Origin of the sequence: Pontibacter litorisediminis (assembly GCF_029360645.1) — a bacterium.
In the GTDB taxonomy this organism is placed as follows: domain Bacteria; phylum Bacteroidota; class Bacteroidia; order Cytophagales; family Hymenobacteraceae; genus Pontibacter; species Pontibacter litorisediminis.
In genome coordinates, this window is the sequence record NZ_JARDUA010000006.1 from 57,672 (window position 1) to 173,014 (window position 115,343).

96 protein-coding genes and 1 other RNA gene (2 of these 97 cut by a window edge) are annotated in these 115,343 nt (G+C 53.2%); 36 read left to right on the forward strand and 61 right to left on the reverse strand.

Features of this window, described 5'->3' with window-relative positions; translation table 11 throughout:
- From PXG97_RS16335 to PXG97_RS16350, 4 genes are all read left to right on the forward strand, one after another.
- Nucleotides 1-959, forward strand: the 3' portion of a protein-coding gene (locus PXG97_RS16335; protein ID WP_276498864.1) for a class I fructose-bisphosphate aldolase. It extends 100 nt beyond the left edge of the window; the window shows 959 of its 1,059 coding nt (coding positions 101-1,059); its start codon lies off the left edge, out of view; its stop codon occupies nt 957-959.
- 150 nt (nt 960-1,109) lie between these two features.
- Nucleotides 1,110-2,006: an acetyl-CoA carboxylase, carboxyltransferase subunit beta gene (gene accD / locus PXG97_RS16340; RefSeq protein ID WP_276499084.1), complete on the forward strand. Its 897-nt coding sequence runs from the start codon at nt 1,110-1,112 to the stop codon at nt 2,004-2,006.
- 262 nt (nt 2,007-2,268) lie between these two features.
- Nucleotides 2,269-2,985, forward strand: a complete 717-nt coding sequence (locus PXG97_RS16345) for a YiaD family glycine zipper/OmpA-like lipoprotein (RefSeq protein WP_476745545.1) — start codon at nt 2,269-2,271, stop codon at nt 2,983-2,985.
- Nucleotides 2,986-3,320: 335 nt separating this feature from the next.
- A complete protein-coding gene (locus tag PXG97_RS16350; protein WP_276498866.1) occupies nt 3,321-3,971 on the forward strand; it encodes a YiaD family glycine zipper/OmpA-like lipoprotein in 651 nt (216 codons plus the stop codon).
- Between the two features lie 940 nt (nt 3,972-4,911).
- On the opposite strand, the gene PXG97_RS16355 is transcribed toward PXG97_RS16350, so the two are convergent.
- Nucleotides 4,912-5,550, reverse strand: a complete 639-nt coding sequence (locus PXG97_RS16355) for a DUF2238 domain-containing protein (protein WP_276498868.1) — start codon at nt 5,548-5,550, stop codon at nt 4,912-4,914.
- Between the two features lie 91 nt (nt 5,551-5,641).
- Complete coding sequence (locus PXG97_RS16360; RefSeq protein WP_276498869.1) at nt 5,642-6,334, reverse strand: MBL fold metallo-hydrolase; 693 nt, start codon at nt 6,332-6,334, stop codon at nt 5,642-5,644.
- A gap of 209 nt (nt 6,335-6,543) precedes the next feature.
- Between PXG97_RS16360 and PXG97_RS16365 the strand changes: the two genes are divergently transcribed.
- Nucleotides 6,544-7,251, forward strand: a complete 708-nt coding sequence (locus PXG97_RS16365) for an endonuclease III domain-containing protein (RefSeq protein WP_276498870.1) — start codon at nt 6,544-6,546, stop codon at nt 7,249-7,251.
- A gap of 502 nt (nt 7,252-7,753) precedes the next feature.
- Here the strand turns inward: PXG97_RS16365 and PXG97_RS16370 are convergent.
- The 3 genes from PXG97_RS16370 to PXG97_RS16385 form a co-directional block, all read right to left on the reverse strand.
- Nucleotides 7,754-8,611: a hypothetical protein gene (locus tag PXG97_RS16370; protein WP_276498871.1), complete on the reverse strand. Its 858-nt coding sequence runs from the start codon at nt 8,609-8,611 to the stop codon at nt 7,754-7,756.
- Between the two features lie 433 nt (nt 8,612-9,044).
- Nucleotides 9,045-9,953, reverse strand: a complete 909-nt coding sequence (locus PXG97_RS16380) for a hypothetical protein (RefSeq protein WP_276498872.1) — start codon at nt 9,951-9,953, stop codon at nt 9,045-9,047.
- A 58-nt stretch (nt 9,954-10,011) separates the two neighbouring features.
- The gene (locus PXG97_RS16385; protein ID WP_276498873.1) at nt 10,012-10,902 is read right to left on the reverse strand and encodes a S66 peptidase family protein; all 891 of its coding nucleotides are present in this window, start codon (nt 10,900-10,902) and stop codon (nt 10,012-10,014) included.
- 155 nt (nt 10,903-11,057) lie between these two features.
- Between PXG97_RS16385 and PXG97_RS16390 the strand changes: the two genes are divergently transcribed.
- Complete coding sequence (locus PXG97_RS16390) at nt 11,058-12,584, forward strand: AbgT family transporter (protein ID WP_276498874.1); 1,527 nt, start codon at nt 11,058-11,060, stop codon at nt 12,582-12,584.
- Nucleotides 12,585-12,697: 113 nt separating this feature from the next.
- Here the strand turns inward: PXG97_RS16390 and PXG97_RS16395 are convergent, their stop codons facing one another.
- The gene (locus tag PXG97_RS16395; protein WP_276498875.1) at nt 12,698-13,306 is read right to left on the reverse strand and encodes a porin family protein; all 609 of its coding nucleotides are present in this window, start codon (nt 13,304-13,306) and stop codon (nt 12,698-12,700) included.
- Nucleotides 13,307-13,658: 352 nt separating this feature from the next.
- Nucleotides 13,659-14,090: a RidA family protein gene (locus PXG97_RS16400; protein ID WP_276498876.1), complete on the reverse strand. Its 432-nt coding sequence runs from the start codon at nt 14,088-14,090 to the stop codon at nt 13,659-13,661.
- 188 nt (nt 14,091-14,278) lie between these two features.
- On the opposite strand from PXG97_RS16400, the gene PXG97_RS16405 reads away from it, so the two are divergent.
- Nucleotides 14,279-15,265 carry a radical SAM protein gene (locus PXG97_RS16405; RefSeq protein WP_276498877.1) on the forward strand — a complete coding sequence of 329 codons (987 nt, stop codon included), beginning with the start codon at nt 14,279-14,281 and terminating at the stop codon, nt 15,263-15,265.
- A 127-nt stretch (nt 15,266-15,392) separates the two neighbouring features.
- Nucleotides 15,393-15,911, forward strand: a complete 519-nt coding sequence (locus tag PXG97_RS16410; RefSeq protein WP_276498878.1) for a gamma carbonic anhydrase family protein — start codon at nt 15,393-15,395, stop codon at nt 15,909-15,911.
- Nucleotides 15,912-16,612: 701 nt separating this feature from the next.
- On the opposite strand, the gene PXG97_RS16415 is transcribed toward PXG97_RS16410, so the two are convergent.
- Both PXG97_RS16415 and PXG97_RS16420 read right to left on the reverse strand, forming a co-directional pair.
- Entirely contained in the window at nt 16,613-17,071 is a 459-nt protein-coding gene (locus PXG97_RS16415) for a hemerythrin domain-containing protein (RefSeq protein ID WP_276498879.1), read from the reverse strand.
- Nucleotide 17,072: 1 nt separating this feature from the next.
- Entirely contained in the window at nt 17,073-18,386 is a 1,314-nt protein-coding gene (locus PXG97_RS16420) for a hemolysin family protein (RefSeq protein WP_276498880.1), read from the reverse strand.
- A 449-nt stretch (nt 18,387-18,835) separates the two neighbouring features.
- On the opposite strand from PXG97_RS16420, the gene PXG97_RS16425 reads away from it, so the two are divergent.
- Nucleotides 18,836-21,034 carry a protein-disulfide reductase DsbD family protein gene (locus PXG97_RS16425; RefSeq protein ID WP_420851806.1) on the forward strand — a complete coding sequence of 733 codons (2,199 nt, stop codon included), beginning with the start codon at nt 18,836-18,838 and terminating at the stop codon, nt 21,032-21,034.
- Nucleotides 21,035-21,247: 213 nt separating this feature from the next.
- Here the strand turns inward: PXG97_RS16425 and PXG97_RS16430 are convergent, their stop codons facing one another.
- Both PXG97_RS16430 and PXG97_RS16435 read right to left on the reverse strand, forming a co-directional pair.
- Nucleotides 21,248-21,853 carry a superoxide dismutase gene (locus PXG97_RS16430; RefSeq protein ID WP_276498881.1) on the reverse strand — a complete coding sequence of 202 codons (606 nt, stop codon included), beginning with the start codon at nt 21,851-21,853 and terminating at the stop codon, nt 21,248-21,250.
- Nucleotides 21,854-21,929: 76 nt separating this feature from the next.
- Nucleotides 21,930-22,385 carry a nucleoside deaminase gene (locus PXG97_RS16435; protein ID WP_276498882.1) on the reverse strand — a complete coding sequence of 152 codons (456 nt, stop codon included), beginning with the start codon at nt 22,383-22,385 and terminating at the stop codon, nt 21,930-21,932.
- A 207-nt stretch (nt 22,386-22,592) separates the two neighbouring features.
- Here PXG97_RS16435 and PXG97_RS16440 point away from each other — a divergent pair, with 207 nt between their 5' ends.
- Nucleotides 22,593-23,231, forward strand: a complete 639-nt coding sequence (locus PXG97_RS16440; RefSeq protein WP_276498884.1) for a porin family protein — start codon at nt 22,593-22,595, stop codon at nt 23,229-23,231.
- An 83-nt stretch (nt 23,232-23,314) separates the two neighbouring features.
- Here PXG97_RS16440 and PXG97_RS16445 read toward each other — a convergent pair whose 3' ends face one another.
- On the reverse strand, nt 23,315-23,869 hold the full coding sequence (locus PXG97_RS16445) for a hypothetical protein (protein ID WP_276498885.1): 555 nt from the start codon (nt 23,867-23,869) through the stop codon (nt 23,315-23,317).
- Nucleotides 23,870-24,096: 227 nt separating this feature from the next.
- Here PXG97_RS16445 and PXG97_RS16450 point away from each other — a divergent pair, with 227 nt between their 5' ends.
- Nucleotides 24,097-24,555: a hypothetical protein gene (locus tag PXG97_RS16450; RefSeq protein WP_276498886.1), complete on the forward strand. Its 459-nt coding sequence runs from the start codon at nt 24,097-24,099 to the stop codon at nt 24,553-24,555.
- A 236-nt stretch (nt 24,556-24,791) separates the two neighbouring features.
- Entirely contained in the window at nt 24,792-25,187 is a 396-nt protein-coding gene (locus PXG97_RS16455; RefSeq protein ID WP_276498887.1) for a GtrA family protein, read from the forward strand.
- Between the two features lie 824 nt (nt 25,188-26,011).
- On the opposite strand, the gene PXG97_RS16460 is transcribed toward PXG97_RS16455, so the two are convergent.
- Nucleotides 26,012-27,643, reverse strand: a complete 1,632-nt coding sequence (locus PXG97_RS16460; RefSeq protein WP_276498888.1) for a glycosyltransferase family 39 protein — start codon at nt 27,641-27,643, stop codon at nt 26,012-26,014.
- Between the two features lie 102 nt (nt 27,644-27,745).
- Between PXG97_RS16460 and PXG97_RS16465 the strand changes: the two genes are divergently transcribed.
- Both PXG97_RS16465 and aspS read left to right on the forward strand, forming a co-directional pair.
- Nucleotides 27,746-28,609: a glycerophosphodiester phosphodiesterase gene (locus PXG97_RS16465; RefSeq protein ID WP_276498889.1), complete on the forward strand. Its 864-nt coding sequence runs from the start codon at nt 27,746-27,748 to the stop codon at nt 28,607-28,609.
- Between the two features lie 73 nt (nt 28,610-28,682).
- A complete protein-coding gene (gene aspS, locus PXG97_RS16470; RefSeq protein ID WP_276498890.1) occupies nt 28,683-30,443 on the forward strand; it encodes an aspartate--tRNA ligase in 1,761 nt (586 codons plus the stop codon).
- A gap of 265 nt (nt 30,444-30,708) precedes the next feature.
- Here aspS and PXG97_RS16475 read toward each other — a convergent pair whose 3' ends face one another.
- The 5 genes from PXG97_RS16475 to nuoK all read right to left on the reverse strand — a co-directional run bounded on the left by PXG97_RS16475 (nt 30,709) and on the right by nuoK (nt 36,745).
- Nucleotides 30,709-31,386, reverse strand: a complete 678-nt coding sequence (locus PXG97_RS16475; RefSeq protein ID WP_276498891.1) for a dioxygenase family protein — start codon at nt 31,384-31,386, stop codon at nt 30,709-30,711.
- 128 nt (nt 31,387-31,514) lie between these two features.
- Nucleotides 31,515-32,903 (reverse strand): NADH-quinone oxidoreductase subunit N, encoded by a 1,389-nt coding sequence (locus PXG97_RS16480; protein ID WP_276498892.1) that lies wholly within the window; start codon nt 32,901-32,903, stop codon nt 31,515-31,517.
- A 41-nt stretch (nt 32,904-32,944) separates the two neighbouring features.
- On the reverse strand, nt 32,945-34,396 hold the full coding sequence (locus PXG97_RS16485; protein ID WP_276498893.1) for a complex I subunit 4 family protein: 1,452 nt from the start codon (nt 34,394-34,396) through the stop codon (nt 32,945-32,947).
- A 12-nt stretch (nt 34,397-34,408) separates the two neighbouring features.
- Entirely contained in the window at nt 34,409-36,373 is a 1,965-nt protein-coding gene (gene nuoL / locus PXG97_RS16490) for an NADH-quinone oxidoreductase subunit L (RefSeq protein ID WP_276498894.1), read from the reverse strand.
- 42 nt (nt 36,374-36,415) lie between these two features.
- On the reverse strand, nt 36,416-36,745 hold the full coding sequence (gene nuoK / locus PXG97_RS16495; protein ID WP_276498896.1) for an NADH-quinone oxidoreductase subunit NuoK: 330 nt from the start codon (nt 36,743-36,745) through the stop codon (nt 36,416-36,418).
- A gap of 255 nt (nt 36,746-37,000) precedes the next feature.
- Between nuoK and PXG97_RS16500 the strand changes: the two genes are divergently transcribed.
- Complete coding sequence (locus PXG97_RS16500) at nt 37,001-38,041, forward strand: DUF6929 family protein (RefSeq protein ID WP_276498897.1); 1,041 nt, start codon at nt 37,001-37,003, stop codon at nt 38,039-38,041.
- Between the two features lie 85 nt (nt 38,042-38,126).
- Here the strand turns inward: PXG97_RS16500 and PXG97_RS16505 are convergent, their stop codons facing one another.
- The 11 genes from PXG97_RS16505 to pruA form a co-directional block, all read right to left on the reverse strand.
- Nucleotides 38,127-38,645, reverse strand: coding sequence for an NADH-quinone oxidoreductase subunit J family protein (locus tag PXG97_RS16505; RefSeq protein ID WP_276498898.1), 519 nt, complete (start codon nt 38,643-38,645; stop codon nt 38,127-38,129).
- Nucleotides 38,646-38,649: 4 nt separating this feature from the next.
- A complete protein-coding gene (locus PXG97_RS16510) occupies nt 38,650-39,159 on the reverse strand; it encodes a NuoI/complex I 23 kDa subunit family protein (RefSeq protein WP_276498899.1) in 510 nt (169 codons plus the stop codon).
- A gap of 86 nt (nt 39,160-39,245) precedes the next feature.
- Complete coding sequence (gene nuoH, locus PXG97_RS16515; protein WP_276498900.1) at nt 39,246-40,301, reverse strand: NADH-quinone oxidoreductase subunit NuoH; 1,056 nt, start codon at nt 40,299-40,301, stop codon at nt 39,246-39,248.
- Nucleotides 40,302-40,304: 3 nt separating this feature from the next.
- Nucleotides 40,305-41,285: an NADH-quinone oxidoreductase subunit G gene (locus tag PXG97_RS16520; protein ID WP_276498901.1), complete on the reverse strand. Its 981-nt coding sequence runs from the start codon at nt 41,283-41,285 to the stop codon at nt 40,305-40,307.
- 125 nt (nt 41,286-41,410) lie between these two features.
- Nucleotides 41,411-42,757 (reverse strand): NADH-quinone oxidoreductase subunit NuoF, encoded by a 1,347-nt coding sequence (gene nuoF / locus PXG97_RS16525; RefSeq protein ID WP_276498902.1) that lies wholly within the window; start codon nt 42,755-42,757, stop codon nt 41,411-41,413.
- A gap of 154 nt (nt 42,758-42,911) precedes the next feature.
- Complete coding sequence (locus PXG97_RS16530; protein ID WP_276498903.1) at nt 42,912-43,445, reverse strand: NADH-quinone oxidoreductase subunit NuoE family protein; 534 nt, start codon at nt 43,443-43,445, stop codon at nt 42,912-42,914.
- Between the two features lie 60 nt (nt 43,446-43,505).
- The gene (gene nuoD / locus PXG97_RS16535) at nt 43,506-44,750 is read right to left on the reverse strand and encodes an NADH dehydrogenase (quinone) subunit D (RefSeq protein WP_276498904.1); all 1,245 of its coding nucleotides are present in this window, start codon (nt 44,748-44,750) and stop codon (nt 43,506-43,508) included.
- Nucleotides 44,751-44,801: 51 nt separating this feature from the next.
- On the reverse strand, nt 44,802-45,308 hold the full coding sequence (locus PXG97_RS16540) for an NADH-quinone oxidoreductase subunit C (RefSeq protein ID WP_276498905.1): 507 nt from the start codon (nt 45,306-45,308) through the stop codon (nt 44,802-44,804).
- 5 nt (nt 45,309-45,313) lie between these two features.
- Complete coding sequence (locus PXG97_RS16545; RefSeq protein ID WP_276498906.1) at nt 45,314-45,874, reverse strand: NADH-quinone oxidoreductase subunit B; 561 nt, start codon at nt 45,872-45,874, stop codon at nt 45,314-45,316.
- A gap of 86 nt (nt 45,875-45,960) precedes the next feature.
- Nucleotides 45,961-46,335, reverse strand: a complete 375-nt coding sequence (locus tag PXG97_RS16550; protein ID WP_276498907.1) for an NADH-quinone oxidoreductase subunit A — start codon at nt 46,333-46,335, stop codon at nt 45,961-45,963.
- Nucleotides 46,336-46,559: 224 nt separating this feature from the next.
- Nucleotides 46,560-48,194: an L-glutamate gamma-semialdehyde dehydrogenase gene (pruA, locus tag PXG97_RS16555; protein WP_276498908.1), complete on the reverse strand. Its 1,635-nt coding sequence runs from the start codon at nt 48,192-48,194 to the stop codon at nt 46,560-46,562.
- A 287-nt stretch (nt 48,195-48,481) separates the two neighbouring features.
- Between pruA and PXG97_RS16560 the strand changes: the two genes are divergently transcribed.
- Together PXG97_RS16560 and PXG97_RS16565 are read left to right on the forward strand one after the other, a co-directional pair.
- Nucleotides 48,482-51,058, forward strand: coding sequence for a family 20 glycosylhydrolase (locus tag PXG97_RS16560; protein ID WP_276498909.1), 2,577 nt, complete (start codon nt 48,482-48,484; stop codon nt 51,056-51,058).
- 360 nt (nt 51,059-51,418) lie between these two features.
- Entirely contained in the window at nt 51,419-51,829 is a 411-nt protein-coding gene (locus PXG97_RS16565) for a hypothetical protein (protein WP_276498910.1), read from the forward strand.
- Between the two features lie 57 nt (nt 51,830-51,886).
- Here PXG97_RS16565 and PXG97_RS16570 read toward each other — a convergent pair whose 3' ends face one another.
- Both PXG97_RS16570 and PXG97_RS16575 read right to left on the reverse strand, forming a co-directional pair.
- On the reverse strand, nt 51,887-52,588 hold the full coding sequence (locus PXG97_RS16570) for a YjjG family noncanonical pyrimidine nucleotidase (RefSeq protein ID WP_276498911.1): 702 nt from the start codon (nt 52,586-52,588) through the stop codon (nt 51,887-51,889).
- 135 nt (nt 52,589-52,723) lie between these two features.
- Nucleotides 52,724-53,110 (reverse strand): ArsR/SmtB family transcription factor, encoded by a 387-nt coding sequence (locus PXG97_RS16575; RefSeq protein WP_276498912.1) that lies wholly within the window; start codon nt 53,108-53,110, stop codon nt 52,724-52,726.
- A gap of 86 nt (nt 53,111-53,196) precedes the next feature.
- On the opposite strand from PXG97_RS16575, the gene PXG97_RS16580 reads away from it, so the two are divergent.
- Complete coding sequence (locus PXG97_RS16580; RefSeq protein ID WP_276498913.1) at nt 53,197-53,850, forward strand: carboxypeptidase-like regulatory domain-containing protein; 654 nt, start codon at nt 53,197-53,199, stop codon at nt 53,848-53,850.
- Between the two features lie 202 nt (nt 53,851-54,052).
- On the forward strand, nt 54,053-55,399 hold the full coding sequence (locus PXG97_RS16585; RefSeq protein WP_276498914.1) for an NAD(P)/FAD-dependent oxidoreductase: 1,347 nt from the start codon (nt 54,053-54,055) through the stop codon (nt 55,397-55,399).
- 254 nt (nt 55,400-55,653) lie between these two features.
- Here PXG97_RS16585 and PXG97_RS16590 read toward each other — a convergent pair whose 3' ends face one another.
- Both PXG97_RS16590 and PXG97_RS16595 read right to left on the reverse strand, forming a co-directional pair.
- Nucleotides 55,654-57,984 carry a M1 family metallopeptidase gene (locus tag PXG97_RS16590; protein ID WP_276498915.1) on the reverse strand — a complete coding sequence of 777 codons (2,331 nt, stop codon included), beginning with the start codon at nt 57,982-57,984 and terminating at the stop codon, nt 55,654-55,656.
- 51 nt (nt 57,985-58,035) lie between these two features.
- A complete protein-coding gene (locus PXG97_RS16595) occupies nt 58,036-58,629 on the reverse strand; it encodes a HupE/UreJ family protein (protein ID WP_276498916.1) in 594 nt (197 codons plus the stop codon).
- A gap of 803 nt (nt 58,630-59,432) precedes the next feature.
- On the opposite strand from PXG97_RS16595, the gene PXG97_RS16600 reads away from it, so the two are divergent.
- Both PXG97_RS16600 and PXG97_RS16605 read left to right on the forward strand, forming a co-directional pair.
- The gene (locus PXG97_RS16600; RefSeq protein ID WP_276498917.1) at nt 59,433-60,638 is read left to right on the forward strand and encodes a lactonase family protein; all 1,206 of its coding nucleotides are present in this window, start codon (nt 59,433-59,435) and stop codon (nt 60,636-60,638) included.
- 12 nt (nt 60,639-60,650) lie between these two features.
- Nucleotides 60,651-61,016 carry a SpoIIAA family protein gene (locus PXG97_RS16605; protein WP_276498918.1) on the forward strand — a complete coding sequence of 122 codons (366 nt, stop codon included), beginning with the start codon at nt 60,651-60,653 and terminating at the stop codon, nt 61,014-61,016.
- Nucleotides 61,017-61,054: 38 nt separating this feature from the next.
- Here PXG97_RS16605 and PXG97_RS16610 read toward each other — a convergent pair whose 3' ends face one another.
- The 5 genes from PXG97_RS16610 to PXG97_RS16630 all read right to left on the reverse strand — a co-directional run bounded on the left by PXG97_RS16610 (nt 61,055) and on the right by PXG97_RS16630 (nt 67,194).
- The gene (locus PXG97_RS16610; protein WP_276498919.1) at nt 61,055-61,903 is read right to left on the reverse strand and encodes an alpha/beta hydrolase; all 849 of its coding nucleotides are present in this window, start codon (nt 61,901-61,903) and stop codon (nt 61,055-61,057) included.
- Between the two features lie 164 nt (nt 61,904-62,067).
- A complete protein-coding gene (clpB, locus tag PXG97_RS16615; RefSeq protein ID WP_276498920.1) occupies nt 62,068-64,686 on the reverse strand; it encodes an ATP-dependent chaperone ClpB in 2,619 nt (872 codons plus the stop codon).
- 184 nt (nt 64,687-64,870) lie between these two features.
- Nucleotides 64,871-65,155 carry a hypothetical protein gene (locus PXG97_RS16620; protein WP_276498921.1) on the reverse strand — a complete coding sequence of 95 codons (285 nt, stop codon included), beginning with the start codon at nt 65,153-65,155 and terminating at the stop codon, nt 64,871-64,873.
- A 460-nt stretch (nt 65,156-65,615) separates the two neighbouring features.
- Nucleotides 65,616-66,302: a deoxyribonuclease V gene (gene nfi / locus PXG97_RS16625; RefSeq protein ID WP_276498922.1), complete on the reverse strand. Its 687-nt coding sequence runs from the start codon at nt 66,300-66,302 to the stop codon at nt 65,616-65,618.
- A 184-nt stretch (nt 66,303-66,486) separates the two neighbouring features.
- Complete coding sequence (locus PXG97_RS16630) at nt 66,487-67,194, reverse strand: hypothetical protein (RefSeq protein ID WP_276498923.1); 708 nt, start codon at nt 67,192-67,194, stop codon at nt 66,487-66,489.
- A gap of 93 nt (nt 67,195-67,287) precedes the next feature.
- Between PXG97_RS16630 and PXG97_RS16635 the strand changes: the two genes are divergently transcribed.
- Together PXG97_RS16635 and PXG97_RS16640 are read left to right on the forward strand one after the other, a co-directional pair.
- Nucleotides 67,288-67,971, forward strand: a complete 684-nt coding sequence (locus PXG97_RS16635) for a dienelactone hydrolase family protein (protein WP_276498924.1) — start codon at nt 67,288-67,290, stop codon at nt 67,969-67,971.
- A 182-nt stretch (nt 67,972-68,153) separates the two neighbouring features.
- A complete protein-coding gene (locus tag PXG97_RS16640) occupies nt 68,154-68,780 on the forward strand; it encodes a phosphoribosyltransferase (RefSeq protein WP_276498925.1) in 627 nt (208 codons plus the stop codon).
- On the opposite strand, the gene PXG97_RS16645 is transcribed toward PXG97_RS16640, so the two are convergent.
- Nucleotides 68,781-70,046, reverse strand: a complete 1,266-nt coding sequence (locus PXG97_RS16645; RefSeq protein ID WP_276498926.1) for a GDSL-type esterase/lipase family protein — start codon at nt 70,044-70,046, stop codon at nt 68,781-68,783.
- Nucleotides 70,047-70,519: 473 nt separating this feature from the next.
- On the opposite strand from PXG97_RS16645, the gene PXG97_RS16650 reads away from it, so the two are divergent.
- Nucleotides 70,520-72,748: an NADP-dependent isocitrate dehydrogenase gene (locus PXG97_RS16650; protein WP_276498927.1), complete on the forward strand. Its 2,229-nt coding sequence runs from the start codon at nt 70,520-70,522 to the stop codon at nt 72,746-72,748.
- An 84-nt stretch (nt 72,749-72,832) separates the two neighbouring features.
- On the opposite strand, the gene PXG97_RS16655 is transcribed toward PXG97_RS16650, so the two are convergent.
- Nucleotides 72,833-73,675, reverse strand: coding sequence for a CHRD domain-containing protein (locus PXG97_RS16655; RefSeq protein ID WP_276498928.1), 843 nt, complete (start codon nt 73,673-73,675; stop codon nt 72,833-72,835).
- Nucleotides 73,676-74,016: 341 nt separating this feature from the next.
- Between PXG97_RS16655 and PXG97_RS16660 the strand changes: the two genes are divergently transcribed.
- The gene (locus tag PXG97_RS16660) at nt 74,017-74,940 is read left to right on the forward strand and encodes an NmrA family NAD(P)-binding protein (protein ID WP_276498929.1); all 924 of its coding nucleotides are present in this window, start codon (nt 74,017-74,019) and stop codon (nt 74,938-74,940) included.
- Between the two features lie 87 nt (nt 74,941-75,027).
- Here PXG97_RS16660 and PXG97_RS16665 read toward each other — a convergent pair whose 3' ends face one another.
- Complete coding sequence (locus PXG97_RS16665; RefSeq protein WP_276498930.1) at nt 75,028-75,237, reverse strand: hypothetical protein; 210 nt, start codon at nt 75,235-75,237, stop codon at nt 75,028-75,030.
- 472 nt (nt 75,238-75,709) lie between these two features.
- On the opposite strand from PXG97_RS16665, the gene gntA reads away from it, so the two are divergent.
- Together gntA and PXG97_RS16675 are read left to right on the forward strand one after the other, a co-directional pair.
- Nucleotides 75,710-76,456, forward strand: a complete 747-nt coding sequence (gntA, locus tag PXG97_RS16670) for a guanitoxin biosynthesis heme-dependent pre-guanitoxin N-hydroxylase GntA (RefSeq protein WP_276498931.1) — start codon at nt 75,710-75,712, stop codon at nt 76,454-76,456.
- Nucleotides 76,449-77,036, forward strand: coding sequence for an urea carboxylase-associated family protein (locus PXG97_RS16675; protein ID WP_276498932.1), 588 nt, complete (start codon nt 76,449-76,451; stop codon nt 77,034-77,036). The genes gntA and PXG97_RS16675 overlap by 8 nt, the downstream gene beginning before the upstream one ends.
- A 111-nt stretch (nt 77,037-77,147) precedes the next feature.
- Here PXG97_RS16675 and PXG97_RS16680 read toward each other — a convergent pair whose 3' ends face one another.
- Entirely contained in the window at nt 77,148-80,108 is a 2,961-nt protein-coding gene (locus PXG97_RS16680) for a M16 family metallopeptidase (RefSeq protein ID WP_276498933.1), read from the reverse strand.
- Between the two features lie 1,155 nt (nt 80,109-81,263).
- Entirely contained in the window at nt 81,264-83,117 is a 1,854-nt protein-coding gene (locus PXG97_RS16685) for a DNA polymerase III subunit gamma/tau (protein WP_276498934.1), read from the reverse strand.
- A 302-nt stretch (nt 83,118-83,419) separates the two neighbouring features.
- Here PXG97_RS16685 and PXG97_RS16690 point away from each other — a divergent pair, with 302 nt between their 5' ends.
- Entirely contained in the window at nt 83,420-83,953 is a 534-nt protein-coding gene (locus PXG97_RS16690) for a hypothetical protein (RefSeq protein WP_276498935.1), read from the forward strand.
- Between the two features lie 91 nt (nt 83,954-84,044).
- Here the strand turns inward: PXG97_RS16690 and PXG97_RS16695 are convergent, their stop codons facing one another.
- The 4 genes from PXG97_RS16695 to PXG97_RS16710 all read right to left on the reverse strand — a co-directional run bounded on the left by PXG97_RS16695 (nt 84,045) and on the right by PXG97_RS16710 (nt 90,071).
- Nucleotides 84,045-85,103 (reverse strand): DUF3667 domain-containing protein, encoded by a 1,059-nt coding sequence (locus PXG97_RS16695; protein WP_276498936.1) that lies wholly within the window; start codon nt 85,101-85,103, stop codon nt 84,045-84,047.
- 336 nt (nt 85,104-85,439) lie between these two features.
- Nucleotides 85,440-87,095, reverse strand: a complete 1,656-nt coding sequence (locus tag PXG97_RS16700) for a catalase (RefSeq protein WP_338088609.1) — start codon at nt 87,093-87,095, stop codon at nt 85,440-85,442.
- Between the two features lie 254 nt (nt 87,096-87,349).
- Nucleotides 87,350-88,708, reverse strand: coding sequence for a sensor histidine kinase (locus PXG97_RS16705; protein ID WP_276498937.1), 1,359 nt, complete (start codon nt 88,706-88,708; stop codon nt 87,350-87,352).
- Nucleotides 88,698-90,071 carry a sigma-54-dependent transcriptional regulator gene (locus PXG97_RS16710; protein ID WP_276498938.1) on the reverse strand — a complete coding sequence of 458 codons (1,374 nt, stop codon included), beginning with the start codon at nt 90,069-90,071 and terminating at the stop codon, nt 88,698-88,700. The genes PXG97_RS16705 and PXG97_RS16710 overlap by 11 nt, the downstream gene beginning before the upstream one ends.
- A 307-nt stretch (nt 90,072-90,378) precedes the next feature.
- Here PXG97_RS16710 and PXG97_RS16715 point away from each other — a divergent pair, with 307 nt between their 5' ends.
- The 3 genes from PXG97_RS16715 to ssrA all read left to right on the forward strand — a co-directional run bounded on the left by PXG97_RS16715 (nt 90,379) and on the right by ssrA (nt 94,443).
- Nucleotides 90,379-92,745, forward strand: coding sequence for an ABC transporter permease (locus tag PXG97_RS16715; RefSeq protein ID WP_276498939.1), 2,367 nt, complete (start codon nt 90,379-90,381; stop codon nt 92,743-92,745).
- A 51-nt stretch (nt 92,746-92,796) separates the two neighbouring features.
- Nucleotides 92,797-93,930 (forward strand): transglutaminase-like domain-containing protein, encoded by a 1,134-nt coding sequence (locus PXG97_RS16720; RefSeq protein WP_276498940.1) that lies wholly within the window; start codon nt 92,797-92,799, stop codon nt 93,928-93,930.
- Between the two features lie 143 nt (nt 93,931-94,073).
- Nucleotides 94,074-94,443: a transfer-messenger RNA gene (gene ssrA / locus PXG97_RS16725) on the forward strand.
- Between the two features lie 165 nt (nt 94,444-94,608).
- Here ssrA and PXG97_RS16730 read toward each other — a convergent pair.
- The 7 genes from PXG97_RS16730 to PXG97_RS16760 all read right to left on the reverse strand — a co-directional run bounded on the left by PXG97_RS16730 (nt 94,609) and on the right by PXG97_RS16760 (nt 101,697).
- Nucleotides 94,609-95,475, reverse strand: coding sequence for a DUF5694 domain-containing protein (locus tag PXG97_RS16730; protein WP_276498941.1), 867 nt, complete (start codon nt 95,473-95,475; stop codon nt 94,609-94,611).
- A 252-nt stretch (nt 95,476-95,727) separates the two neighbouring features.
- The gene (locus PXG97_RS16735; RefSeq protein ID WP_276498942.1) at nt 95,728-96,996 is read right to left on the reverse strand and encodes an MFS transporter; all 1,269 of its coding nucleotides are present in this window, start codon (nt 96,994-96,996) and stop codon (nt 95,728-95,730) included.
- A gap of 78 nt (nt 96,997-97,074) precedes the next feature.
- Nucleotides 97,075-97,692, reverse strand: a complete 618-nt coding sequence (locus tag PXG97_RS16740; protein ID WP_276498943.1) for a phosphatase PAP2 family protein — start codon at nt 97,690-97,692, stop codon at nt 97,075-97,077.
- Nucleotides 97,693-98,051: 359 nt separating this feature from the next.
- The gene (locus tag PXG97_RS16745) at nt 98,052-98,597 is read right to left on the reverse strand and encodes a GNAT family N-acetyltransferase (RefSeq protein ID WP_276498944.1); all 546 of its coding nucleotides are present in this window, start codon (nt 98,595-98,597) and stop codon (nt 98,052-98,054) included.
- A gap of 44 nt (nt 98,598-98,641) precedes the next feature.
- Nucleotides 98,642-99,832 (reverse strand): outer membrane protein assembly factor BamB family protein, encoded by a 1,191-nt coding sequence (locus PXG97_RS16750; RefSeq protein ID WP_276498945.1) that lies wholly within the window; start codon nt 99,830-99,832, stop codon nt 98,642-98,644.
- Nucleotides 99,833-99,886: 54 nt separating this feature from the next.
- Complete coding sequence (locus PXG97_RS16755) at nt 99,887-100,600, reverse strand: LytR/AlgR family response regulator transcription factor (protein ID WP_276498946.1); 714 nt, start codon at nt 100,598-100,600, stop codon at nt 99,887-99,889.
- The gene (locus PXG97_RS16760) at nt 100,597-101,697 is read right to left on the reverse strand and encodes a sensor histidine kinase (RefSeq protein ID WP_276498947.1); all 1,101 of its coding nucleotides are present in this window, start codon (nt 101,695-101,697) and stop codon (nt 100,597-100,599) included. Before PXG97_RS16760 ends, PXG97_RS16755 begins: the two co-directional genes overlap by 4 nt.
- Nucleotides 101,698-102,147: 450 nt before the next feature.
- On the opposite strand from PXG97_RS16760, the gene wrbA reads away from it, so the two are divergent.
- On the forward strand, nt 102,148-103,263 hold the full coding sequence (gene wrbA / locus PXG97_RS16765; RefSeq protein ID WP_276498948.1) for an NAD(P)H:quinone oxidoreductase: 1,116 nt from the start codon (nt 102,148-102,150) through the stop codon (nt 103,261-103,263).
- An 88-nt stretch (nt 103,264-103,351) separates the two neighbouring features.
- Here wrbA and PXG97_RS16770 read toward each other — a convergent pair whose 3' ends face one another.
- From PXG97_RS16770 to PXG97_RS16785, 4 genes are all read right to left on the reverse strand, one after another.
- Nucleotides 103,352-104,119 (reverse strand): MBL fold metallo-hydrolase, encoded by a 768-nt coding sequence (locus tag PXG97_RS16770; protein ID WP_276498949.1) that lies wholly within the window; start codon nt 104,117-104,119, stop codon nt 103,352-103,354.
- A 59-nt stretch (nt 104,120-104,178) separates the two neighbouring features.
- Nucleotides 104,179-105,066 (reverse strand): helix-turn-helix domain-containing protein, encoded by an 888-nt coding sequence (locus PXG97_RS16775; protein ID WP_276498950.1) that lies wholly within the window; start codon nt 105,064-105,066, stop codon nt 104,179-104,181.
- A gap of 278 nt (nt 105,067-105,344) precedes the next feature.
- Entirely contained in the window at nt 105,345-107,672 is a 2,328-nt protein-coding gene (locus PXG97_RS16780) for an ABC transporter permease (RefSeq protein ID WP_276498951.1), read from the reverse strand.
- 460 nt (nt 107,673-108,132) lie between these two features.
- Entirely contained in the window at nt 108,133-108,666 is a 534-nt protein-coding gene (locus tag PXG97_RS16785; RefSeq protein WP_276498952.1) for a hypothetical protein, read from the reverse strand.
- 242 nt (nt 108,667-108,908) lie between these two features.
- On the opposite strand from PXG97_RS16785, the gene PXG97_RS16790 reads away from it, so the two are divergent.
- The 4 genes from PXG97_RS16790 to PXG97_RS16805 all read left to right on the forward strand — a co-directional run bounded on the left by PXG97_RS16790 (nt 108,909) and on the right by PXG97_RS16805 (nt 112,670).
- The gene (locus PXG97_RS16790; RefSeq protein ID WP_276498953.1) at nt 108,909-109,118 is read left to right on the forward strand and encodes a heavy-metal-associated domain-containing protein; all 210 of its coding nucleotides are present in this window, start codon (nt 108,909-108,911) and stop codon (nt 109,116-109,118) included.
- A gap of 306 nt (nt 109,119-109,424) precedes the next feature.
- Complete coding sequence (locus PXG97_RS16795) at nt 109,425-110,663, forward strand: hypothetical protein (protein ID WP_276498954.1); 1,239 nt, start codon at nt 109,425-109,427, stop codon at nt 110,661-110,663.
- 644 nt (nt 110,664-111,307) lie between these two features.
- Nucleotides 111,308-111,715, forward strand: a complete 408-nt coding sequence (locus PXG97_RS16800; protein ID WP_276498955.1) for a DoxX family protein — start codon at nt 111,308-111,310, stop codon at nt 111,713-111,715.
- Nucleotides 111,716-111,773: 58 nt separating this feature from the next.
- The gene (locus PXG97_RS16805) at nt 111,774-112,670 is read left to right on the forward strand and encodes a cation diffusion facilitator family transporter (RefSeq protein ID WP_276498956.1); all 897 of its coding nucleotides are present in this window, start codon (nt 111,774-111,776) and stop codon (nt 112,668-112,670) included.
- A gap of 85 nt (nt 112,671-112,755) precedes the next feature.
- Here PXG97_RS16805 and PXG97_RS16810 read toward each other — a convergent pair whose 3' ends face one another.
- From PXG97_RS16810 to PXG97_RS16820, 3 genes are all read right to left on the reverse strand, one after another.
- Complete coding sequence (locus PXG97_RS16810; RefSeq protein WP_276498957.1) at nt 112,756-113,682, reverse strand: MBL fold metallo-hydrolase; 927 nt, start codon at nt 113,680-113,682, stop codon at nt 112,756-112,758.
- A 106-nt stretch (nt 113,683-113,788) separates the two neighbouring features.
- The gene (locus tag PXG97_RS16815; RefSeq protein WP_276498958.1) at nt 113,789-114,688 is read right to left on the reverse strand and encodes a helix-turn-helix domain-containing protein; all 900 of its coding nucleotides are present in this window, start codon (nt 114,686-114,688) and stop codon (nt 113,789-113,791) included.
- A 123-nt stretch (nt 114,689-114,811) separates the two neighbouring features.
- Nucleotides 114,812-115,343: the final stretch of a multicopper oxidase family protein gene (locus PXG97_RS16820; RefSeq protein ID WP_276498959.1), read on the reverse strand. 770 nt of this gene lie beyond the right edge of the window; only the last 532 of its 1,302 coding nucleotides appear in the window; the start codon falls outside the window, past its right edge; it ends in the stop codon at nt 114,812-114,814.

Below are 115,343 nucleotides of genomic sequence, written 5' to 3' on the forward strand. Positions count from 1 at the left end.
GCCCTGATTTCGTGGACAGGATATTTGCGCAGTCTAACCGCTCGCCGCAGGTGCTGCGCAGCCTGCAGCAGCTGTTTGACCACGGTCGCCTGGGCGGTACTGGTTATCTGTCCATCCTGCCAGTGGACCAGGGCATTGAGCATACCGCCGGTGCCTCTTTCGCGCCAAATCCTATTTACTTTGACCCGGAGAACATCATCAAACTAGCCATAGAGGGCGGCTGCAACGCGGTGGCTACCACGTTCGGCAACCTGGCCATGATGTCGCGGAAGTATGCGCACCGGATTCCGTTTGTGGTGAAGATCAACCATAACGAGCTGATGACTTACCCTAACAAGTATGACCAGATCATGTTCGGCTCCGTGGATGAGGCCTGGAACCTGGGGGCGACAGCCGTGGGCGCCACCATTTACTTCGGTTCTGAGGAGTCGTCGCGCCAGATTATAGAGGTGGCCGAGGCCTTTGAGCGGGCGCACCAGCTGGGCATGGCCACTATTCTGTGGTGCTACACCCGCAACAACGCCTTCAAGAAAGACGGGGTGGACTACCACGTGGCCGCCGACCTGACGGCGCAGGCCAACCACTTGGGCGTCACCATCCAGGCAGACATCATCAAGCAGAAGCTGCCGGAGAACAACGGCGGCTTTAAGGCAATTGGCTTTGGCAAGACCAACGAGAAGATGTATACCGAACTCACCTCTGATAACCCGATTGACCTGACGCGTTACCAGGTGGCCAACTGCTACATGGGCCGCGCCGGCCTCATCAACTCCGGTGGCGAGTCTAAGGGAGCCTCTGACCTGGCGGATGCGGTGCGTACGGCTGTTATCAACAAGCGTGCAGGCGGTATGGGGCTGATTTCCGGCCGCAAAGCATTCCAGAAGGACATGAACACAGGGGTGGAGCTGCTGAACGCGATTCAGGATGTGTACCTGGCAAATGAGATTACACTGGCGTAATTTGTAGCAGAACTGCTGATTATTACATATTTTTGTGGCCCGCCTTTGCTGAACCCTCTGGGTGGCTGGGGCGGGCCACTTTTTGATTTTATACTTTGCTGTAAAGTATAGCCATAACTTTAATGTGCGGAAGCACGCTGTATAACTATGATGCCTTGGTTTAAAAGAGCAGATAAAGGAATCCATACGCCAACAGAGCAAAAGAAGGAAACCCCGGACGGATTGTGGTACAAGTGCCCGAACTGCAAAACCGTGACAAGTATGGCCGAGCACCGCAAGAACCTGAACACCTGCGTGCAGTGCGACCACCACGACCGTATTGGCTCTAAAGAGTACTTTGCCATTCTGTTTGATGATAACGAGTTCACGGAGCTGGATGAGAACCTGACCTCTGGCGACCCGCTTGAGTTTGTGGACTCCAAGCCTTACCCGCAGCGCATCGCCTCCACGCAGAAGGCTACCGGCCTAAAGGATGCTGTACGCACTGCCTACGGTAAGATAAACGGCCAAAACCTGACCATTGCCTGTATGGACTTTGCGTTTATCGGGGGCTCAATGGGCTCGGTGGTAGGCGAGAAAATTGCCCGTGCCATCGACCATGCCCGCAAAACACGCACCCCTTTCCTGATGATCTCTAAGTCGGGTGGTGCGCGCATGATGGAGGCTGGCTTCTCGCTGATGCAGATGGCCAAAACCTCGGCCAAGCTGGCGCTGCTGAGCGAGGAGAAACTACCCTACATCTCCCTGCTAACAGACCCTACCACAGGCGGTGTGACCGCCTCCTACGCCATGCTGGGCGACTTTAACATAGCTGAGCCGGGTGCCCTGATCGGGTTTGCCGGCCCGCGTGTAATCAAAGAAACGATTGGCAAAGACCTGCCGAAAGGTTTCCAGAGCGCTGAGTTCGTGCTGGAGCACGGCTTCCTGGACTTCATCATCGACCGCAAGCAGTTGAAGAGCCGCCTGAGCGAACTGCTGAGCATGGTGCTGCTGCCCGAGGATGTAACCACTGCGCCAGAGGCAAAAAAAGCGGCGAAAGCATCCTAGTTATCCTATAGCCTTAAGAAAATAAAAGCCTGTTAGTGTTGCGCTAGCAGGCTTTTTTATGGGCTGTGGCACAAAGTATAGCTTATATAGATATATCTTTAGCTAAATATTTGTGGCCCTCAGCGTACGATTTGGCACAAGACTTGCGTTTGCAGGTGAAAGCACTTGAAGTGCTGCTACTATACACTCAAACTAAAAAACAACAACACACATTTACCAAACCCTGATTAACATGAAATTTGTAAAACTATCCCTGAGCTCTATGCTGGCTGTTACGATGTTGTTTACATCCTGCAAAAGTACTGCACCAGTAGCAGGCTCTGATAACACCGAGACGACTACCGCGCAAACGAAGCCTGCCGATGAGAAGAAAGGCATGAGCAAAACCACGAAGGGCGGTCTGATTGGTGCCGGTGGCGGTGCTGTACTTGGTGGACTGATCGGTAACAGGCTGGGTAATACAGCCGCAGGTGCCATTGTGGGTGCTGCCGTGGGTGGCGCCACAGGCGCTGTGATCGGTCGCCGCATGGACAAGCAGGCCGAGGAGCTGGAGAAATCTATGGAGAACGCCAATGTGGAGCGTGTGGGCGAGGCTATCCGTGTGAACTTCGACTCAGGCATACTTTTCGCCGTGAACTCTGCCGAGCTGAGCGCTTCTGCCAAGCAAGACATCCAGAAGCTGGCTAAAACACTGCAGCAGTACCAAGGCACCGACGTGATCATTGAGGGCCACACAGACAACACCGGCTCTTATGAGCTGAACCAGAAGCTGTCGGAGCGCCGTGCGCAGGCCGTGAAAAACTATGCCCAGAGCCTGGGTGTTGACGGCTCCCGACTGCAGGCCAAAGGCTACAGCTACGACCAGCCGATTGCCGACAACACCACAGTGGAAGGACGCCAGAAAAACCGCCGCGTGGAGATCATCATTGTGGCTAACGAGGAGCTGAAGAAAGCCGCTGAGAACGGCCAGCTAGACTAAGTTGCACCAAGCCGCGTCAATAAATTAATCCAATGCCCGCTCCTTTTTAACAGGAGCGGGCATTGGTGTTTTTGGGGCTGCTGTGGCAGGAAGGGGCCTTTGCAAAACTCAGTGCAGCGATTGTCGTTATAGGGGTATATCCGGTGACACAGCCCACTGGCCAGGCGTAAGGTGCAGGTAAACTGCCTCATAGCGCCGATTAAAAATATTCAACGGAAGTTTATATAACATTTTAAGAATATAGGCAGTAAAAGGGGCTGGATGTTGAGCATCCGGAACAGAAGTTAAAATTGATAACTATGAAACACTTTAGGATTAACCTTTTTATTATAGCGATGATAGCCACTTTGTTCAGTTCCTGTGCCTCTAGCCGTGAGGGCGGTGGCATGAGCAGAACAACGAAGGGCGGCATTATCGGTGCCGGTTCCGGTGCCGTTGTAGGTGGTGTGGTAGGCCGTGTGGCCGGTAATACAGCCGCAGGTGCAATTATTGGAGCTGCCGTGGGTGGCACAGCAGGTGCCCTGATTGGCCGCCATATGGACAAGCAGGCTGAAGAGCTGCAGCGCGACCTGGAGAATGCTCAGGTAGAGCGTGTAGGCGAGGGTATCAAGATTACCTTCAACTCTGGTATCCTGTTCCCAACAAACTCCGCCGAGCTGCAGTCTAACGCTAAGACTGAGATTTCGCAGCTGGCCCAGACGCTGAAGAAGTACCCTGATACTAACATTCTGATTGAAGGCCACACGGACAACACCGGCAACAGAAGCATCAACCAGCCGCTGTCGGAGCGCCGTGCGCAGTCGGTGGCCAGTTACTTGTCTTCTATGGGCGTAGACCGTAGCCGCATGACAACCCAAGGTTATGCCGATGACCAGCCGATTGCCGACAACAGCACAACTGAAGGGCGCCAGCAGAACCGCCGCGTAGAGATTGCCATCTTCGCCAACGAGAAAATGAAGAAAGCCGCCGAGCGCGGAGATCTATAACAAGAGTTAAGTAGTAGTAGATTGATTGGATAATTGGTGATTGACCAGCCGCACGGGGGTGCGGCTGGTTTTTTTTTGTGCATGTTGTGCTGGGGTTGCTCTACCGTACATAGTTGTTATCTGCAAATTGTTTCTGGCCAAGCGTTTGTTGTGGCTTTATACTTTAGCAATAGGTTTCTGCCGTCGCTGTCGCGGACTTGCAGCCCGTGCCTTGTCTCGCTGTTCCGAACATCCTTGTCCGAAACCTCTCTGCTGCGGATTTCCTGATCCGCGTGAAGCACAGTTTATGCCTGCCGGCCTTCCTAACGCAAATCTCTTGATTTGGGACTTCCCAATCATGTTGAGTATGAGACTCAACTGGCTTGAAAAGACATACATATACTTTGGCTATACTTCATACTTCTCTGGCGCAAGCGTCCGCTTGTGCCGCTCTTAGCCGTTGCTCCCACTGCCTGAATTAAACTTTCCCCCCCGCTGGCAGGGGCTTGCAGCTAGTGCTTTTCCTGTTGCTACTGCTTCCTGCAACTGGAAGTAAGCTATCCTCTCTAGCCACTCTTCATCCTCCAGTCTTACATACCTATCGTTGCATCTCTGGCTTTGGTGCTCTCCAGCCCGAGAGGGCTCGTCTTGGGGGTAGGGGCCCTCGATAAGGGCATCGCGCTGTGTTCCCTCCTTGCCTCGCTTTGCTCAGCATGCCCTTGGCGGGCACCGGATCTCACAAGGCGCTCTTTTTCGAGGGCCCCTACCCCCACCCAAAAACTGGGAACAGCTTTTGATAGCCAGAGCTGACAGAGCTTCAGCCAGATTCCCCTCCTCGGAGGGGCAGGGGTGGTTGGATCCGGTGTGGCAGAAAATACCATCACGTGTTTTTAGGAGAGGGCCGGGGTAGGGTGAGACTCTCTTCTTCGCAGAGTTGTTACGGACGGCGTTTGTAGCTGCATCATATTTCCTGCTTTCTTCTGATAAAGGCAAACGCCATGGCCATGGCTACCACTGCTCCGACAAAGGCCATAGCAACATCTTTCTGGGCATCCCAGATATCGCCCTGCATCCCCAGGAAAACCATACCTTGCTCTCCGCCACCGTAAACCCAGTCTGCCACTATCCACTCCACCAACTCATACAAAGCACTGGTGGAAAGTATAAGCTCCACGGGCAGGAGGTACGTTAATACTGGCCTCAGCTTAAAACCGTAAGCCAGCACCTCATGTATGGGGTAGGTAAGCAGCAGGCCGTAGCCCAGGTGCACCAGGCGGTCGTAGTGGTTGCGGGTAAAGCCTAACGCCCCCTTCAGCCACTCCCCAAAAGGGTTTTCGGCGTATTGGTACTGGCTGCCATACACGTGCAGCAGCAGGAAGAGGAAGATCAAAGTGTAGCTAAAATCGGAAAACCGGAAGATGTTGTAGAACGCCACCAAAAAGATAAGGAGCGAGAGCGTGAGCGTGCTCTCCAGCAGCCAGTTCTTCAGGTCTGGGGTAGTAAGCCCGGTGTAAATCCAAAATGCCCCGAACAGCACACTGTAAAGTATGTGTAGAGGCTGTTGCCGGTAGGTAAGTTTTGGTGTTGTAGTGGCAGGCATAGGTATAGCAACATTCCCAGAACCAATCATTCTGTTCTGCCCTTAAACTCCCGGAAGTACACTTTGTTTCGGGAGGGCGCCTTATTATGGCCTAAGCCATCATTTCCTTCTGGAAAAATACCAGTCGAATGGGGTTGTCGAGCGGGCTTTTGGTTGGGTCGCAGTGGTAGCCGAACATATCCACCCCGTTAAGGTAGGGCAGGAGCTTTTTATAGTACGTATGGCTGGTGTTGTTAGGGCTAAAGGTGATATCATGAAACACGCAGGTGCGTTTCTGGGCCATGCGGTGCAGCCGGTCGAAGAGCACCTCTGGCTTGGCCAGGTCGCCGGAGTATACAATACGCTCGTCGTCCTCCTCAAAAATATAGGCATAGGTTTGCAGGCCCTCCGAGTGCTTGCCATAGGTGTCGACACACTGGATGCCCTCAAAATTCTCCAGCGGCACAAACTCGGCATACTTGTCAGGCTCTTTCAGCTGTATCTCCAAAAACAGGCATAGTTGCTGTTTAAACTGCTCCGATGGATAAAGTATGATAGGCTTTGGGGCCTTCTCCACAATGCTTTTGTACAGCAGCAGGTTAGCCAGGCTGCCGCAGTGGTCGTTGTGCAGGTGGGTAAGTATGATATGGTCTACTTTCTGCTCCAGGTTCTTCTGCACCAGCGCCGGGAAAACGGTGAAGCCGCAGTCAATAAGTAGGTGCACGCCCCGGAAGTTTAGCACGGCCGCAGAGTTCAGGTAGTCTGTGTCGAAGGCGCCTCCTGTTCCTAAAAACTTTATATCCATAGTGTGAGGGTGCCGCTAAGGCGTAAAGCAAGTAACCAACAAGTATAGCGTCTGAAAACGGAAATAGTTGTAAATATGCCCATAGCCAACCTGCAACAGCTGTACAAGGTGGTACATTACAAAGGCTTCTGTACTATGGCGGCGCAAAAAAAACTTGTTAACGGAACCAGTAGGACGCCGTAAAATTATCCAAAACTAACAAGTAGATTATGGATGCCCACCAACTGCCTCCGGAGGAGAAAGCCATGCTGACGCACGAGTTGCTGAACCAGGAGTATAAGCGCCGCGAACTGAAGCCGCGCCGAAGCCACATGCACGAGCTTATCTCTACCATGCTCTCGCACCGCACCAACCACAAAGATGAGGAGAAAGCATATAACACCATGCTAGAGCGCTTCGGGGACTGGCATGGCGTGATGCATGCTGATGTGGAGGAACTGGCCGATGCCATCCAGACCACCCGCTACCCGGGGCAGAAAGCCCCCCAAATACAGCAGACGCTGCGCCTTATAAAAGAGGAGCGCGGTGAGTTTAGCGTGGACTTTCTGGAGGAATTGCCGGTGGAGGAGGCGTTGGCCTGGCTGACGAAGCTACCGGGGGTAGGAATAAAGACAGCCACCTTACTGCTGCTCTTCAACTTTAAAAAGCCGGTGATGCCCGTGGATACGCATGTGTTCCGGATAAGCCAGCGGGTGGGGCTGATCGGGGCAAAAGCCACCGCTAACAAGGCCCATGATATTCTGCTACAGATGCTGCCACAGGAGCCGGAGGAGCTGTACAATTTCCACATCCACATGCTGCGCCACGGCCAGCGCATCTGCACCTTCTTCAGTCCCAAATGCGAGCAATGCGTGCTCAACGGCATCTGCAATTATTACCAGGATGTGCGTCAGAAGGGGGTTGACAAGGCGGCTTGAGGGAAGCGCAGCTTTATACTTTGCGCGCAGAAGATAGCTGACTCGTTACCAGTTTAGGAGCCGCTCCGCTCAAGCTAGGTGGGGTGGTTCTTAGCACTTCTGTCAGGCTCATGCACTGTTTTCATGCATATTTTACGCGAGGCAAAGCGCTTCTGCTGTAGCTATTTCGGGCTGAACGGCGGCTTTACAAGTTACCTTTCCCGGAACGACAGAGGTACGGAAAACGCAGCGGCTGTTTAACAAAGCTTAGCCGAGGTTTAGCATTGGCCGGCGGGTGTAATTTCTGTATCATTTTTGGCTTTCTGCCCGGTGCCTTTGTTCCTTGGCTCTTGTTACTTCAGTTGTATTTTGCCGTTGGTGCTGCTCAATTGTTTCCTCTACCAAACCTATTAGAAATGTGCAGCGCATTAATTCAAGAGCAGGGGGTGGTCTTTGTATTTATAAATCATAACGTATTTGGCCATAAGGCGGCGTAGCTGGCTTTTGGGTGTGGTTAGGGCGATTAATATATTGGTGATGTATAAGGTTTTTCGTTCTTCTTAAAGTACACTTGCAAGTGAACCTGAGAGTTGACTTTTCTACCCATAAATTCAGCTGGTTTCCACAATTTGCCTTTCATGATAGCTTTGACTATTTCATTTTGAAGCTTTGTGTTAAGACTATCAATAGGGGTGTATGCTGGGTAACTGACATCGTATACTCTCTTTATTTCAAAGTGTTTATGCCGCCTATGCACAGCTGTTATCGTTATGTTACCTTTAGTATCAATGTTGATGATAAAGTTCTCGAAATGTGAGTCTTCAAGGCTACTGTAGAGTTCACTATCTGCATGAGTCAGCAGCGTGTCCAGCGGGACTTTTGGCTTAGGGGGCTTGTACTCTTGAAGGCTCCCTAAGCGACCTGTCATACTTTCGAAGACAATCTTATCTAAATCTATCTTGTTGCCTGCTTCTATAATTTCAAGCTCGTATTGCCTAATATCATCAATTGAGTTATAGGATTTGGAATTAGAGCAGTAGTAGCTAAAAGTTAACTTTCCTTTATAATCATAAGCATAGATGAGCCAATTTTCTCCGATGTTTATACTATAGTCACATGAAGTATAATGTCCTGTAATGCTGCCTTCTGCAGCTTCAGTGAAAGTAAGGGTTTGAGGATTCTCCTTATTTTCTTTGAAATGTTTATCTATTTTTAAAGTAACGGTATAAGTCAGGGAGTCAGCAGTGTATTCCTTTTCTATAACTGAACCATAGGATACATACTTAGACTTTAGGAATTCTAATGCGACTGGTGGTGGGTCGCAGGAGCATGCCAAAGAGCAAAATGGAAAAAGGAAGAAAATTAATAGTAAGTGTTTCATTCTTTACTCTTATTTGCCCTAAAGACTGTATAAAGGGAAGTCTGTTTGGCTTATCTGCACTATGTACGAAGGCGTGTGTACCTGTTTCATAAACTTCATTTAATCCATAATAATTGTTCTAAAGCGACAAAAGCCGTTACCTACAGGTTGTCAAGCGGACTCATAATGCATAGCTTGTTACATGTGTGTAACTTTCAGTGGTTTTAAAATTACGATGCCCTCATAATGTCTGAATATAGCATAAGTCGTTATCCTGCTCTAGTAGGTGCGTAGCAAAAGAATGGCGTAACGTTTGCGGGGTGGCCTGTGCCTTAATGCCGTCTTTTTTGCGGCAGGCATTACACTTCGAAGGCTATCGACAGTATACTTTCCGCCAAACTGTCCCTCAAATAACCACACTTTAGGGCGGTACAGATAGCGGGGGTTACACCTCTTACTTCCTGAAAACATACTCATACTCCATTATGGATGAAGGTACATACTCCGTGAAAATGCGACTGTCTTTATTGAATATTTCTAGTTTCTCTAAATATCCTTTGGCATCGTAGTGGTAAACACTCTTCTCATAAAATCCATTTCCAGAATCTTTTATAGCCTCGGCAATCTTGCCATCCTTGGTGTAGGTGTAAGTAATTGCCTGAATTACCCTGATGGTCTTAGTACCGTCAGCGTAGAAAGTTTCTTTCGTCAGGTTGTTGTAGCTATCATACTCCCAAGTATAAACTCCTTTTTGGTGCGAATGTGGGTGACCACCAAAGTCATCTGAGTTTATAACTTCTTTTATCTTGTTTCCTCTGCTATCATAAGTGTATTCAAACAAGTCAGGTTCATAGCTAAAATTGTAGTGATTAAAAAGCATCCTGCTTGGCTGATCGCCTGTATCATATTCATACCAGTACTTATGGAGTAACGTATAATTGCCGTTGTACTGAAAGTAGTAATCTTTAGCAGTCAGTTTATTGTTGGCGTAAGTATAAACATATTGCTCCTTAACAGGCGGCTCTGCACGAGTAATGTCCTTAACAGTAAGTAGGCCATTCTCATAAGTATTGTGCTCAGTAAATAAGTTGTCATGGATGGGATGTCCATAGGTTGAGTAGCTCAGTTTTCTATACTTTTCGGTAATAAGTAAGCCTGATGCATCATAAATTTTTTCAGTCCAAAGCTTTTTATACTCCGGAAAGACCTCCCCGGTCTCCATATCCACTGGAATTTTATAGCTTGTTACTCTTTCAATAAGAGGCTGTGGTTCAGGAGAATCTTTATCAGTACAAGAAAATGCCAATACTATAACCACGACCGCAAAGGCTCTGGTTAAAAAAGAGGTAAAAGATGTTTTCATTGATTGGTAACAATAGGTTGTAAGAGTGGGCAAAGGTTCTATTTAATCGCTGAAGTTCCTAACAATACGCTAACCGCACCCCCTGCTCGCTTACCTCCAGCTTCGCCTCACGGCCGCATACCAGCGCCAGGTTATCCGGCTCGTGGCCGGTCGGGAAGCCGTAGCAGACCGGGTAGTTATACTTGGCCGTGTGCTCGGCTATGATCTCATATACATTTTTGCCAAAAGGATCGGCATTGTCCTTCATGTCGCTGAAGTGGCCCACAATCAGGCCTGCCAGATCATCCAGCTTGCCGGCGCGGGAGAGGTGTACCATCATGCGGTCGATGTTGTAGAGGTACTCATCTACATCTTCCAGAAACAGGATCTTACCTTTGGTAGTAAAGTCGGAGCGGGTGCCAGAGACATTGTGCAGCAGGGCCAGGTTGCCCCCGATCAGCTGGCCCTGGCCGGTGCCGGTGCGGTTAAACGGATGCGGCGCCACCTCATAGTGTACTTCCTCGCCAAAGAGTACCCGCCGCAGGCTGTCCAGGGCGGCCTCGGTGCCGGTGGGGAAGAGCAGGGGCATGATGCCGTGCACACTCTCAATACCTAAACTATGGATGTGGCAGAGCAGGGAGGTGATGTCGCTGAAGCCAACCACCCACTTGGGCTGCTCTTTAAACCAGCTGAAATCCACCTGATCGAGGATGCGGGTGGTGCCGTAGCCGCCGCGGGCACAGATAATGGCTTTGATGTCGGGGCGGTCCAAGGCCTGCTGCAGGTCCTGCAGGCGCAGGGCATCGTCGCCGGCAAACACGCCGTAGCTAGCCCCCACAGTAGGGCCCACCTCTACCTCCAACCCCCACTGTTGCATTACCTGAACGGCAGTCGTGATGGCTTCACGGTCTATTTTTCGGGCTGTGGCGATAAGGGCAACTTTGTCGCCGGGCTGGAGCGGTGCAATCATAGGGTATACGTTTTTTGGCTATGGGCTAAGTTATGGCTTTTAAGCTAGATTTGCGAACACGGCAATTTTTAGGCATCTTCGGACACTCTTTTACAACCAACAAATACCTCGTGCAGCCAGCCTGCACGGTGAGCTAATCAACCGCAAACCTTTTTATGACACAAGTACAGAACAAGAAATCAGGGGTGGACAAGTTCCTGTCGGTGGTGGAGCGCATCGGAAACGCCCTGCCGCACCCGGCCACGCTCTTTGCCGGCTTTGCCCTGCTGGTGGTGATCCTCTCGTGGGTGGCCAGCCAGTTTGATATGGCCGTGACGCACCCCGGAACAGGCCAGACGGTAACGCCGGTAAACCTGCTCTCGGCTGAAGGGCTCCACATGATCCTGACGCGCATGGTCACCAACTTCACCGACTTTGCGCCGCTGGGAACGGTACTGGTGTCGTTGCTGGGCATCGGCATTGCCGAAGGTACCGGCCTGATCGGCACGGTGCTGCGCCTGGTGGTGCTCTCGTCGCCAAAGCGCCTGCTTACGTTCGTGATCGTTTTCTCCGGTGTGATCTCTAACACAGCCTCCGAGGTTGGCTACGTGCTGCTGGTGCCGCTGGCGGCGGTAATCTTCCTGGCGGCGGGCCGTCATCCGCTGGCCGGTTTGGCTGCTGCCTTTGCCGGTGTGTCGGGGGGCTACAGCGCCAACCTGCTGCTGGGTACTATCGATCCCCTGTTGGCGGGCCTGTCTACAGAGGCTGCCCGTATCATCAACCCAGACTACACGGTGAACCCTGCCGCCAACTACTACTTCATGTTCGTGTCCACATTCATCGTGGCGGGCCTGGGAACTTGGGTTACGGAGAAGGTGGTGATACCACGGTTGGGGGAGTACGATGGCGACGAGAAGCCACAAAGTATAGATCGCCTCAATTCGTTGGAGAAGCGCGGCCTGCTTTACGCCACCATCGCCATCCTGCTGATGGTTGCCTTTATACTTGGCGGCCTGATCCCGGAGAACGGTTACCTGCGCAACCCGGAAACGGGCGACATCCTGAACTCTCCGTTTATGTCAGGCATTGTGGCGTTTATCTTTATACTGGCCGGTGTGGCGGGTATCGCTTACGGCATCGGCGCCCAAACCATTAAGAACGACAGTGACGTGATGCGCGGCATGTCCAAATCCATGGAAACGCTGGGCTCCTATATCGTGCTGGTGTTCTTTGCGGCGCAGTTCGTGGCCTACTTTAACTGGACTAACCTGGGGCTTATCCTGGCCATTAACGGTGCCGATGCGCTAAAAACGCTCGGCCTGAGCGGTATCCCGCTGATGATCATGTTTATACTTGTGGCGGCCTCAATCAACATGGTTATGGGCTCGGCTTCGGCCAAATGGGCCATTATGGCGCCGGTGTTCATCCCAATGTTCATGCTGCTGGGCTATACGCCGGAGTTTACGCAGGTGGCTTACCGCATCGGCGACAGCGTCACGAACATTATCTCCCCGATGATGTCTTACTTTGCCCTGATTGTAGCCTTTATCCAACGCTATGATAAGAAAGCGGGTATCGGTACGGTGATCTCCACCATGCTGCCATACTCTATCGTCTTCCTGCTCGGGTGGGTCGTGATGTTCATCATCTGGATTCTGCTGGACCTGCCGATAGGGCCTGGCGCGAACCTGTACATGCCGTAGTTCTAGATAGATAGACAAAGGACTGTTTGGCAAAAGACTTATCTCAAAGTATAAAAATTAAAAAGCCGCAGGGGTTGATGCTCCTGCGGCTTTTTTGTGTCATGCTGCCTTTGCTACTTTATCAGTTTGAGGCCCAAACTCACCAGAAACTGCTCGTTTCGCACCTTGCCATCGGTTTGCTGGCTGGTGTTGGTAAAGTCGCGGTTAATGCGCTCGTAGCGCGCGTCTAGGGTAAGAGCCCCTATGTCTACGCCCAGGCCTGCCTGGAAGCCCCAATCTGAGTTATCGTAGTAGTCTTTGACGGTTTGGCCCTCCTGGCGTGCCGATAGCAGCATAGAGGCCACAGGGCCCGCCTGCACGCGCGCCACCCGCAGAAAGTTAAAGCCTACCAGCAGCGGCACGTCCAGGCGGTCGAACTTGAATTTCTCTACGCGCACCAGGGTGCTGTTGGGGTCGTCTCTCACCTCTACCTTACCGCCCGAGGTAGCAAGTATGGCTTCCGGCTGCAACAGCAGGCCCAGCAACTGCAGGCGGGCGAAGGCCCCGGCGTGGTAGCCGGTTATGTTATCGGCGGTGGCATACTGCTGCGGGGCGTTCTGCACATCGCTCAGTTTTACTTTGGAAGAACTTACCCCCGCTTTTACGCCGGCCTGAAACAGCTGCGCGTGGGCTACAGTGCTAAGTGCCAGCACTGTCATCAAGGTTAAAACAATTTTTCTCATAGCTTAAAAAGATAGTGGTTGGAGCGCTGACTTTGTTCTAACGAACGAGTAGTATACGTTAGTGCATAAAAAAAGCCGCTCCCGGGAAGGAGCGGCCTATGCCAATATCTTCTGTTGGTAGTAGATAGATAGTAGTGGAATCTTTATTTACATCTCACCTTAAACAAATTTCCCCTTGGCGTTTGTGTTACAAAGATAAAGACATAAACCATACTTTCGCGCAGTTTTATACGAATACCCCTCTTTATTATCCCATAATCGGTTTTTCTTATACGAACATCCTAATCTACCCCACAAACAGCATCCTGCATAGGGTGATTACAGCTAAAGCAGCAGGCCGTTCTGCGGCTGCTCATACTTCGTAGTAGGGGTCTGTGGAGTGCGTCAGAAATTCAGTGTCGGGGTTAAGGATGGCCGTAGCCTCTATCTCCACCAGGTGCTCCGGGTTTATGAGCGCGGCCACCTGCACCATGCTGCTGGCCGGCTTTATATCCTTAAACACCTCCTGGTGGGCCTTGCCGATCTCCTCCCAATGCCTGATATTGGTAACATAGATGCGCGTGCGCACCACATCCTTCAGCCCTGCGCCCGCCTGCTTCAGGGCCTGTTCTATTGTCTCCAGAATGTGCTTGGTTTGTTCATAGGGGCTGCCTCTGCCAACCACGCTTTCGCCATTGGTGGCGGTGGTGCCGGCTACCTCTATGGTATTGCCTACCCGCACGGCGCGGCTGTAGCCAATGCGGTCTTCCCAAACAGCTCCCGATGAAATTTGCTTTCTGTTCATAGTTTCTAAAGTTAGAGAGTAAAAAAAGTTGACGCTCCGTATGATAGAGGTCCAATATGTCTCGGTTCTGCCTTGCAGCCCCCCAACAATTAAGTTAATGCCAGCTGCAGGTGTGGTAAATTCATTCAGACTTACTACCGTATACTTCATTCAGAATTTATACTTTTGAGCTCATTATCGCCTACACCATGCGCCTGAGGTCTAAACCGGTACTATGCAATTACTACGTTACCTATCGTTGTAACGCAAAGTGCTCGTTTTGCGATATCTGGGAGCGCCCATCGCCCTACATTACCTTGCCGGACGTGGAGCAGAACCTGCGCGACCTGAAGCGGCTGGGGGTGCAGGTGATCGACTTTACCGGCGGCGAGCCGCTGCTGCACCGCCAGATCGATGAGATGCTCGGCCTGGCACACGGCATGGGCTTCATCACCACGCTCACCACCAACGCCATGCTTTACCCCAAACTGGCGCAGCGCCTGAAGGGCAAGGTAGACATGCTGCACTTCTCCCTCGACTCGGCCGACAAGGAAGAGCATGACCGGGGCCGCGGTGTGGCCTGCTATGATTTTGTAATGGAGTCGATACAGGTGGCGCGGGAGCTGGGCGAGCGGCCGGACATACTTTTTACGGTGTTCCGCCACAACCTGCACCAGCTGGAGGAGGTGTACCAGAAGATCATACTTCCAAATAACCTCGTGCTCATACTTAACCCGGCCTTTGAGTACAACGAGGTAGAGACCGGTGAGCGGCTGACGGAGGAGGAGCTGCGTTACCTGAGCGATTTCGGCAAGCGCAGGCAAGTATACCTGAACGAAGGGTTTGTGCAGCTGCGGCTGGACGGAGGCAATAAAACAGCCACACCCGTCTGCAAGGCTGCCAGCACTACCCTGGTCATCTCTCCGGAGAACGAGCTGGTACTGCCCTGCTACCACCTCGGTACGCAAAGCTTCCCGATAAACGGCAGCCTGTATGATTTATACTTAAGCCGGGAGGTAGAAGAGCTGAAACGGCAGGAGGGAAGGCTGCCCGCCTGTGAGGGCTGCACCATTAACTGCTACATGCAGCCAAGCTTTGCCGTAGAAACGAACAAGTACTTCTGGAAAGCCCTGCCCAGCACCCTCAAGTATAACTACCTGAAAGGAACGTGGAAACGCTTGATTGCTAATGGGTAATTATTGATTGGTGCTTAAATCAATAAAGTATAGGCTGTATCTCAGGCTAGATGAGTGAGGCACATGCAACAACCGTTACCTCTGCAAGGACAACAATAAAACAATTCATCAACCAACAAATAAACATATGCCAGTTATACTTCCGGTTAAGGGCGTGCGGCCACAAATGGGCGAGGGCTGCTGGATTGCCGAAAACGCCACCATCGTAGGCGATGTGGTGATGGGAGACGAGTGCTCCATTTGGTTCAACGCCGTTATCCGTGGCGATGTGAACAGTATCCGCATCGGCAACAAGACCAACATACAGGACGGGGCCGTGATCCACTGCACCTACGAGCGGGCTGCCACTACCATAGGCAACAACGTATCCATAGGCCACAACGCGATCGTGCATGGCTGCACCGTGCATGATAACTCGCTGGTGGGCATGGGCGCTATCGTGATGGATAATGCCGTGGTGGAGCAGAACTGTATTGTAGCGGCGGGTGCCATTGTGCTGGAGAACACCATTTGCGAGTCAGGGTGGATTTATGCAGGGATACCGGCCCGTAAGGTGAAGCAGCTAAGCCAGGAGCAGCTAGAAGGCCTTGCCAGAACAGCCAATAACTATGTCATGTACAGCGGCTGGTTCAGCGGGAAAGGGTAACCGGCTGGAAACCATGTGCCTCTGCAAAGTATAAACCCTGTCTGAGCCCTCATCTAAAAACAGGGGAACCTGTGGTAACGGGTTTGATCACCCCTGGCCTCTCTTCCCAAACTAGTCTGGAATCCGAAACCTGGCTTTTTCGAGGGCCCCTACCGCAGGTGGGGAATTATACTTCCTTCCCTGTCATCTTGAACAGAGCGAGAGATTTATCTGGAATTTTAGTTAGACTCTCCCGTAGGTCGAGATGACGAATAGCGGTGGCTATCAAACTGAACCCAGTCTTTGGGTTGAGCGCCTTCTAGATTTCCGGTGCCCGTAAGGGCAATGCGACGTAGGAGCAAAGGAAATGTAGACAGCGCGATGCCCTTATCGGGGCCCCTACCCCCAGGACGAGGCCTCCCGGCCTAGAGGTAGCCAAAGCAGGAGATGAAACAGGCAGGTTGTAAAGCCTTGGATCAGCAGAGGCTAGCTAGTATAGCTTGTCTACAGTTGCAGGGAACGGTGGCTAAGAGAGGTACAAGCGGACGCTTGCGCCAGTGAAAGTATAGCAGCAAGTATAAACTGAAGTATAAAAGTATAGCCTAAGTATAAAGTATGGCTCTGCAAGCCAGTCGGGTTACAAACCTGACATCATAGAAGGCACGGGTTACAAACCCGCGCCAGCGAGCGGCAAGCGAAAGGAATAAGATACAAGTATAGAATTACCCCTCCAGATGCTCCAGCACCTGCCGCTGCAGCTGTTGGAGCTTCTCCTCAGGCAGCTTTTGCTGCAGGGTCTCAAAGAAAACGCGCTCCTCTTGCCGGATGTGCTGCTCCAGCAGCCTGCCCACCTCATCCAACTTGTGGGGTAGTTCAGCCTCCTCAACCTCCGGTAAAGCAAGTATCAGCCGCTCCAGTTGCCGGTGCTGCGCCTGTAAGGCCTGTGCCTGCTGTCTCAGCTCTTCTGAGCAGTCAGAGGCAAGTATAAACACCGTGTCCTCCTCCAGCTTGAAATGGGGGAGCAGGTGCTGCTGAAGGAAAGTGACTACATAATCGCGTTTGGAGGCAGCGGTAGCAGGCATGCCCTTGTAGGGCGGTGCATCGAGTTGCAGCAGCCTGGCCGTTAGCAGGCCGCCGTGGTGCTGGCGCGAGATCGGTATGAGGCTTTCGTGGCGCTTCATGCTAGCTGATGGCCTCCCGGTCCTCCTCCCGCACTGTCAGCAGCACCCACTCCACGCGGCGGTCTGATTTCTCCAGAATCCGCACATGGTATTGGTTAAAGGTGGTGGTCTCGTTCAGATTTTCCGGAATCTGCCCATAGATCACGTTCAGCAGGCCACCCACCGTTTCGTAGTCCTCGCCCTCCGGCAGGGAGTAAGGCAGGAAATCATTGGCATCGGACACGGCGGCAGAGCCGTTTACTTTATACTCGAAGTCGCTGATGCGCTCCACGATCGGGGCCTCCTCATCGTACTCATCCTGTATCTCACCCACCAGTTCCTCAATGATGTCCTCTATCGTAACAATGCCCGACACGCCGCCAAACTCGTCGGTGGCAATGGCCATGTGCAGGTGGCGGCGCTGGAACTGTTTCAGCAGGCGGTTGATCTTCTTTGTCTCCGGCACGAAGTAGGCGGGGCGCATGAGGTCTTCTATATCAATGGTTTTGCCCTGGCGCGTGATGCTTAAGATATCCTTCACGTAAAGGATACCCACAATATTGTCGATGTTGCCGCTAAAGACTGGCAGGCGGGAGTACCCTTCGTTGAAAATGATCTCCATTAACTCCCCTTCCGGAATGTTCACATCCACGGCTACCATGCGGGTGCGGGGCACCATGATCTGCTTCACCATGCGCTCGCTGAAGAGGAACACGTTCTCGATCAGCTCGTGGTGCGAGTCCTGTATGGCGCCACCCTCCGCACTCTGCTCAAACAGCAGGCGCAATTCCTCGGCGGTGTGCACCTCAGCGCCGTGCATGGGCTGTATGCCCATGGCGCGCAGCACCAGGTTAGCCAGCCCGTTCAGCAGCCAGATAAAAGGGCTGAAGAGGATGTAGAAGAAACGAAGCGGGTAAGCCACCGCCAGCGTGGTGGATTCGGAGCGTTGTATGGCCAGCGATTTAGGGGCCAGCTCGCCAAACACAATGTGCAGCACCGTGATAATGGCAAAGGAGATCGGGAGGGCAATGGTATGGGCCAGCGCCTCGCTTCCCTCAAAACCGAACGCATGCATCACGTTAATCACCAGCTGCGCCACCACGCTCTCGCCAATCCAACCCAGGCCCAGGGAGGCCAAGGTTATACCCAGCTGCGTGGCCGACAGGTAAGCGTCGAGGTGGGTGAGCATGTGCTGAGCCAGCTTTGCCGCAGCGCTGCCGCTCTGTGCCCGCAGTTCTATCTGCGAGGAGCGCACCTTTACAATGGCAAACTCTGCGGCCACGAAAAAGCCGTTGAGCAGCACCAGGAATATCGTTAAAAATATGTTGAAAATCATATGTGTAGGTATTTGCCGCCTTCAAACCAGCAAAGCTGTAAAAGTAGTAAAATACGTGCTCGTTTTATAGGTGTATATGCTAGATGCACTATATTTTACGACTAAAAGCACCAGAAAGGCTATCAACGTTATATTTTGGGGGAGTTGAGTTGGGCAGATTAGTGCCGTAAACGCCACCAGGTAAAGAAATTCCTCTGCGGCAGGATGGAAAAAAGACCAGGTAAATTGCCGCAACAACCGGCACAGAAGCAGCCTGGACTGCCATTAGTGCCAACGCAGGTAGCGTAAGGGGAGCCAGAGCGGTTGTTTAGCAAACATATGCCGGCTGCCATGCTGCCTCAAGTATAAATTGACTACTTTTGTATTGCCTCAGTATTAGTATAGGCCTGAAAAAGAGCAACTGCTGTTGCGCTTCAGAAAGTATAAGTGCTTGATTTATGAACAAAAATATGATGGCTAAACAGCTGCTGGCCACATGGCTGTTGTGTATGCTTGCCTTTGTGGCGCAGGCGCAGGTGCTCAAACCCGCGTCGTGGAGCTACGATGTCTCTGATAAAGAAGTGGCCGTAGGCGAGGAGGTGGAGTTGATCTTTAACGTGAAGATCGACAAGGACTGGTACCTGTACTCCTCTGACTTTGACCCGGACCTGGGCCCGATGGTGACTACCTTCACGTTTCAGAAGCACCCTTCTTACGAGTTGGTGGGCAAGATAAAGCCGGTTAAGCCTAAAAAGAAGTATGATGAGCTGTGGGAGGGGGAGTATACCTACTTTGTAGGCACCGCCCAGTTCCGCCAGAAAATACGCGTGCTGCAGCCCGACCTGCAGGTGAAGGGCGAGTACGAATACCAGGTATGCACCGATGTTACCGGCCAGTGTATCCCGTTTGACGATACGTTTACCTTCACGAATAAGCAGGTAAACGTTAGCGGCACGGCTGCCCCTGCCGCTAAGCCGGCGCAGCAACCAGAGGCTCCTGCAGCCTCTCAGCAGCAACCCGAGGCGCAGCAGGAAAGCAAACCAGTTGAGGTGCCGGACCTGGCCGCCGCTGCCTCAGCCTCTGCAGATGCCGACACGGCTGCCGCTCCCGTCGCGACCACTGCCACAACTGATGACAACAGTGCCGGGGGCATTTCGGCCATACCTGACGAGGAGCCCGCCACGGGCACGGCAGAGGATGGCTTATGGGCCTTCATGCTGGTGGCCTTCGCCTCGGGCCTGGTGGCACTGCTCACCCCATGCGTCTTCCCGATGGTACCCATGACGGTGAGCTTCTTTACCAACAGCAGCGGCAACAGAGCCCAGGGTGTGCTGAAAGCGGTAGTCTACGGCCTGTCCATTATCGCCATTTATACGTTGATCGGCACGATCGTAGCCAAAGTCTTCGGGGCGGATGGGGCCAACTTCCTCAGTACCCACTGGCTGCCGAACGTCCTGTTCTTCCTGATCTTCCTGCTGTTTGCCATGTCGTTCTTCGGCATGTTCGAGATAACGCTACCGAGCTCCTGGCTCACCAAAGTAGACTCTAAAGCCGACCAGGGGGGATGGGTAGGTGTGTTCTTCATGGCCTTCACGCTGGCGCTGGTTTCCTTCTCCTGCACCGGCCCGATCGTGGGCAGCATACTGGTTGCCTCTGCCGGAGGCGAGACCATCCGCCCCATCGTGGGCATGTTCGGCTTCTCGCTGGCCTTTGCCTTGCCTTTTACGTTATTCGCCGTGTTCCCGTCGTGGCTAAGCGGCCTGCCGAAGTCCGGCGGCTGGCTGAACTCAGTAAAGGTGGTGCTAGGCTTTATAGAGCTGGCGCTGGCACTTAAGTTCCTGAGCGTGGCCGACCAGGTGTACCACTGGGGCATCCTGGACCGCGAGGTGTACCTGGCGCTGTGGATCGTGATTTTCACGCTGATGGGCTTCTACCTGCTGGGCAAGCTAAAGTTCTCCCACGACTCCGACCTGAAGTATATCAGCGTACCGCGCCTGTTCTTCGCCATAATTACCTTTGGCTTTGTGGTGTACCTGGTTCCGGGGCTGTTCGGTGCCCCACTTAAGGCGCTGTCAGGTTACCTGCCGCCGCAAACCACGCAAGACTTCGACATCAACAAAATCATACGGCAGAGCTCCGGCGGAAGCACAGCGGCTGTAGCGGCAGGTAATGCCCTTTGCGAGCAGCCCAAGTACGCTGATTTCCTGCACCTGCCGCATGGCCTGCAAGGCTACTTTGACCTGGAGCAGGCCAAGAAATGCGCTGCCGAGCAGGGCAAGCCGATCTTTATCGATTTTACCGGCCACGGCTGCGTGAACTGCCGCGAGATGGAGCAGAACGTGTGGTCGGACCCGGAGGTATTGAAGCGCCTGCGCGAGGACTATGTGATTGCCGCCCTCTACGTGGATGACCGCACGGAGCTGCCGGAGAGCGAGTGGTACACCAGCGACTACGACGGCAAAGAAAAGAAGACGATCGGTAAGAAGTATGCCGATTACCAGATCACGAAGTTTAACGTAAACGCCCAGCCCTACTATGTGCTGATGGACGAGAACGAGAATGTGCTGGTCAAGCCGGTTGCCTATGAGCGCAGCGTAGAGAAGTTCGTGGAGTTTCTGGATGCCGGCGTGGAGGCCTATAAAAAGCAGCAACAGGTGGCACAGCAGTAAGCTAAGTATAACCTGTAACCTATAAGCCCCTGCCGCAGCACTTGGCTGCGGCAGGGGCTTATAGGTTAAGGCACCTCAAAACCGAGCCGGTCTCACGCAAGCCACAGCTGCACTTTACCCTTCACCCACGGGAACTGCGCGCACCGCGTGGTCTAATAACAGAGAAGCCCCGCCGGTTACGGCGGGGCTTCTCTGTTATAGTATAAAGTATACTTACTTTGCCTCGTTGTAGCGGCGGGCTACTTCGTCCCAGTTCACCACGTTCCAGAAAGCGCTGATGTAATCCGGGCGGCGGTTCTGGTAGTTCAGGTAGTAGGCATGCTCCCATACGTCCAGCCCCAGAATTGGCTGGCCACCGCAAGCCTGGTCAATGTCCATGATAGGGGAGTCCTGGTTAGCGGTAGAGCATACAGTCAGCTTGCCATTGTCTACGCATAGCCAAGCCCAGCCAGAACCAAAGCGTGTAGCCGCAGCCTTGTTAAACTCCTCCTTAAATGCATCGAAAGAACCGAAGGCGCTGTTGATGGCGTCCGCCAGTTCGCCGGAAGGCTGGCCCCCACCGTTCGGCGACAGGATCGTCCAGAACAAGTTGTGGTTGTAGTAACCGCCACCGTTGTTGCGAACAGCAGTGTTGCCGCTTACGTTTTTCAGGATCTCCTCAATGGATTTGTTCTCCATATCAGTGCCCTGGATGGCATTGTTCAGGTTGGTTGTATAGGCCTGGTGGTGCTTTGTATGGTGGATTTCCATGGTGCGCGCATCGATGTGCGGCTCCAGTGCGTCGTAGGCATAAGGTAGTTTCGGAAGTTCGAAAGCCATAGTTTTATATAGATTTATGTTAGAAATATTTTACTTGTACATACAGTGGAGATGTACGGCATCGCTTCAAAGTTAGTTAATTTCTTTTAGCCGTAAAGAAGGAGGCCATCAGGTCGGCGCACTCTTGCGCCATGATGCCGCTTACCATCTCCGTTTTAGGGTGTAGCAGATTCCCTACTCTTCTATAACCGCGCTTCGGCTCAGATGTTCCGAACACCACCCGTTTTAACTGGGCCCAGTAGCTGGCGCCGGCGCACATCACACAGGGCTCCACGGTAACATACAGGGTGCAGTCGTGCAGGTACTTGTTGCCCAGGTACTCGGCAGCGGCCGTCAGGGCCAGCATCTCGGCATGGGCCGTTACATCGTTCAGCTTCTCGGTCTGGTTATAGGCCTTAGCAATGATGCGGTTGTTGGCCACCACGACAGCCCCAATTGGAATCTCGCCCTCCTCATAGGCGTACTGCGCCTGGCGGTAGGCCTGCTGCATAAAATGCTCATCGCTGTGGATGGATAAAAAATCTGTTGCCATATGGTAAAGATGGGCACATCAGGCCAAAAATACAAGTATGGTAAACTATAACGCCCCTGCGCGCACATTGGTCAAAGTAAGTTGGGAAAGATGGAAGTTCTTATGGCTGGCTAGGAATAGTAGCGCATGATTTTTATCTTACTGAACGGAGGTAGGACGCTACTTAGCGGTTGCAGGGTGTGGTTCAGAAACTAACAGATATAACAGATGAAAAAGGCCTCGCTCATTTTCTTGTCACTGTTCGCTGCCTTGCATGCGCATGCGCAGGATGCCTTCGTCCCGGAACTAAGCATAGGGCTTAAAGGAGGAGTTAACTTCTCACGCTTTAATTTCAACCCCGAGGCAGATCAGGAGTTTCTGCAAGGCTACACAGGCGGATTGGTTCTGAAGCATCAGGCGCACCCAAGGGTGGGCCTTCAGGTGGAGCTTAACTATGTGCAGCGGGGATGGGCCGAGCTGCCCAATACAGGAGGGGCTGTTGCCCGCCGCCTGGATTACCTGGAGTTGCCCCTGATGACGCATGTAACGATCGGAAACAGGGGCACCCGGTTCCTCATAAACCTTGGCCCCTATGCCTCCTACCTGCTATCCGGTGGTACCCCTGGTAAGGGCGGTGAAGCGGTAAGGTATTGGCGCAGGGAACTTGATAACGACTTTCTGTATGGCCTTTGCGTGGGGCTTGGCATGGGGCAAAAAACCTCCTTCGGTACGTTCCAATTAGAAGGTAGGCTAAGCCACAGCCTGAATGACATTTTTGAGCGGGATACAGGTGTCTTGGCCGCCAAAAGCCAAAGCGTGAGCGTAACCCTGAGCTACCTGCTAAGCTTTAAGGCCGAAGCGAAATAAGGCCACTGCCCTAGTTGGTTTACAAAAAAAGCCCCTCCAAACTGGAAGGGCTTTAAGCGTAGTAGATAGATAGGTAGTAGCGGTTATTTAATATTGATAGAGCCCATCATGTCGCGGGCTGTCTCCTGCCAATCATTCTTCATGCTAAATGGCACGTGCAGGGTAAAAATGTACAGCTGCCCGTTTTTGATCGTATACTGCACGATGCTGTATTTCTGCACCGGCGCCAGGTTAGACGAGCCCCGCTCGTCGGCCAGGGTGCTCACGAACTCGAACACCAGAAAATCCTTCCCTTTTACTTGCGACACCTCCTGGCGGATAAAATCTACCTTAGTGAAGCGCTCCAGCAGGTTTGCCTTGTAAAACTCGCGCAGCATCTTCAGGTCCTCTTCCTTAAACTGCGATGGCTTCTGCGTTACGCTAAAGTCAATCTGGCCATTGGGGCTGGTGTACACGGCAAGCGGGCGGGTGGAGGCAGGATACCTTCGGGCGATGCCATCGTCCGGCATCGGCATGAAGTCCTGCGGCAACAGCACGCTTACCTCTTTGCTAATCTGCGTCTTCTTGAGCTTAGATTGTGCAAAGGTGGCTCCGGCTATCAGAATAATGGCTAAAAAGGCAAAATATCGCATGTTCATGTGTTTGTATGGGCAAAGCTATTAAATATTCAGGAAAAGGTATCTGTATACTGTTATTATGCAATAACTCTGCCAGAATCCTGCTTGGGTGTACTTTATCTGTGGCGGCGGTTGCCAACATCTTTATCGGAGCACTGCCGTTAAACTTTAACAGATGCCAGCCCACGGAGCCGGCAGAGTAACAACAGGAGCAGAAGTATAGTTTTAAGCCTCCTCATTTTTAAAGGATGGCATTGATTGTCAGCAACAAAAAGTATAAAAGGATGATAGAGAACCTGATAAACAACCTGAAGGGGCAGCTGACGGGAGAGCTGCAAAGCAAGTATAACCTGGAGCCGCAGCAGGCCAGCCGCTCTGTGGACTTGGCCAAGGATAACGTGGTGAGCGAGTTGAAGCAGCGCGCAGGCAGCGGCGACATGGGAGGCCTGCTAGACGTAATGAAAGGCAACCAAGCTCCTGCGGACAGCAGCGCCACCAACAGCATCATCAACAAGTATATTGGCGACCTAACGACGAAATTAGGTATACCTGAGAACGTGGCGAAGCAGGTGGCGCCCTTCGCCATCAATTTTATCATGCAGAAGATAGGAGGGCAAGCTGGTGCCGGCAACCTGAAGGAGAGCGACCTGCTGGGTGGCTTAATGGGCGGGGGCCTGAAGGACAAGCTAGGGGGCCTCTTTAAGTAAGACGGCATTCAAGGCATTGCCTTACGGGCTGGTGTAAGCTAACATGAGCCACCTTCTGTTGCGCAAACACTGAAAGAAGGTGGCACAAATATAAAGCCGCTCTGCTGAACTAGTAGAGTGGCTTTACTATGGCAAGGAGTTTCCGGAGGAAAACTAAGGTTGGTAGCCTGACAGAAGTCTGTTACTTTTGTAGCGCTTGTGCTGTCGTCAGTGCAGCGCTGCAAAGTATAAACCCGATGTCAGAAAGTTTACAGAGCCTCTTCTTCAAGTTTCTTAAGTTTGGTTTAGTGGGCTTTTCAGGCCTGTTGCTAGACTTTGGGGCTACGTATCTGGCGAAAGAGGTGCTGCGCTGGAACAAGTATGTGGCCAATAGCCTCGGCTTCCTGATAGCTAGCGCCAGCAACTATTACCTCAACCGCGTCTGGACCTTCCACAGTTACGACCCGGAGATCGGGTGGCAGTTCTCTAAGTTTCTGGCCACGGCCGTGGTAGGCCTGCTGCTCAATAACCTCATCATCTACGTCCTCACCGACCGCATGAAGCTAAACTTCTATGTTTCGAAGTTCATTGCCGTGGTGCTGGTCTTCTTCTGGAACTTCTCCATAAACTACCTCTATACCTTCACCAGGTAATGTTTTAATTTGTGTCTGCCTAAGTTAGTGTTCTAGCCACCTCTGTCCCCTCTACTCCTCTCTAAGTACAGAAAACAGGGGGTCTGCTGCACCGGGTCCAACCACCCCTGCCCCCCTCAGAGCTACGCTCGCTACCTTCGAACCCGCCTTCTCGGTAGTCCAAGGAGGGGAGCCTGTAACTGCTTTGGCTAAAGGATAAATAGCAACTGAAGTAGCATCAGCAGATGTAAAAACCCACCCCCAGCCTCCTTCGAAGAGGACATCTCTCCTCTAAAAATAGAGTAGGATTTGGTTCTAGCTCCGTCAGCGCTGGCTATCGAATCTGATCCCAGTCTTTGGGTTGAGCGCCTATGCGAGTTTTTCCGGTGCCGAAGGCATTGCGACGCAGGAGCAAAGGAAAAGCTCCCAGCGCGATGCCCGAAGACGAGCCCTCTCGGGCTAGAGAGAACCAAAGCCAGAGATGCAACAATTCAGGTTGTAAGACTGAGGATGAACAGCAGCTAGCAAGGATAGCTTGTTTAAAATCGAAAGCAGGGGCTAAGAGCGGCACAAGCGGACGCTTGCGCCATGGAAAGTATAAAGTATAGCTAAAGCGAGTATGGCTTTTCAAGCCAGCCAAGTTATAAACCTAACTTCATGGTAGGACACAAGTCTGAAGCCCTGCGTCATGAATGGAAGTATAACTTATGCGGGTTTGGAAATCCGCAACAGAGCAAGTTTCAGACAAGGTGTCCGGAACAACGAGGAGCAATAAAGGCATATGGGCTGCAAGGCTACTCCAGCAAAGAACTTGCGCAAGGAGAAAGGCACAAGCAGCTACATTCCTACTTCACCTCATACACCTTCACATGCTCGTCCTTGTGCACACGCGGGTTCAGCAGGTGCAGCAGCCTGTCGTAGAGCGATGGGTTAATGGTGTGCTCTAACTCCAGGTTCGGGAAAAGCTGGTGCAGGCGGGCCATGCGCTCCTCCATATCTTTAGTGCCTACCACCACCACATAATCCGGTTTGTAAGGCGAGGCCGCGATCTCTTGCTGCAGCTCCTCCGTAGTTTTATCCTTATTCAAGGTATAGGCCATCACAAAATTTTCTGGCATTGGCTTTCGCCCCTGCAGGTACTCCTCCCACACTATGTCCTCATCAACAATATACTTGTCGTACACGGCGCTGGTGCGGCCCAGGTAGAAGAGGGGAGGCTTTTTAACGCTGTGGTTACCGAACTCCAGCACCACGCCGTCCATGTCCTGCTTCTCCGATAAGTATACGAGCGGTGCCACACGACTCTTTTTAGTATAGGTCATGGCCATGCCTATGCTGGCCAGCAGGTTCAGCACCCAGAAGAAGATCCAGGAAGCGGCCAGTAGTTTGCGGCGGTTGTGCCAGAAGGCAGAGCTACGTACAAATTGCTGCCAGCCGATCACCCCCAGAATCATGATGAGCGGGAGCAGCGGAAGTATAAAGCGCTCCTGCTTGTTTGGGAACAACGAGTGCGCCACAAAAAAGATCAGCCCGCCCCAGAAAAGGGCAGGAGCCAGCCTGGCCGTGCGGGCGTAACCCACTACCAGGAAAGCGCTCACCGGCGGCACCAGAAAACCAAGTATGGTCAGGGCGAAGCGGTAAACGGGGCCGGAGCTGAAGTCGTTGGCGTGCTCGGAGTTATACTGGTAGTAAGCCACTATGGAGTGGAACGGGTAGTCGAAGAAGATGATATCGATCACGCCCTGCACCAGGAACGCCGCCACCAGGAAGCCCAGCAGCACCGCTACGGCCTCGCGCCACCTGCGCTGGTAGAGCAGCACCAGCCCGGCACCAGCCCCGAACAGCACCGTGTGGTAGCGGAATACGAAAGCCATGGCAAACAAGGCACCCGCCCAGAAGTAGGGCAGCCAGCGTTTCTTTCCTTCCTGCTCCGCCTTCACCATCAGGTAGAAAGCGGCCAGGTACGGCGGAATGCACACCATCTCCACCAGGTTGCGCACGCTCATAAACGGCATGAACCACACCAGCGCCAGCATCAGCCCCACCATGCGCGCGTTGGCACGGTCTGAGAGGCGCTCCGTCAGCTTATAGCCATAGTACACTACCAGCAGCGAGTATAGCGCATGCACCACCCGCACCACCGTCATCTTCACCTCGGGGCTAAAGATGCCCATAGCTTCTAACGTATAAAATATACCGTAGTGGATGAGCACGTAAAGCATGCTGTGCCGCGGCGGCATCGGCTCGTTCAGCCACAGCGGGAACCCGTCCAGCCAGCCCTGCGCAATCGTAATCACATCAAAATGGTCATCGCTGAAGGCAAAGCCCTTCGAGAAGAAGGCAGCCAACAAGCGAATGCCCAGTGCTATAAGAAGAATGGTGGAAAGCGGGATGAGGTAGCGCTCCTGCGGCTGGCCCAGCGTCTCGGCGTCGGCAGTAAAGGCCTTGGCTACAGTGGTTCTCGTGGTGTTTTGCATGTGGCAGGTCTTGTGCGGCTGCAAATTTAACGGTATTTATAACGAATCTGTATTACCTTCGCTTTTTAATCTGATAATTCTACAACAGCCCCTCTAAACCACATGCTGAAGCGGAAAACCTGGCTCTCTATACTTGTTATTGTGCTGGCAGGACTGGCTGTCGCCGTGTGGCTGATGCGCCGCCACGACGAGGTGAAGTACAGGGAGGTGCTGGTACTGGGCCATGCCGGCTCCGGTTTCTTCTCGCCCCTGAATCCGTTTAACCCGCTGCCCTCCAACAGCATGGCCTCTATTGCCAAGGCGATGGAGGAGAACGGCGCCGACGGGGTGGAGGTGGATGTGCAGCTAAGCCAGGACGGCGTGCCGATCCTCTACCATGACGTGACGCTGGAAAGCTTGACCCAGGCTAAAGGCATCATCGACAACCTGCCGGCAGCCGAGGTGGTGGGCCTCAAGTATAAAGGCGGCTTTTTCTACGACCTGTTCCACGATGAGGAAATCATCACGCTGGAGGCACTGCTGCAGCGCTTCGGCACGTATCCGGAGCTGCCTTACCTGCACATAGACCTGCGCAACCACAACCCCAGCCGCCATTTGTACTATGCCCAGACACTCATGGCCCTGCTGCGTAAGTATAACTACCCTTTGCAAAAACTGGTGTTCATCTCGCCAAACCCTAAATTCCTGCTGGCGTTTGAAGAGGTGGAGCCGCAGGCGCAGCTGATGATTGACACGGCCGGAGACTTTGAGCAGGCGCTGCTAGAGGCACAGCAGAACAAGCTGCAGGGTATTTGCGCCAACGGGCGCGATGTAACGGCAGCACAGGTGCAGCGCGCAAAGGAGCAGGGGCTGCAGGTGGCGCTTTTCGGCGGCAAGTCGCGTTCACGCATCGCCCGCATGATCAACATGAGGCCTGATGCCATACAGGTGGATAACGTGAGGGCAATGCGCGAGATGCTGGACTAACATTTGCGGCAAATACAGCAAACCAAGGCTAAGATTATTACATTTGCATAACACTATACAAGTAGATCATACTATGTTTCGGACACATACTTGCGGCGAGCTTCGCCTGGATAACGTTGGAGAAGAGGTAATATTAGCGGGGTGGGTGCAGCGCCTGCGCGACAAAGGCGGCATGCTGTGGGTAGACCTGCGCGACCGCTACGGCATTACGCAGCTAACCATGGAGGAAGGCATAACGCCCGCCAGCATCATGGAGCAGGCCCGAAACCTGGGGCGTGAGTATGTGATCAAGGTAACCGGAAAGGTAGTAGAGCGCTACTCCAAAAACGATAAGATCCCTACTGGCGATATCGAGATACGCGTGAGCAAGATCGTGGTACTTAACCCGTCCAAACTGCCTCCGTTCCTGATCGAGGATGAGACGGACGGCGGCGACGACCTACGCATGAAGTACCGCTACCTGGACCTGCGCCGCGCCCCGGTGCGCCGCAACCTGGAGCTGCGCCACCGCATGATGCGCGCCACCCGCGCCTACCTGGACGGCCGCGGCTTCATTGAGGTAGAAACCCCGTACCTGATCAAGTCCACGCCGGAGGGGGCACGCGACTTCGTGGTGCCGAGCCGTATGAACCCAGGCGAGTTCTATGCCCTGCCGCAATCGCCGCAGACGTTTAAGCAGCTGCTGATGGTGTCCGGTTTTGATAAGTACTTCCAGATCGTGAAGTGCTTCCGCGACGAGGACCTGCGCGCCGACCGCCAGCCGGAGTTCACCCAGATCGATTGCGAAATGTCTTTTGTGGGGCAGGAGGATATCCTACACACCTTTGAGGGCTTTATCCGATACTTGTTCGAGAAGGTGATGGGCATTCATATCGCCAAGCTGCCACGCATGACCTATGCCGATGCCATGAAGCACTACGGCTCCGACAAACCGGACATCCGTTTCGACATGCGCTTTGTGGAACTGAACCCGCTGGTGAAGAACAAAGGCTTTAAAGTGTTCGACGACGCCGAACTGGTGGTAGGCATTTGTGCCAAGGGCGCCGCCAGCTATACCCGCAAGCAGGTGGATGAGTTGACGGACTTTGTGAAGCGCCCGCAGATTGGAGCTACAGGTCTTGTTTACGCTCGCGTGAACGAGGATGGAAGTATAAAGTCTTCGGTGGATAAGTTCTATTCAGCAGACGATCTTCAGGCTTGGGTGAATGCCTTCAACGCCAAGCCCGGCGACCTTATCCTTATTCTGGCGGGTAATGCCGACAAGACACGCAAGGCCCTGAACGAGCTGCGCCTGGAGATGGGTACGCGCCTGGGCCTGCGCAATAAGGATGTGTTTGCGCCGCTGTGGGTGGTGGACTTCCCTCTGTTGGAGTGGGACGAGGAAGCCAAGCGTTACCACGCCATGCACCACCCGTTCACCTCGCCTAAACCGGAGGACATAGAGCTGATCGACGACCGCCCGGGTGATATACGAGCCAACGCTTATGATATGGTGATCAACGGGGTAGAAGTAGGAGGCGGCTCTATCCGTATACACGACCGCCGCCTGCAGGAGCAGATGTTCCGCCTGCTGGGCTTCTCTAAGACGGAGGCAGAGGCACAGTTCGGCTTCCTGATGAGCGCGTTCGAGTATGGTGCACCGCCGCACGGGGGCATAGCCTTCGGCTTCGACCGCCTGTGCTCGCTTTTCGGCGGCTCCGACTCTATCCGCGACTACATTGCCTTCCCGAAGAACAACTCCGGCCGCGATGTAATGATCGATGCCCCGGCCCCGATCGCTGAGGCGCAGCTCGACGAGTTACACATAAACATGAAAAACCTGCCGCATAGGTAACAGACGTTTTTCCACAAAGCATAGCAAGGCCTGCCACGCAAACAGTGGCAGGCCTTCTGTTTTTATCCCCATTTATACTTTTAGCTGTGGATAATGTGGATAACCGTGTGGATTGGCATATAAAAGCAGCCTTTATCCACTAATTTACCAAGGAATCGCTATAGGAGTGTGGATATGTGGATAACTGCTGTTGATAGCTGGTTGTGTAACAGCGCCGGTAAAGTATACAGTATTTATACTTTGTTGATGTAAGGCTGTAGGCTGGCTAGTCTGCCTCTGGATAGCCCGGAATATTTTGCCCTAGCACGATGTCACGTATTGCCACCTGCAGATCGTTCTCCTGCCTCGTCTGCACAATGCCGCTTCCTCCCCGGTTTTCGAGCTTATTCCGATGGGCTTTTGTCAGGAGTGGGTCATCCTCAAAAAGAATGTCATCAATGTAATACTCACTGGGCAGGCGCGGCTCCTTTACCAGCAGATGGATATGCGCCGGACCTGATCTCCCGGGGTAGTGGCCGGGGCGGGTGGTGTATAGGCTGTAGTGTCCTTGTGCATCCGTCTTTACCCAACCCCTGATGTACCCATGTGGCCTTACCTTCGGGTCTAAACCCTTACTATCTGCATATATTCCCTCGCTGTTCGTTTGCCAGTAGTACAGAATAACATTAGGGGCAGGCGTTTTGCCATCATGCTTATAAATGGTGCCACTAACCCTCAGCTTTTGCCCCGCCGCATTCCAGGAGGCGCTGGTGTCGGTAGCATCAATGTTTTCTGGCATTCCTACATACATCAACTCGCAAGTGTCGCAGTAGCCCCCGACCTGGCTTGTAGCCTGCCCTGCAGCGGCATTAGCGCCTTCCGGTGTACCGCCAGACTGTGCGTCGCAGGCGGTGCCTGCAATAAGGGAGCAGGCAAATAGGCAGAGGTGTAGCAAGTTGTTCATGGCTGCCAAGCATAGCTGTACCATAGTTTATACTGGATCTGCCCGTACTTGTTTAAGGGAGCACCGGCCATAAAAGAAAAAAGGCTGCCCTCCACAGGCAGCCCTTTCTTTTCAAATATAAGCTTATACTAGAGCAGCTCGCTAACCAGCGCAGGAGCGATGCCCAGCAAAATCGTCAGTATGGACAACACGATCAGTGTAAATGAACCCAGGCTATCTACGTGAACGGTCTCATAATTGGCTGCAGGCTGCATATACATCGCGATCACGACGCGGAAGTAGTAGTAGATACCCACCGCAGCAAGTATAACGGCCAGCACTACCAGCCACAGCATGTCCGGGTTCTGGAGCACAGCAGAGAACACAAAGAACTTCCCGAAGAAACCGGCTGTAAGCGGAATACCTGCCAGCGACAGCATCGAAACCGTCATGGCGAAAGCCAGCAGCGGGTTTGTTTTGCCAAGGCCGTTAAAGGCTTCGTAGTCGGCGCTTCTGCGATGGTCCTGCACAAACTTCAGCACACCAAAGGCTGCAATGGTTGCCGAGGCATAAGCCGCTGCATAGAATAGGATCGACTTGTCTGAGGCCTCGTTGAAAGCCAGCAGGGCCATCAGCATATAACCTGCATGCGAGATACTGGAGTACGCCATCATGCGCTTAAAGCTGGTCTGGATCACGGCACCAATGTTGCCGACAACCAGCGTCAGGACAGTAATAGCCACCAGTGTTGGGAACCAGGTTGCGTAAGAGGCCGCAAAGGCAGCCACCAACAATTTATAGAAGGCAGCCACGCCAGCCGTTTTCACCACCGTAGACATAAAGGCCGTGAAGAACGTCGGTGTCCCGTCGTACACATCCGGTGCCCAGAAGTGGAAAGGGGCAGCCGAGATTTTGAAGGAAATACCAATGATCAGTACCAGGATGCCCAGCATGAACATGGTGTTCATAACGCCGTCAGCACCCAAGCCTGCCTGGGCAGCGCCAATCTCGGTGATGTTAAACGTGCCGGTAGCTCCGTAGATCATCACGATGCCAAACAGCATAATACCGGTGAAGAAAGAACCCATCAGGAAGTACTTCAGGGCCGCCTCGTTAGAGCGCAGGCTTGACTTGTCGCTTCCGGCAAGTACATACATGGCGATGGAAAGTATTTCCACACCGATAAAAAGCATGATCAGGTTCTCATAACCCACCATCATCACGGCACCCACCAGCGAGAACAGCAGCAGCGAATAATACTCACCCAGGTTCGCATCGCCCTTGTCGATAAAGCGCTGGGAGAAGGGTAGGAGCAATAGCGTGGTGAGGGTCATGATGCCCGTGAAAGCCACCGCGTAATTGTCCACGGTGAGCATGTTGCTGAAGTACGTCTGGGTATCGTTCCAGTCGAGCAAGTTTACGCCGAACACTACGGCCAGGAACACCAGCACCAGCGGCAGCAACACCTGTTTGTTCTTTGCAAAGCCCGCAAAGAGATTAATGATACCAAAGACAGATAGAAGTATGATCGAGGTCATGTCGTCGTATTTCTGTAAAACTCTTTATTCTCTATAGCCGCTTAGCGGTTAATGATGCTCAGCAGGTTATTCACGGCAGGCTCGGAGATGCTCAGGAACGTGTTCGGAAACAAGCCGATCCAGAAAACCATCACCACCAGCGGAATCAGCACGGCCTTCTCGTTCAGCGTCAGGTCCTTGAAATTCTCTGTCAGTTCAGACTTCGTACCGAACATCACGCCCTGGAACATACGTAGCATGTACACGGCACCAAGTATAATGGTAAGGCCGGCCACACCCCCGAACCAGGCGTTGTACTGGAACACGCCCGACAGCAGCAGGAACTCGCCCACGAAACCGTTCGTCAGCGGCAGGGCCACAGAGCCTAGCAGCAGGATCATGAAGAAGATCGACAGTGCTTTGGCGTTCTGCGTGATACCGCCCAGGCTGGTGATCTCGCGAGTGTTGGTTCTGCTGAAGATAATGTCGATGATGAAGAACAGGCCAACCACGTTAATACCGTGGCTCAGCATCTGGATAACCCCGCCCTGCAGGCCCTGCTCGTTCAGGGTAAAGATGCCGGCGGCGATGAGCCCGACGTGTGCGATAGAAGAATAAGCGATCAGGCGCTTCAGGTCGCGCTGGCGAATAGCAATGATAGAGGCATAAACAATACCGATGATGGCCAGTACAAGCACCAGTTCGTCCCATTGGCTAACGCCGTAAGGCACCACCGGCAGCAGCCAGCGCAGCACCCCGTAAATACCCATCTTCAGCATAATGCCCGAAAGCAGCATGGTAGCCTGTGCAGGCGACTCGGTATAAGTGTCGGGCTGCCAGGTATGGAACGGGAACACCGGCATCTTGATCGCGAAGGCGATGAACAGGAACCAGAAGATCCAGCTCTGCGACTCGCTGGAAAGCGACAGTTGGTAGAAGGCGTTCACGTCGGAAGAGTGCGTGCCTGGCGTTTGCAGGTATAAGTACACGAAGGCAGCCAGCATGAACAGCGAGCCGAAGATCGTGTACACAAAGAACTTAAACGTAACGCGTATTCTGTTGGCCCCGCCCCAAACGGCAGCGATAAAGTAGATCGGAATCAGCGCCACCTCCCACATAAAGTAGAACAGGAAGGCATCCATGGCCACAAACACACCGATCAGACCGGTTTGCATGAACAGGATAAGCGCGTAGAAAACGTTCGGGTTCTTATACTCGTGCTTGTATGACGAAAGTATGATCAGCGGCACCAGGAAGGTCGTCAGCAGCACCATCAGCAGGCTTATGCCATCCATCCCAATGCTTAAGCTGATGCCCGCGCTTTCGATCCAGGGCAGGCTAAGGGCCAGCTGGGTAGCACCGCTTTGGGTGTCGAATGCTGAGAGAGCGAAAAGTGACAACGCAAACTGAACGAGCGCTGCTACAAAGGCCACTTTCTTGGCACCCTGTCCCTTAATAAGCAGCACCAGAAGTGCGGCAAGGGCAGGCCAGAAAAGTAATAAAGCTGTTATCATCTTCGAAGAACCTTATCCGATAAAGAAGTTTAAAAATAAAATCAGGACGATGCTGAGCACCATCACCATCAGGTAGAAGCCTGTGGCGCCGCTCTGTGCGTAGCGCAGGGTGCGGCTGCTGTAGGTGGTCAGCTTTCCGAAACCGTTCACAATGCCGTCTACTACCATCAGGTCGAGCACGCGGTGGAATGTGGCTGATAGCCACATCAGCGGACGAACGATAACGGTATCGTAGATCTCGTCGATGTAGTACTTGTGGTAGATCAGGTTGTGGAGTGGAGACAGGCGCTCGCCTTCTGCGGCTGGAACCGTCTTTTTGCTCACGTACATTACATAGGCAATACCGGCGGCTACCAGGGCCACCACCACGGAGATACCCATGAGCAGCCACTCTGTCGCATGGTCGAGGTGCATTGGCTCCACAGCGGCAGGGTTCGCCACGCGGGCAAAGTCGTAGATCGGAGCCAGGTAGTTCTGCATGACGTGCAGGTTCTCCCCAAACACCGGTGGAATGCCCAGGAAACCACCCACGGTAGAAAGTATGGCCAGCACGATCAGCGGCAATGTCATGGAGATTGGTGACTCGTGCAGGTGCGATTTCTGCGCTTCCGTGCCCCTGAATGACCCGAAGAACGTCAGGAACACCAGACGGAACATGTAGAAAGAAGTCATGAATGAAGCCAGTACACCTAAGCCCCAAAGCAGTTTGCTATGCTCCCATACATGTGCCAGCAGCTCATCCTTAGAGAAGAAACCAGCGAATGGCGGGATACCGGCAATAGCCAGGGTACCGATGAGGAAGGTAATGAAGGTAACCGGCAGGTACTTGCGCAGGCCGCCCATGTAGCGTATATCCTGCTCGTTGCTCATGGCGTGGATCACCGAACCGGCACCCAGGAACAGCAGCGCCTTAAAGAAAGCGTGCGTGAGCACGTGGAAAATAGACGAAGAGAAGGCCATCACACCCAGCGCCAGGAACATGTAACCCAGCTGCGATACGGTGGAGTAGGCCAGTACTTTTTTGATATCATTCTGCGCCAGGCCGATAGTGGCAGCCAGCAGAGCCGTCGCCACACCCACAATAGCGATCACCTCCAGGGTGGTAGGCGCCAGCACGTACAGCACGTTGGAGCGCAGTACCATGTAGATACCTGCCGTTACCATGGTGGCAGCGTGGATCAAGGCCGAAACCGGCGTAGGGCCCGCCATCGCATCCGGAAGCCAGGTAAACAATGGGATCTGCGCACTCTTACCCATGGCACCCACAAACAGCAGCAGGGTAATGGCGATCATCACTGTAGAATCAATACCGCCCGTATACTGTGCCGCCTCGGCAAACACCTGTGGGTACGATACGGAACCGAAGGTAATGAAGATGAGGAAAATGCCCAGCAGGAAGCCCAGGTCACCGATACGGTTCATCACGAAGGCCTTCTTGGCGGCATTGTTATAGCTGGTGTTCTTGTTCCAGAAGCCGATCAGCAGGTAAGAGCAAAGGCCCACGCCTTCCCAGCCCACGAACATCATCACGTAGTTGGAGCCCATCACCAGCAGCAGCATAGAGAACATGAACAGGTTGATGAAGGCGAAGAACTTGCCAAAGTTCTCGTCATGGCTCATGTAGCCGGCCGAGTACAGGTGGATCAGGAAACCGATGCCGGTCACCATCAGCATCATGAGCAGCGTCAGCTGGTCGATCAGGAAGGAGAAGCCGATCTGCAGGCTGCCTACCGAGATCCAGTTGTAAAAGTCAACGGTGTAGGCACGGCTGCCGTTGGCCGTGAAATCGAGGAACAGGTAGACAGTGATCAGGAAAGAAGCCAGCACTGTGCCGCTACCAATAAAGCTTACCAGGCCCTTGGCTATGCTGCGGTTGCCAAGTCCGTTAATAATAAAGCCGGCCAGCGGCAGCAACGGAACAAGCAGACAAAGCAGTGCCATCCCCTGGTTGTTAATCGGCATTACAATCTCTTGCATCTGTATAAGGATTTAAACTATTCAGCGTAGGTTGTTAGGCTGTTACCACTTCAGGTAGTTCAGCAGTTGTATATCTGTAGAGCGGATGTTGCGGTAAGTCATCACGATAATAGCCAGCCCCACACACACTTCGGCGGCTGCCACGGCCATAATGAAGAACACAAAAACCTGTGCGTTGGCGTCCGCACGGTAAGCCGAGAGGGCTGTCAGCAGCAGGTTCACCGAGTTCAGCATCAGCTCGATGCACATGAAGATCACAATGGCATTGCGGCGCGTAAGCACACCGATAACACCAATAACAAAAAGAGCCGCGCTGAAAAACAGGTAATAATCTAAAGGAATGGTCCGGATGACCTCAGGTATGTTGTTCATTTTCTGTGTGGCTGAACGTATTACTCTTAAATTACGATCCAAAAATCAAGTCGCAAAGTTATCCCCATTTTTGTAAAAACCATAACATATTTCCTATTCTTATTCGCCCTCCAGGCGCCCTAAAGTATAGGTATTTGCAATGCTGCAGGCTTTTCTTGCACATTCTTAGAAATACTTTTTTCTGCCGGCGAAACCAGGGCAAATTATACTTTTGAGGAGCATTTGCGTAGCTATGGGAGTCACCGATGATACTTTATGAAGCACCGTTACCTGTTATACTTCCTGATGCCCTTGCTGCTCCTGCAGGCATGCAAATCGGAGCCACCCCAAACAAGCGTCACCACGAACCAAGCTGCTGCGCATATGAAGGAACTGAAGTTGATTGCCACTACCTCCCGCCAGGTTTTTTATGAGCAGCTGCCATCTGCCTCGGGGCTGGAGTATGTGGAGGGCGTTTTTTATGTGCTGGGCGACGATTCTCCTTTCTTATACCAGCTGGACAAGGACTACAAGCTGGTGGGGCGTTACCCGCTTTTCGACACCACAGGCGTTATAAACGGCAGAATTCCGAAAGACGTGAAGCCTGACCTGGAAAGCATGGGCACCTTTACCTATGGCCGGGATGCCATGCTGCTTTTGATGGGCTCCGGGGCAAGCAAGGCCCGCAACAAGGGCTACTTGGTTAACCTTACCGATGATATGCAGGTGCAGGAGCTGGACCTGAGCCGCTTTTATACTTTCCTGAAGCAGGTGCTGCGGCTGGAGCAGGACGGGCAGCTGAACCTGGAAGGGCTGGCTATGGACAACACCTACGCTTACCTGCTGCAGCGCCCGGCTGGAGGCGGCCCCAACACCTTACTTCGCTTTGATGCTGATGGCTTCAAAAATTTTATACTTGGCAAGGCGGACATCCCGCCTGTAGCCCTTTACCACTTCAAGCTGCCGGAAATGAGGCAACTCGTTGCAGGCTTCTCCGGGGCCTATGCTGTGGACGGGAAGCTGTTTTTTACTGCCTCGGTAGAGGAGACGCACAATGCCATTGAGGACGGGGAGGTGCACGGCAGCTACGTCGGCCTAATCGACCTGCGGGCCTTGCCTTATGCCTTTGATCCTGCTACCCCCCTGCAGGTGCCGGTGGCGCAGCTGACTAATGAAGACGGGACTGGCTATGTTGGCAAAGCCGAGTCGTTGGTGGTGCTGAAGGGGGAGGGGCAACAGTTTAAGGTGGTGGTGGTATCGGATGACGATAAGGGGCATTCGGAGCTATTGGAAGTGCAGCTGCAGTTGGAAGAGTAAGTGCGAACGAACTAATTCATAAAAGCAGAAGGCCGGAAGCGTCTACTTCCGGCCTTCTGCTTTTATGCTCTTTTGCGAGTCTCTCTTAGAAGTGGCTTTCGCCTTCTTCCTTCTTGCCAATCATCACAGCGCCTACCATGGACACCAGGAACAGCACAGAGGCTAACTCGAAGGGCAGCAGGTAGTCCGTGAACAGCACATAGCCCAGGTTCTCCACCATGCCCACCTGCGAGTCATAGGTGTCGGGGTTGAAGCCTACGACGCTGGCATCTTTCAGGGCAGCCACCAGCACCACAAACAGCAGGCCGCCGGCAATGGCACCGGCAAATTTACTGAGCGTTGAGGCTTTGATCGTTTCGTCTCCTCCTGTCTTCTTGATGTTCAGGAACATGATCACGAAAAGGAAGAGCACCATGATGGCCCCTGCGTACACAATAATGTTCACAACGGCCAGGAACTGTGCGTTCAGCAGCACATAGTGGCCTGAGATGGTAAAGAACGTGATGATCAGGAAAAGCACGCTATGTACCGGGTTCTTGGAAATCACAACCATCAGGGCGCACAGCAGCGTCAGGGAAGCAAGGAAAAAGAAAAGGCTCTCCATGGGGCTATTTCGTTTCAGTGGTTTTCAGAGGCTCAACCAGGCGGTCTTTGCCGTAAATAAATTCATCGCGCTCAAAGCGGGCAGGGGCAAGCTTGTCGTCCTGCAGGAAGATGGCAGCCTTCGGGCAGGCTTCCTCGCACAGGCCGCAGAAGATGCAGCGCAGCATGTTCACCTCGTAGGTCACGGCATACTTCTCTTCGCGGTACAGGTGCTCCTCGCCAGCCTTACGCTCTCCGGCCGTCATGGTGATCGCCTCGGCAGGGCAGGCCACGGCGCACAGGCCGCAGGCGGTGCAGCGCTCACGGCCCTGCTCATCGCGCTTCAGCACGTGCAAGCCTCTCCAGTGCTCGCTTCGTTCACGCGTCTGCTCCGGGTACTGTATGGTGGCTTTCTTTTTGAAGAAGTGCTTTATCGTGATACCAAGTCCTTGTGCAATAGCAGGAAGGTACGCGCGCTCAGCGAACGTCATTTCCCGCTTCTCCACATTCTTTCTTCTATTGGTTAGTGGTTCCATTTCTTCGTCTGTTTTGATTGTTGAACAGGCAACTTGTTAAGGAAACAGGCAGCCCACTAGCAACATTCAAATTTCGGTACTATAGTTTAAAATAAATAGTCTTTGAGCAGAATTCCGCCGGCTGTCAGCAGGATGTTCAGGATCGCCAGCGGGATCAGGATGTTCCAGCCCAGTTTCATCAATTGGTCGTAGCGGAAGCGCGGAAGTGTCCAGCGCACCCACATAAAGAAGAAGATGAACAGGAAGATTTTGGCAAACATGGCGACCACGCCCACGAGCGTTACCACATTGTTGGCCAGCACCGGATCGCTGATGGCTTCACGCAGGTTCTCCATGAACGGGAAGTTGTAGGCGCCAAAGTATAAAGTAGCCATCACGGCTGAGGCCACAAAGATGTTGATATACTCTGCGAACAGGTACATGCCTAGTTTCATGGAGCCATACTCGGTATGGTAACCACCGATCAGCTCGGCCTCAGACTCCGGTAAGTCGAAAGGCGTACGGTTGGTCTCTGCGAAGGCGCATACCAGGAAGATCAGGAAGCCCAGCGGCTGGTACCAGATGTTCCAGTTAAAGCCAGCCTGCTGCTCGGCAATCTCACGCAGCGACAGGGAGCCTGTCATCATCAGCACCGCGATCAGCGAGAGGCCCATGGCCAGCTCGTAAGAGATGTTCTGCGATGCCGCACGGATAGCGCCCAGCAGGGAGAACTTGTTGTTAGAGGCCCAGCCACCGATCATCAGACCATACACACCCAGCGATACAACCCCGAAGATGTACAGCACCCCGATGTTCACCTCGATTGCCTGCAGGTATACCTCGCGGCCGCCCACGATCAGCATATCGCCGAACGGGATCACGGCGCTCGACATGGTAGCCACCAGCATGGCCACACCCGGGCCAAGTATGAACAGCGCCTTGTTGGCTCTGGCAGGTATAAAGTCCTCTTTAAAGAACAACTTACCAGCGTCAGCCAGCGGCTGCAGCAAACCAGCAGGGCCGGCACGGTTCGGGCCCACGCGGTCCTGGATGAAGGCTGCTATTTTACGCTCAAAGTAAGTCGAGTACGTGGCTATCAGCAGGGTAATGCCGAAGATAACCAGGATGTAAATCGCTTTGTATAGTAGGTCTACTGACTCCATTGTTTATTCCTGTGGCAGGTTTTTCTTAGTGGATGTTGGCAGGTTCGGAACGATCGGAACATTTACAACCGGCAGCTCATAATGGTTGGCAGAGATCACGGACCCGCTGTCGATGTGGCGCGGCCCTTCAATGGTCCAGTCTGCCACCTCTTTCTTGTCGAAGCGGCAGGTGTTACAGATAAACTCCTCCACCTCGTTGTACTGGTCCTTACGGGCTGTTACGCGCAGCACTTCCTCGCCACGCGTCCAAAGCGTTACCTTGCCGGAGCAGGTAGGGCAGTCGCGGTGCGCATCCATCGGCTTGGTAAACCACACGCGGTTCTTAAAGCGCCAGGTCTTATCTGTCAAGGCACCTACCGGGCACACGTCGATCACGTTACCGGAGAAATCGTTGTCAATCACGTTCTCGATATAGGTACCGATCTCCGCGGCATCGCCACGGCCCAGTACGCCATGCACACGCTTCTCTGTAATTTGGTCGGCCGTATACACGCAGCGGTAGCAGAGGATGCAGCGCGTCATGTGCAGCTGGATGTAAGGGCCCAGGTCCACTTTATTGAACGAGCGGCGCTCCTCCTCGAAACGCTGCGCGCTCACACCGTGCTCGTAAGATAGGTCCTGCAGGCTGCACTCACCGGCCTGGTCGCAGATAGGGCAATCCAGCGGGTGGTTGATCAGCAGCATCTCCACGATGCCTTTGCGGGCGTTCAGTACGTCCTCGTTCGTGGAGTTTTCCACTACCATGCCGTCCTGCACCTGCGTGATGCACGAGGCTACTAGTTTTGGCATAGGGCGCGGGTCTTTGGTAGAGCCCTGCGTTACCTTTACCAGGCACACGCGGCACTTACCGCCACTGCCTTTCAGCGGGGTGTAGTAGCACATGGCAGGAGGCACTACTTTGCCTCCGATCTTTCTGGCAGCCTGGAGAATGGTAGTTCCGTCTTCTACCTCTATCTCGATGCCGTCAATTGTTACTTTAGCCATTTTATATCTTGTTGTTCGTTTGTCGTTGTTCGTTTCTTGATAGAAGCAGGACAACGAACGATTTTAGCTATACTATTTAAAATCTTCCTCACTACATTTCACGTGGAGGAAGTATGTTTTATACTTTATGCGGTTACAGCGTCGAGTTGGCCTCTGTACACCGCACCCGGGGCAGTTGCCTCTTTCGGGTTGTTGATGTGCCACTCAAACTCATGGCGGAAGTGGCGGATAGCACTTGCCACCGGCCATGCGGCTGCATCACCCAGCGGGCAAATGGTGTTCCCCTCTATCTGCTTCGACACGCTTACCAGCAAATCGATATCCTGCTGATGGCCGTGGCCGTACTCGATGCGGTGCAGCACTTTCTCCATCCAGCCTGTACCTTCGCGGCATGGGCTGCACTGGCCGCACGACTCGTGGTGGTAGAAGCGGGCATAGTTCCACGTGTTACGCACAATGCACTGGTCCTCATCAAACACGATGAAGGCACCCGAACCCAGCATGGAGCCGCTCACAAAGCCGCCGTCTGACAGCGACTCGTAAGACATCAGGCGATCTTCGCCGGCGGCTGTTTTCAGGATCAGGTTAGCTGGCAGGATCGGCACGGAAGAACCTCCCGGCACCACGGCCTTCAGTTGCTTGCCTTTCCAGATGCCGCCGCAGTACTCGTCGGAGTAGATGAACTCCTCTACCGGCACACCTAGTTCGATCTCATAAACGCCCGGCTTGTTGATGTTACCGCTGGCAGAGATCAGCTTGGTGCCTGTGCTACGGCCGATACCGATCTTGGCATACTCTGCGCCACCGTTGTTCACGATCCAAGGCACCGAAGATATCGTCTCCACGTTGTTTACCACAGTTGGAGACTGGAACAGGCCTTTCACCGCCGGGAACGGAGGCTTGTTGCGTGGGTTACCGCGCTTACCTTCCAGAGACTCCAGCAAGGCAGTTTCCTCACCGCAGATATAGGCACCGCCACCCGGAGCCACGTGCAGGTCCAGGTCATAACCGGAGCCAAGAATGTTTTTGCCCAGCAAACCGGCCGCATACGCCTCCGCGATGGCTTTCTCCAGGATGCGCAGCACAAACAACAACTCGCCGCGGATGTAGATATAGGAAGTGTTGGCTCCCAGCGCGTAGCTCGACGTGATCATGCCTTCGATCAGCGCGTGCGGGTTTTTCTCCATGAACCAGCGGTCCTTGAAAGTGCCCGGCTCCGACTCGTCGGCGTTGCAAACGAGGTAGCGCGGAATGCCCTCCGGCTTGGCCAGGAAGCTCCACTTCATTCCCGTTGGGAAGCCGGCACCCCCACGACCACGCAGGCCGGAAGTCTTTACCTCTTCCACCACCTCATCCGGAGACATCGTTTTCAGGGCCTTCTCTACTGATTTGTAGCCGCCGTGCTTGCGATAAACCTCCAGCGTCTCGATGCCGGGAACGTTGATATGCTCAGTTAATATTTTAAGTCCCATTGTAGCAGGATATCTATGTGGGCAGCTACTTTTAATGGTAACTAGCCATTGTTCATCTATTTATCTGGACAAAGGAATTATTTGACAAAGGACAAAAGAGAAAGTGTTGGTACAGAGCCTTTTGTCAAATAGTCTTTTGTCACAAAATCAAAAACTACTTCTTCCAGGTTGGCGTCTCGTGCTCCTTGTGGCGCATCATCTCCAGGAACTCATCCAGCTTCTCCTCGCTGTCGATGTTCTCGTAGAACAGCTCACGCACCTGCAGCATCGGGCCTGTTCCGCAAGAGGCGAGGCACTCTACCGGCTTCAGTGTGAACATGCCGTCGGCCGTGGTCTCGCCTTCCTCAATGTTCAGCTTCTGCTTGATCATATCGATGATCTGGTCGGCGCCACGCAGGCAGCAAGGGCCGGTGCGGCATACTTCCAGCACATGCTTCCCAACCGGCTTCAGGTTGAACATGGTATAGAACGTAGCCACTTCGTATACCTCGATCGGCTGGATGTTCAGGATCTCGGCAACTTTGTCCATCACCTCCGGGCTTACCCAGCCGCCAAACTCCGCCTGCGCAATGTGCAGGATTGGAAGTATAGCAGACTTTTGGCGTCCTTCCGGGTAGTGGCTGATGTAGCGCTGGATCTCGGCCATTGCCTCATCAGAAAACTTCACTTCGTTTATAGTCTCTGCCATTTTTCGGTTGTCATTGATCCCTTAGGGCTGATCAATGTTAAATGGTAATTGAATCTTTTATTATGCGTCGAGCTCTCCGGCGATTACGTTCAGGCTGCTCAGCGTCAGGATCGCGTCAGCCAGCTGCCCGCCTTTGATCATCTCGGTGTAGGCCTGGTAGTAGATGAAGCATGGGCGGCGGAAGTGCAGGCGGTACGGCGTGCGGCCTCCGTCAGAGATCAGGTAGAAGCCCAGTTCGCCATTGCCACCCTCCACGCTGTGGTATACTTCGCCAACAGGGGCGTCCACTTCACCCATCACAATCTTGAAGTGATAGATCAGCGCTTCCATGCTGGTATAAACCGCCTGCTTTGGAGGCAGGTAGTAGTGTGGTGCATCGGCGTGGTAAGAGCCTTCCGGCAGGTTTTTGTACGCCTGCTCAATGATCTTCAAGCTCTCCCATACTTCAGCACTGCGAACCAGGAAGCGGTCGTAGGTATCTCCCTTCGTGCCAACCGGAATTTCGAAATCAAAGTCCTCGTAAGAAGAGTAAGGATTCATCACGCGCACGTCGTAGTCTACGCCGCTGGCGCGCAGGTTAGGGCCTGTAAAGCCATAGCTTAGCGCACGTTCTGCCGAGATAGCACCCACATCTGTCGTTCTGTCGATGAAGATACGGTTGCGGGTTAGCATTTTCTCAAACTCTGCCCATACTTTCGGGAAGCGCTTCAGAAACTCGTCGATCATGTGCAGGGCCTTCGGCGACAGGTCGCGCTCCATGCCCCCGATGCGGCCCATGTTCGTCGTCAGACGGGCACCGCAAACTTCCTCATAGATGTCGTAGATGTGCTCCCGCTCCTGCATCACGTACAGGAAGCCGGTAAAGGCGCCGGAGTCCACCCCAAGGATCGAGTTACAGATCAGGTGGTCGGAGATGCGGGCCAGCTCCATCATGATCACGCGGATGTACTGCGCGCGCTTCGGCACCGTAATGCCCAGGAGCTTCTCTACCGTCATATGATACCCCATGTTATTGATAGGGGAGGAGCAGTAGTTCATGCGGTCCGTGAGCGGCGTGATCTGGTAGAAAGGCCTGCGCTCGGCGATTTTTTCGAAGGCGCGGTGGATGTAGCCAATCGTAGGCACGGCATCCACGATAACCTCCCCGTCCATTTGCAGGATGTTTTGGAAAATACCGTGCGTGGCCGGGTGAGTTGGGCCCAGGTTTAACGTAGTAAGCGGCCGCTCTTCCTTGATGGCAAGTCCGTGGTCTTTTCGGAACTGCTCTATCTCGGTAAGCTCGGCGGTTTTATTTTCAGTAGCCATTATGGTCTCCTTTTCTGTCAGCTATAGTTTGGTTAACTACAAAAAACTGGCTTAACGTCCGAAATACGTGTTAATCTTATCTTCCCGTGTCTGGTCTTCCAGCGGGTACTGCTTCAGCATCGGGTGGTACTCCATCTCCTCAATGTTGAGGATGCGGATCAGGTTCGGGTGGCCCGTAAATTTGATGCCGTAGAAGTCGAAAGCCTCACGCTCCATCCAGTTGGCGGTGGCGTACAGGTCTGTCATGGTGGGCATCACTGCGTCATTTAGCGGCATATACACCTTAATGCGGATGCGGTAGTTGTGGCGCAGGCTGTGCTTCTGGTACATCATGCACAGCTCCTTGTCGCCCTTGCCCGGGTAGTGGATACCGCACATGGTGGTCAGGAAACTGATCTGCAGTTCCTTGTCGTCGCGCAGGTATTTGATCAGGTCGTGGATCGTCTCACGGTTAGTGGTGATCGTCATGATGCCATCCGGGTTCATCGCGTCCCAGATGTTCTCTTCCCCAAACTCGCTGATGATCTTGCCGAGTACGTTTTCGTTCGTAAGCTCCATGCTGCTTATTTAATGTTGTAAGAGGCTAAGAGTGCCTGGTATTCCGGAGAGTCGCGGCGGCGAAGTGACTCGCTTTCCGCCAGTTCCTGCACGCGCATCAGGCCATCCAGGATCTGCTCAGGGCGCGGCGGGCAGCCCGGTACGTACACGTCCACCGGCACCACGCGGTCAATGCCCTGCAATACAGAGTAAGTGTCGAAGATACCGCCTGAGGAGGCACATGCGCCCACGGCGATTACCCAGCGCGGCTCGGCCATCTGCTCATACACCTGTTTCACCACCGGGCCCATCTTCTTGGCAATCGTTCCCATCACCATCAGGATGTCGGCCTGGCGCGGCGAGAAGCTTGGGCGCTCCGAGCCGAAGCGGGAGATATCATAGTTGGAGCCCATGGTAGCCATGTACTCGATGCCGCAGCAGGAGGTAGCGAACGGCAACGGCCACAGCGAGTGCTTGCGGGCCAGGCCAATTACTTTCTCCAGGGAAGTAGCAAAGAAACCTGCTCCGGAAATACCATCCGGAGCCTCCGCCATTGTAATATCTTTATTGTTGGTTGTATCGCTCATGTCGAGATTATTTTGTTGTTCTGAATTGTACAGTTTTGACCTGTTTTAGAACAACGGTTAATTCTCAAAAGTTTAATATTCAGAGTTTACTTCAGGATGCCTTTCTTGATCTCGTAGAAGAAGCCTGCCAGCAACACGGTCAGGAAAATCACCATCGGGAAGAAGAACTGCAAGCCGTACTCGCGGAAGTTAACGGCCCATGGGTACATGAAAATGATCTCCACGTCGAACAGCACGAACAGGATGGCCGTGATGAAGTATTTGTAGGAGATCGGGGTACGGGCATCCCCCACAGACTCGATACCGCTTTCCCAGGCGGCGCCTTTTACCTCGCTGGTTCTTTTAGGGCCCAGCAGGTGTGTCAGCACCAGTGCAAAAATCACGAACCCGAGTGCAGCTGCAAACTGGATGATGATGGGCAGGTAATCAGACGGTACATACTGATTTACAGTTGGTTCCATATCGCTGTGTCGCTTTCTTAAGATTTGGGAGCAAAATTAGGTATAAATAGCCATTATTCAAAAGTATACCTGAACTGTAAAATGCCCTTGAAGTGCGATAATCCGGAAGTTCCTGCAAAATAAAGTTAAAACAATATTCTGAGCGTGTGGGAATGGCCGTAAAACCAAAAAGCCGCGCCCTTTGTGGGGCGCGGCCTCTGTTACAGCAGCTTGCAAATAGCAGCTTATTTGTTCTCACCCAGGAACGGGTAGCGGTAATCCACTGGCGAAACGAACGTTTCCTTGATGGAACGCGCCGACACCCAGCGCAGCAGGTTCAGCATGGAGCCGGCCTTGTCGTTGGTGCCGGAGGCACGTGAGCCGCCAAACGGCTGCTGGCCCACCACGGCGCCTGTCGGCTTGTCGTTGATGTAGAAGTTGCCGGCGGCGTCGCTCAATTTGTTCATGGCATACTCGATGATGTAGCGGTCCTGGCTGAAGATTGCGCCTGTCAGGGCGTACGGCGAAGTGGCGTTCACCAGCTCCACGGTCTCCTCAAAATTGTCCTCGTCATACACATAGATCGAGATCACCGGCCCAAAGATCTCCTCGCACATGGTGACGTACTGCGGGTTGTGCGACAGCAGCACGGTTGGCTCCACAAAGTAGCCCTTCGATTTGTCGTAGTTACCGCCGGCGATGATTTCCACCTCATTGCTCTCCTTCGCGTTGTCGATGTAGCGGGCAATCTTATCAAAGGATTTCTCGTCGATCACGGCGTTGATGAAGTTGCTGAAATCCTCCGGAGTCCCCATCTTAAACGACTTCAGGTCCTCTACCACATACTCTCTTACTTCGTCCCACAGGTTGCTCGGGATGTAAGCACGCGAGGCGGCAGAGCATTTCTGGCCCTGGAACTCAAAGGCACCGCGCGAAATGGCTGTGGCCAGCGCCTTGGCGTTGGCCGACTTATGGGCAAGTATAAAGTCCTTGCCGCCAGTCTCGCCTACAATGCGTGGGTAGGTCTTATACTTGTAGATGTTCGTTCCGATGGTCTTCCAGATGTGCTGGAACACGCCGGTGCTGCCGGTAAAGTGGATGCCGGCGAAGTCGGAGTGGTTAAAGATCACGTCTCCGGCGGTTGGGCCGTCCACATACACCAGGTTGATCACGCCGTCCGGCAGGCCCGCCTCACGGAACAGCTCCATAATCATGTGGGCCGCGTAAACCTGCGTGTTGGCTGGTTTCCAAACCACCACGTTGCCCATCATGGCTGCTGACGAAGGCAGGTTGCCCGCAATGGCCGTGAAGTTGAACGGCGTGAGCGCGAACACGAAACCCTCCAGCGGACGGTGCTCCATGCGGTTCCAAACGCCCGGCGACGATTCCGGCTGCATCTGGTAAATCTCTGTGGCGTACTGCGCGTTAAAGCGCAGGAAGTCCACCAGTTCGCAGGCAGAGTCGATCTCCGCCTGGAAAGCGTTCTTCGACTGGCCCAGCATGGTGGCAGCGTTCAGGCGGGCTCTCCAAGGGCCGGCCAGCAATTCGGCGGCCTTCAGGAAGATGCTCACGCGGTGCTCCCAGCTCATGGCCGCCCAAGCCTCACGTGCGGCAAGCGCGGCATTGATGGCTTGTTCCACGTGTTCGGCGTCGCCGTAGTTGAAGTGGCCCAGGATGTGCTGGTGGTCGTGCGGCTGCACCAGCGGCTGCTTGTTATCGGTGTATACTTTGTCGCCGCCGATATACATGGGTATATCCAGCTGCTGCGACTTCAGCTCTTTATAAGTGCGCAACAGCTCCTCTTTTTCAGGAGAGCCGGGAGCGTAAGACTTAACGGGCTCATTTACTGGAGTTGGTACTCTAAAAAATCCGGTTGCCATTTTTTCTATAGTTACAGATTTAAAATTAGATTTTCATACTTCTAGCGTAGCCTCAGCGGGCTACCTATACAAAGGTATGGCTTATTATTTGATTTTTAGGCATAAACTGGCCATAGCTTTGGGCGCGCGTAGCACGGTATCCGTAGGCGCAGAAGGCGCCGGAGCCGTACTTTCTGCCTTGTGCTGCTAAAATCAATTTATGCCTATTTTATAATACATGAAAATTATGTATAACTTGATACCGAGTAATAACACATTGGCCCTTTGACCATAAACAGACAGACGACATGAAAAAACTAACCGTGGGGGTATGGCTGCTTGCCCAAGCCATGCTCCTGAGTTGTTCCCAGGTTTCCACTGACACCGCCGCCGTATCGGCTACCAACGAAGCGAGTGCCGATACCCAGGGCCTGGGGCTGAAGCTGGAATTGGCAGACAATCAACACCAGAACAGGGCACAGTCCCGGTCGGTTTTAACGATCACCAACAATGGGCCGGAGGCACTGCCAGCCAAAGGGTGGAAGCTCTATTTCAACGGAGCCGCACTGAAAGCGGCCGACTCCACGGTGGCGACCATAGAGCACTTCAACGGTGACCTGCATTACCTGGCCCCGGGGCCAGCGTTCAAGGAGATAGCGCCAGGTGCGTCGGCTACGGTAGAGGTATTGGGCCGCGCTGTCCGCAATGTCTCCAACTTCCCGCGCGGGTTCTACTTAGTTTACGATGCAGAGCCTGGAAAAGGCATCCCTGTTCCGGTGGAAATTGAGCCGGGCAGCCACTTTGAAGAGGCCACGCAACAGTTCGCCGCGAAGGTTTACGAGAACAATGCCGCTATACAGGACCTGCCGGCGACAGCGCTAACCAAGGTTTTACCGACCCCGCTTTCTTACCAGGAGACAGGTAAGCCTTTTATTTTGGATACAAAGGTGCCCCTGGTAGCTGACGCAGCCTTCAGAAGAGAAGCAGAGCACCTGGCAACAGTATTGGCTACTGCAACAGGGCAGAAGCCTGCCATACAGAGCAGTGCCACCGGCCAGGCGATTTTCCTCCAGAAAAAGCCTGGCATGGGAGCAGAAGAATATACGTTGAGTGTAAACCCCGCGCGGATAGAGATCACCGCTTCCGAACCTGCGGGGGCCTTCTATGGCATTCAGTCGCTTAAAACACTGCTGCCGGCCACCGCATACGCGGGCAAGGCCGCAACGGTAGAAGTGGCAGGCGTGGAGGTGAAGGATGCCCCGCGCTTTGGCTACCGAGGCTTTATGATGGACATGGCCCGTAACTTCCAGCCGAAGGCGGAGGTGCTGAAGGTCCTGGACGTGATGGCCCTGTACAAGATGAATAAGCTGCACTTCCACTTCAGCGAGGATGAGGGGTGGCGCCTCGAGATTCGTCCACTGCCGGAGCTTACGGCAGTCGGCGGCACGCGCGCCCATACCACCGACGGCAGAGGCAGCATTGTGCCTTCCTACGGCTCCGGGCCGGATGCCAGCAACAAAGCGGGCACAGGCTTTTACAGCCGGGAGGACTTTATCGAGATACTCAAGTACGCGCATGACCGCCACATAGAGGTGATCCCGGAGATAGAGTCTCCGGGCCATGCCAGGGCTGCCATCAAGGCCATGGATGCCCGCTACATGAAGTTGATGGACGAGGGCAAAAAGGAGGAAGCGGAACGCTACCTGCTGCGCGACCTGAACGATAAGTCGGTTTACCGCTCGGTGCAGGGTTGGAACGACAACATCATGGACGTGTCCCTGCCATCCACCTATACTTTCCTGGAGACAGTGGTGGATGAGATCAGGAGCATGTATAAAGAGGCAGAAGCGCCGCTGCACACGATCCACTTCGGCGGGGATGAGGTGCCGGCAGGTGTGTGGGAGAAGTCGCCCTCCGTACAGCGTCTTATCAGCCAGAATTCCAAGGTTAAAAACGCAGACGACCTGTGGTATTACTACTTCGGCAAGGTGAACCAGATGCTGCAGGAGCGCGGCCTGTACCTCTCGGGCTGGGAGGAAATAGGGCTGCGAAAAGAAGTTGAGAACGGCAAAGTAAACTGGGTGCCGAACCAGCAGTTCGCCAATGAGAACTTCCACGTGAATGTATGGAAGAACGATCCTGGCTCAGGCGCCGAGGACCTGGCCTACCGCATGGCGAATGCCGGGTATAAAGTTATCCTGACGGGAGTGACCCACTTTTACCTGGACCTTGCCTACAACCCTTCCTATGGCGAGCCAGGCCTATACTGGGGTGGCTATGTAGACATAGACAAACCGTTTTACTTCATCCCTTACGATTACCTCCGCAACCTGAAGGAGGACAACAAGGGGAATCCGCTGGACCGCTCCATTATCAAGAGCAAGGAGGCGCTAACGGAGAAAGGAAAGGCAAACATTGTGGGCATTGAGGCACCGCTCTGGTCTGAAACGAATCTCACCACCGAGGACTTTGAGTACAAGCTGCTGCCCAAGTTGCTGGGTGTGGCCGAGCGCGCCTGGGCAAAAGACCCTGACTGGGCCAAGGAAAAAGCCCCGGCCAAAAGCGAGAAGCTTTACAACCAGGCCTGGTCTGAGTTCATCAACGTGGTGGGCAAGCGGGAACTGCCACGGCTGGATTACTTCGCAGGGGGGTATGGGTACAGAATTCCGACGGCGGGTGCAAAGGTGGTAGACGGCAAGGTAGCGGCCAACGTGCAGTTCCCCGGCTTCACCATCCGGTACACGACAGACGGCACAGAGCCAACAAAATCCAGCTCTGCCTACACCGAGCCTATTGCGGCCACCGGGCCAGTGAAGCTGCGGGTCTTCAACGCCGCAGGCCGTGGAGGACGTACCATCACCATCCAAAGCCAAAGCTCCATGTAAGCAGCGAGCTGTGGTGAGGCAGAAAAGCCCCTGGCCTACTGGTTGCAGTCCGCAGCCAGTAGGCCAGGGGCTTTCTAGTTAAGGGCTATTCTTACGGCTTGTCCGCTTCTTGCCATCCGGGCAACCATCATCCTGTTCTGCCGCGTGCGGGAGGCCGGGAGTATGTTACGCCATACTTTGGAGAAGTATAAATTGTACTGATTTATATTTTATGCCCTCTGATAATCAGAAGAAAGTATAAATATAGAGGCAGGGTTGATGTTTTTGGTTTGGCGTAGTGTAACCAAAATTGCACTGGTTTGCGTATAAGGTTCCGGCCATGCCAGTTGGCGCTGGCCTTGAACAAAAGAATACAATGCTATGAAGAATTCAAGTAAAACCTATGCAAAAGTGATGCTGGCCGCGGCCCTGGGCTTTTCTTTTGCTGCCGAGGCTACAAACTATACAACTGCCAAAGCAGAGGCGGTGGCAGTAACCGTGCAAGATGACAAGCTGCCGCTGCAGCAGGAACTGCTGGGCGAGCATGCCGACATCAACGCCATAACAGCGCAGAACATGCGCCAGGCCTACATCACCTTTATGGAGAACGTGCGCGAGCAGAAGGCCAATTGGGGCGATACGGAGTGGCAGAACGCCAAGAACGTGCTGGAGCGCCTGAACGCGCACAAAGAAACCGTAGAGAAAGAGCTGGGCACTGATGACAAAGGCAAGATCAAAATGCTGCAGGCGGAGTTCAGATCGCTGGAGACAGCCGGCGACGTGAAAGACTAACCAGTAACCAAGTATAAACAGAGAGGGCGGTGGTTTTCCATCGCCCTCTTTTTGTTTTTATAGGATCTGCTTCAGCTCGCTTAGGCAGTTGATCTCGTAGGTTGGCTTCGGTCTTCTGCGGGTTGTGCTCCTCTCCGGGTTAAAGAACACCTGGTCTATGCCGGCGTTGCGGGCGCCCTCAATGTCGCATTCATAGTTGTCGCCTATCATCAGGCACTCTTCCGGCTGCACGTTTATCCTGTCGAGCAGGTGCCGGAACATGCGCTGATCGGGCTTTTTGTAGCCACAGCACTCTGAGGTAACCACCTCCTTAAAGTAGTCGTGCAGCAGGGCAGCGCTCATTTTCACTTGCTGCACCTCCTTAAACCCGTTGGTGATGATGTGCAGCCCGTACTTTGGCTGCAGGTATTTGAGCACCTCGTAAGTATAAGGGAACACCGCTGTCTTGGTAGGGCACAGGTCGATATAAGCCTCCGAGATACCTGCTGGCACCTCGTGTTCGGCCAGGCCGAGGCTGGTCAGCGTTTTCACAAAGCGGCTTTGGCGCAGCTCCTGCTGGTTTATCTTGCCCTTGTTATAAAGGTCCCAGAGGCGGGTGTTCACAAATTTATACTTTCGATAGAAGGAGTCGCAGGTAAACTTGCCGTGCCTTGCCAGCCCAAACTGCTCGTACAAAGTATAAATCGTCTCCTCGGAGTTCTTCTCAAAATCCCACAGCGTATGGTCCAGGTCGAAGAGGATGTGCTTGTATGTCTTCATAAATATGATTCAGAGTCAGGTTAGAGTAAAACGCCTTTAGGCAGCGGATGTTTCGGCGCTGGTTGGGAAAGTAAGGGCGGGCAGCGGAACTGCTATACTAAAACAATGGTTCGGGAGTTATACTTGCCGGGCCAATCAGGATGGCACCCAGCGGCGGTTCTGCAGCTTCGTAACGGCCAGCTCGCGGTTAGAGTATAAAATATGGTATACTTCCAGGTCTTTCTGCAGGGCTGTGTCGCGCTCCATGTAGGTAAAGATCTGGTTCACGAAGTCGGCGGCCTCCTCCTTGATAGAGTAGTACACCCACTGGTCGAGTTTGCGCGGGGCCACCAGCCCGGCGTTGCGCAGGTAAGCCAGGTGGCGCGAGGTCTTGGTTTGGGTAAAGTCCAGCACCTGCTCCAGGTCAGAGGTGCACATCTCGCGGTTGCGCAAAATCAGGTGCAGGATGCGGAGCCTGGACTCGTCGGCAAGGGCCTTTAGTATCTGCTGCCCGAAGGCCAGGCTGAAGTGTTTTAATCTCATACGGCGGTGGTTTGGCTCAGGGCAGTCTGAACAAAATTAGCCAAAAGTGGCTATTATAAAAGAATTAATAAGTATAATTGTAACCTATGAGCATTCCTGCCAACCTTTACAAAACCCTCCCTAAGCTACTGAAATGGATATGGTTGCCGCTGCTCCTGTTGCTGCTGGCACCCGACCAGGCACAGGCGCAAAACAGGCAGCGCGTGGTGCAGCTGTCGGGCTTTGTAGCCACCGGCGATAGCCTGTATGGCGTGGCAGGGGCAGGCGTGTTTGTGCCGGGCACTAACCGCGGCACCTACACCAACGACTACGGTTACTTCTCCATGCCGGTGCTGGCCGGCGACAGCGTCCTTTTCGCGGCGCTGGGCTTTAAGACGCAGTACCTCATCATCCCCAAAAACTACGAGAGCCAGAGCTACTCCATCATCATGCAGATGCAGGAGGATCCCACGGAGCTGCCGACGGTGGAGGTGTTTCCGTGGCCAACCGAGCGCGACTTTAAGGAGGCCGTGGCCAACGTAAGGCTGCCCGACAAGGGCAACGCCATCATTACCCGCGACCTGGACCCGCGCCGCCTGGAGGAACTGGCCCGCATCACTCCGATGAGTGATGCGCAGAACTACCGCTTCTGGCAAAACCAGCAGATACAGCACCAGCAGAACCGCATTATGGCGCCTACGGTGAATATGCTGGCCATCCCGCAGCTGCTCCGGGGGCTCCTCAATGGCAATAATAAATAAAGACCTTTCCTGATTAAGTGCAATGCCGCGCTTGCCGTGGCAAGTATAAGCATAGTGTGATTTTTAGCCTCTGCAGACAGCTGAGGCGGTTTTGGCAACTAACAATTTCATGATGCGTTTGTTGCCAATAGGGTATTCTGCGTATATACAAGTATAATGTGCAGGCACCTTTATACCACTACCATACATAACAAGATACACTATGCTTGAGCCGGAACAACTCTCCCTTAACATTCCTGAAACCACCAAACCCCGCGTGGTCATCATCGGCGGGGGCTTTGGGGGGATAAACCTTGCCAAAAAACTTCCGAATAAAGATTTCCAGGTGGTGATGTTCGACAGGCAGAACTACCACGGTTTCTGGCCGCTGCTGTACCAGGTGGCGTCTGCCGGTCTGGAGCCGGATTCCATTGCCGAGCCGCTGCGCAAGATGTTCGGTTCTGATAAATACCCGGACTTCCATTTCCGATTGGTAAAAGTGACCGGCATTCAACCAGAAACAAAAACCGTTACCACCCTGATTGGGGATATCACCTATGATTACCTGGTGATTGCCACCGGAACCAAGCCAAACTACTTCGGTAACGACCAGATCAAGAAATACTCTTTCCCGCTGAAGCAGGTGCCGGAGGCGCTGAACCTGCGCAGCCAGATACTGCAGTGCTTTGAGCAGGCCAACATGACCAGAGACCCTGAGAGGCGGCAAGAGCTCATGAACTTCGTGATCGTGGGGGGAGGGCCGACAGGCGTGGAGTTGGCCGGTGCCCTGGCCGAAATGCGCAGCCATGTGCTGCCAACTGATTACCCGGGGCTGGACTTTAGCCAGATGAAGATCATCCTGGTGGAAGGCATGGACCGTGTGCTGCCGCCTATGTCTAAGGAGGCGAGTGAAAAAACCTATAAATACCTGAAGGAGCTGGGCGTGGACATCCGGCTAAACACGTTGGTAGATTCTTACGACGGGCAAGTAGCCATGTTCAAGAGCGGCGAACAGATCAGGACCAACACCCTGATTTGGGCAGCAGGAGTGGCCGGCGCGCTAATCGACGGCCTGCCCGAGACTTCGGTGGAGCGGGGCCGCATACTGGTGAATGATTACAACCAAGTGCTCGGCTTCGACAATATCTTTGCCATTGGCGACATCGCATTTATGAAGACACCGGAGTTCCCGAAAGGGCACCCGGGCGTGGCGCAACCTGCCATACAGCAGGGCAAGCTGCTGGCCAAAAACCTGCCGCGCCTGCTGCGCAGGGAGCCGCTGGAGCCCTTTAAGTATAAAGACAAAGGCTCGCTGGCGATTATTGGCCGCAACCGCGCCGTGGCCGATTTGCCGGGCAACATGCACTTTGGAGGCTTCTTTGCCTGGTTTGTCTGGCTGTTTGTGCACGTCATGGCGCTGGTGGGCTTCCGCAACAAGCTGGTGGTGCTCAGCAACTGGGTTTACCGGTTCTTCACCTACGAGAACGGCACTCGCCTCATTATCCGTCCGTTCGTGCGCCGCGGCGACCGGGCCCGACGCAAGTTTATAGACAAGTATGCCGGAGACTAGGGAGTTAGAGACCTTAGGAGTTCAAGAGTTAGAAGCCGCCTTGTCTTTATTCCCCTCCCCGGATGGGCAACGGGTGGGTTTATCCTTCTGCTGATACATTCAAACACTTTGTATGAAAGGAAAAAGCAGCAAGTATAAACCTTAACTGATTAGGTAATTGCTTCTGCCTATACCTCGGGAGCAAAGTATAAAAACAGAAAAAGGCCTGCAGATAAGCTCTGCAGGCCTTTTTGTATCAGCTAAAGTATAAACCACTACTGACCGCTGCCGCTCTGGCCGCCACTGTTGCTGCTGGTGGCGCGCTCACGCTGCATGGGGTTCATGCGGGTATTCTGCTGCTTAAAGATCTCGAAGCGTGATGGTGTGGCCTTACGCGGGAAGGCGTTGTTCGACAGGTCCGTGTCTGCTGTCTGCAGGTACGGGTCCAGCTCGAAGCTTACCACCGGTTTCTCCGTGATGAACACCTTCGTGATCTGGTCGTTGTCGTAGCGCCAGATCTCTGCAGGGATGTTCACGACTTCCTCCGATCCATCTTCATAGGCCATGCGCACGATCAGCGGCATAACCAGGCCACCCAGGTTCTCGAAGCTTACCTCATAGAAGTTCAGCCCGGAGTTCAGGATCTCTTTCTGCTCAGGCGACAGCTGCCCCAGGAACTGGCGGTAAGCCTGCTCCTCGGCGGCAGTGGTAGCCAGCGGATCGTAGGTGTTGTAGAAGTCGTTCAGCTGAGGGCGCAGCTCTACACGCGTTTTCTTAATGTCATTCAGGTTGCGCTGCTGCGACAGGGTTTGAGGCGCCTTGTTCTGCTGCTCACGCAGCTGTGCGTTCACAAAGGCCGGGTCCTGCGAGTCGATGGTGTACCACTTCACGTCCGTCACGGCAATGTCGGTGTGGTCGGTGGTGTAGAACCAGCCTCTCCAGAACCAGTCCAGGTCCACGCCAGAGGCGTCTTCCATGGTGCGGAAGAAGTCGGCAGGCATCGGGTGCTTGAAGGCCCAGCGCTTGGAGTACTCCTTAAAGGCGTAGTCGAACAGCTCGCGGCCCATCACTGTTTCACGTAAAACATTCAGGGCGGTGGCTGGCTTGCCGTAGGCGTTGTTGCCGAACTGCAGCACCGACTCCGAGTTGGTCATGATCGGCACCTGCGTGTTTTTGGCGCTCTTCATGTACTCTACAATGTCCTGCGGCTCACCACGGCGCGACGGGTAGTTACGCTCCCACTCCTGCTCAGCCAGGTACTGCATAAAGGTGTTCAGACCCTCGTCCATCCACGTCCACTGGCGCTCGTCGGAGTTGATGATCATGGGGAAGAAGTTGTGCCCCACTTCGTGGATGATCACCGAGATCAAACCATACTTGATACGGTCCGAATAAGTGCCGTCCGGCTCCGGGCGGTAGCCGTTGAAGGAGATCATCGGGTACTCCATGCCGCCTACCGGACCGTGTACTGAAATGGCCACTGGGTATGGATAGTCGATGGTGTGCTTGGAGTATACTTCCAATGTGTGCGCCACGGCCTCGGTAGAGTACTGGCCCCACAGCGGGTTCGCCTCTTTCGGGTAATACGACATGGCGAGCACGTTCTTGCCGGCCACTTTCACGTTCATGGCATCCCAGATAAACTTGCGGGAGCTGGCCCAGGCAAAATCACGCACTTCCTTGGCAGAGTATACCCAAGTTTTCTTGTTCTTGGCTTTCGTTTTCTCTGCCTTCGCGGCTTCCTCCTGCGATACGATCACCACCGGCTTGTCGCTTTTGGCGGCCTCGGCCCAGCGCTTCTGGTGCGTGGAAGAAAGTACCTGGCTGGCGTTCTGCAGCTCGCCGGTGGCGGAAACCACATGGTCGGCAGGCACGGTAATGCTCACCTTATAGTCGCCGAACGGCAGGGCAAACTCGCCGCTGCCCAGGAACTGCTTGTGCTGCCAACCGTTCACATCGTCATACACAGCCATTCTCGGGAACCACTGCGCCATTTCGTAGAGGTAGTTGTCATCCTCCGGAAAGTATTCGTAGCCCGAACGGCCGCCCAGTGTTTTCTGGTTGTTGATGTTGTGCTTCCAGTCGATGCTGAAGGTAACGCTCTGCTTTGGCTTGAGCGGTGCCGGCAGGTCGATACGCATCATGGTGTTGTTGATGGTATACTTCAGGGCCTTGCCGCCGCGGTCGGCCACTTTGCTGATCTTGAAGCCGCCGTCAAACTTCTCACGCGTCATGTACTCCACGGCGCGCAGCGGAACCTCTTTTCTCAGCTCGGCCGTCTGCGTCAGGTTGCTCATCGAGTTCGGCTCGAAGATGTTCTGATCCAGCTGCACCCACAGGTAAGAAAGCACGTCGGGCGAGTTGTTGGTATAGGTGATGGTCTCGGAACCGGTGATGGATTGGTTCTCATCATCCAGCTCCACTTTTATCGTATAGTCAGCGCGCTGCTGCCAGTATTCGTGGCCTGGGGCGCCAGAGGCTGTACGGTAGGTGTTAGGTGTTGGCAGTTCCTGCCCCAGCTGGGCGAACTTGGTGTCCTGTGCCAGCGCTGCTAGCGGACCGGCTACCAAGCCAGCTAAGGCCAAACCTGCTATAAGGTTTTTCATGTGGTATTGGTTAGGGTAGAATGATATAGTTTAGTAAAAGATGGCGTACTGTTAAAATATGCTTGCTTCCATCATCAGGATGAGCGAAATACCGGCTGCCGCGCTGGAGAGCACCATGATCCAGTCGCGTTTCTTGGCCCGGAACACCGTCATGATCAGGAAACCCGCGACTAAAAGAATGCCCACGATCAGCAACTGCCCCAGCTCAATGCCGATGTTAAAGGCTAAGAGCTGCTGCCATATATCGCCGTTGCGGCCCAGCATCTGGCGCAGGAAGTTAGAGAAGCCCATGCCATGGATCAGGCCGAAGAACACCGCCATCAGGTTGTGCAGCGACAGGATCGTGCGCTGCTTACTGGCTGCCCCCTTCAGCTTGAAAAAGTTGGTGACGCAGGTAAAAAGTATGGTGACAGGTATAAGGAACTCAATCAGGGCCGAATCGAACCGGATGATATTAAACGTAGCCAGCGCCAGCGTAATGCTATGCCCAATGGTAAAGCTTGTTACCAGGGCCAGCACCTTTTTCCAGTCCTGCAAAGTATAAATGGCGCTCAGGGCCAGCAGGAACAGCATATGGTCGTAGGCTTTAAAGTCGAAAATGTGATGGAAGCCCAGCTCTATGTAAGTGTAAAAGGTAGAGGACACCGCGCAGGTATGTTTAAATGTGAATATAGCTAAGTGGCAAATTACGCATCTGCGGCTAAACATGCAATGCTGTGCCGGGCAGCAGCAGCAGGAATGGCAGGTAAATCGACGAATTGGTGGATTTGTTCTATAAGTTGAGAGGGTAGGGGTGAATGACAATGCCCGCTGGCGCGGGATTACAGCCCATGCTTTTTTATACTTGCTCCCGATATACTTTCTGAGTCATTGCTTACTATCCGCTAGCGCGAGCTTATAGCTCGTGCTTTCCCTATTGCTACTGCTTTCTTCAGCTTGAGGCAAACTATCCTTTCTAGCTACCGTTCATCCTCCAGCCCCACAAGCCTACTGTTTCATTTCTTTCTTTGGCTCCCTCCAGGCCGGGAGGGCTCGTCCTTGGGCATCGCGCTGTCTACATTTCCTTTGCTGTCGCAATGCCTTCGGCACCAGAAATCTAGAAGGCGCTCAACCCAAAGACTGGGTTCTAGTTCGATAGCCACTGCCTTTGCTGTGGAACAAGTATAGCTCCCCTCCTTGGACTACCGAGAACGCGAGTTCGAAGGTAGCGAGCGTAGCGCTGAGGGGCAGGGGTGGTTGGAGCCGGCACTGCACAAATTTATACATGCTGCAGCAGAAGCGCTCTGAATGCTGCAGCAGGGGCGTCCCAGAAAGGATGTTGGGCACAAGATTGGTTTTGCACCAGTTGGATAGTGCTTCTCATACTTTAAACAACTGTTCCCGTACCTATACTTCCTTCCCAGGATTTTATACCTTTAACAGAAACATCATCCTTAAGGCTACCTAACATGCACAAGCCCTTTAACCTTAACCCCCGAAAGCTGGTAAACAGAACAGTGTTGGCCCTGGCCAGCGTATCGCTGGTGCTGGCTGGCTGTAACCAAACAACGGAACAGCAAAGCGCAACTACTACAGAGACACCGGAACCTGAGACCATGAAAACGACCATGCTATACGTGGGCACTTATGCCAAACCCGATGACGAAAGTATACACCTGTACAGCCTGAACCCGGAAACAGGGGAGCTGATGCGTGTGAGTGGCTTCAAGGCAGGCGAAAACCCCTCCTACCTGGCTCTGGACGGGAATTACCTGTACGCGGTAAACGAAACGCAGGAGTTTGAGGGCAGGAAAAGCGGTGCCGTGAGTGCCTTTGCGGTAGAGGAAGACGGAAAGAAACTGAGCCTGCTGAACCGCATGCCGTCGGAGGGAGGGGCGCCTTGTTACATCTCAGTGGTAGACAACACGGTACTGGTGGCCAACTATGTGGGCGGTAACGTGGCGGCGCTGCCTCTCCAGGAAAACGGGCAGTTGGGCCAACCAAGCATGGTGCAGCACAACGGCGCCGGGCCAAACAAAGAGCGGCAGCAGGGGCCACATGCCCACTTTATTGCCCCATCGCCGGATGGCAAGTATAGCTTTGCTGTGGATCTGGGGACAGACAAAGTGCTTGGGTATAAGGTGGAGAACGGAAAGCTGGTGCAGAACAGCCCGGAGGAGGCGTATGCCTCTAAGCCTGGCTCAGGACCGCGCCACATGGCCTTCCACCCGAACGGAAAGCATGCCTACCTGGTGCATGAGCTCAACTCTACCATGACTGCCCTGGCTTACGATGCAGGCAAGGGTACTTTCACAGAGATACAAACTGTTACTACGCTTCCGGCAGATTATGAGGAGGACAACTATCCTGCGGCCGTGAAGGTGTCGCCGGACGGCAAGTTCCTCTATGGCTCTAACCGCGGGCACAACAGCGTGGTGGTATATGCTATTGAGGAGGGAACGGGCAGGCTGACACTGGTGCAGCACGTAAGCACAGGCGGCGACTGGCCCCGCGATTTCGCTATTGATCCGTCCGGAAGTATCCTTCTGGTGGCCAATGAGCGCTCCAACAACATCACCTCCTTTAAGATAGACAAAGCCACGGGTAAGCTAACGGCCACAAGCCACGAGGCGCAGGTGCAGAAGCCGGTAAACATTGTATTTAAAGATAAATAAAGTATAAGCGCCATGCTGGAGATACTGCCCCAAACCCATGATGACATGCTGGCCGTGCGGGTGAGCGGGGAGCTGACCAACGAAGATTTTGATGCGTACCGCGAGCTGATCCGGGATAGGATGAAGAAGTATGGCGCCGCCCGCCTATACTATGAAATGGTGAACCTGAGTTGGGTGAAGCCTGGCGCCGCTCTGGAAAATGCACTGTTCGACCTGGTGCACGGCCGCGAGTATGACCGTGTGGCCATGGTGGGTGATAAAATGTGGCAGAAATGGGCGGCTAACCTGATCAGCCCCGTAAAAAAGAAGGGCGTGCGCTACTTCGACCTGCACGAGCGGGAGCAGGCCATGAAGTGGGTGCAGACGGGGGAGGAGTAAAGCCCTGGCTTTTTGGGTGGCCATTGGCTGGCGCCACCTTATTGTGGCAAGGCCTCTGCACGCACCTTCTGGAAGAACAGCAGGTGGTACTCTAAAGCATTGCCCCAGTAGCTCCACGTATGGGCGCCCGGGCGTTCTATGTACTCGTGCGGCACCTTCTCGTACACCAGGCGGCGGTGCAGCTCACGGTTATCCTCAATCAAAAAATCATCCACGCCACAATCAATCATAAATTTAACGCCACTGGCTTTGAGCTGCGGCACCATGTGCACCACAGAGCTTTGGCGGAACAGCTCCCGGTTCTCCGGCTTCGGCCCCAGCACTGCTTCTATACTCTGCAGGAACTTCTCCTGCTCAATGCCTGTCACGTTCAGGGCGCCGCTCATGCTGCCGGCGGCCAGGTACAGCTCGGGGTAGCGGGCCGAGAGGTAAAGTGCGCCGTGCCCGCCCATGCTCAGGCCGGAGATAAAGCGCCCGCTCTTGTCGGTGATGGTTTTATACTTGTTTTCTACCTCCTGCCGCAGCTCCTGGGTAATGTAAGTCTCGTACTGGCTGCTTTTGTCCACGGGGCTATCGTAGTACCAGCTGCTGTAGCCACCCTCCGGCGTCACAATAATGAGTTGGTATTTGTCAGCCATTTGCTGGAGCAGGTCTTTTTGCGGCGGGGTTTTCAACCAATTACTGAAGTTGCCGCTGTAGCCGTGCAGCAGGTACAGCACCGGGTAAGGGCCGCTCTTTTTCTTGCCGTGCCCGTCTGGGGTCACCACGCCTGCCTTCAGTACCTTCTGCATGGAAGGGCTTTGGATGGCCAGGGTGTCTACCTTAGCCTGTGCGGCAAGTATGGAGAGACTGAGGAGAAGGAGGAACGTATAGAATCTTTTTTGCATGGCTCTAAAAGTATAGCTTTCGCAAAGTATAGAATTTAAGGGAGAAATGGTAGAGGTGGTTTTGCCCATCATAGGGTTGAGCCAGGCACAGCTTCGAAAACACAAAACCCCGCCACTCCAACGGAATAGCGGGGTTTATACTATCAGCTAAACTTAAACTTTACTTATTCTCCTGTCGGGATTTCCACATCCACGTTGTTGAAGCGGATCTCGCCATTATCCATCACGGCCTCTACCACCGCGTCTTTGCTGATCTTACCAGCCAGGATCTCCTTAGAGAGCTGGTTCAGCACCTGGCGCTGGATCACGCGCTTCAGCGGACGGGCACCAAACTGCGGATCGAAGCCCTGCTCGCCCAGGTAGTCCAGCACCTCGTTGGTAGCCACCAGCTGTATACCGGCCTCCTCCAAACGATGCTGAATGTGGCTGAACTGGATGTTGACGATCTTGCGGATGTCCTGGCGGCTCAGCGGACGGAACATCACCAGCTCATCGATACGGTTCAGGAACTCCGGCCTTACCGACTTCTTCAGCAGGTCAAACACCTCCTCCTTCGTTTGCTCAATAATCTCGTCATGGTTCAGCGGCGTCATCTTCTCAAAGTTAGCCTGGATGATGTGCGAGCCGATGTTCGAGGTCATGATGATGATGGTGTTCTTGAAGTTCACCACACGGCCCTTGCTGTCGGTCAGGCGGCCATCGTCGAGCACCTGCAGCAGGATGTTGAACACGTCCGGGTGCGCTTTCTCGATCTCGTCTAAGAGCACAACAGAGTATGGCTTGCGCCGGATGGCTTCCGTCAGCTGACCACCCTCGTCGTAGCCCACGTAGCCCGGAGGCGCACCAATCAGGCGGCTCACGGCGTGGCGTTCCTGGTACTCACTCATGTCGATACGCACCATGGCGTTCTCATCGTTGAACAGGTAATCGGCCAGCGCCTTGGCTAACTCGGTTTTACCCACACCGGTGGTACCCAGGAAGATGAATGAACCGATCGGGCGTTTGGGGTCCTGCATACCGGCGCGGCTTCGGCGCACGGCGTCAGAAATAGCCTCAATGGCTTCCTCCTGACCGGCCACACGTCTACCCAGCTCCTGCTCCAGGTGCAACAGCTTTTCGCGGTCGCTCTGCAGCATTTTACTTACCGGGATGCCTGTCCACTTGGCTACCACTTCGGCAATGTCCTCAGCGTTTACCTCCTCCTTCAGCATCGGGTTCTCGCCCTGCATCTCGCGCACCTGCTCCTGCAGCTGCTTCAGGTGGGCCTCCGCTTCCTGGATCTTGCCGTAGCGCAGCTCCGCCACACGGCCATAGTCACCGCTGCGCTCTGCCTGTTCGGCCTCTAGCTTGTAGTTCTCGATGTTCTCCTTCTCTTTCTGGATGCCCTCAATAATCTGCTTCTCGTTTTGCCACTTAGCCTTCAGATCATCGCGCTTGCCGCTCAGGTCGGCAATCTCTTTGGAGAGCGTAGCCTCTTTGTCCTTGTCATTCTCCCGGCGGATGGCCTCGCGCTCAATCTCCAGCTGCATGATGCGGCGCTGCAGCTCATCCAGCTCCACCGGCAAGGAGTCGATCTCGATGCGTAGCTTGGCGGCCGCCTCGTCCATGAGGTCAATGGCCTTGTCTGGCAAAAAGCGGTCGGAAATGTAGCGGTTCGACAGCTCCACAGCAGCTATGATCGCATCGTCCTTGATACGCACCCCGTGGTGTACCTCATACTTGTCCTTGATACCGCGCAGGATAGAGATGGCATCCGGCACGCTTGGCTCGTCTACCATTACCGCCTGGAAACGACGCTCCAGCGCTTTATCCTTCTCAATATACTTCTGGTACTCCTTTAGCGTGGTAGCACCGATGGCGTGCAGCTCGCCACGCGCCAGGGCTGGTTTCAGCAGGTTGGCGGCGTCCATGGCACTGTCTCCGCCTGCGCCGGCACCGATCAGGGTATGGATCTCGTCGATGAAGAGGATAATCTCGCCCTCGGCATCGGTTACTTCTTTAATTACGGCCTTCAGGCGCTCCTCGAACTCGCCCTTATACTTAGCGCCTGCCACCAGCAAGCCCATGTCCAGGCTCATCAGCGTCTTGTTTTTCAGGTTCTCCGGCACGTCGCCAGAAACCATGCGCTGGGCCAGGCCTTCCACGATGGCGGTTTTACCCACACCGGGCTCACCTAGCAGCACCGGGTTGTTCTTGGTGCGGCGGCTCAGGATCTGCAGCACGCGGCGAATCTCTTCGTCGCGGCCAATCACCGGGTCAATCTTGCCGCTGCGGGCCAGTTCATTCAGGTTGCGGGCGTAGCGCTTCAGCGAGTTATACTTGGCCTCCGCGTTCTGGTCGGTCACCTTGGCCCCGCCACGCAGTTCCTTGATGGCCTTTTTCAGATCCTTTTCATTGAAGCCCACATCCTTCATCAGGCCAGCTACCTTGTCGCGGCCTGCCAGGATGCCCAGCAGCATGTGCTCGATGGCCACATACTCATCACCGAACTCCTTCAGGTAAGAAGTGGCTTTCTGTAAGGCTGCCGCGGCATCATTGGCCAGGTACGGACTGCCGCCGCTTACTTTCGGGTAAGCCGCCACAATCTCGTCCAGCTTGCTGTGCAGGATGTTGCCGTTAATATTCAGTTTCTGGAGCAGGAAGTTGGTGACGTTCTCGTCTGTCTCCAGTATGGCTTTTAGAATATGCCCGGTCTCGATCGCCTGCTGCTGGTTGCCGCCTGCAATCTCGGTGGCCTTTTGGATGGCCTCCTGGGCTTTGATGGTATAGTTATTAAAATTCATATGTCTTTGTCTGTTTCCTTAGTTTTAGTTCTACGAGCAGTATAGCAAAGGATACACCAGTAGCACTTTTAGGTGGTGAAACTGTAATTATGTCAGGCAGAGAAGGGGTAATTTGAGAAGATTCGGACAAATTGACGGGATTGTAGTGGTGTTTGCAAACGCTATGAGGTCTTTTGAGCAGGCGTTACACCTCATCATCTTCTATAAGGGGAGTGATGCTGTTGAAATCAGCGGCATTAACTTCGTGAAACTTTCTGTACCAGTCTCTGCCTCCAAACCACTCTAATACATTATCTCGCTGCAGCAGTGTTCTACTTTTGGACAATAGGCTATGGTATGATGAGTAAGGCCAATCGCTGAAGTCAGCGATCAGGCCGTGATGCTGTGGGTTAAAGTGGATGTAGTAAATCAGCCTTGTAAAGTATACTTCAGATATGACCTCCTTTCGCCGGAACCGTTCTTGAAACAAGCTGCCTGTGCGGTTGTACCGCTTATTGATCGCTTTGGAATAGGCATTAAACAAGTGGGAGAATTGACGCTGAAGGTTAATATGTAGGAGGCCTTCATCTTCTGTTGATCGGATAGTTAGCTGCTCTTCAGCTTTAACCTTAATAAGAAAGTGGACATGGTTAGGAAGCAAGCAGTACGCATACGTATCGGCGAAAGGGGATATGTACTTAATGTATAGCTGCAGAAAGTAAAAGTGGTTTTCTGCCTCTTTGAATATACTTTCCTTATTGTTGCCACGCGTGTAAACGTGGTAAAACTTTTCAGGCTCTAAAAATACAGTTTGCTGCATACTGGCCTATACGAAAACCACTGCTCAAAAGACCTCACAGCGTTTGCAAAACCTGAGCGTCTGTGCAAACGGCCTTTCTCCGTAGCCGACAAGACACTCACAGGTCTACAAGACGCTGTGAGGTCTAGCACTACTTCACCTCCCCCTTAAACACCGCCGCATAGTGGTCTGCGAGGCGCGTGGGCTCGGGCAGTTTATACTTGGTGGCGCAGTTTAGGGCAATTTCTGTGGCGGATGCCAGGTCCATGAGGTGGCCGGGCGAAACAAAGACCGGTTTTACGTTATCCTTGGTGCGGAGCACGTTGGCGATAATCTCGCCCTTGTACTCCAGCGGGGCGATAGCGCCTTTGGTGGGAGCGGGCTCTTTATACTTGCCCACCAGCACTTTCTTGGCCACACCCATCGTTGGCTTGTTCAGGTGCAGGCCCAAATGGGTGGCGATGCCCAGGCGGCGGGGGTGCGAGATGCCGTGGCCGTCCACCATGATCAGGTCGGGTTTCTGCTGCAGCTTCTCGTAGGCTTTCAGCAGGTTAGGCGCCTCGCGGAAGGCCAGGAAACCGGGAATATACGGCAGCTCCACCGGGCCGTGGTGCCATACTTTCTCCACCACCTCCAGCTCCGGGTAAGTCAGAAGTATGAACGCAGAGAGTATGGTATCTTCACCAATGAAGGAAGAGTCACAGCCAGCGATCAGCTTCAGGTCAAAGTCCGGCTTCTGGAGGATAATGCGCTCCTGCATCTCGCGCTGCTGCTCAGTGAGGCGCGCAAGTACTTTAGGGTCGGGGGCGGGGTAGTCGAATCTGCGGTAATAGGCCATGGCTACAATTTTGAATGCGTGAAGTTGTGGATGTGTGAGTGAATAATGTGATGTGGTTATACTTTGTGATGCAAGAGGAGTTGTGAAACAGGCCTTGTTGCTTTCCCTCCGGATTGCTCAGATAGTTCGAGAGGATAATCAAAAAGGATTCACTCATTCACACCTTCACGCATTCAAAATTAGATCAGGCGCTGCAGGGCACCCGCAGGTCGGCAAAGAGCAGGTGCCATTGGCCGTTGCGGTAGCCGAAGTGGAAGCGGAAGGAGCTGCCGGTGTGCAGCACCGTAGCCTGCACCTGCTGCTGCATCTCCTGTACCTGTTGGGCCTGCTGCTCGCTTAAGTCGGCGTACTGCCACATGTCGGTACTTTGGAAGCTGGCGGTTTCGAATGTATAGAAGCAGCCGTCTTCGGCAAAACCAGTGGCACCCTGGTCCATGTCCGCACAGTCAAACTCCGGAAAAACGTCCCGCTGCTGTAGCTGGCACTCTTTTACCTGTTGGTTTATACTTATGAAGGGCTGCTGCTGGTACTTCCGCTGCACCTGCTGTATGGTTCTAAAGTGGCTGTAGGCTGGCACCGCTCCCGGCTGCTCTATCAGCCAAAGCCCCTGTTCGGCATCCACAAACTGGTTCAACGCGGCCGTGTCGCCGGCTTGCAGGGCACCGAAGAACCGGCCAAAGGCCTGCTCAAAGCTGGCTGTATCCATTGCCTCAGCTTCCTGAGGCGGCTCCTCTTGTGTGGTTAGCAGCGAATCTATCCGCAGCTTGCCTAGTATGCCGGGCCTGCTGTCGGGGCCGCAGGAACTAAGCAGCAGTAGGAAAGCAAGTATAGACAAAGTATAACGCATGGCTTCAGTAGTTTCCTTTTGCTCCAATACGAAGCGTAACCGCATCCGGTGTATACTTTCTGAACTTTGGGTATGGTGGTTCGTACTTTCAAGTACACAGATGCTCAGATTTTTAGAGTTGATATACGCACACAAGCTATGGCAAACTACACTTTCAACGACAGCGTCCGCATTGAACTGCAGGACGCTACTCTCATCGGCGACCTGGCAATACCGGAGAATGCCTTCGGGTTGATCATTTTCTCGCACGGCAGCGGCAGCAGCCGCCTCAGCAGCCGCAACCGCTTTGTGGCGGAGCACCTGCAGCGGTCTGGCTTTGCCACGCTGCTCTTCGACCTGCTAACCGAAGAGGAGGACCAGGAAACCAGGAACCGCTTTGACATCCCGAAGCTCACCCGCCGCCTGATCGACACCACCTATTGGGTGCAGCAAGACCCGCGCACGCAGGACCTGAACATCGCCTACTTTGGGGCCAGCACCGGAGCCGCCTCTGCCATTGGCGCCGCCGCTGCCGAAGGCCCGGACATTGTGAAAGCGGTAGTGAGCCGCGGTGGCCGCCCGGACCTGGCGGATACCGTGCTGCCAGACCTGATGGTGCCTACGCTACTGATTGTGGGAGGCAAGGATGAGAGTGTGCTGGAGATGAACATCCAGGCACAGAACCAGATGCAATGCATCAAAGACGTGGAGATAGTGCCTGATGCCACCCACCTGTTCGAGGAGCCGGGCGCCCTGGAAATGGCAGCCCAGCTTGCCACCGATTGGTTCCGCAAGTATGTAAAGCCCGAAAAGCAGCAGCCCCTGCGGCAGGACAGGCCTTAGTGCAAGTGTGAATAAGTGAATGCGTGGTGAAGGTGGTAAGAAGTGGCAAGTATGGTGGCGGCGCGTATCCTGCTCCAAGAAACCATGTATGCTAGGCTACAGGCTGCGAATAACGGGTAACAAATAACCGACAACTAAAAACCACTCATTCACGCAATCTCACATTCAAAATTAATCTTGCCATGGACATGATCCGAAACAGGGAGGAGGCAGCGGTACTGCTGGCAGACCGGCTGCAGCAGTACAAGGGCGAGCAGGGCGTGGTGCTGGCCATTCCGCGGGGTGGGGTGCCGGTGGCGGCACCCATTGCAAAAAAACTGGGCATGCCGCTAGAGGTGACGGTGTCTAAAAAGATCGGCCACCCCATGAACCCCGAGTTCGCCATAGGTGCCGTGAGTATGGACAGCTATACGTACGATCAGCGCCCGGACGTGCCGCAGGGCTACGTGGAGGCGGAGGTGAGGCGTATTAGAGAAAGCCTGCGGCAGAAGTACCAGCTGTTTATGGGCAACCGCCAGCACATCCCCTTCAAAAACCGCGTGGTGATTATCGTAGACGATGGCATTGCCACCGGCAAAACGCTGGAAGCCACCGTGCAGCTAGTTAAAAAAGAGCAGCCGCGCAAGGTGGTGGTAGCCGTGCCGGTGGCGCCGCCTGCGGCCGCTGACCGGTTCGCAGGTATGGTGGATGAGTTCGTGTGCCTGCTCACCCCGCCGTTCTTCCAGGCCGTGGGCCAGTTCTACGAGCAGTTTACCCAAACCTCTGACCAGGAGGTGATACACCTGCTGCAGGAGCAGGATAAAGTATAGTTAGCGCTCCAGCACGAATTTAGAGGAATATACTTTATCTCCGGCCACGACACGCACCAGGTAGATGCCCGCCCCGTGCAGCTCTTCCGTCAGGATTCTGGTGCTGAAGATGCCGTTATTGCCCGGCAGGTTCTCCAGTTTGTGCACCAGCTTGCCTTCCTTGGTATAAACATGCACCTGAGCCACTTCTGTAGATTGGTGATGCTGCAGGTGTACCGTTACATGCTGGCCACGGCTGCTGGTAGGGTATACCATGAGCGACTGTGACCGCGCCTTTACCTGTACCTGCACCACCTTCGATATATGGCTCGTCCCGTCCGTATCCACCTGCTTTAGCCTGTAGTATAGCGTGCCCGCCGTGGCCGCAGAATCGGTGTATGTGTAGCTTTGCGGTACCACGGTCGTGCCCGCACCTTTTATTCTGGCAACCTCTTCAAAATCTTCACCTGTCTGTGAGCGCTGCACTTCAAAATAGGCGTTATTTGTCTCGGAGGCCGTCTGCCACTCCAGCAGGACGCCTCCTTGAAGTGTACTGCGGGCATTGAAGGCGGAGAGTTCCACGGGGAGCGGTACGATTACCTCGTTCATGATGGCCTGTAACCAGCGCTTGGCCATTTTCTCTTCCCCGCTGGCATTGGGGTGGATGCCGTCCCAGGTGTCGGCGCCAGGCGTAGGGTCGAAGTCGGCATACTGGTCTACCACTATAACCGGCGACTGTGCGGTGTTCAGCCTGTCTGCCAGCACCGGAATCTGCGCGTTAAAGTTCTTTAGCCTCTCAATGGTGTTAGGGCCCACCTTGTTGTAGTACATGGGTATGAGCTGCGCCATTAGAATGGTGGCGTCTGGGTTCTTTTTCCTGATCTCCCGGATAACAGCCTCTAGTTCTGCGATTGTCTCCTCAACAGGCTGCTCCTGCATCACGTCGTTGGAACCCAGGTGTAGCAGCACCACATCCGGGGAGTAGTCGCGCAGCCACTCCTTCAAGCGGCCAGCCTGGCGGTTTCTATCACTGCCGTGCAAGATCTCGTCGGCACGCCAGCCCCAGTGGCCTTCGTTGCGGTTGGTGAAGATCTCGCCTTTGTATACTTCCCCCTTCACAGCCGGGGCACCCCCTTCATTTACGTCATGCGACCCTACAAACTCAACATCAACCTCCGCATCTACAAGCTTTTTCCACAGCCTGTACTTGTACCCCGGGTGCTCCAGGTTTCCCTGTGTAATAGAGTTGCCCAGCGGCATGATCTTAAGCTGCGCAGCAGCCGGCAAAACCAAAATAGCAAAACAGAAGGCAAGCAGTAACCGGAGGGTGCTTAAGCAAAGCAAAGTATAAATTGTACTCATAAAATGTAAAAACAGGTAAGCTATAACTAAGCTATCAGAGACGGTTGCAGCCGATGGCCGTTGCTGCCGATGGGTAAAATTACCGTGAAGGTACCGCTGAGGCGGGGGAGTGGAAGGAAGCAAGGGGTGAGTGGTTGTAAAACCTAACGCTAGGTGGCGTAACAATCGGTGTCCGGCTCACATTTTCGGGGTTTCAAAGTATAACTTTTCTGCTGGGCTTTAGTTGTATCAGCTAAACCGAGGGGCGTCCCGTAAAGTAGTGCGGGCCTTGGGCAGTTAGTAAGGCAGGAATGCTGTGCAGAGCTTAGCCTATATCAAAAAGACTCTTATATTTGCTATTAGAACCTGTTTATACTTCTCCGCACTGGTGGGGCAAGAATTTTAAAACTAAGATTGAAATGACGACAAAAGCATCAAGAATCATCTATACCATTACCGATGAGGCTCCTGCGTTGGCAACACGTTCGTTCCTGCCAATTGTACAGGCTTTCACAAAAGCGGCCGATATCGAAGTAGAGACAAGAGATATTTCCCTTGCCGGCCGTATCATCGCCGCTTTTCCGGAGAACCTGACCGAGGAGCAGAAGCAGTCGGATGACCTGGCGTACCTGGGCGAGCTGGCCAAGACGCCAGAGGCGAACATCATCAAGCTGCCCAACATCAGCGCCTCTATTCCGCAGTTGAATGCGGCCATCAAAGAGCTGCAGGCACAGGGGTATAACATCCCGAACTATCCTTCTGAGCCTAAAACAGAGGAAGAAAAAGACATCAAAGCCCGTTACGCGAAGATTCTGGGTAGCGCGGTAAACCCTGTGTTGCGCGAAGGTAACTCGGACCGCCGCGTGGCAGATGCCGTGAAGCAGTATGCCAAGAGCCACCCGCACTCGATGGGCGCCTGGTCATCAGACTCTAAAACTCGCGTGGCCCACATGACGGAAGGCGACTTCTACGGCAGCGAGAAATCTGTAGTGGCTGATAAGGCGACAGATGTGCGCATCGAGTTTGTGGGTGCCAACGGAGAGACAAAAGTGCTGAAAGAGAAAGTGGCGCTGAAGGAAGGCGAAGTGATGGACTCCTCTGTGATGCATGTTGCCGAGCTAAATGCCTTCTTTGAGAAAGCGATTGCCGAGGCGAAGGAAGATAACATCCTGCTGTCGCTGCACCTGAAAGCCACCATGATGAAGGTGTCTGACCCTATTATGTTCGGCCACGCGGTGAAGGTGTTCTTCAAAGACACGTTTGCCAAGCATGCTGCTACCTTCAAAGAGCTTGGTGTTGACCCGAACAACGGTTTAGGCGACGTTTACAATAAAATCCAAAGCCTGCCGGAAGAGAAGCGTGCCGAAATTGAGGCTGATCTGAAAGCGGAGATGGAGAAGCGCCCGGAGCTGGCGATGGTAAACTCTGACAAAGGTATCACCAACCTGCATGTGCCAAGCGATGTGATCATCGACGCGTCTATGCCTGCGGCTATCCGTTCTTCGGGCAAAATGTGGGGCCCGGATGGCAAACTGCACGACACCGTAGCCATTATCCCTGACCGTTCTTACGCCGGCATCTACCAGGAAGTGATCCAGTTCAACAAAGAGAACGGCGCTTTCGACCCAACTACGATGGGTACTGTTCCGAACATCGGTTTGATGGCCCAAAAGGCGGAAGAGTATGGCTCGCACGACAAGACCTTCGAAATGACTGAGGCTGGTGCGGTGCGTATCGTTGACGCGAATGGTAACGTGCTGATGGAGCAGGAGGTAGAGAAAGGAGATATCTTCAGAGCTTGCCAGACAAAAGACGTAGCCATTCAGGATTGGGTGAAGCTAGCCGTAACAAGAGCCCGCATCACCAACACACCGGCCATTTTCTGGCTGGATCCGCAGCGCGCGCACGACGCGAACCTGATCAAAAAAGTAGAGCGTTACCTGCAGGACCACGATACCAACGGCCTTGAGATCAAGATCATGTCGCCGGTAGAGGCGATGCGCTATACATGCGAGCGTGCCAAAGCTGGTAAAGATACCATCTCGGTAACCGGTAACGTACTCCGCGACTACCTGACTGACCTGTTCCCGATCCTGGAGCTGGGTACAAGTGCGAAAATGCTTTCTATCGTTCCGTTGCTGGATGGCGGTGGCCTGTTCGAAACAGGTGCCGGTGGATCTGCACCGAAGCACGTTGAGCAGTTTGTAGAAGAAAACTACCTGCGCTGGGATTCACTTGGTGAGTTCCTGGCCCTTGCTGTATCGCTGGAAGATCTTGCTTACAAAACCAAGAACGAGAAGGCTGAAGTGTTGGCAGAAGCCCTGAACAAAGCCAACGCTGAGTTCCTGGAGAAAGACAAATCACCAGCGCGTAAAGTAGGTGGCATCGACAACCGCGGCAGCCACTTCTACCTGGCTATGTACTGGGCTCAGGCACTTGCCGAGCAGAACAAGAACCAGGAGCTGAAAGACAGATTCTCTGGCCTGGCAAAAGAGTTAACCGACAACGAGCAGAAGATCGTGGACGAGCAGATCGCCGCACAAGGCAAGCCGGTTGAGATCGGCGGGTACTACCACCCGGACGAAGAGAAGACCAGCAAAGCCATGCGCCCAAGCGAAACGCTGAACGCTGCATTGAATAACTTCTAAATAGAAGTATAAAGTATAAAAAGGAAAGGCTGCCTGATCTCTCAGGCAGCCTTTCCTTTTTATACTTTATTTTTAGTCCTTATGCTATTCCGCGTTAGTGCCAATATTTCCCTGCGCAACATAAACCTCCAGTTGCTCCGGACTTAGGTGCACATTTACGTGGCCGTCGTAGTGTAACACATCTTCATAACCGAAAGGGGTGCCGTCGTCAAGTTCTGCCACATTCGTCATGCTCATGCCAGTGGTGCCATTTACCGGGTTGAAGGTGAATACAATACCGCCGCCTTCCTCAACTGAGTTCATGTGGATATGGGCAGGATGCACGCCTCCTTCAGGGGTGCCTTCCAGCATGATGGTGGCTAAAGCCTCCCCATTCTTTCGCTCTTCAAATGTGACAGAGCCGCTTATACCTGGTACAGCCGCTTCTTCCAACTCATACTCCGTGGATTCTCCCGTCAGCTCATTCTGGCCAATGTCGGCTTGCGCCACTATCACGTCCAGCTGGTCCTGGCTCAGGTGCACGTTCAGATGGCCATCGTACTCCATCAGGTCTTCAAAAGAAACAGCGTTGCCTTCGTCATCTCTTTGCACAATAGTAGTGCTGGTGCCCGTAGTGCCGTTAACCGGGTTTAGCGAAATAACAATAGGGCCTCCTTCGGCAGCTGTGTTGGCATGAATGTGTGCCGGATGGACTCCTCCTACAGGTGTTCCTGACAAAACTATGGTGATGGATGTAGTTCTGTCGTTTATTCTAACAAAAGTAGCAGTGCCCTCTATGTCAGGATCTGCTACCGATTTCAGGTCATATACCTTCGTGTCAGGGAAAGGTACCGGGGAATCGTCATCGTCCTTACAGCCGGTAAAGACAACAGTGCTAAGCACCAATAATAGTGCAAAGACATTGATTTTGGAAAGGCTGTTTAACATAGGCTTTACATTTAAGTTGATAAAATATGGTAATAATGGTACTGTTTTGCTTTAACTTGTTGATTTTCATTATGTTTTCTGTTTTTTGTAAGGGAGGTTGAAAACAGAGCCAGCGGTACAGGAACGGCTTTAAGCAGAATCGCCACAAGAGTGCCTTCCGGGAGCGGTTCTAACTGTATCTATATATAAATCGTTTGATAGGCGCGCAGATGGCGTGCGCCCTTTAAGGTGCTGGTAGCAAAGGGCTAGGCGCTGGAGTTGAGAGGAGGCGCAGCCGCCGTTTCCGTGAGCAGTAACCTTTCCGGCTCAATCCGGTTTCAATTTAAAAATGAGAAGCTGCTATGGCAAATACCAAACTTACCAACTCCTCACAGGCAACTATAGTATTGGCCGGAGCCACCGGAGATTTAGGCGGACGTATTGCGCAGGCGCTTCTTGAGCGAGGGGCTCACCTGAGGGTGCTGGTCCGCCGCAGCAGTGACAGGAGCAAGGTTGACGCGTTGCAAAAAGCGGGGGCTACTATCTATGAGGTAGACTACCATGATGCCACTGCATTGGCCAAGGCCTGTGAGGGCGCAAACTGTGTGGTTTCTGCTTTGTCGGGGCTGCATTATGTAATGGTAGGCATACAGGCCTTGATACTAAATGCAGCGGTGGCAGCCGGTGTCCCACGTTTTATTCCTTCTGATTTTGCCATTGACTTCACCAAACTCCCGCACGGTAACAACCGCAACCTGGATTTCCGGCAGGAATTTAAAGAACGCCTAGACAGGGCGCCCATTGCCGCGACCTCTGTTTTAAATGGCATGTTCACTGATTTGCTCACCGGGGAGGCGCCCATTGTCCTTTTCCCGCTGAAAAGGGTGATGTACTATGGTAGTGCCGACCAACTGATGGACTTTACGACGATTCAAAACACTTCGGAGTACACAGCCGCCGCGGCTCTTGACCCGACCACACCACGTTACCTGCGCATTGCTGGCGATGTGCTGAGTGCCAAGGGGCTCTGTGAGGCAGCTAGTAAAGCCACAGGCGAGGAATTTAAGCTGCTGCGGGTTGGTGGGTTGGGCCTTTTGAACACACTGATAAAGGTAACGAAGGCTTTAACCCCTCGCAGTAAGGAAGTCTTCCCTGCCTGGCAGGGCATGCAGTACATGCGCGATATGTTTAGCGGGTTGCCAAAGCTAGCGCCATTAGATAACGGCCGTTATCCCGAGATCAGGTGGACAAGTGTAGCCGAAGTGCTGGCAAAGCGGAGTGAGTAACCTACAGGAACGCTATCAAGCGGAAGGACTTCAAAGTCTTCGTATGCCAGATAGGAAAGGTGTCTGTAGCAAATAGAGGCTGTTGTGCTACGAAGCCTTACCTTGCTTTCTAAGCCTCTGCGTTTTAAGGTAGCTATACAGCATGCCTGCCAAACCACCTGCCACAGCGGTATAGCCATAGCCAACCAGGAAGCCGTAGCCTTCGCTTTCTTGGCCCAAAAAGAGGGAGGCTGCAACTGCCAGCATGCCAGATACTAGAAGTAGTGTTGCTTTGGTGTAGTTGATGTTATTTTCCATCGCTGAAACAGTTTACTTGAGGTTATACTTACGGCTCTAGTGCTTTTACTAATATAGGTACATACAGCCAAACTGGTTTTTACTACTAGACAAACACAAAGATTAACCAGACCAAAAAAGAATTTTCCTATAAGTCTGCCTTTTCGGGTAGGTTTAGATCTTTAGGTTTAGTGAAACCGCTTACACCCTCCCTTGAATCTGATCATGTTTCTTAACTGAATAAATATCAAAAGTATAGGTTGTGCTCTGAAAATTTTTGTACTGAATATAACGCATAAGTTCAGACCATAACAAGGCTTGTACAGGAGAAAGGCGCCTTGCTTTGTTCCTGCTGTCGGTGCTGTGAAGGCTTTCTTTCATCTATCCTCTGAAATTTCTGCGTTACCTATCCCCAGACGTTGTTTTGCCGTAACACAAAGTCTATACTCTCTGCTAAACAAGATTAGTAGAGGATGCTAACTTAAATCTTAAAATGTCTGAAAATAGTATTAAATCACAAACATATTTCCTTCCTGCGCAACTAGAAGCGTGCGAGGACGAGCGGGTGAGGGAAATTCATGCCAGTATAATTGAGAAGCTGATCGACACCGATTATCCTTGTGTAGGGGCCAAGGCAGCCCTGAACTCCAGCCAGTACCGCCTGGGGGTGTATGGTGGTATGGGAGCCGACGATACCACGCGCCAGTTAGGTGAGGACCTGAAAAACTACACGGCGGAAACCTTGTCTGCCGAAAGCGAATACATGACGCTGATCGCCGTTTTCACGGATGAGGCAGTATCAGAGATTGATTTTGAGGAAAAGCTGTGGCGGCAGCTCCAGAAGCTGCACGATAGCGAAAAGCACCTGCAGCGCTGGGATCCGGACGTAAGCATCAACCCAGAGGACAGCGATTTTAGTTTCAGCTATAACGGCGTAGCCTTTTTTGTGGTAGGCTTGCACCCCAACGCCAGTCGCAAGGCCAGAAGGTTTACTCACACAGCCCTGGCTTTTAACCTGCACCGCCAGTTTGAGCAGCTGCGTGAGAAGGGGGTTTACGAAAACATGCAAAAGGTAATCCGGGAGCGGGAGATAGCCTACGACGGCTCTATAAACCCAATGCTGAGCAACTTCGGAGAGGGGCTGGAGGCGCCTCAGTACAGCGGCCGGCAGGTAGATGAAAAATGGAAGTGCCCCTTCCATGCCGGATTTGATCACCAACCAAAAGAAGAAAATGATTAACACAATTGCAAAACAGACAGGCGCAGCCTTTCAGCTTCGGAAAGGAGACAGGCTGAAGGTGATAGACCCGCAGGGGGAGCAGGTGAGCGACATGGTGCTGTTCAACGCAGAAGACCTGCGCGAGAAACTGTCATCAGGCAAAACCCTTGACTTTGAGGAGACGATACTGATAACCAAAGGCCACCACCTCTGGAGCAACCGCAGCCGGAAAATGATGGAAATTCTGGAGGATACGAACGGGCGCAACGATTTTCTGCTGGCCCCCTGCAGCCCCGAGACTTTTCAAATTATGTACAACAACCCCGATTACCACCCCAGCTGCTTCGAGAACCTGCACACCAATCTAAGCAAGTATGGCATCGCTCCTGATGACATCCCAACGGCCTTCAACATTTTTATGAATGTGCAGTTTGCACCAAACGGGACGCTTACCGTGGAGCCGCCGCAAAGTAATGCCGGTGATTACGTGTTGTTAGAGGCAAAAATGGACCTGATTGTGGGGCTGACGGCATGCTCTGCGGAGCAGTCTAACAACTACTCCTTTAAGCCTATTCAATATGAGATCATCTCTGAAGGATGATTTGCAGCGGAAAGCCAATACGATACCTTATTTAACAGAAAGCGGCAGCCATATTTGGCTGCCGCTTTCTGTTAAAGTCTACTAGCTAAGTACTACTATCTAGCATCCCAATTAATACCCAAACAGCTCCTTCAAGGTCAGCTGTTTTACTTTGCCATACTTCTCCAGTTCCTTAAAGTTCAGCTTGTCTTTAGAGCCGATCACCAGGATAGCTTGTGGTTGTGCTTTCACGTACTTCTGCTGGAACTCCTTCAGCTGGTCAAAGGTCATGCTGTTGGCGCTTTGGTATACATCCTGACGAATGTCGTAGTTCAGGCCTAACTTCTTAGCGCGCTCGTAATCGAACAAAATGCCGGACTTGGTGATGCGCTCCGTTGAGATGCTGTTTCGCAGGGCAGCTTGTGCATTCTGGAAGTTCGCATCGGCCAAAGGCATTTCCGTCAGCAGGGCCTGCATACCGGCCATGGCTTCAGATAATTTGTCGGCCTGCGCCCCAATGTACGATACCAGGTAGTTGGCGCGGTCTTTCTTGGAAGCGGTACCATAGTAGGAGTAAGTAGAGTAGGCAAGGGCCTTTGACTCCCGCAGGTCCTGGAACACGATGCCGCCCATGTACTCGTTGTAGAGGCGCACTACCGGAATAATATCCTTGCTGTAAGGCACAGACTTGCTTACGAACATCATCTCGGCCTGCACCATGTTGTAGTCTGCCCAGTATACCGTTGGCTGCGTAAAGTCGATCTCTTTGTATACTTTCTCGGCAGGAACCGGCTTAAGCGTGGCCGGCACATTGTGGCCCGCGTTCAGGGCTGCTACCAAGTTGGCTGTTTCACGTGGACCATAGTACAGCACGCGGTGCTCGTAGGTTGGGATGCTCTTGATGATGTTAACCAACTCCTGCGGCTTCACGGCCTTTAGCTGTTTCTCGCTTAACACCGTGTTGAACGGGTTTTTAGGGCCATATTTGGCATAGTTCATCATGGCCTGCTGCAGGATAATGCCTTTGTTCTTCTTGGCATCCTCGCGGGCTTTCAGCACGCCGGCCACCATGTCGTTCAGCGCCTGCTGGTCTGGCTTGGCATTGGCCAGCACGCTCTCGAACAGATTCAGGCCTTTCTCAAAGTTCTCATCCAGGCCCGTCAGGCTCACATACACCTGATCGCCGGAGGAGAACACGTCGAACGAGGTGCCCAGCTGGTAAAACTCCTTCTGCAGCTGCTCCGCCGTATACTTGTCGGTGCCCAGGTACTTGAGGTAGTTCACGGCCTTACCCAACTTCTGGTCGTTGTTGGTGCCCATGTCCAGGATGTAGTACAGTTGGAACAGTTCGTTGTCTTTGTTCTTGGTGTACAGCAGCGGAATATCCTGCTTTAATTTCGCTTCGGTGATGTCTTTGCTGTAGTCTAGGAACACTGGCTGCAGTGGCTGCACCTCTTTGGCCATAAATTCTTTGTAGTACTGAGACTGCGCATCGCGGTTAACAGCTACCGGTGTAATGGCAGGCTTCTCTACTTTCTGCGCGTTCGGGTCTTTGCCGGTTTTCTTATACACCAGCACGTAGTTGTTGCCGAAGTACTTGTTGGCTACGTCCATCACGTCTTGCTTGGTGATGCTGGCAAACTCAGTTGGGCGGCTCACAAATTTCTGCCAAGGCATCTCATAAATAAAAGACGTTACGAAGGCATCCGCACGGTTGCTGTTGTCTTCATACGCCTTCATGGTGTTGATCTTGTCGTTGTTCACCACCGCCTGGATCAGCGACTCGTCAAACTGCCCTTTCTTGATCATCTCCAGCTGTTGCAGCAACAGGTCGCGCACCTGGTCCAGCGTCTGGCCCTGGCGTGGCAAGCCCGTCATCCGGAACGTGCCGTAGTCTTTCATGGGGGTGTCGTAGGCGTACGACTGTAGCACCTTCTGCTGCTGGTTCAGGTTCAGGTCTATCAAACCGGCCTGGCCGTTGTAGAGCAGGTTGCTGATCATCTGGATCACCAAGGCATCTCTGGTGTTGATGCCTGGGGTGCGGAAAGCGATGGATACGTTCTCCGCATCCGGCCCCAGTACCTCCTTCACGATCGGCTTCTGAATCGGCTGTTCCTGCGCCACATTAAATGAAGGCTCAGGCTTCTTCTCCATACTTCCCCAGTACTTGTCAATCAAACGGATCGTCTGGTCGAAATCGATGTCACCGCTCATGGCAATGGCCATGTTGTTCGGGATGTAGTACTTGTTGTAGTACTTCTTGATCTCAGTGATGGATGGGTTCTTCAGGTGCTCGATGGTGCCGATAGTGGTTTGCGTGCCGTACTGGTGCGTCGGGAAGAGCGCCGTGTTGATCACCTCAGCCACTTTGCGGCCGTCGCTGTCCAGGGTGCGGTTCTTCTCTTCATAAACGGCCTCCAATTCAGTATGGAAGATGCGCGGCACCATGTCGCCGAACCGGTCTGCCTCCAGTTCAATCCAACGCTCCAGCTGGTTACTTGGGATATCGTTGGTGTATACTGTCTGGTCTACCCATGTATAGGCGTTGGTCCCTTTAGCCCCGATGGCGCTCAGGATCTTGTCGTATTCGTTGGCAACGGCATACGTAGCGGCTACGCCAGAAACAGAGTCGATTTGGGCGTAGATTCTTTTGCGGGCGGCCTCATCTTTGGTGGCTCTATACTTTTCGTACAGCGCCTCGATCTTGTCCAGTTCTACTTTCTCTTTTTCCCAGTTCTGGGTACCTAGCTCGGTAGTGCCTTTAAATACCATGTGCTCCAGGTAGTGGGCCAGGCCAGTGGCATCGGCCGGGTCGTTTTTAGAGCCGGCGCGCACCGCGATAAAGGTCTGGACACGAGGTGCCTCCTCGTAGTCCGACAAGTATACTTTCAGACCATTGTCCAAGGTATAGATGCGGGCGTTCAGCGGGTCGTTGGGTACTGTCTCATACTTGTACTCCTTCTCGGCAGGAGCCGTAGTAGCGGTTGCTGTAGCATCCGTAGATGATTGTGCCTGGTACGCCTCGTTCTTGCACTGCGTGAACGTAAGACCCAGCGCAAGCAAGAGCAAAGAGGAGCCTCTTTTTATTGCCATAGTTTTGATGTTGTAGTTTTTTATAAAGATAATATGAAGTCTTTTAAATAACGTGTGTTTTCTTTCTCTTATTTGGCTTTTATCTGTACTTCCAGATTCCTGGCGCAAGTCTCCGGACTTTATCCTGCTCATGGTGTCGGGTTTGCAATTTATTCGGTTTGAAGAGGCATAGGTATAACTTAAGCTATACTTGTCGGTGCCGCTGTTCCGGACCTCCCTGTCCGTGACCTTCGCTGCTGCGGGTCTCTAAGTCCGCGTACGCCATACTTTATACTTTGGCTGTCTTCATACTTCTGCTGGCGCAAGTATCCGCTTGTGCCTGTTCTCAGCCATAGCTTCTCACCCGCTAGCGCGAGCTTGTAGTTCGTGCTCTCCCTGTTGCTACCGCTTCCTGCAACTTGACTTAAGCTATCCTTTCTAGCCACTGTTCACCCTCAGTCTTACCACCTGCTCGTTTCACCTCTGGTTTTGGTGCTCTCCAGCCCGAGAGGGCTCGTCTTCGGGCATCGCGCTGTCTACATTTCCTGCCCTCGTGCCTCGGGCTGCCTCGCCTCCGGCTCGTCACCAGAAATCTAGAAGGCGCTCAACCCAAAGACTGGGGAACATTTCGATAGTGCGTACTGACGGAGCTGGAACTGAACTCCCTCCCCTGTTCTTAGGGGAGAGTCGGGGTGGGGTAGTTCACCTTGGAAGGAGGCAATGAATGAAATCGCCTGCCGGACAATTCCCCTCCTCTGGACTAGCCAAAACGAGAGTTTTAAGCTAGCGAGCGTAGCTCGCTAGGGGTGAGTTTACACCTGTAGGAACTGGTTACAACCTGTTCACGCAACGCCAGCGGCTACGCAATTTATACTTCAGTATGAGTATTTACAGGCTCCCATCCTTGGACAAGGAGGGGCAGGGGTGGGTGGACCTGGCACGGCGGAGATTGCTCTCCTTTAAAAGAGCCAATAGGCGTTTTTGAACTAGCGAGCACAGTTCTAAGAAATGGGTGCATATTTCGCAGCCGCACCTTCACCTCCCTTCCACCAAGGCCCCCTCCAGAACGCTAAAAAATAGGAGCGACAGCAGCGGGTATGATGGCTAACAGAGCGCTAAATGCAAAAGCCCCTCCTGTAAATGAGGAGGGGCTTTTACGTTATAAAAACGGCTGGGTTAAAAATCTGCATCCAGGCCAAACCGCTGCTTCAGGTCAATCAGCACGGGGTACTTCTCAGCCAGGTAATTGAATTTATCTGCCGAGGTGTACAGCTTCCGGCCTTCGTCCTGCGCCTCTACCACCTCAGCCCTTAGCTTTATACTCCGGTTGCCCAGCTGCTGCTTCAGCTCCCGGAGTATGTCCGGGCGCATCGCCGTGAACTGGTCCATCATCACGTGGTTCTCCAGGTGCAGGACAATCTCATTATCCTGCCCTACATGGTATTGGCGGTTGAGGAGTGTGAACTCCATCATGTTCTCCGCTTTTTTTCGGCGCAAAATAGCGTGCCATACCGTTTTCAGCCTTGCCTCATCCACCGGCACCACGGCGCCGTAGTGGGTATCTTCCTCTTCCTCGGCTACGGCAACCTCCGCCACGGCAGTCTGAGGGTTCTGCAGGTCTTTCAGGCTGGGCAGCTTGCCCAGTTTCTTGGGCGGCGGCAGCTGCACACCGGCACGGGGTTTTTCCGGGGCTGGGGCGGCAGGCGGCGCTGGCTTGGCCGGTGCAACATGCGCATCAGCTGTTACCTGCTGTGGCTGCGGCGGCTGCTGTAGCGTGGCCGATGGCACGCTGCCCGCCGTAACCGGCTGCTGCATCTGCGCCGACGGTACAGGGGCGGCAGGAGCAGCGGGGGCACCAACAGGGCTGGTAGAGGCTGGTGCCGGGGCCGCTACCTTAGCTTTTTTTGATACTTCTCCTTCCTGGGCAAAACTCAGGGCCGCATTCAGGTGCGCCATTTTCATCAGGCACAGCTCCACGTGCAGGCGCTGGTTTTTGCTGCTCTTGTAGTTGGTGTCGCAGGTGCTCACCAGGTTCAGGCCCGAGAGCAGGAACGATACACTGGCCTTCTGCGACTGCTCGGCATACTTGGCCTTGATGTTGTCCGACACCTCCAGCAGCTGCACTGTCTGCGGGTCTTTGCACACCAGCAGGCTACGAAAATGCTCGCCAATGCCGATCAGGAAGTTATGGGCGTCAAAGCCGTTCTTCAGGATCTCATCAAACAAAAGCAAAGAGCCCGAGAGGTTCTGCTCCAGCAGGTGGTCTGTCAGCCGGAAGTAGTAGTCGTAATCGAGGATGTGCAGGTTCTCAACGGTAGCCTTGTAGGTGACGTTGCTGCCCGAGAAGGTCACCATCTGGTCGAAGATCGACAGGGCATCGCGCAGGGCGCCGTCAGCCTTCTGCGAGATCAGGTGCAGGGCATCCGGCTCAGCCTGTATACTTTCTTTGGTGGCAATATTGCCCAGGTGGCGCACCATGTCCTCAATGCGGATGCGGTTGAAGTCGAAGATCTGGCAGCGCGACAGGATGGTCGGGATGATCTTGTGGCGCTCCGTGGTGGCCAGGATGAAAATGGCATACGAAGGCGGCTCCTCCAGCGTCTTCAGGAAAGCGTTGAAGGCCTGGTTCGAGAGCATGTGCACCTCGTCTATGATATAGATTTTATACTTGCCTGTTTGCGGCGCATAGCGCACCTGCTCCACCAGGTTGCGGATGTCCTCCACCGAGTTGTTAGAGGCGGCATCAAGCTCGTGTATGTTAAAGGAGCTGTTGGAGTTGAAGCTGCGGCAGGACTCGCACTCGTTGCAGGCCTCCACTTCCGGAGTGATGTTCTGGCAGTTAATGGTTTTGGCCAGGATACGGGCGCAGGTAGTTTTGCCTACACCGCGCGGACCGCAGAAAAGGAAAGCCTGCGCCAAATGCTTGCTGCTAATGGCGTTTTTAAGGGTATTGGTTATATGGTGCTGCCCTACCACGCTGTCGAACGTGGTGGGGCGGTATTTACGCGCTGATACTACAAAGTTTTCCATTACTACAAAGATAATCAATCCGAAGCTCAGTTGGGAGTGCTTTTTATCAAGTAGTTATCCATAGGGTTATCCACTGTTCTCGCTCGTGTTGCTCCTTGCCTTGCTCTCTATGGAGAACAGAAAAAGTATAAATTTTAATGCCGTTGCCTTCAAAAAGTTAAAACATAAACCTTAAATTGCTGAATCTTTTATTGCCTTAGTACCACATAAACCGCCACGGGGTATGCTTTGGCAAATCCTAGGAATTGTTAAACGGCGCCACTTTTTCGGCTATTACAGACCACTACTACCATTGAAGAAGCATGAAAACTTTTAAGCCTTTAGCAGTAGGTGCGCTGCTGCTTGCGCTACTGGCAGGCCCTGCTTTGGGGCAGAGCACCTATAACGGCTTACCACTCCTGAAAGCAAACTCCAGCAAGGTGAACGTGCGCGTAGGCCGCGTTTTAGTCAACGGCCTCTGGACGATAAAACCAGAGTACAATCCCAACTCGCTCCATATTCAGGTAGTAGGGCAGAAGGAAAGGCTGATGTTCTACACCGATATTGATTCGGCCGCATACGAGATCAGCCCTACTGAGCCGAAAAAGTTTTATGTGCTGCTGGGCGGCAGGCAGTACGTGCTCACCGAAGTAAAGGGCTTTAGAATGGAAAATGGGGAGGCCGCCTCAAAGGAGGAAAAGTTCCTGAACATAGAGAAGCCCAAGAGCAAGACTTTCGGAGGCTTATGGGAAAAACACCATGTCGGCGAAGTGGTAGAGGACATCAACAAGTATGCTGACAAAGCCTCTGGTGCTGTGGATTGGGTAAAAGGAAAGCTTTTTGGCGATAATGAGTAAGCCCTAGCAAGAGGAGCTGCAAGCTGGCACTAAAAAGCCTCAGGAATACTCTTCCCTGAGGCTTTTTAATTTCGGTGTGATCTACTGCCTCCTAAATAGTATACAGCGTTGCCACCACCACAGCCAGTCCACTAATGGTCAGCAGAACGCCGTAGGCAAAGAAGAGCACAAAGAACTTGTAAACCGTGCGCCAGCGAGTGCTCCGGTAAATGTTGCGCATAGACCTGTAGATGTACCACAAGGTTATGACCACGCCAAGCAGCTCCAGCCAGCCATCCAAAAAGGGCAGTATCCATCCGAGCAGTATCAGGATGGAAAAGAGCAGGAACAGGAACGAGTGCACATGGATAGAGTAAATCAGATGCTCCACATACAGTTTAGAGGAGCGCACGTGCACCAGTTTCAGGATAAGCGCAAACAGGGGTAAGAGAATGAACATCACCTTGGGCAGGTGGCCTATTAGCTTGTTTTTGAAGAGCTCGCTGCTCAGGTCATCATCCATCACTTCGCGGAACTTGTGTCCCAGCGAACCTAGCCAAGTGTTTTCGCTGCCAATGTTTATGTCTATTCCTTCTGGTTTTTTGTCTTTTTCTGTTTCCGTTGCGGTCGGCTGTGTAAAGATAACAGCGCCATTCTGGGGTGCGGTGCTTGTGTCCAGCGAGGCCTCAGCCTGGTCGAGGATGGTGTAGGAGTAGTTAGCGGCTGTCGGGGATACGGTGCCGTCTGCTGCTTTCTGAGAGATGGCGTTTTTCAATTCGCCGAGCTCTTTCTTCGCCTCAGCCCTTTCCTCAGCTGTTTCCGTTGCCGCATTTTCCTTCATGATGTCTTTCTTATTTATGTTGGTATTGGCCGTGAATAAGAAAAAGAACAGGATGCTGATGAAAATGTACATGCTGACCGGGTTGAGGTACGCAGCCCGTCTTCCCGCGAAATACTCTTTGGTGAGGTAGCCAGGCTTTGTAAAAAGAGGCACCATGCTGTGAAAAAACTTAGACTCAAAGTGGAAGTAGTGCCCAACACTGTGCAGGGCCAGGTGCAGGAAGTCCTCGTGCAGCTCCAGGTTCTCCTGCCCGCATTCCGAACAGAATTTACCTGTAACCGTTGCCCCACAGTTCAAACAATTGTTTTCGGAACGATAATGCTTTTTCATAAGCGTACTATAAAGGTATAAAAGACGCGCCTTTAGCCGTTTTAAAACCCTAAAGTAAACAATTGTAGCATTTTTCTATGATGATATGCTGTAAATATTTAGTAAATATAGCTTCTGGGCAATATAAGATTGGGCTCTGGAGCAAAACTACCCAAAGAGGCTGCGATGGCTGGGGGATGCCATTTAAAGGAGTAGTAGCCGTTGTCGTTTTTAGGAGCTTGAGCGGGAGGGGCACACACTATGCATAAAACACCGAAGGCAGCTGCCCTATGCAGCTGCCTTCGGTTATAGGCTACAAAGTATAGGCTTTATACTTTGTAGCTGTGATGCGAGCGCTTAATATGGCTTGCCAGGGTGCGACCTGTCCTGTGCCTCTTCCACACCTTCCTCGCCGGTTACGTTGCCCAGCGGACCGTCGGTGCCCGCAATCTTCTCATGCTTCATCATCTTTTTCATCTCGGTGGTAGCGCGCTCAATGCTCTCCTTTACCCGGCGGCCATAATCTTCATCGGCTTGTGTAAAGTGGCTCAGCATCTTTTCCTGGATACGCGGGTCGCATTTGGCCAGATCGTTGCCCAGGTTCATAATTAGCTCGTCGCGCTCCCAGTCCTCAAAATTGCGGAAAGTCTCACCGGCCTGCTTAAACGGGTTAGCGCGATCTATAGGCTGGCGCATGAGGTTCGCCTCGTAGCGCGGCATGTAGTCTTTGCCTGGCTTCTGAGATTCTTCCAGCCCGCCCAGTATAGATGGCTCGTAGTTCACGTGGATGTTCTGGCCCTCGGCAAAGTCGGTGTCGAAAGCCATTTGGCCGCCGCGCTGGTTTGTGGCAACGTGCGTTTTAGGGGCGTTGATCGGCAGCTGTAGGTAGTTGGCGCCCACACGGTAACGCTGCGTATCGGAGTACGAGAAGGTACGGCCCTGCAGCATCTTGTCGTCTGAGAAATCCAGGCCATCCACCAGCACACCTGTGCCGAAAGCCGATAGCTCTACCTCGTTAAAGTAATCCACAGGATTGCGGTTCAGCGTCATTTTGCCTACCGGGTACCACGGGAACTGCTCTTTCGGCCACAGCTTGGTGTCGTCCAGCGGATCAAAATCCAGCTCTGGGTGCTCGTCGTCGCTCATGATCTGCACGTTCAGCTCCCACTCCGGAAAATCGCCGCGCTCGATGGCCTCATACAGGTCCTGGGTGGCGTGGTTAAAGTTCTTGCCCTGAATCTCCTGGGCCTCTTTTTGTGTCAGGTTGCGGATGCCCTGCTTCATGGGTTCCCAGTGGTACTTCACCAGCACCGCCTCGCCATCGGCATTCACCCACTTGTAAGTGTTCACACCCGAGCCCTGCATCTGGCGGTAGTTGGCCGGGATGCCCCACGGCGAGTACAGGAACGTAACCATATGGGTTGCCTCCGGCGTGCCGGAGAAAAAGTCGAAGATGCGCTCAGCGCTCTGGATGTTGGTTACCGGATCCGGTTTCTGTGAGTGGATCAGGTCCGGGAACTTCATGGCGTCGCGGATAAAGAAGATCTTCAGGTTATTGCCTACCAAGTCCCAGTTGCCGTCCTCGGTGTAAAACTTCACGGCAAAGCCGCGCGGGTCGCGCAGTGTCTCGGGGGAGTGCGTGCCGTGGCCCACCGTGGAGAAACGCACGAAAACCGGCGTTTCTTTACCTTTTTTAAACACCTTGGCGCGGGTATACTTCTCTACCGGGTCGTTGCCTACCGTGCCGTAAGCCTGGAACACACCGTGCGCACCGGCGCCACGGGCATGCACCACGCGCTCGGGCACGCGCTCCCGGTCGAAGTGCGATATTTTCTCAATGAAGTGGTAGTTCTCCATGGTGGCAGGGCCACGGTTGCCCACCGTTCTAATGTTCTGGTTGTCGGTGACAGGGTGTCCCTGGCGGGTGGTGAGTGTGCGGCCTTTGTTCTGGCCATTGCCTTTCTGGCCGTTGCCTGAGCTTGCAGTGCGGTATTTCTTCTTATTTTCTTCCATATCGGCTAACCGGATAAAATGATAGATTTTTCTACAGCATTATACTCTATGTTGGCCGCTTATGTTTATAGATTTTGTCTATACGTGTCTTAGAAATGTCTATATAGTATACTGGTTAAGTATAATAGCGCATACGGCATATAGAAGATATTACAGACGAAATGATGTTCTGGTAGCGAAGGGAACCATTCAATAGGAAAGAACCAAGTGGAGCTTCATGGCAGCACCTGCCAGGCAGCCGAAGCAGCCATGCCTTAAAAGTATAGCTTAAACACGGTGCCCACCCCCTCCTTAGAGGTTACTTGTATGCTGCCTTTGTGCAGCAGCATGATGTGCTTGGCCAGGCTTAGCCCGATGCCCGAACCATCCTTGTGCGAGGTAAAGAAAGGAATGAAGATGCTTTCCAGCAGCTCTTCCGGGATGCCCACGCCATTGTCCTGCACCTCAATCACAGTCTTGCCGTTTTCCTGCTGGGCAGTAAGTATCACCTGCGGGTCAGGTCGCCCCAGCACCGCACGCTTGGCATTTAATATCAGGTTGATGAGGACCTGCTCCAGCAGGTTCACGTCGCCCTGTAAGGTGAGGGTAGACGGCGTGACGTGGCAATCCAGCTGTACCCCCTGCTCCTCCAGTTGCGGGCGCATCAGGCCGTTTATACTTTTAAAGAGCTCCTGCACATATACCGTGGTCAGCATCAGCTCCTGCGACTTGTTCAGGTTGCGGTAGAAGTGGGCAAAGCGCAGCAGCCCCTCACTTCTTTTCTTGATGATCGAGATACCCTCTTCCGTATCCTGCAGCAGCTCCGGGTCTAACCTGGCCTCCGGCTCCTGCTCATACTTCTCGCGCTCCAGGTGCAGGTGGCGGCCCAGCGTGTCGGCCAGCGAGGCGATAGGGGCCACGGAGTTCATGATCTCGTGCGTCATCACGCGCAGCAGCTTTTGCCAGGCCTCGGTTTCGGTGGCATCCACGGTGGCGCTTACGTTCTTCAGGGCTACCAGCAGCAGGTGGCGGTGCTGCAGGGTAAAGGCCGTGGCCGAGAGCAGCAGCTGTACCTGGCCCTCCTGCAGCTTTAGCTTCAGCAGCTTGTTTTCGCCGGGTTTTATACTTTGCAGCGCCTCGTGCAGCAGCGGGAAGCGCGGCTCCAGGCCGTTTATGCTTTTCAGGTAAGGCAGGTGCAGTATACTTTTAAAGGCCTCGTTCACCCATTCTACTTCCCCGGTCTCCTCATCCACGGCCATAATGCCCGTATCGATCATCTGCAGGATCGTTTGCATGTACTGGAACTGCGCCTCCTTCTCGATGTGCAGCTGCTTGTACGTGTCGTTGATGAGGTTAAAGGCCGTGTGCAGCTGCCGCAGTGAGCTGTTGGTGGTGCGCTCGTTAAATCGCTGGGAGAAATCGCGCTGCTTCACGGCTTGTAAAAATTTAGCCAACTCGTTGTTGCTGCGCGTCACGTACTTGGCCAGCTCCCACACCTGTGCCAGCATCACCAGTATACCCGAGCCTATCTGCAGCCAGGAAAACTGGGTCAGGTAATGCACCGTCAGGTACATCACGGCCAGCAAAAGCACCAGCCGGACCAGCAGCCCAAGCTCTAGGCGGTTAAATGTCATGCTTGTTCAGTCGGCGGTAAAGGGCGGTGCGGGTAAGGCCCAGTTCTTTGGCGGTGCGGGAGATGTTGCCTTTGTTCTTCTCCAGTACGCGGATAATCGTTTCGCGCTCGATCTCGCTCAGGGGTACAGGCGTTTCCGGGATAAAAGCTGCGGCAGGGGCGGCAGGAGCCATCTCCATGGGCGAGAAGCTGAAATCCTGTGGCTGCAGTATGTTGTTCTCCGCCAGTATAATGGCCCGCTCCACGGCATGCTGCAGCTCGCGCACGTTGCCCGGCCAGCTGTGCCTGCTTAGCTTTTGCAGTGTTTCAGGGGCAAAGTCCGGTATTGGTTTATGGTTTTTCTGGGCGTAGATAGCGGCAAAATGGCGCGCCAGCAGCTCCACGTCGCCGTGGCGCTGGCGCAGCGGCGGCAGTGTGATCTCGACAGTGTTGATGCGGTAGATCAGGTCCTTGCGGAACTGGTTACGGGCAGCCAGCTCGTAAATGGGCTCGTTGGTGGCCGAGATCAGGCGGATGTCTACGGGTATGGGCGTGTTGGAGCCGAGCGGCGTTACCTGCCGGTTCTGCAGCACTGTGAGCAGCTTGGCCTGCATGCCCGGCGAGATGTTGCCGATCTCATCCAGGAACAGCGTGCCGCCGTTAGCCGCCTCAAAGCGGCCGGGGCGGTCTTCCCGGGCGTCGGTAAAGGCACCTTTCTTGTAGCCGAACAACTCACTCTCGAATAAACTGTCGGTCAGGGCGCCCATGTCTACGCTCACGAATGGCTTGCCGGCCCGGAATGACTTCTCGTGCAGCGCCCGCGCCACCAGCTCCTTGCCCGTGCCGTTCTCGCCAAGTATGAGCACGTTGGCCTCGGTAGGCGCGATCTTCTCTATCTTGTACAGTACCTCCTTAATGGCCTCCGACTGCCCCAGAATACTGGTGCTGGTGTTTTTGGGAGCAGCGGTAGCGGCAGTGCCTTTTGCTTTCTGTTGCCGCTTCTCCAGCGTCTGGTGCAGCGTTTCCAGCAGCTTATCGTTGTGCCAGGGCTTCACAATAAAATCGGCCGCCCCCTCTTTCAAAGACCTCACCGCCAGCTCCACATCTCCGTAGGCCGTGATAAGTATAACCGAGGCCTCTTTGTCCCTGTCCAGGATCTGCCGGAGCCAGAAAAGGCCTTCGTTGCCGGTGTTCAGGGCGCTTTTAAAGTTCATGTCCAGAAAGATCACGTCGAACTTCTGCCGCTCCAGCAAGCCGGGCAGCAGGTCGGGGTTCTTCTCGGTCACAACTTCTTTTACCTCAGTTTTGAGCAGCATCTTCAGGGCGAACAGCACGTCCGTCTCATCGTCTACCACCAGCACGCGGGCATTTTTTACAGAGGCCATAGGTACTACAGTTCAGGTTGAAGAACCGAATATACCAATTCTGTCTGATAAAAATAAAAACGGCTAGCCAGGGGTGCTTTGCTTCAGTGTACGCTGTGTTCATACCTGTAGCGGAAGCGCACAGGTGTACCGGGTGCGGGTGTATCGAAAGCGTACACTCATACTTGTTGATTAGTGATTAATGTGCTTATAATCAGGGTTTTTAGTTTTTGGCATCTAAATTTCTTGTAGGCATGTAGCACAGCAGAAAAATTGTTGACAAAAAATTTCGCAGGTATACTTTTCCACCGCTTCAACGCCTAAAACTATGATCAAGAACTATCTTAAAATGGCCTACCGCAACCTGATGCGCCACAAGGTCTTCTCGTTCATCAACATCTCCGGCCTGGCGCTGGGCATGACCTGCAGTATCCTTATACTGCTGTGGGTGCGGGACGAACTAAGCGTCAACCGCTTCCACCAGGACATTGATAACCTGTACCGGGTGATGGAAGTGCAGAGCTATCCGGGCGCTGATGATTTAACCGTTGATGCTACGCCGGGGCCGCTGGCCGAAGCGCTGGAGCGCGAGATGCCGGAAGTGATCCATGCCGTTCGCTCTACTACCTGGGATTGGAAACAGCTCTTTGCCTACGATGACAAAGTGCTGAAGGTAAACGGAAGGTACACAGACCCAGAGTTTTTCGAGGTGTTCACGTTTCCGCTGCTACAGGGTGATGCTAAAAATGTGCTGGCGCAGCCAAACTCGGTCGTGATCTCGGAAACGGTGGCTAACCAGTTTTTCAATTCTCCGGATGAGGCCATGGGTAAGCTTCTAAAGGTCAACAATAGTAAGAGCTACAAAATAACCGGGGTGATGCAGGATGTGCCTAAAAACTCCACAATGCAGTTCGACTATGTGATGCCGGTGAATGACTGGATTAACAGCCCCGGCAGTGAATGGCTAAAGGAGTGGGGGAACAACGCCCTTCGCACCTTCCTGCAGTTGCAGCCAGGCACCGACATCGCTGCCTTCAATGAGAAGATCAAGCCATTGATAAAGAAATACCACCAAGGCTCAAATACCGAGTTATTTGTGCAGCCAGTCGGCGAGATGTATTTGTATGGCGATTTTACGGGAAGCGAAGCCAAGGGCGGAAACGTAGAGAATGTACGCCTCTTCACGGTTGTTGCTGTGTTTATTCTGGTCATAGCCTGCATTAACTTTATGAACTTGGCCACCGCCCGCTCGGCCAAACGTGCCAAAGAGGTGGGGGTGCGCAAGGCTATCGGGGCTAATAAGTCAGCTTTAATCCGTCAGTTTATGGTGGAGTCGGTGCTGGTGGCTTTTCTGGCGCTTTTTGTATCGGTTAACCTCACCGGCATCCTGCTGCCAAACTTCAATGACCTGACCGGCAAGTTCATCGAGCTCGACCTTTCCGACCCTTCGCTGCTCCTGATGCTGTTGGGCGTGGCTTTACTCACTGGTGTTGTTTCTGGTAGCTACCCAGCCTTTTTCCTTTCCTCTTTCGATCCGGCGGTAGTGCTCAAAGGCACGGCTAAGCTAAGCAAGAGCGTGTCGGTTTTCCGGAAGGGGCTGGTAGTGTTTCAGTTTATACTTTCTGCGTTGCTGATTATCAGCACCCTGGTTGTGTACCTGCAGCTGCACTTTATCCGCACCAAAAACATTGGCATTAACAGAGAAAATGTGGTGCTGCTGCCATTGGAGGGAGAGCTCCGAGACCGGTATGATGTGATGAAGGAGGAGATGCTGAAGGTGCCGGGTATCACAGGTGTCACGGCTGCCAACCAGAACCCGCTGATGGTCGGTAACTCTACCGGAGACATTGGCTGGGAGGGGAAGGACCCTAATGCCGACATTCTGTTTAGCATCCTGAAAGTGGACTACGATTTTCTGGAAACCATGAAGGTGCAGATGAAATACGGCAGAAGCTTCTCGAAAGAGTATGGCGCGGAAGAAACGAAAGTGATTATAAACGAGGAGGCGGCCCGGTTAATGCAGATGAAGGAGCCTGTAGGGCAGTGGCTTGGCCGCGGTGATGACCGTGCTACGATTATCGGCGTGGTGAAAGACTTTAAGACAACCTCGATGCACGAGACAATGAAGCCCCTGGTGATGATGCTGGACATGAATGATGCAAACACCGTGTTCGTTCGCGTTACTTCCGGGCAAACGGCAGAGGTATTGTCTGCCATGGAAAGCATTGTGAAGAAGCATAACCCGGCATTTCCGTTCGAATACCACTTCCTGGACGAGGACTTTGAGCGGATGTACAAAACAGAAGCCATCATGGGCCAACTGACCAAATACTTTGCCGGCATCGCTATCTTCATTTCCTGCCTGGGCTTGTTTGGGCTGGCCCTGTTTACGGCTGAGCAGCGCACCAAGGAGATTGGCGTGCGTAAGGTGCTGGGCGCCTCGGTAGCAAGCATCGTGTACCTGCTCTCAAAGGATTTCCTGAAGCTGGTGCTGATCGCCAACCTGATCGCGCTGCCGCTGGGCTGGTACCTGATGAACGGTTGGCTCAACGACTATGCCGACCGTACCGAGCTGAGTTGGTGGGTCTTCGCAATGGCCCTTGTCTCCACCATCATCATTGCCATCATGACCTTGAGCTTCCATGCCATTAAAACGGCAGTGGCCAACCCGGTAAACTCCCTGCGCTCTGAATAAGTGCACATACTCAGAATCACATTATCCAAACCATTACTACAAAATAAAACCATGAAAAAAACAGTCACATTGATGCTCCTGCTGCTGGTGCTGCTCGCGCCGGCCTTTGCCCAAAACGTCTACAAAGGCCTCCCTGTCATAAAGGCGACCGCCAGCGTGGCCGATTACAGGATCGGCAAGGAACTGGTAAAAGGAAACTGGAACATTTCGCCCCAGCTGTCGCCGGATGTGCTAAAGGTGCCGGTGCACAAGGCCAAGGAAAACGTTACCTTCTACACCAACACCGACTCCATTAGCTTCAAAGTGCAGGCAGGCAAATCGTACCGCTTCTACGTAAACCTGAACGACACGGCGTATGCCCTGACAGAGCTACAGGGCTATGGCTTTGAGGCGGTTCAGTTTAACAAGACCCAGCAGGTGCCAGCTTATACTTTGATGTATGAGCAAAACCCCAATAACCCTTACCTGCAGGAGCTGCGCACCAAGTATAACCTGGATGCCATTGTGGCAGGTGCCGCCAACGACACCGAAAAAGCGCTGCGCATGGTAAACTGGGTGCACCAGCAGTGGCAGCACAACGGCATGAACGAGCCCAGCAGCCCGGATGCGCTGACGATACTGGCCGAGGTGAAAGACGGCAAACAGTTCCGCTGCGTGGAGTACGGCATTGTGACCACCGCCTGCCTGAATGCCATTGGCCTGCCCGCCCGCACCATGGGCCTGAAGATGAAAGAAGTGGAGACGATAGAGTTTGGAGGCGGGCACGTGCTGCTGGAAGTATACCTGCCAGACCTGAAAAAGTGGGCAATGCTGGACGGCCAGTTCGACGTGATGCCGGTCCTGAACAATGTGCCCCTGAACGCAGTGGAGTTTCAGCAGGCTATTGCTAACAACTATAATAAGCTGGAGATCAGGAGCCTGTCCGGAGCCAGCAAGGCACAGTACGTGAACTGGGTGTACCCTTACCTGTACTACTTCGATGTGAGGTTTGACAACCGCGAGGGCGTGGCTTTTGAAAGAGAGACCGTGGACGGAAAAGCCTCGCTGATGCTTGTGCCGGTAGGGGCTAAAATACCGGAAGTATTCCAGCGCAAGCATAAAATGGACCGCTACAAGTATACCAATTCGCTCACGGACCTGTACCAGGCACCGGCACTGCCTGCCGCCACTACGGCGTCGCGGTAAGTATAACAGATAAACCTGAAACTTTTTGGCTGTTGCCTTGCGTTAATAAACCGTTGGCAACAGCCAAAAAGCCATAAATATTGCTTATGTTTGTGGCATACTTCTTGAAGTATAAAACACCAAGACATCGTTCTTTAACTTATGGGGATGACCGGAATTGACAGCTTGAGCAAATTGCGTGTAAGCATGTCGGGTGATGAACGTACCACCTGTTAAAAATCCGTTCGAACAATAACTGGCGAATATAACTACGCCATGGCTGCTTAATCTAGGTATTAAGCACTAGCCATAGTCTCGTGCAGGCTTCGTGAATCTGCTTGCACATCAGAGGCTTCGATCCGATTTACTAGTCTGTGTAAAGGTGCGGTGCACAGGCGAAATAAAGCATCTAAGGAGTGCGCATAAGTTTGGTTTATACTTGCAAGCTCCCGACAATCCGAATAAACCTAAGCATGTAGAAGGCACGTCGGTTTCCTTGTCTGGACCAGGGTTCGAATCCCTGCATCTCCACAATACCCCACAAAAAAGGGCTTTGGCAATGCGCTAAAGCCCTTTTTCTTTTTCCGGGTCAAACACTGGTCAAACCCTTCTTGAGGCATGACTTCTGCCGCCGTAGCACCTGGGTTGCTCCCTGGCATTGTTAGGAGGGATCAAGCTTAAGCAGGTATCCGTTTTCCGCTATTTCAGCAGTTTATGGGCAGGCACAAGCTGATGTGTGGGGGAGCTTTCCACCGCCTCCTGCAGAAGCGCCACGTGTGCCACTCCATAGATCACTAAGATCCTGTCGTCGGGGCTTTCGGTGATGCGCTGGATGTTGCGGAAGATACGCAGGTTGCGGTTAAACCAGGTGGCGCTGTACCAGTCCACCCCGGTGTAGTCGTACGGCTTTTCCTCGTATTGGAAGACCTCCCGGAAGTAATTCTCATGCCGGCGACGGATGGCCTCAGGCTGGTTATACTTCTGAATCACCTTGTACAGGGAGCCGCTCTGGCTAAAAAGCTCTTTGTCTATCTCCGCGCGTTCCATGGTTTTGGCGCGCAGGTAGGTCCAGAACTTCTCCATACGCTCCTTCTTGTCCTCGCGCAGCTCAAACGTGGTGGCCCCGGGTTTCTGGTACGTGTCTATGTCGCCCATGGCGTTGATGCAGTACAAGCGTTGGTGCCCTAGCTCCTTCGCCAGTTTAAACCCGATCATATACACTTCATCTGCTGGCAGTTCGTAGCGCCCCTCGAGGTAAGCCTGGTACAGCGAGTCCAGCTCTGCCTGTTTTTCGGGCATTACCTCAACGGCAATCTTGGTAGGCTTAAATTTGGCCAGCCGCCGGTTCAGCTTCACCAGGTCCTGCTGTGCTTCCGGGCGCATCACATCCAACTGGTCTTTTTTCTCGGTCACCACAATATCCTTGTTACGGTAGGAGAAGTGGAAGGTGCCCAGCAGCAGCACCTTTGCACGATCATCCTGCTTGGCAGCTGCAGTACCCTGTGCCTGCGCCGGAGATAAGAAACTGCCCGAAAAGAGGGCCGCCGCGAGTAAAAACTTTTTCATAGAATAGATATAGGTTTGCTAATGCTTTGTAAGGCCTGCATGAGCGCATGTCAGTAGCCGTTAAATTTTCTAGCTGCTCCTGTCATAATGTACCTGCAGGAACAACAGCACAAAGATCTGGTGTGGCTGCACAGGAGAAAATAGACAAACAGGTGCTTCTGTTGGACAAATGCGCAGCGTGTGTGCATGTGCACCTGTCCAACAGAAGCACCTGTCAGGTTTAGGATAAAGTACAGGGGCGGGAGAGCTGCATCAGGCCGTTGCCGGCTGGCTTGCCAGTGTGCTGGCGGCCTTCTGCTTGATGGCTTTGTCGATGCTGTAAATGGTAAAGATGGTGACCAGCGTGGTGGCTACCACTGTGTACCCGATCAGGTCGTAGTGCTCCAGTTTGCCGTTGCTGGTTTGCACCACAATCAGGCCGGCCACTACCGATGCCAGACCGCCGGCCATCTGCTGGATCGACGACTGTATACTCATGTAGGCACCTCTGTCGGCAGGCTCCGGGATGGCCGTCATGAGGGCCGAAGCAGATACCATGCGCCCGATGCTGGCGATGAAAATGAACACGTTCATCAGGATGACGAGCCACAGCGGCGACGTGCCGAGGTTGCAGTAGACAGGTATCACGACCATAAAGAGTACAGAGGCCCAGGCGTAGAGCTTATACTTGCCAAACTGGTCGCTTAGCTTGCCGGCCAACGGGCCTGCCACCATGGCACAAAGGCCGGTTACCAGGTAAATGAACGGTAATTCATCCAGGCTGATGCCCAGGTTGTAGACCGTAAAAGCGCTGGCAAAAGGCATCATCATAAACCCAGCCGTGGCAAGCAGCACATTCGCGCCAAAGCCTTTTAGGTAGTGCCTGTCCGACACCACATGCGCCAGTTGCTTAAAGGCATTACGGTCGGTCTGCAGGAGCAGATGCTCGCGTATTGGCTGCATACGCACCAGAATGGCGATGCCCACCAGTACACTGATGCCCACCAAAAGCAGAAAAGGGGCATGCCAGTTCCAGGCGTTGGCCAGGTACAGGCTCAACGGTATCCCCATCACCTGGCTTACGGCAAAGGCCATCTGCACAAAGCCCATGACGCGGCCACGCGTCTGAAGCGGGAAAAGATCGGTGATGATGGCAAATGAGATGGAACCGATTACCCCGCCAAACAGGCCGGCAACAATACGGGCCACCAGCAGCGCGAGGTAGTTAGGCGCCAGGCCACACAGTAGGGTGCCCACAATAAAGCCAGCGTAGAAGATTAGCAGTAGCTTCTTCCGGTCGTACCTATCGGCAAAGCCGGCGGCCAAAAGCCCCGATGCCCCTGCACTAAAGGCGTAGGCCGACACCACCCAGCCAAACTGCTTCGGCGTTATAGCCAACTCTACTATCAATTGGGCTCCCAGCGGCGAGAGCACCATGAAGTCGAGCACGATCGTAAACTGCAGCAGCGCCAGGATGGCGATAATGAAAACCTGGTAGTTGGTGAACGATGTTTTACTTGTTAGAGTAGTCGTGTTTTTCATCTTATATAAATCCTTCAGCCTGTGCTAAGGCTGGTATATACTTTAGCGTAAGCCTGTAAATCTTTAGTATGGGAGTAATCAAAACCCAAGTCTCCTGACAAGAGGGGACTCCAGCAGGTGCTTCCTGAACGCGTAGTCTGTAAGTATGGCGGCCAGTGTTCCCAGCAACACAGAGGTTAACACATCGCTGGGGTAGTGCACGCCCAAGGCCAGCCTGGAGTAAGCGATGAGCAGCGCCCAGGCTAAGACTACGGCCCGGAACAGGTTGTTGCGGACCATCAGGGCCAAGGTAACAGCGGCGGTTACGGCGCAGGCCGTATGGCCCGACGGAAACGAGGGGCTACCTGTTTCAGCTAGCTGCGTAATGGTCGTGCTGTTGAGGAACGGTCTTGGCCGGTCGACAGCGTATTTCAGGGTACCAACAATCAAAACCGTAAGGCCCATCGCCAGCACATACTGAACAGCTTTCAATTTCAAGTTTTTGTCTTTCCTGAAGTAGCCAGCCACATAAAAGCAGACAGGAAGAAGCGCACCAATGGCATAAGCGGTATCCGTCAGAAAGAGCAGCACCACATCAAACAGGACCAGCCTGCTGCCATTCAGCAATTCCAGGGTTTCGAGGTCAAGGGTGTAGAAAACATCAAGTGTGGTAGCCTCTATAAACAGAAGCATGGCAAGGTATTGAATAAATAACATGGGTAAGCTATTAACTGATTGTTCTGATCAAAATGGAGAATATGTGATGGCGTCAAAAACAAGGCGCTATCCCGGTACGTGGCTGTGCCGGCATGTTGTTACAGGTTGGGTAAAGCCGTGTTGTCATCGATTTAGTTTTGCGCGCTAGTGTAGCCTCGTGCTTCTACGAGGCTGCGGCGAAAATGCATGTCCCGCAAAACAACAAAATAAATTCTGAAAGCGGCCTCAGCCAGCTGTCCGTTCGTGGATGCTGCGGAGGAGTTGGCGCCTGCGCCGGTGTATTTCGTCAACTTATGGCTACCGTTCATCAAAAGCAGCGGTGCACCGCCGGTGTTGGTTGGGCCCGTTACTGTTATAGCCTACGTTGCCGTGTCTGTGCCAAGGGCAGCAGGCTGTTTCGAGAGTCTCCAGTAGATCATTTTTTCATCCCGGTGCACCTCATACATCCCCAGCTTCCTGAGTATTCTGGAGGAGCCAGTATTATCCAGGAGGCATCTGGCCGTAAGGCATTGTACCTCCGGATGGCCCAGCGCCCAGGTTGTCAGTGCCTGCGCCACCTCCAGCCCGTAACCTTTCCGTTGCTCCTGCTCAATAATGGCATAACCCAGGTCCACTGCTCCGCCTGTGCCGGGCTGGCCCTTGAAACCTGCATCGCCGATAACGGTCTTCTCCTCCCGTAGCACCACCATCCAGGACTCAAAGCCAGTAGGCGCTCCGCCTGCAAGCTTCAGGTTCCGGATGATCTTGGGCAGCGTTTCCCTTGCCTCCTGGTCAGGCCAGAGCATGGTTTGTGTTAGCCCTAACTCAGCCAACACGCTCAGGTCGCCATCTAAAAGGGAGGTAGCGGTTCTGAGCGTGAAGGGGAGCAGCAGTAGCCTTTCTGTTCGGATTTGTTCTATAGCCATTGTGTCGTGCATCAAATGTGGGGCCTAAGGTGCTGCACAGCGGTTTAGGGGAGCTTTACGGCGTACAGGTATCCGTCGGAGCTGCCAAAGTAGATCACCTCCTGGTCGATGGCAGGCCTGGAGAGAATGGAGCCCAGCGTGTGTATTTTGCTTTCCGAGCTTTTCACTGCCTCCATGGTTTCGCCGTACAGCACAAAGTCTTTCCTGAACGCACCGTTGGTATCGTAGACGGTGGCATAGTTCTTCCGGCTCATTTCCGTCTGAAACTCCCACACAACCTTGCCCGTCTCACTGTCTACGCCGTAGAGCTTGCCGTTAAAGCAGCCAAAGTACAGGATGCCTTTGTGCGCTATGGCGGCTCCGTACACCCGCATGTTCAGCGGTAACCTCCACTGTACCTCTCCGTCTGCTTTGCTCAGGCTGTAGAAGGCGTGGGTGTCGGAGGTGCCAACGAAGAGTTTGTCTTTGTAAAGCAGGGGTGTGGCGACAATCCAGCTGCCGCGCTCTTTCGTGTTCCATCTTCCGCGGCCTGTTTTGGCGTCGAGCGCGTACAGGTTGTAGTCTCTGCTGCCAAAGTATACCACCCCGTCCTGCACAACGGCGCCTTCCTGTATTTCCCCTTTCGGGAAGTGCGTGTCGCCCACGGTCTGGAACTGCCAGACCAGCTCGCCACTGCCCGCCTCCAGCGCATAAAACAGGCCGTCGAAGCTGCCCACGTATACCTTGCCGTCCGCTACCGCCGGTGTGGCGTGTACCGGGCCGGCAGTCTTGAACTTCCACTTAAGCTCGCCCGTCTCGCTGTCCAGCGCGTACAGGTGGCTGTCGCCGCTTCCCCAGTATACGGTATTGGCCACTACCTTCGGCGAAGACAGGTAGTAGTCCCACAAGTCGTAGGCTTTTTCTCCCTCCGACTTAAACATCCACACCAGCTTTCCATTCTTTTTGTTGATGGCGTACAGGTGGCCATCAGCACTGCCAACGTACACCAGGCTTCCCTGCACGGCAGGGGAGGAGTGTACTGCGCCGCCGGTCTTAAACGCCCAGCGCTGCTTGCCGGAACTTTTATCAAGGGCATAGAGGCTGTGGTCGCCACTTCCTACATAAAGGAGGTCTTCATCAACGAGCGGAGAAGAGTAGATTCTGCCCTTAGTCTTAAACTTCCAGAGGGCGTTTTCCTGCGCCTGCACCAGAAGTTGGGTGAGGAGCAGGAACAGGATTAGAGAGGCTTTGTGCATAGTTTTATTTTGTGTGTTGGGTTATGGTGCGTGTTGTGTATCGGATAGGGCAGCTTACAAGAGCTGCTGCCCTATCCGGTGGAGCAGCGGCTCGCGCTGGCTGCGGGCCAGCGGCAGGCTGCTGTCTCCGACCCTGACATGGTTGCCGCTAATGGTTTGCATGTGGTTCAGGTTAACAATGTAAGACTTATGGATGCGGAAGAACTGCTGCTCCGGTAACTGCTGCTCCAGTGCCTTGATCGTTAGGTGTACCACCAGCTTCTTCCGGAGCGTGTGTAGCTGCACGTAGTTTTGCAGGGCCTCTATGTAGAGTATATCCGCCAGAAGTACTTTCTCCAGCGCCCGGTTATGCTTCACGAAGATGTAATCGCTTTGAACAGGCTTTTGCGGCATTGCCTGCTGCTGCTTTAACAGGTAATAGTCGTTGGCCTTGTTTACCGCCTTCAGGAAGCGCTCCAACGAAATAGGCTTGAGCAGGTAGTCGAGCACGTCTAGCCGGAACCCTTCCAGGGCGTAGTTCGGGTAGGCCGTGGTCAGGATGGTGATGGGCGGGTTGGGCAGCAGCTCCAGCAAGCCCAGGCCCGTCAGCTTTGGCATGTTGATGTCGAGGAACATCAGGTCTACTTGCTGCTGCTGCAGCGCCTGCTGAACACGCAGCGCGCTGTTGTAGCTGCCGACCAGCTCCAGGAAATCCACCTCGGCTATGTAGCGTTCTATCCCTTCGCGGGCCAGCGCCTCATCGTCTACCACAATGCATTTTAATTTCATGGCGTGTTCAGGGTATAGTGTTCAGTAAGCGGTGCACGGGCCTGTGTGGCTGCCAAATTAAGTTTCAGCAGGACATGGTACACGCCGTGGGCTTGCTCTGCCTGTAGCTCGTAGTTGCCCGGGTACAGCAACTCCAGGCGTTTCCTTACATTCTCCAGGCCGATGCCGCCGGCTTTCCCAGGCTGTTCAGCTTCCGGGCTTTCTTCGCAGCTGTTCCATACCATCAGCCTCAGGGTGTCCTTCTCTACCCGCAGGCTGATCTGTATAAAGCTGCCATCAACTGCCGACCGCGACACATGCTTGAAGGCATTCTCAACAAAAGGGGCAAGTATAAATGGGGCAATCGTGTAGCTGTAGGGCAGGGTTCCCCAGTCGGCTTCGAGGCGCAGTTCACTGCCGTGCCGCACCTGCTCTATCTGCGCATAGCTTTGCAGGTAGGCAATCTCCTGCTCCAGCGGAATGGTGGCCTGCGAGCACTCGTACAACTGGTAGCGCAGCATATCCGCAAACCGGAACAGTACCTCCGAGGCCTGCTCTTTGTCTCGGTGCATAAGCACGTGTATGCTGTTGAGCACGTTGAACATGAAGTGCGGGTTTATCTGGTCGCGCAGCAGCTTAAGCTCCGCCTCCAGGTGCTCTGCCCGCAGCTGCTGGTGCTTTTTCTCCATGCGGCTGTGCTCGGTGTAAAAACGGATACCGCAAATAGCGCTGCTCGTGAGCAGGATACCCACAAACAAGCCCAGCACGCGCGGGATGAACGGGAGCGGCGTACCGTCTGGCGTTGGGGTTTTAAAGTGCAGCACGTGCTCCAGCCACACATCCACACACGCCAACAAAACCGCTAAAGTAACACAACTAAGCAGCAGCACCGGCACGAAGCGGAGCATCTGCCTGTTCCGGATAAACCGGGGCAGCACCAGGTCGCCGAGCGCATGTGCGCCCGCCATGTGCCCCAGCACCAATACCGTCACATACACCATACTTTCAGGTATGGGCATGACGTGGGTGATGTAAATCTGGAGAAGTATGACAAGTGCCAATATGCTCCAGATAAACGTAATCACGGCGCTGCTAACGGGTGTGGTCTGGCGTTTCATAATTTTCGGCAAAGCAAGGAAAATTATTTCAATTCTCTCTTTCCAGAACCATGCTTTTGTGGATGAAAACGCCCTCCTAACCCGCTGCTTTAGGCAGCTCGTCAATAAAATACTGCCGTTGGTAAAATTTATACCTGATGCAAGCGCCGGGCTACCGCCTGCTGTGTGGCTGGCCGCCCTCTACAAGGTATGGAATTTTGTAACAGACTGCGGCTATTGTGTAACAGCGCCAGGCTTAAAACCCGCTTCCTTTGCCGTGGTCAAAACTTGAAAATAAACCAATGGCAGACGATGACTCCTTACACTTTATCATTCCTCACGGCCGCCGCCGCATACTTGCCCGAAACCTAATGCTCCAAACCTAAAAAGTATAGCATGCCCCTTAAATTCCTATTGGCTGTTATTGGCCTGCTGACCTTTACCAGCCTGCAAGCGCAACAATCTAAAACCATGAAAAAAGAAGAAACTACCGTACTGGTGCTGTTCCACTCAAAGGGCGGCACCACCTATAAGCTGGCCACGGCCATTGCCCGCGGCGTAGCAAAACAGGATGGCGTACAGGCGGTGCTGAAACAGGTGCCGCACATCACTCCACCTGATGATCTATCAAACCAACCTTTCGCCAGGATACCTTATGCCACCCCTGAGGAACTGGCGCAGTACGACGGCATCGCGTTCGGGTCGCCTATCCACTTTGGAGGCGCGACCGCCGATATGCGCCTGTTTCTGGAGGGCACGCTGCGCCTGTGGGCGCAGCGCCGGCTGGAGGGCGTACCGGCCACGGTGTTTATGGCAGCGGGAGGAGGGGCCGGCAAAGAAGCGGCCATACTTTCTCTGTGGCACACGCTGGCGGTACAGGGCATGGTGCTGGTGCCCACGGGTATGATGGGCACGGCGGAGATGGATAAAACAGTTGCGCAGGGAAACACCGTGTTCGGCACCACCGCGCTTGCCGCCATGCCGGGTTCCGACAGGCCATCGGAGAGCGAGTTATACTTGGCTGAGCTGCAGGGCCAGGCACTGGCCAAAGTAGCCAAGGCCCTTGCGCCCTTACGCCAGGCAGCGCCTGTACCAACACCTCCCGCCGAAGCTTCCGAAGCAAATATAAATGCAATTGAGCAACGCCTGCAGGAGCTGGGGGTGCAGCTACCGGTGCTGCCCGAGCCGGTGGGCAACTACGTGCCGTTTACCCGCTCCGGTAACCTGGTGTTCATCAACCAGGTGGCTCTGAAGGATGGAAAGGTGCTACACCCCGGCGTAATAGAGCAGGACCTGACAACAGACGAGGCCAAGGAAGCCGCTCGCCAAACCATGCTGAATGTGCTGGCTGTACTCAGGAGTGCCACCAACGGCGACTTAGGCCGGGTGAAGCAGGTGGTGCAGCTAACAGGGTTCTTGAATACCCCAACCGGCTACACCCGGCATGCCGAGCTGATGAATGAGGCCTCTGACCTAGCCGTGGCTGTTTTTGGGGAGAAGGGAAAACACGCCCGTGCTGCTCTAGGCGCCTCGTCGCTGCCCCTGAACTCTCCGGTGGAGATACAGGCCGTGTTTGAGGTGGAGTAAAGTATAGCCGGTGAAAGTATAAACGCCCCACAGCATGCTGGCTGCGGGGCGTTTGTGTTGGCTTATGTCTTATTGCGTGAAGGCTAAACTAAAGCGTTACTACTTCACCATCCTGCGGTAGGAACAGTTTATCTTCCCCAATGTTCAGCGCATCGGCTTTCTGGCCTAGCGAGGCTCTTGTGGTGCGGCAGTGGTCCAACGCATCCATGTGCACGGCAATAACCCTGGCATCTCCGCTTTCCTTTATCAGCGACACCGTCTGCTCCTCGTCCATCAGGATAGGCGTGGCCTCAAAGCCAGGGAAGGCTGCACCTCCCGAGTTCGTAACGATATAATCTGGTGTATACTTCCGGATAGCCTGCGCCACTTCCTCGATCCAGATACTGTCGCCCACGATGTAGATGGTAGGCTGGTTTTCTGCCTGCAACACAAAGCCGGAAACCGTGCCCATTTGCTTCAGGATCTCTCCGCTGCCGTGCTCGCCACCTGTTCTGTAGATCGTGATGCCGTTCCAAACGGTGCTGTCCTGTACGGTTTCTGCATTCGTAAAGCCTTCCTTCCGGAAGAACTCCGCATCGGCAGGTTGGTTGATCAGCTTTATACTTTTATCCAGGGTCTGGCTGGCCACCGGGTCGAAGTGGTCGGGGTGGGTGTGCGTTACCAGCACCAGGTCCACATCCTTCACTACCTCTTCTATAGACGCAGGTAAATTCACCATGGGGTTTCTTGCCTTGCCTGCCAGCGGGTCGAAGGAGTCCTTCGGCATCAGCATAGGGTCTACCAGTATTTTCTTGCCCGCATAGTTAATTACCAGCGTAGCGTTTCTCACTAACTGTATACTTGCGCTTGTTGCCATATTGTATTGATTTTAAAGTTCTTAATTTCAATACAAAGGTAAGGGGCTTGCTGCTGTGCTTAGCTACCAAAGCTTTCTGCCTTGCTACCATTTTGATAATCGGCCAGGAAGGCAGTGGTGGTCTGGCCAGTTTGCGTCTTGAAAAAGCGCATCAGGTGGTTGGGCTCCGAGAAGTTGAGTTCGTGCGCGATGTCGGCAACGGTTAGGTCCGAATGGATCAGGTAGTTCTTGATTTCGAAGAGCAGCCGTTGCTTTAGTAAGTGTGTGGCCGTTACGTTAAACTGGGCCTGTACCGCTTTATTGAGCGTGATCCGGCTTATTCCCAACAGCTCCACATACTCACCTATCCGCTGCTTTTCCTTGATGTGCAGCTCCAGCAGTTTCTTGAACTGGTAGGCATAGTTGTTCTCCGGCTTTGTGAGCGGCAGGTTGTTTTGATGCGCGTAATCGCGGTTGAACTTCAGCAAAAGGTAATAGAGGAGGGAGCGGATGAGGTGCTCGCTATCGGGGTTTGCCTCTTTTAGTTCTGTGTGTATTTCAGTTAGGGTGCAGCAGGATTTCTGGATATACTCGACTGATACGTCCATGCGCAGCGGGTAATCGAGCTGGTAAAAGTATAGGAGCCGGTACGTGAACAGCTTATCGGCAAAAAAGTCGTTGAGAAAATCTTCCTGGAAGATCAGGAACGTAAAGTCCAGGTGGTCCGGGTCCAGTTGCCACTGCCGCTTCTGAAAAGGAGAGACAAAGACAACGGAATTATCGCTCAGGTTTATCTTCTGCTGGTTTAGCACCACATACCCTTTCGCTTTCCGGAAAAGCAGAATCTCGAAGTAGTCGGTGTTATAAGCTTCCGTATTGGTATAGGCCTCCTTTATTTCCTCACCTGAACCTACCCGCAGCAAGACCTCCACACCGCACTTAGTTTTGTCGAATTTTATGGTTCTCAAGGGTTAGGGCTTTTTGGGGTGTACGGTGTGTTGTAAGGTTTGTATTTCTGCAGTGGTGCGCTTCCGAAGCTGCGTCCTGTCCCACGAAACCAAACGTAGAACGAAGATAAAAAACTTATCACTTACACTTCACCGCACCATTGCAGAAACATGTTGATAGCAACATGTGCCCTTCATCTCGCAGCTTGTAGTCGGTCGTTACATTGCCGTCATAGGGTTGCGGAATGGAATTAATTGTCGTGCCATCGTCATAACCTGCCAATGAAGGTTCTGTCTTTTTACTCTGCTTTCAAGACGTTTACAGGTTCAACATGCGCCGCTCGAATGGTTTGGGAGAGGACAGTCAGAAGCCCGACTATGGCAACCAAACCAAAGCCTATGCTTACATTTATAAAACTTAAATCAACAAGACTGCTGCCTAAATCTTGTCTAATTAAATCACCGCCAAACAAGCCAGCCGGAACACCAATAAGTCCGGCAATTAGGATAAGAATGCCAAAATTACGGGTAACTGCCCACACCAATTCTATGTTGCTTGCTCCCAACACTTTTCTTATACCTAGTTCTTTAACGCGTGTTTCTACGGAGTAACTTGCTATACCTAAAATGCCCAAACCAGCGATTATCATAACTATAAGGGCAAAGAATCCAAAAAAGCCTATTCTTTCTCTACTGCTCGAATACCCATCTCTTAGGTTATAAAGATTTGCTGTTTTTTCAGGAAAATGGTTTTTCCATATGGTTTGAATGGCTTTGGTTGCTTCCAATTCTGTATTTGGATTTAATTTTATGGTCAAGGTGGCTATTTCTTTTGGCAAATACCGATACACCAGAGGGCGTTGTTCGCCAATAATTTCATTAGGCATGATGCCAATGACTTGTACATGGGCAGAATCCAGTAATAGCGTTTGCCCCACTAAAGTCTCCGATTCAGACGCCATCAATTTTGCGGCAGCTTCATTCACCAACACATATTGCTCAGTACTTTGGGGTATAGCCTTAGGGAAGTTTTGTCCCGATTTTAAGCTGATACCTTCTGTTTCAATTGTTTTTGGATCAATACTTACGTAGTTCATTTCCAGAACTTTATCATTTAATGTTACAGAAGACTTGCCCATTTTCAACGGTTTATGGTACCAGTTGGTAGCCAAAGTCGTTTTTACCTGGCTTAACTGGCTTATCTCGTTTTGCAGGTTTTCATATTTTTCTCCTTTTAAATCAAGTGTCAGGACATTGGGTGACACGGTTGAGCTGATGATTGCATGATTTTTTATTTCATAATCGGCTAAGATGACAACCAATATCATCAGCATGATAGTCACTGAAAACTGGACGACAATTAAAGCTTTGTAAACAGCAATACTCTGGAACAGCTTTATGTTCTTCATTTTACGCAAAACCTGTATGGGCTGAAACGCTGACAAGAGCCATGATGGAAGTGCCCCGGCGACTAAGCCTGTGATAACTGCGTAGGTCAACAAGCCTAAAATCAAGGTTGTATCATAAGAAAACGCCACATCCATATCGGGTATATAGTGCATTAAAATTTCAACACATGGCATTGTAAACAACAAAGCAAACAGGGCAACAAGGGTCGATTCCATTAAAAATTGACCAATGATTTGTCTTCTTGTTGCGCCTATTGTTTTGCGAATACCAACTTCCCGCGCTCGGGAGAAGGCACGCGCCAATGTCAAACTGATATAGTTGAAGGCAGATAAAAGGGTTAAGGCCAGAATCAAAAATAGCTGTGTTTTTATGCCCGCCCAATCGGTGCCCGCATTGTGGTCATTTTTAATGTCTTTGTCTCGAGGGGTAATAGCCTCTATGGGTTGTGCCAAAAATTGAAGCTTGCTCTTATCCAGGTTCCGAGTATAGTTTTGGAGCGTTGTATTGAGCTGCTTTAAATCATCTTCTGATTTTAAACGCGCATAAATTGCTGAACTCTTGAAGTCTCCCCAATTTTGTGAACTAATAGGGATTGCCCCTTTCTTTTCAAGCTTTTCAGCAGCATTAATAGAAAGCATTGCCTCAATGGGTAGGTGTGTTTCTAAAGGCGGGTCCTGGATAATTCCTCCAACGGTATAAGAACCTAAATTTTCAAATCGAACCGTTTGCCCTAAAGCATTGGCGTTGCCGAAAATCTTTTCTGCTGTTCTTTCTGTTAAAAAAAGGGAAGTGGGACTATTTATAAGGTTTTGTGCATTACCTGACAGCAACTTAAAGCCAAACACATCAAAAAAAGAAGGCTCTGAAAATTTTATGTCAATAGGTACATCCCCTCCGTCAGTTTGCAAATTATGTTTTCCGGCCAGACGTACTTTTACCGTTTTTTCGACAAAGGAGACGCTTTCTATTTGAGGCGCCAACGGCAATGGAGCTGTTGCCCATTTGGTTTGTTCCACCTCATTTGTTTCCTGCGTGAGTATCCGTACTATTTGATTTAGTTTTGGATGAAAATGGTCTGTATCGTGATCGGCTTTTAAGCCGGTAAAAAGAACAACACCAACCGCCATGCTCAGTGACAAGCTCAGTATGTTGACTAATGAAAAAAGTTTGTTTTTCAAGAGTATCCGTAGAGCGATTTTTAGATTGTCCTTTATCATGACTTAAGGTGTAGATTTATAAGGAAAAAGAGGCCAAATACTGAGAGGGTCTCTCTCAATCCTATTGGCAAAGTTGAGACCAAAGTATAACTGTTTAATCGCCAATGTTTTATAGTTGAATAGTTGTGTTTTGGCACCAACTGTTTATTAAAGCCCGTTCGATTTCGGACACTTGACTGTTCGATTTGATACAGTAAAGCACAGATTATTTTATACCCAAATGAGCGTGCGGCGCTTACTTTTACCTTAGTGGGTGTTTTCGGTGGAGAAGCTTATTGTTGGAATTGCTAAACGTTTCTTTTTTTGTTTGGGAACACTAGTCGGGTTACACGGAAGAGCATTGTTGCTAACGTTGTTGTGCAGCCGAAGCCCGAAGCATAGCGAGGGTTAAAGCTGCACCTTGTTAGCCAAAGATTTACTTAAGTTACACGTTCTTTTTTAAATGGAGCCTTTTTGGAACCTACTGGCACAATGGATAAACCATTTTGTGATATGTTGCTTTTGGGTTCTTTACAGGGATATTAAAGTAGACTTCAGAATTATGCTTCACATGATAATAGTTAGTATTTATCAATCCCAGAATAAACCTTGGTTGACTAACAAATTCATAGATTTCTAATCCATCCACTTTTGTTTCTGACTCTCTCACTTCACATCCGCCACGGTCAGGATAGTTGTAACGCTTAAAATCTTCCTTGTTTAAATCCCTATATAAATCCTGTCCTAGGATGAAGACATCAGGCGAAAGGAAGAAGTCTGCTTCATTTCTGTATGTCTTCAGTTTGTCACTTGAAAGAATAAACATCCCACCATGCTTTTGAGAATAGACACGCACAGGGTTCTTTATGCTTATAGTGTCAACCACATAGAATGATTTGTAATCTTCTTCTCCTTTATAGTTGATGTCATAGAGTTTCTGCCTGCAAGACGAGATTAACAGAATGGAAATCAGAAAAAGCCCGAAGTACTTTGTTATTCCTGTTTTTCTGTTCATTTCTATAATTACAATTTATGGCTAACTAAAGTATAATAGGAGTACTACTCCTGTTATACACCAAATATAGCAGATAAACGGAGTAACCCTTACCTCGCAGCCGACCCAAAGAGCGTAGTTGCTGCTGTGCTTTCTTTCCTGTAAATGATATAACACATAGCTAATATAGTGTAACATCTCCACCCGCACCACCCGCTACCTTTGTCATGTTCAAAGTAAGTAACACGAAAAGAAAATAGAACATGAAAGAGCTACAATTCAAAACCAACATCAACTGCGGTGGCTGTGTGTCTAAAGTAACGCCGGTACTGAATGCCACCGAAGGCGTTTGCGAGTGGAACGTAGACACAGCCAACCGCAACAAGGTGCTCACCGTGAAAACCGATTCTCTGTCTGCCAGCGAGGTGTTCGCCACTGTAGAGAGGGCCGGTTTTAAGGCAGAGGCGCTGTAACCATAAATGGGCAGCACACCAGCGGCTGCTCACCTCAGCTTAGCCAAGCCAGGCGCCTGTCTAGCTGTTGCTTGTTTGTCCTGCAAAAGCACCTGTTTGTGCATGGTGTGGGGCAGCAAAAACGCAGACCTTTGTGCCGTTGCAACAAGATAGAAGCAAGCGGGTGCTGTACAAAGTACAAGTATAACACGGCCTGCTTACAAGCTAACAACTAGTCCTTACCCATTATTGGATTAAAACGGCAGCTGCCCCTGAAAAGGTGGACGGCTACCTTCATGCCCGAACCATTAGCTACAAAATAAAACCATGAAAAAAGTATTACGCACCACGATCGGCGCGGCAGCCCTAAGTTTGCTGCTGCTCCACCAGGCCAGCGCCCAAATCGACCTGAGCTTTCCGGCTACTCCGGCACCGGATACTGCCCAAGCGGGTAAGCCACACTTCAGGTCAAGTATAAACGGTATCATCACTGCCTCAGGCTTTGTGCAAGATGGCACCTTTGGCCTCGGCGACGGCGCCATTACCATGTGGGCCAACCCAAAGCAACCCACCCAGGACGAGCACCAGTTTGGCGGCGACCTGCGCAAGACCTGGCTCATCTTTAAAGGCACTGCCTACAACCTACCGCACGGCATCACGGCCACCGGCCGGGCCGAGATCGACTTTCTGGGAGGCACTGCAGGCGCAGGCGGCTTTGCCGACGAGAACCTGCTGCCGCGCGTGCGCCTGGCGTACGTGGAGGTACAGAAGGGGCAGACAAGGCTGCGCCTGGGCCAGAACTGGACGCCAATGGTGGCCCATTTCCCAAACTCGGTCACACACTTTGCCATGGGCTACGGCTCGGCAGGCGGCATTGGCTTCCGCAATCCCGGCCTGTTCCTGTACCAGGGCCTGAGCAGCCCTACGGCAGCCACCAAAGTGCGCCTGGACCTGGCCGTTTTCCGCGGCTCCTGGACCGGCCCCAAAGCCGAAGCAGACGGGCGTGACGAAGGGGAAATCGGCACACCGCAAACCGAGGTCGGCCTGAACATCAGCAATCAGACGAAGCCCCTGAAATGGGAGGTGCACCTGGCCGGCCATTACGACAGCAAGCGCCTGGTGCAGGGCGATACCCGCAGCAACCTGAAAGGCAAAGCCGTGCAGGCCGGAACAAAGCTGACGTACGGCGGAGCCACCCTGCAGGGGAACGCCTACTGGGGCCGCGCCATCGGCCAGAGCTGGGGCCAATTGCTGCAGTTCGGCGATATAACGGGGTACGGTGCTTGGGGGCAGGCAGGGTATAAGTTTGGCAACAACTTCAGCGCGTGGATCATGTACGGGCAGGACAACCCGAACGATGGCGATGTACTGGCTGAAGTGCCCGGGAACGCCCGGCTCAAAAACGAGATACTTGTGCCGATGCTCCGCTACGACCTCGGGCCGCTGGGCATTGCCCTGGAGTGGTACCGCGCCAACACTGATTGGCGACTGGTGGAGAACGGGCAGGAGGTATACAAGACCACCTCGGCAAACCAACTGGCACTGGGGGCGCAGTTTGTGTTTTAATAGTAGGAGTGAGCAGCACCGGGTCCAACCACCCCTGCCCCTCAGAGCTACGCTTGCTAACTCAAAACTCACGTTTTGACTAGTCCAGAGGAGGCGAATCACCCCACCCCAGCCCTCCCCTAAGAGCAGGGGAGGGAGTTCAGCGCCAGCTCCGTTGGCCTTAGCTATCGAAAGCTGTTCCCAGTCCTTGGGTTGAGCGCCTTGTGAGATCCGGTGCCACGCTAGTGGCCAGCGCCCTGGCGCAGGAGGGAACACAGCGTGATGCCCTTAACGAGGGCCCCTACCCCCAGGACAAGCCCTCTCGGGCTGGAGAGTACCAAATTTTGAGGTGGAAAGAGCCGCTCGTAAGACTGAGGATCAGCAGTCGCTAGCAAGGATAGCTTGGTCCAAGCTGCGGAAAGCAGGGGCTGTGGAAGTATAAAAAGGCACGAGTTGCAAACTCGCGGCAGCGGTTGTAAAGCCAAGGATGAACAGAAGCTAGTAAAGATAGCTTACCTCAAGCTGCATTAAGCTGAATCTAAGGCACAAGCGAACGCTGGCGCCAGTGTAGGTACAGAAGCAGCAAGCATCCTAGAGCCATCACTCAAATCAGTAAGAACATATCAAATCAAATAATTACCCATTACCACAACGATACAATAACTATGAAAAATTCATCAATCAACACCTTCGTCCTTGCCGCCAGAATCCTGGTCGGAACCACCTTTCTGATTGCGGGCCTGCATAAAGCCTTGTTCTGGGATGGCCCTGCCATGTGGATGGCCTCCAAGGGGCTGCCGTTTGTGCCCTTGCTGCTGGGTATAGCCATGGCAACCGAGTTGGTGGGAGCCTTGCTGCTGTTTGCCGGCATCAAGGTAAAGCAAACCGCCATTGCCCTTATCCTGCTGCTCCTGCCCATGACGCTGCTGATGCACACCTTCTGGAACATGGAAGGCATGATGCAGCAAAACGCCATCATGGACTTTATCCAGAACGTCGCGATAATGGGTGGTCTGGTAGCTCTTGCCAGTTTGGCGCACCTTACTGCAAAGCAGAAAGCAAGTGTTAAATAAATCGATCACATTAGCCGTGCTTCAGCCAACGAAGCACGGTTTTATACTTTAAAAAACTATGGCACATCATCACCATCATCATGGGCATCACCACCACCATCATGTTACGGGTAACATCCGTTTTGCTTTCTTCCTGAACCTGGGCTTTGCCATTCTGGAGCTGATCGGCGGCTTTTTTGTGAACAGTGTGGCGATCATGAGCGACGCACTGCACGACTTCGGCGATGCCTTTACCCTGGGTGTCAGTTACTTTCTGCAACGCAAGTCGGAGCAGGCCGGTAATGCGCGCTATACCTACGGCTACAAACGCTATTCGGTGGCAGGGGCTGTTCTGACATCGCTTATACTTATACTGGGCTCTGTTTTCGTGCTGACTGAAGCTGTGGATAGGCTCCTGAACCCTGAGATGCCAAACCCATACGGAATGTTGCTTTTTGCGCTGCTGGGGCTGGCAGTGAACGGGGCGGCCTTCTTCAGGCTGCGCGGGGGGCACAACCTGAACCAACGGGCCGTGTCGCTGCACATGCTCGAAGACCTGCTGGGCTGGGCTGCCGTGCTTATCGTGAGCATCATCCTGTTTTTCGTGGAGTGGCCCTGGCTGGACCCGCTGCTCTCGGTCGGTATTTCGTGCTTCATGCTGCTGAACGCCGCCAGAAATGCCTGGTCTGCCTTTAAAGTGCTGCTGCAGGAGAACCCGCTGGCAAGCGAGCTGCACAAGGTAAAAGAGCAGGTGCTTTCGGTAAGCACGGTGCAGGGTGTGCATCAACTAAAAGTATGGTCGCTGGATGGCGAGCATCATGTGCTGTCGGCGCATGTGGTGGTGGAAAGCACCGCTGAACCCACCGCAGTGGCTGCCCTGAAACAGCAGATCCGGCATATACTGGAGCCTTTTGCGATAACAGAGGCTACTCTAGAGCTGGAGCAGGCAGGGGAGAGGTGTACGCTGCACGTATAAACTGCTGAACCGGGGAAAGGCAAAGGCCGCTACTGTTTTGGTAGCGGCCTTTGTTGTTTCTGAAGGTCCAATCATACCTTTACAGTTATACTTCAAAAATCCTGAGGTAGCGCTTTACGGATCTTCTGAAGGCTTCCTTTGCATCGGTGGCGATCAGTTGCCCTTCGAAAGCGCCGTGGATGGTATCAAACGAAAGCGGCTCTACCCGGCTACTGATCTGCTCAATGGCTTTTTTAGGAAGCGGTACCAGGTTCGGGTAACTATACATCATGGAAACATGCTTGCGGTCGCGGGCCACATACAGGCTGTCGCCCGTAAGCAACGTGCCTTTGCCATGCTGGGGTAAGTATAACACGGTGCTGCCATCAAAGTGCCCGCCCACATGCACTACCTTCATGCCGTCCCAAAGCTCCAATTCAGCGCCTTTCCAAAGTTTCATGTGCCTGCTTTGGTCCTGTATCCACTGCTTGTCGTTTTCGTGCAGGTAGATCGGGCAGTTGAAAGCGACGGCCCACTCCGCCATCAAACTATAATAGTGCGGGTGCGAAATGGCAATGGCCTTTATCCCGCCCAACGACCGGATATAGGTAACTGTCTGCTCATCCAGGTACGGAATACAATCCCACAGCACGTTGCCATTCTCCGACAGCACCAGGTGCGCCTTCTGGCCAATGGCAAAGTTAGGCTGCACCTTCAGCTCGTACAGGTTTTCCTGTAGCTTAACAGTTCTTATCGTGCTCTCTTTTGCCAGTTCATCATAGCTGAGCCATACTTGCCCGTTGTCGCCTACATACTGGCGTTCGTCTTCGCAAATGGGGCAGATATCGGTTGTAGTTTTAGGTGCGGCATAGCGGGTGCCGCAGGTGGCGCAGATATTCTTTTGCTGCGGGTCGCGCACAGTTAGTTTGGTGCTTCCCCGGCTGCTGCCTGAGAAGAAGTGCTGGCCAGGGCCGGGCAGGAGCAGAAGCGATGAGCCCAGCAGAGAGTTCTTTAGGAAGGATTTACGGTTCATAATATGCTGTTATACGGTGCAAATTGTTGATTAACAGCACAAATGTCGGTGCTTGCGGGCTTGGCCTCAATGGACAAAGCTCCCCTTGTCTTGCACAATCCGGTACCTAGCAGCTCGGCTCCAACTCTTTGTTGCGGAAGGCGAGGGGAGAAATGCCGGTGTTCTTGGTAAAGAAGCGGGTAAAGTAGGCTGCATCCTCAAAGCCCAGCTGGGCCGCGATTTCCTTCACGGAGAAGTGCCCGTGGTGCAGCAGCCGTTTGGCCTCCAGCACAAGCCGCTCCTTTATCAGCTGGCTCACGTTTTTGCCGGCGTACTTGTGGGTGATCTCGTTGAGGGTGCGTGGCGTAAGGGCCAGCTCCGAGGCGTAGTCCTGCACGGCATGGCACTGCCGGTAGCGCTCTTCCAGCAACTGCTTGAAGCTGCGGTAGGTGAGGTAGCGGGGCTCCGGCGTAGTCTGCGCTGTCTGCTGGTGTACGTCTTTTAGCTTGTATACCTGCAGCAGAAATATTTTGAGGTAAGAAGCGATGATGGGTTCCGAAAGGTCTGACGGGTTTTTATACTCCTGCAGCATTTTCTGCATCAGGTCGTCGAGCAGGGCTACGGCTGGCGCATCCAGGTGCAGCACCGGCTGTATGTTGATGTTATCAAAGATGCCATACTTAAGCAGCAGGTTCTCGGCACCCGCCTCCACGGCAAACACCGACTCATTAAACTTCAGCACATAGCCTTTGGTAGGGCCGTCCTTCCGGATCTGGTGGATGTGGCTGGGCTGCAGCAAAAAAAGGCAAGGGCCCTGAAATGCGTAATCGTTAAAATCGATGGTATGGGTACCGCTTCCTTCCGTTATCCAGATAATCTCGTAGTACGTGTGCCGGTGCGGGGCTACGCGCCTGAGCCCGGCGTCCTGCCTGTCCTGATATGAGGCGATGTAAAAGTCCCTGAAGCTGCTTTTTGTGAAGCTTTCAGCCTCTGTGTAAACCGGAATAGGAGTGCCTGTTTTTGCCATGGTGCAAGTATAAAGCTGCGCCCGTAAAGATAAAGATTTGCCACACAGATAGAAGCAGGCGGCACCAGTATAGCCTGCCAAAATATCCTCCGGCAAGCTATACTTGTGTAAGTATACTTTTTATCAGATCACCTCCAGGTTGCCCATCATGCCATAATCCTCGTGCTCCAGAATGTGGCAGTGGTACATCACCCTACCTGTATACTGATGGAAAGGAACAGCAATACGCACGGTGCTGTTGGCCGGCACATTTACCACGTCTTTCCAGGCGCGGTAGGGGCTCGGCTCCTCGTTTACGGAGATCACCTGGAACGGGAACGTGTGCAGGTGGAAGGGGTGGTCCATAGCCATGGGGTTCACGATGTCCCATACTTCCAGGGTGCCGGCGCTGGCAGTCAGGTCGGTACGGTGGTGGTCAAAGGCCTTGCCGTCTAGCGTAAATTGCAAGGGCTGCATTATGGCCCCGAACGTCAGCGTTTTATGCGCGGCTGCCCTGGTCAGGTCCGGAGCCGGCACCTCGTTCAGTTGCTCGGGCAGCGCCACAGTTGCGGGCTCCCCCTGCACCAGAAAAGTGGCTAAAACGGCTCCATGGGCGGGAGTATCCTTGCTGGGTCCGGCGGGAGTTCTACTGTAGGGCAGATTCAGGAGCGCCAGT

Excerpts from the sequence above, each read along its gene's own strand:
- accD (WP_276499084.1), top strand. The coding sequence starts at position 1,110 with ATGCCTTGGTTTAAAAGAGCAGATAAAGGAATCCATACGCCAACAGAG.
- PXG97_RS16345 (WP_476745545.1), top strand. The coding sequence starts at position 2,269 with ATGCTGGCTGTTACGATGTTGTTTACATCCTGCAAAAGTACTGCACCA.
- PXG97_RS16350 (WP_276498866.1), top strand. The coding sequence starts at position 3,321 with ATGATAGCCACTTTGTTCAGTTCCTGTGCCTCTAGCCGTGAGGGCGGT.
- PXG97_RS16355 (WP_276498868.1), bottom strand. The coding sequence starts at position 5,550 with ATGCCTGCCACTACAACACCAAAACTTACCTACCGGCAACAGCCTCTA.
- PXG97_RS16360 (WP_276498869.1), bottom strand. The coding sequence starts at position 6,334 with ATGGATATAAAGTTTTTAGGAACAGGAGGCGCCTTCGACACAGACTAC.
- PXG97_RS16365 (WP_276498870.1), top strand. The coding sequence starts at position 6,544 with ATGGATGCCCACCAACTGCCTCCGGAGGAGAAAGCCATGCTGACGCAC.
- PXG97_RS16370 (WP_276498871.1), bottom strand. The coding sequence starts at position 8,611 with ATGAAACACTTACTATTAATTTTCTTCCTTTTTCCATTTTGCTCTTTG.
- PXG97_RS16380 (WP_276498872.1), bottom strand. The coding sequence starts at position 9,953 with ATGAAAACATCTTTTACCTCTTTTTTAACCAGAGCCTTTGCGGTCGTG.
- PXG97_RS16385 (WP_276498873.1), bottom strand. The coding sequence starts at position 10,902 with ATGATTGCACCGCTCCAGCCCGGCGACAAAGTTGCCCTTATCGCCACA.
- PXG97_RS16390 (WP_276498874.1), top strand. The coding sequence starts at position 11,058 with ATGACACAAGTACAGAACAAGAAATCAGGGGTGGACAAGTTCCTGTCG.
- PXG97_RS16395 (WP_276498875.1), bottom strand. The coding sequence starts at position 13,306 with ATGAGAAAAATTGTTTTAACCTTGATGACAGTGCTGGCACTTAGCACT.
- PXG97_RS16400 (WP_276498876.1), bottom strand. The coding sequence starts at position 14,090 with ATGAACAGAAAGCAAATTTCATCGGGAGCTGTTTGGGAAGACCGCATT.
- PXG97_RS16405 (WP_276498877.1), top strand. The coding sequence starts at position 14,279 with ATGCGCCTGAGGTCTAAACCGGTACTATGCAATTACTACGTTACCTAT.
- PXG97_RS16410 (WP_276498878.1), top strand. The coding sequence starts at position 15,393 with ATGCCAGTTATACTTCCGGTTAAGGGCGTGCGGCCACAAATGGGCGAG.
- PXG97_RS16415 (WP_276498879.1), bottom strand. The coding sequence starts at position 17,071 with ATGAAGCGCCACGAAAGCCTCATACCGATCTCGCGCCAGCACCACGGC.
- PXG97_RS16420 (WP_276498880.1), bottom strand. The coding sequence starts at position 18,386 with ATGATTTTCAACATATTTTTAACGATATTCCTGGTGCTGCTCAACGGC.
- PXG97_RS16425 (WP_420851806.1), top strand. The coding sequence starts at position 18,836 with ATGATGGCTAAACAGCTGCTGGCCACATGGCTGTTGTGTATGCTTGCC.
- PXG97_RS16430 (WP_276498881.1), bottom strand. The coding sequence starts at position 21,853 with ATGGCTTTCGAACTTCCGAAACTACCTTATGCCTACGACGCACTGGAG.
- PXG97_RS16435 (WP_276498882.1), bottom strand. The coding sequence starts at position 22,385 with ATGGCAACAGATTTTTTATCCATCCACAGCGATGAGCATTTTATGCAG.
- PXG97_RS16440 (WP_276498884.1), top strand. The coding sequence starts at position 22,593 with ATGAAAAAGGCCTCGCTCATTTTCTTGTCACTGTTCGCTGCCTTGCAT.
- PXG97_RS16445 (WP_276498885.1), bottom strand. The coding sequence starts at position 23,869 with ATGAACATGCGATATTTTGCCTTTTTAGCCATTATTCTGATAGCCGGA.
- PXG97_RS16450 (WP_276498886.1), top strand. The coding sequence starts at position 24,097 with ATGGCATTGATTGTCAGCAACAAAAAGTATAAAAGGATGATAGAGAAC.
- PXG97_RS16455 (WP_276498887.1), top strand. The coding sequence starts at position 24,792 with ATGTCAGAAAGTTTACAGAGCCTCTTCTTCAAGTTTCTTAAGTTTGGT.
- PXG97_RS16460 (WP_276498888.1), bottom strand. The coding sequence starts at position 27,643 with ATGCAAAACACCACGAGAACCACTGTAGCCAAGGCCTTTACTGCCGAC.
- PXG97_RS16465 (WP_276498889.1), top strand. The coding sequence starts at position 27,746 with ATGCTGAAGCGGAAAACCTGGCTCTCTATACTTGTTATTGTGCTGGCA.
- aspS (WP_276498890.1), top strand. The coding sequence starts at position 28,683 with ATGTTTCGGACACATACTTGCGGCGAGCTTCGCCTGGATAACGTTGGA.
- PXG97_RS16475 (WP_276498891.1), bottom strand. The coding sequence starts at position 31,386 with ATGAACAACTTGCTACACCTCTGCCTATTTGCCTGCTCCCTTATTGCA.
- PXG97_RS16480 (WP_276498892.1), bottom strand. The coding sequence starts at position 32,903 with ATGACCTCGATCATACTTCTATCTGTCTTTGGTATCATTAATCTCTTT.
- PXG97_RS16485 (WP_276498893.1), bottom strand. The coding sequence starts at position 34,396 with ATGATAACAGCTTTATTACTTTTCTGGCCTGCCCTTGCCGCACTTCTG.
- nuoL (WP_276498894.1), bottom strand. The coding sequence starts at position 36,373 with ATGCAAGAGATTGTAATGCCGATTAACAACCAGGGGATGGCACTGCTT.
- nuoK (WP_276498896.1), bottom strand. The coding sequence starts at position 36,745 with ATGAACAACATACCTGAGGTCATCCGGACCATTCCTTTAGATTATTAC.
- PXG97_RS16500 (WP_276498897.1), top strand. The coding sequence starts at position 37,001 with ATGAAGCACCGTTACCTGTTATACTTCCTGATGCCCTTGCTGCTCCTG.
- PXG97_RS16505 (WP_276498898.1), bottom strand. The coding sequence starts at position 38,645 with ATGGAGAGCCTTTTCTTTTTCCTTGCTTCCCTGACGCTGCTGTGCGCC.
- PXG97_RS16510 (WP_276498899.1), bottom strand. The coding sequence starts at position 39,159 with ATGGAACCACTAACCAATAGAAGAAAGAATGTGGAGAAGCGGGAAATG.
- nuoH (WP_276498900.1), bottom strand. The coding sequence starts at position 40,301 with ATGGAGTCAGTAGACCTACTATACAAAGCGATTTACATCCTGGTTATC.
- PXG97_RS16520 (WP_276498901.1), bottom strand. The coding sequence starts at position 41,285 with ATGGCTAAAGTAACAATTGACGGCATCGAGATAGAGGTAGAAGACGGA.
- nuoF (WP_276498902.1), bottom strand. The coding sequence starts at position 42,757 with ATGGGACTTAAAATATTAACTGAGCATATCAACGTTCCCGGCATCGAG.
- PXG97_RS16530 (WP_276498903.1), bottom strand. The coding sequence starts at position 43,445 with ATGGCAGAGACTATAAACGAAGTGAAGTTTTCTGATGAGGCAATGGCC.
- nuoD (WP_276498904.1), bottom strand. The coding sequence starts at position 44,750 with ATGGCTACTGAAAATAAAACCGCCGAGCTTACCGAGATAGAGCAGTTC.
- PXG97_RS16540 (WP_276498905.1), bottom strand. The coding sequence starts at position 45,308 with ATGGAGCTTACGAACGAAAACGTACTCGGCAAGATCATCAGCGAGTTT.
- PXG97_RS16545 (WP_276498906.1), bottom strand. The coding sequence starts at position 45,874 with ATGAGCGATACAACCAACAATAAAGATATTACAATGGCGGAGGCTCCG.
- PXG97_RS16550 (WP_276498907.1), bottom strand. The coding sequence starts at position 46,335 with ATGGAACCAACTGTAAATCAGTATGTACCGTCTGATTACCTGCCCATC.
- pruA (WP_276498908.1), bottom strand. The coding sequence starts at position 48,194 with ATGGCAACCGGATTTTTTAGAGTACCAACTCCAGTAAATGAGCCCGTT.
- PXG97_RS16560 (WP_276498909.1), top strand. The coding sequence starts at position 48,482 with ATGAAAAAACTAACCGTGGGGGTATGGCTGCTTGCCCAAGCCATGCTC.
- PXG97_RS16565 (WP_276498910.1), top strand. The coding sequence starts at position 51,419 with ATGAAGAATTCAAGTAAAACCTATGCAAAAGTGATGCTGGCCGCGGCC.
- PXG97_RS16570 (WP_276498911.1), bottom strand. The coding sequence starts at position 52,588 with ATGAAGACATACAAGCACATCCTCTTCGACCTGGACCATACGCTGTGG.
- PXG97_RS16575 (WP_276498912.1), bottom strand. The coding sequence starts at position 53,110 with ATGAGATTAAAACACTTCAGCCTGGCCTTCGGGCAGCAGATACTAAAG.
- PXG97_RS16580 (WP_276498913.1), top strand. The coding sequence starts at position 53,197 with ATGAGCATTCCTGCCAACCTTTACAAAACCCTCCCTAAGCTACTGAAA.
- PXG97_RS16585 (WP_276498914.1), top strand. The coding sequence starts at position 54,053 with ATGCTTGAGCCGGAACAACTCTCCCTTAACATTCCTGAAACCACCAAA.
- PXG97_RS16590 (WP_276498915.1), bottom strand. The coding sequence starts at position 57,984 with ATGAAAAACCTTATAGCAGGTTTGGCCTTAGCTGGCTTGGTAGCCGGT.
- PXG97_RS16600 (WP_276498917.1), top strand. The coding sequence starts at position 59,433 with ATGCACAAGCCCTTTAACCTTAACCCCCGAAAGCTGGTAAACAGAACA.
- PXG97_RS16605 (WP_276498918.1), top strand. The coding sequence starts at position 60,651 with ATGCTGGAGATACTGCCCCAAACCCATGATGACATGCTGGCCGTGCGG.
- PXG97_RS16610 (WP_276498919.1), bottom strand. The coding sequence starts at position 61,903 with ATGCAAAAAAGATTCTATACGTTCCTCCTTCTCCTCAGTCTCTCCATA.
- clpB (WP_276498920.1), bottom strand. The coding sequence starts at position 64,686 with ATGAATTTTAATAACTATACCATCAAAGCCCAGGAGGCCATCCAAAAG.
- nfi (WP_276498922.1), bottom strand. The coding sequence starts at position 66,302 with ATGGCCTATTACCGCAGATTCGACTACCCCGCCCCCGACCCTAAAGTA.
- PXG97_RS16630 (WP_276498923.1), bottom strand. The coding sequence starts at position 67,194 with ATGCGGTTACGCTTCGTATTGGAGCAAAAGGAAACTACTGAAGCCATG.
- PXG97_RS16635 (WP_276498924.1), top strand. The coding sequence starts at position 67,288 with ATGGCAAACTACACTTTCAACGACAGCGTCCGCATTGAACTGCAGGAC.
- PXG97_RS16640 (WP_276498925.1), top strand. The coding sequence starts at position 68,154 with ATGGACATGATCCGAAACAGGGAGGAGGCAGCGGTACTGCTGGCAGAC.
- PXG97_RS16650 (WP_276498927.1), top strand. The coding sequence starts at position 70,520 with ATGACGACAAAAGCATCAAGAATCATCTATACCATTACCGATGAGGCT.
- PXG97_RS16655 (WP_276498928.1), bottom strand. The coding sequence starts at position 73,675 with ATGTTAAACAGCCTTTCCAAAATCAATGTCTTTGCACTATTATTGGTG.
- PXG97_RS16660 (WP_276498929.1), top strand. The coding sequence starts at position 74,017 with ATGGCAAATACCAAACTTACCAACTCCTCACAGGCAACTATAGTATTG.
- PXG97_RS16665 (WP_276498930.1), bottom strand. The coding sequence starts at position 75,237 with ATGGAAAATAACATCAACTACACCAAAGCAACACTACTTCTAGTATCT.
- gntA (WP_276498931.1), top strand. The coding sequence starts at position 75,710 with ATGTCTGAAAATAGTATTAAATCACAAACATATTTCCTTCCTGCGCAA.
- PXG97_RS16675 (WP_276498932.1), top strand. The coding sequence starts at position 76,449 with ATGATTAACACAATTGCAAAACAGACAGGCGCAGCCTTTCAGCTTCGG.
- PXG97_RS16680 (WP_276498933.1), bottom strand. The coding sequence starts at position 80,108 with ATGGCAATAAAAAGAGGCTCCTCTTTGCTCTTGCTTGCGCTGGGTCTT.
- PXG97_RS16685 (WP_276498934.1), bottom strand. The coding sequence starts at position 83,117 with ATGGAAAACTTTGTAGTATCAGCGCGTAAATACCGCCCCACCACGTTC.
- PXG97_RS16690 (WP_276498935.1), top strand. The coding sequence starts at position 83,420 with ATGAAAACTTTTAAGCCTTTAGCAGTAGGTGCGCTGCTGCTTGCGCTA.
- PXG97_RS16695 (WP_276498936.1), bottom strand. The coding sequence starts at position 85,103 with ATGAAAAAGCATTATCGTTCCGAAAACAATTGTTTGAACTGTGGGGCA.
- PXG97_RS16700 (WP_338088609.1), bottom strand. The coding sequence starts at position 87,095 with ATGGAAGAAAATAAGAAGAAATACCGCACTGCAAGCTCAGGCAACGGC.
- PXG97_RS16705 (WP_276498937.1), bottom strand. The coding sequence starts at position 88,708 with ATGACATTTAACCGCCTAGAGCTTGGGCTGCTGGTCCGGCTGGTGCTT.
- PXG97_RS16710 (WP_276498938.1), bottom strand. The coding sequence starts at position 90,071 with ATGGCCTCTGTAAAAAATGCCCGCGTGCTGGTGGTAGACGATGAGACG.
- PXG97_RS16715 (WP_276498939.1), top strand. The coding sequence starts at position 90,379 with ATGATCAAGAACTATCTTAAAATGGCCTACCGCAACCTGATGCGCCAC.
- PXG97_RS16720 (WP_276498940.1), top strand. The coding sequence starts at position 92,797 with ATGAAAAAAACAGTCACATTGATGCTCCTGCTGCTGGTGCTGCTCGCG.
- PXG97_RS16730 (WP_276498941.1), bottom strand. The coding sequence starts at position 95,475 with ATGAAAAAGTTTTTACTCGCGGCGGCCCTCTTTTCGGGCAGTTTCTTA.
- PXG97_RS16735 (WP_276498942.1), bottom strand. The coding sequence starts at position 96,996 with ATGAAAAACACGACTACTCTAACAAGTAAAACATCGTTCACCAACTAC.
- PXG97_RS16740 (WP_276498943.1), bottom strand. The coding sequence starts at position 97,692 with ATGTTATTTATTCAATACCTTGCCATGCTTCTGTTTATAGAGGCTACC.
- PXG97_RS16745 (WP_276498944.1), bottom strand. The coding sequence starts at position 98,597 with ATGGCTATAGAACAAATCCGAACAGAAAGGCTACTGCTGCTCCCCTTC.
- PXG97_RS16750 (WP_276498945.1), bottom strand. The coding sequence starts at position 99,832 with ATGCACAAAGCCTCTCTAATCCTGTTCCTGCTCCTCACCCAACTTCTG.
- PXG97_RS16755 (WP_276498946.1), bottom strand. The coding sequence starts at position 100,600 with ATGAAATTAAAATGCATTGTGGTAGACGATGAGGCGCTGGCCCGCGAA.
- PXG97_RS16760 (WP_276498947.1), bottom strand. The coding sequence starts at position 101,697 with ATGAAACGCCAGACCACACCCGTTAGCAGCGCCGTGATTACGTTTATC.
- wrbA (WP_276498948.1), top strand. The coding sequence starts at position 102,148 with ATGAAAAAAGAAGAAACTACCGTACTGGTGCTGTTCCACTCAAAGGGC.
- PXG97_RS16770 (WP_276498949.1), bottom strand. The coding sequence starts at position 104,119 with ATGGCAACAAGCGCAAGTATACAGTTAGTGAGAAACGCTACGCTGGTA.
- PXG97_RS16780 (WP_276498951.1), bottom strand. The coding sequence starts at position 107,672 with ATGATAAAGGACAATCTAAAAATCGCTCTACGGATACTCTTGAAAAAC.
- PXG97_RS16785 (WP_276498952.1), bottom strand. The coding sequence starts at position 108,666 with ATGAACAGAAAAACAGGAATAACAAAGTACTTCGGGCTTTTTCTGATT.
- PXG97_RS16790 (WP_276498953.1), top strand. The coding sequence starts at position 108,909 with ATGAAAGAGCTACAATTCAAAACCAACATCAACTGCGGTGGCTGTGTG.
- PXG97_RS16795 (WP_276498954.1), top strand. The coding sequence starts at position 109,425 with ATGAAAAAAGTATTACGCACCACGATCGGCGCGGCAGCCCTAAGTTTG.
- PXG97_RS16800 (WP_276498955.1), top strand. The coding sequence starts at position 111,308 with ATGAAAAATTCATCAATCAACACCTTCGTCCTTGCCGCCAGAATCCTG.
- PXG97_RS16805 (WP_276498956.1), top strand. The coding sequence starts at position 111,774 with ATGGCACATCATCACCATCATCATGGGCATCACCACCACCATCATGTT.
- PXG97_RS16810 (WP_276498957.1), bottom strand. The coding sequence starts at position 113,682 with ATGAACCGTAAATCCTTCCTAAAGAACTCTCTGCTGGGCTCATCGCTT.
- PXG97_RS16815 (WP_276498958.1), bottom strand. The coding sequence starts at position 114,688 with ATGGCAAAAACAGGCACTCCTATTCCGGTTTACACAGAGGCTGAAAGC.